The 115,343-nt window shown below is 41.4% G+C and carries 113 protein-coding genes and 2 pseudogenes (2 of these 115 only partly in view); 38 read left to right on the top strand and 77 right to left on the bottom strand.

The genetic code is table 11. From position 1 onward, the window contains the following. A protein-coding gene (locus ACVPPQ_RS08820) for a KUP/HAK/KT family potassium transporter (RefSeq protein WP_463494057.1) crosses the window boundary here: on the bottom strand, positions 1-1,889 show its 5' portion. The gene continues 139 nt to the left of window position 1, outside the view; 1,889 of the gene's 2,028 nt are visible here — the first part of the coding sequence; its start codon is at positions 1,887-1,889; its stop codon lies off the left edge, out of view. Between the two features lie 169 nt (positions 1,890-2,058). Here ACVPPQ_RS08820 and ACVPPQ_RS08815 point away from each other — a divergent pair, with 169 nt between their 5' ends. Together ACVPPQ_RS08815 and ACVPPQ_RS08810 are read left to right on the top strand one after the other, a co-directional pair. Further along, complete coding sequence (locus tag ACVPPQ_RS08815) at positions 2,059-2,226, top strand: hypothetical protein (RefSeq protein WP_233210603.1); 168 nt, start codon at positions 2,059-2,061, stop codon at positions 2,224-2,226. Positions 2,227-2,401: 175 nt separating this feature from the next. Beyond that, positions 2,402-2,881 (top strand): nucleoside 2-deoxyribosyltransferase, encoded by a 480-nt coding sequence (locus ACVPPQ_RS08810; RefSeq protein ID WP_413476637.1) that lies wholly within the window; start codon positions 2,402-2,404, stop codon positions 2,879-2,881. Between the two features lie 46 nt (positions 2,882-2,927). On the opposite strand, the gene ACVPPQ_RS08805 is transcribed toward ACVPPQ_RS08810, so the two are convergent. Both ACVPPQ_RS08805 and ACVPPQ_RS08800 read right to left on the bottom strand, forming a co-directional pair. Further along, a complete protein-coding gene (locus ACVPPQ_RS08805; protein ID WP_463494055.1) occupies positions 2,928-4,301 on the bottom strand; it encodes a glycoside hydrolase family 1 protein in 1,374 nt (457 codons plus the stop codon). 369 nt (positions 4,302-4,670) lie between these two features. Then, entirely contained in the window at positions 4,671-5,390 is a 720-nt protein-coding gene (locus ACVPPQ_RS08800) for an MIP/aquaporin family protein (RefSeq protein ID WP_463494053.1), read from the bottom strand. Positions 5,391-5,619: 229 nt separating this feature from the next. On the opposite strand from ACVPPQ_RS08800, the gene ACVPPQ_RS08795 reads away from it, so the two are divergent. The 9 genes from ACVPPQ_RS08795 (at position 5,620) to ACVPPQ_RS08755 (ending at position 12,049) form a co-directional block, all read left to right on the top strand. Further along, entirely contained in the window at positions 5,620-6,291 is a 672-nt protein-coding gene (locus ACVPPQ_RS08795; RefSeq protein ID WP_463494051.1) for a hypothetical protein, read from the top strand. Between the two features lie 115 nt (positions 6,292-6,406). After that, on the top strand, positions 6,407-7,099 hold the full coding sequence (locus ACVPPQ_RS08790; RefSeq protein WP_463494049.1) for a hypothetical protein: 693 nt from the start codon (positions 6,407-6,409) through the stop codon (positions 7,097-7,099). 264 nt (positions 7,100-7,363) lie between these two features. Next, positions 7,364-7,801 (top strand): universal stress protein, encoded by a 438-nt coding sequence (locus ACVPPQ_RS08785; protein ID WP_106482830.1) that lies wholly within the window; start codon positions 7,364-7,366, stop codon positions 7,799-7,801. 368 nt (positions 7,802-8,169) lie between these two features. Then, complete coding sequence (locus ACVPPQ_RS08780; RefSeq protein WP_463494047.1) at positions 8,170-8,853, top strand: TVP38/TMEM64 family protein; 684 nt, start codon at positions 8,170-8,172, stop codon at positions 8,851-8,853. A gap of 197 nt (positions 8,854-9,050) precedes the next feature. After that, positions 9,051-9,911, top strand: a complete 861-nt coding sequence (locus ACVPPQ_RS08775) for a toxin Cry1Ac domain D-VI-related protein (protein WP_463494045.1) — start codon at positions 9,051-9,053, stop codon at positions 9,909-9,911. 141 nt (positions 9,912-10,052) lie between these two features. Continuing rightward, the gene (locus tag ACVPPQ_RS08770; RefSeq protein WP_463494043.1) at positions 10,053-10,343 is read left to right on the top strand and encodes a DUF1905 domain-containing protein; all 291 of its coding nucleotides are present in this window, start codon (positions 10,053-10,055) and stop codon (positions 10,341-10,343) included. A gap of 183 nt (positions 10,344-10,526) precedes the next feature. After that, complete coding sequence (locus tag ACVPPQ_RS08765; RefSeq protein ID WP_463494042.1) at positions 10,527-10,829, top strand: hypothetical protein; 303 nt, start codon at positions 10,527-10,529, stop codon at positions 10,827-10,829. A gap of 107 nt (positions 10,830-10,936) precedes the next feature. Beyond that, entirely contained in the window at positions 10,937-11,581 is a 645-nt protein-coding gene (locus ACVPPQ_RS08760) for a C39 family peptidase (protein WP_463494041.1), read from the top strand. 147 nt (positions 11,582-11,728) lie between these two features. Then, positions 11,729-12,049, top strand: a complete 321-nt coding sequence (locus ACVPPQ_RS08755) for a DMT family transporter (RefSeq protein ID WP_463494039.1) — start codon at positions 11,729-11,731, stop codon at positions 12,047-12,049. A gap of 281 nt (positions 12,050-12,330) precedes the next feature. Here ACVPPQ_RS08755 and ACVPPQ_RS08750 read toward each other — a convergent pair whose 3' ends face one another. Then, positions 12,331-12,840, bottom strand: a complete 510-nt coding sequence (locus ACVPPQ_RS08750; RefSeq protein ID WP_106482825.1) for a DinB family protein — start codon at positions 12,838-12,840, stop codon at positions 12,331-12,333. A gap of 225 nt (positions 12,841-13,065) precedes the next feature. Between ACVPPQ_RS08750 and ACVPPQ_RS08745 the strand changes: the two genes are divergently transcribed. After that, on the top strand, positions 13,066-13,758 hold the full coding sequence (locus ACVPPQ_RS08745) for a hypothetical protein (protein ID WP_106482824.1): 693 nt from the start codon (positions 13,066-13,068) through the stop codon (positions 13,756-13,758). Positions 13,759-13,809: 51 nt separating this feature from the next. On the opposite strand, the gene ACVPPQ_RS08740 is transcribed toward ACVPPQ_RS08745, so the two are convergent. Further along, a complete protein-coding gene (locus tag ACVPPQ_RS08740) occupies positions 13,810-14,247 on the bottom strand; it encodes a universal stress protein (RefSeq protein ID WP_106482823.1) in 438 nt (145 codons plus the stop codon). Between the two features lie 167 nt (positions 14,248-14,414). On the opposite strand from ACVPPQ_RS08740, the gene ACVPPQ_RS08735 reads away from it, so the two are divergent. From ACVPPQ_RS08735 to ACVPPQ_RS08715, 5 genes are all read left to right on the top strand, one after another. Beyond that, positions 14,415-14,720 (top strand): nucleoside triphosphate pyrophosphohydrolase family protein, encoded by a 306-nt coding sequence (locus ACVPPQ_RS08735; protein WP_463496357.1) that lies wholly within the window; start codon positions 14,415-14,417, stop codon positions 14,718-14,720. A gap of 275 nt (positions 14,721-14,995) precedes the next feature. Further along, positions 14,996-15,598 carry a zinc ribbon domain-containing protein gene (locus ACVPPQ_RS08730; RefSeq protein ID WP_106483443.1) on the top strand — a complete coding sequence of 201 codons (603 nt, stop codon included), beginning with the start codon at positions 14,996-14,998 and terminating at the stop codon, positions 15,596-15,598. Positions 15,599-15,673: 75 nt separating this feature from the next. Beyond that, positions 15,674-15,991: a zinc ribbon domain-containing protein gene (locus ACVPPQ_RS08725; protein ID WP_233210639.1), complete on the top strand. Its 318-nt coding sequence runs from the start codon at positions 15,674-15,676 to the stop codon at positions 15,989-15,991. Between the two features lie 150 nt (positions 15,992-16,141). Next, on the top strand, positions 16,142-16,537 hold the full coding sequence (locus tag ACVPPQ_RS08720; RefSeq protein WP_106483444.1) for a DUF4064 domain-containing protein: 396 nt from the start codon (positions 16,142-16,144) through the stop codon (positions 16,535-16,537). Positions 16,538-16,556: 19 nt separating this feature from the next. Then, the gene (locus ACVPPQ_RS08715) at positions 16,557-17,273 is read left to right on the top strand and encodes a hypothetical protein (protein WP_413476332.1); all 717 of its coding nucleotides are present in this window, start codon (positions 16,557-16,559) and stop codon (positions 17,271-17,273) included. A gap of 473 nt (positions 17,274-17,746) precedes the next feature. Here ACVPPQ_RS08715 and ACVPPQ_RS08710 read toward each other — a convergent pair. Next, a pseudogene (locus ACVPPQ_RS08710) lies at positions 17,747-18,733 on the bottom strand (IS30 family transposase). A 219-nt stretch (positions 18,734-18,952) separates the two neighbouring features. Further along, positions 18,953-20,299, bottom strand: a complete 1,347-nt coding sequence (locus ACVPPQ_RS08705) for a glucose-6-phosphate isomerase (protein WP_463494035.1) — start codon at positions 20,297-20,299, stop codon at positions 18,953-18,955. Positions 20,300-20,743: 444 nt separating this feature from the next. Here ACVPPQ_RS08705 and trpX point away from each other — a divergent pair, with 444 nt between their 5' ends. Genes trpX through ACVPPQ_RS08690 form a run of 3 tightly spaced genes read left to right on the top strand, consistent with a single transcriptional unit; the run spans position 20,744 to position 23,351 of the window. Continuing rightward, complete coding sequence (gene trpX, locus ACVPPQ_RS08700) at positions 20,744-21,736, top strand: tryptophan ABC transporter substrate-binding protein (protein ID WP_413476354.1); 993 nt, start codon at positions 20,744-20,746, stop codon at positions 21,734-21,736. Beyond that, a complete protein-coding gene (locus ACVPPQ_RS08695) occupies positions 21,733-22,599 on the top strand; it encodes an ABC transporter permease (protein ID WP_463494033.1) in 867 nt (288 codons plus the stop codon). Before trpX ends, ACVPPQ_RS08695 begins: the two co-directional genes overlap by 4 nt. Beyond that, the gene (locus ACVPPQ_RS08690) at positions 22,596-23,351 is read left to right on the top strand and encodes an ABC transporter ATP-binding protein (RefSeq protein ID WP_463494031.1); all 756 of its coding nucleotides are present in this window, start codon (positions 22,596-22,598) and stop codon (positions 23,349-23,351) included. The genes ACVPPQ_RS08695 and ACVPPQ_RS08690 overlap by 4 nt, the downstream gene beginning before the upstream one ends. 45 nt (positions 23,352-23,396) lie before the next feature. Here the strand turns inward: ACVPPQ_RS08690 and ACVPPQ_RS08685 are convergent, their stop codons facing one another. Beyond that, positions 23,397-25,991 (bottom strand): YhgE/Pip family protein, encoded by a 2,595-nt coding sequence (locus ACVPPQ_RS08685; protein WP_463494029.1) that lies wholly within the window; start codon positions 25,989-25,991, stop codon positions 23,397-23,399. A 183-nt stretch (positions 25,992-26,174) separates the two neighbouring features. Between ACVPPQ_RS08685 and ACVPPQ_RS08680 the strand changes: the two genes are divergently transcribed. The 3 genes from ACVPPQ_RS08680 (at position 26,175) to ACVPPQ_RS08670 (ending at position 29,346) form a co-directional block, all read left to right on the top strand. After that, entirely contained in the window at positions 26,175-26,783 is a 609-nt protein-coding gene (locus ACVPPQ_RS08680) for a TetR/AcrR family transcriptional regulator (protein WP_463494027.1), read from the top strand. A 117-nt stretch (positions 26,784-26,900) separates the two neighbouring features. Next, the gene (gene spxB / locus ACVPPQ_RS08675) at positions 26,901-28,736 is read left to right on the top strand and encodes a pyruvate oxidase (protein ID WP_463494025.1); all 1,836 of its coding nucleotides are present in this window, start codon (positions 26,901-26,903) and stop codon (positions 28,734-28,736) included. A gap of 412 nt (positions 28,737-29,148) precedes the next feature. Continuing rightward, on the top strand, positions 29,149-29,346 hold the full coding sequence (locus ACVPPQ_RS08670) for a hypothetical protein (protein ID WP_254680632.1): 198 nt from the start codon (positions 29,149-29,151) through the stop codon (positions 29,344-29,346). 73 nt (positions 29,347-29,419) lie between these two features. Here the strand turns inward: ACVPPQ_RS08670 and ACVPPQ_RS08665 are convergent, their stop codons facing one another. The 3 genes from ACVPPQ_RS08665 to ACVPPQ_RS08655 are packed head-to-tail and all read right to left on the bottom strand — an operon-like array spanning position 29,420 to position 30,835. Next, on the bottom strand, positions 29,420-29,743 hold the full coding sequence (locus ACVPPQ_RS08665) for a carboxymuconolactone decarboxylase family protein (RefSeq protein WP_254680631.1): 324 nt from the start codon (positions 29,741-29,743) through the stop codon (positions 29,420-29,422). Between the two features lie 15 nt (positions 29,744-29,758). Continuing rightward, positions 29,759-30,178, bottom strand: a complete 420-nt coding sequence (locus tag ACVPPQ_RS08660) for a MerR family transcriptional regulator (RefSeq protein WP_025082907.1) — start codon at positions 30,176-30,178, stop codon at positions 29,759-29,761. An 18-nt stretch (positions 30,179-30,196) separates the two neighbouring features. Next, positions 30,197-30,835 (bottom strand): NAD(P)H-binding protein, encoded by a 639-nt coding sequence (locus ACVPPQ_RS08655; RefSeq protein ID WP_254680630.1) that lies wholly within the window; start codon positions 30,833-30,835, stop codon positions 30,197-30,199. A 157-nt stretch (positions 30,836-30,992) separates the two neighbouring features. Here ACVPPQ_RS08655 and ACVPPQ_RS08650 point away from each other — a divergent pair, with 157 nt between their 5' ends. Continuing rightward, the gene (locus tag ACVPPQ_RS08650) at positions 30,993-31,673 is read left to right on the top strand and encodes a VIT1/CCC1 transporter family protein (RefSeq protein ID WP_025082905.1); all 681 of its coding nucleotides are present in this window, start codon (positions 30,993-30,995) and stop codon (positions 31,671-31,673) included. A 21-nt stretch (positions 31,674-31,694) separates the two neighbouring features. Next, entirely contained in the window at positions 31,695-32,381 is a 687-nt protein-coding gene (locus ACVPPQ_RS08645; protein WP_056950471.1) for a VIT1/CCC1 transporter family protein, read from the top strand. Between the two features lie 49 nt (positions 32,382-32,430). Here ACVPPQ_RS08645 and ACVPPQ_RS08640 read toward each other — a convergent pair whose 3' ends face one another. The 5 genes from ACVPPQ_RS08640 to ACVPPQ_RS08620 all read right to left on the bottom strand — a co-directional run bounded on the left by ACVPPQ_RS08640 (position 32,431) and on the right by ACVPPQ_RS08620 (position 37,475). Then, positions 32,431-33,033, bottom strand: a complete 603-nt coding sequence (locus tag ACVPPQ_RS08640; RefSeq protein ID WP_463494021.1) for an SGNH/GDSL hydrolase family protein — start codon at positions 33,031-33,033, stop codon at positions 32,431-32,433. A 12-nt stretch (positions 33,034-33,045) separates the two neighbouring features. After that, positions 33,046-33,759: a ChbG/HpnK family deacetylase gene (locus tag ACVPPQ_RS08635; protein ID WP_463496355.1), complete on the bottom strand. Its 714-nt coding sequence runs from the start codon at positions 33,757-33,759 to the stop codon at positions 33,046-33,048. Between the two features lie 70 nt (positions 33,760-33,829). Next, positions 33,830-34,318, bottom strand: a complete 489-nt coding sequence (locus tag ACVPPQ_RS08630) for a PTS sugar transporter subunit IIA (protein WP_254680628.1) — start codon at positions 34,316-34,318, stop codon at positions 33,830-33,832. A gap of 4 nt (positions 34,319-34,322) precedes the next feature. Further along, positions 34,323-35,981 carry an alpha,alpha-phosphotrehalase gene (locus ACVPPQ_RS08625; protein ID WP_254680627.1) on the bottom strand — a complete coding sequence of 553 codons (1,659 nt, stop codon included), beginning with the start codon at positions 35,979-35,981 and terminating at the stop codon, positions 34,323-34,325. Positions 35,982-36,008: 27 nt separating this feature from the next. Further along, positions 36,009-37,475 (bottom strand): PTS transporter subunit EIIC, encoded by a 1,467-nt coding sequence (locus ACVPPQ_RS08620; protein WP_463494018.1) that lies wholly within the window; start codon positions 37,473-37,475, stop codon positions 36,009-36,011. A gap of 209 nt (positions 37,476-37,684) precedes the next feature. Here ACVPPQ_RS08620 and treR point away from each other — a divergent pair, with 209 nt between their 5' ends. Further along, positions 37,685-38,398, top strand: coding sequence for a trehalose operon repressor (gene treR, locus ACVPPQ_RS08615; RefSeq protein WP_463494016.1), 714 nt, complete (start codon positions 37,685-37,687; stop codon positions 38,396-38,398). A gap of 83 nt (positions 38,399-38,481) precedes the next feature. Here the strand turns inward: treR and ACVPPQ_RS08610 are convergent, their stop codons facing one another. Together ACVPPQ_RS08610 and ACVPPQ_RS08605 are read right to left on the bottom strand one after the other, a co-directional pair. Continuing rightward, positions 38,482-39,348 (bottom strand): GRP family sugar transporter, encoded by an 867-nt coding sequence (locus ACVPPQ_RS08610; RefSeq protein ID WP_056950466.1) that lies wholly within the window; start codon positions 39,346-39,348, stop codon positions 38,482-38,484. Positions 39,349-39,553: 205 nt separating this feature from the next. Further along, positions 39,554-40,165: a VanZ family protein gene (locus ACVPPQ_RS08605; protein ID WP_463494014.1), complete on the bottom strand. Its 612-nt coding sequence runs from the start codon at positions 40,163-40,165 to the stop codon at positions 39,554-39,556. Positions 40,166-40,379: 214 nt separating this feature from the next. Between ACVPPQ_RS08605 and ACVPPQ_RS08600 the strand changes: the two genes are divergently transcribed. From ACVPPQ_RS08600 to ACVPPQ_RS08585, 4 genes are all read left to right on the top strand, one after another. Beyond that, positions 40,380-41,432 (top strand): LTA glycolipid anchor biosynthesis glycosyltransferase, IagA/BgsA family, encoded by a 1,053-nt coding sequence (locus tag ACVPPQ_RS08600; protein ID WP_463494012.1) that lies wholly within the window; start codon positions 40,380-40,382, stop codon positions 41,430-41,432. A gap of 123 nt (positions 41,433-41,555) precedes the next feature. Beyond that, positions 41,556-43,721, top strand: coding sequence for an LTA synthase family protein (locus ACVPPQ_RS08595; protein WP_463494010.1), 2,166 nt, complete (start codon positions 41,556-41,558; stop codon positions 43,719-43,721). A 212-nt stretch (positions 43,722-43,933) separates the two neighbouring features. Beyond that, positions 43,934-44,683 (top strand): hypothetical protein, encoded by a 750-nt coding sequence (locus ACVPPQ_RS08590; RefSeq protein ID WP_025082896.1) that lies wholly within the window; start codon positions 43,934-43,936, stop codon positions 44,681-44,683. Beyond that, the gene (locus ACVPPQ_RS08585; protein ID WP_413476341.1) at positions 44,684-45,145 is read left to right on the top strand and encodes a hypothetical protein; all 462 of its coding nucleotides are present in this window, start codon (positions 44,684-44,686) and stop codon (positions 45,143-45,145) included. It abuts the gene before it with no gap. A 71-nt stretch (positions 45,146-45,216) separates the two neighbouring features. On the opposite strand, the gene citG is transcribed toward ACVPPQ_RS08585, so the two are convergent. The 18 genes from citG to ACVPPQ_RS08495 form a co-directional block, all read right to left on the bottom strand. Continuing rightward, entirely contained in the window at positions 45,217-46,077 is an 861-nt protein-coding gene (gene citG / locus ACVPPQ_RS08580) for a triphosphoribosyl-dephospho-CoA synthase CitG (protein WP_413476342.1), read from the bottom strand. After that, positions 46,070-46,765: a GntR family transcriptional regulator gene (locus ACVPPQ_RS08575; protein WP_413476343.1), complete on the bottom strand. Its 696-nt coding sequence runs from the start codon at positions 46,763-46,765 to the stop codon at positions 46,070-46,072. The genes citG and ACVPPQ_RS08575 overlap by 8 nt, the downstream gene beginning before the upstream one ends. Positions 46,766-46,855: 90 nt before the next feature. Next, entirely contained in the window at positions 46,856-48,256 is a 1,401-nt protein-coding gene (locus ACVPPQ_RS08570) for an oxaloacetate decarboxylase subunit alpha (RefSeq protein WP_413476344.1), read from the bottom strand. Then, entirely contained in the window at positions 48,249-48,812 is a 564-nt protein-coding gene (gene citX / locus ACVPPQ_RS08565; RefSeq protein WP_463494006.1) for a citrate lyase holo-[acyl-carrier protein] synthase, read from the bottom strand. The genes ACVPPQ_RS08570 and citX overlap by 8 nt, the downstream gene beginning before the upstream one ends. Beyond that, positions 48,793-50,325 (bottom strand): citrate lyase subunit alpha, encoded by a 1,533-nt coding sequence (gene citF, locus ACVPPQ_RS08560; protein ID WP_025082890.1) that lies wholly within the window; start codon positions 50,323-50,325, stop codon positions 48,793-48,795. The genes citX and citF overlap by 20 nt, the downstream gene beginning before the upstream one ends. Next, entirely contained in the window at positions 50,325-51,203 is an 879-nt protein-coding gene (gene citE / locus ACVPPQ_RS08555) for a citrate (pro-3S)-lyase subunit beta (RefSeq protein WP_463494004.1), read from the bottom strand. Before citE ends, citF begins: the two co-directional genes overlap by 1 nt. Continuing rightward, positions 51,191-51,496, bottom strand: coding sequence for a citrate lyase acyl carrier protein (citD, locus tag ACVPPQ_RS08550; protein WP_025082888.1), 306 nt, complete (start codon positions 51,494-51,496; stop codon positions 51,191-51,193). The genes citE and citD overlap by 13 nt, the downstream gene beginning before the upstream one ends. Next, positions 51,453-52,484: a [citrate (pro-3S)-lyase] ligase gene (gene citC, locus ACVPPQ_RS08545; protein WP_463494002.1), complete on the bottom strand. Its 1,032-nt coding sequence runs from the start codon at positions 52,482-52,484 to the stop codon at positions 51,453-51,455. The genes citD and citC overlap by 44 nt, the downstream gene beginning before the upstream one ends. Positions 52,485-52,490: 6 nt before the next feature. Further along, complete coding sequence (locus tag ACVPPQ_RS08540; RefSeq protein ID WP_035438956.1) at positions 52,491-52,613, bottom strand: OadG-related small transporter subunit; 123 nt, start codon at positions 52,611-52,613, stop codon at positions 52,491-52,493. 15 nt (positions 52,614-52,628) lie between these two features. Further along, a complete protein-coding gene (locus ACVPPQ_RS08535) occupies positions 52,629-53,750 on the bottom strand; it encodes a sodium ion-translocating decarboxylase subunit beta (protein WP_025082886.1) in 1,122 nt (373 codons plus the stop codon). Positions 53,751-53,761: 11 nt separating this feature from the next. Then, positions 53,762-54,154 carry an acetyl-CoA carboxylase biotin carboxyl carrier protein subunit gene (locus ACVPPQ_RS08530; protein WP_025082885.1) on the bottom strand — a complete coding sequence of 131 codons (393 nt, stop codon included), beginning with the start codon at positions 54,152-54,154 and terminating at the stop codon, positions 53,762-53,764. Between the two features lie 2 nt (positions 54,155-54,156). Next, positions 54,157-54,465 carry a hypothetical protein gene (locus tag ACVPPQ_RS08525; RefSeq protein ID WP_025082884.1) on the bottom strand — a complete coding sequence of 103 codons (309 nt, stop codon included), beginning with the start codon at positions 54,463-54,465 and terminating at the stop codon, positions 54,157-54,159. A 70-nt stretch (positions 54,466-54,535) separates the two neighbouring features. Beyond that, on the bottom strand, positions 54,536-55,882 hold the full coding sequence (locus tag ACVPPQ_RS08520; protein WP_025082883.1) for a CitMHS family transporter: 1,347 nt from the start codon (positions 55,880-55,882) through the stop codon (positions 54,536-54,538). 177 nt (positions 55,883-56,059) lie between these two features. Further along, on the bottom strand, positions 56,060-56,602 hold the full coding sequence (locus ACVPPQ_RS08515; RefSeq protein WP_463493998.1) for a biotin transporter BioY: 543 nt from the start codon (positions 56,600-56,602) through the stop codon (positions 56,060-56,062). After that, a complete protein-coding gene (locus ACVPPQ_RS08510) occupies positions 56,596-57,360 on the bottom strand; it encodes a biotin--[acetyl-CoA-carboxylase] ligase (RefSeq protein ID WP_463493996.1) in 765 nt (254 codons plus the stop codon). The genes ACVPPQ_RS08515 and ACVPPQ_RS08510 overlap by 7 nt, the downstream gene beginning before the upstream one ends. 272 nt (positions 57,361-57,632) lie before the next feature. Then, complete coding sequence (locus tag ACVPPQ_RS08505) at positions 57,633-57,884, bottom strand: hypothetical protein (protein WP_106482901.1); 252 nt, start codon at positions 57,882-57,884, stop codon at positions 57,633-57,635. A 79-nt stretch (positions 57,885-57,963) separates the two neighbouring features. Continuing rightward, complete coding sequence (locus ACVPPQ_RS08500) at positions 57,964-59,397, bottom strand: ATP-binding protein (protein ID WP_413476345.1); 1,434 nt, start codon at positions 59,395-59,397, stop codon at positions 57,964-57,966. Next, positions 59,397-60,131, bottom strand: coding sequence for a response regulator transcription factor (locus ACVPPQ_RS08495; RefSeq protein WP_025082880.1), 735 nt, complete (start codon positions 60,129-60,131; stop codon positions 59,397-59,399). The genes ACVPPQ_RS08500 and ACVPPQ_RS08495 overlap by 1 nt, the downstream gene beginning before the upstream one ends. A 161-nt stretch (positions 60,132-60,292) precedes the next feature. Here ACVPPQ_RS08495 and ACVPPQ_RS08490 point away from each other — a divergent pair, with 161 nt between their 5' ends. Together ACVPPQ_RS08490 and ACVPPQ_RS08485 are read left to right on the top strand one after the other, a co-directional pair. Next, a complete protein-coding gene (locus ACVPPQ_RS08490; protein ID WP_413476346.1) occupies positions 60,293-61,066 on the top strand; it encodes a Cof-type HAD-IIB family hydrolase in 774 nt (257 codons plus the stop codon). Between the two features lie 248 nt (positions 61,067-61,314). After that, positions 61,315-62,712, top strand: a complete 1,398-nt coding sequence (locus tag ACVPPQ_RS08485) for an APC family permease (protein ID WP_413476347.1) — start codon at positions 61,315-61,317, stop codon at positions 62,710-62,712. A gap of 98 nt (positions 62,713-62,810) precedes the next feature. On the opposite strand, the gene dnaJ is transcribed toward ACVPPQ_RS08485, so the two are convergent. The 13 genes and pseudogenes from dnaJ to rimP form a co-directional block, all read right to left on the bottom strand. Further along, entirely contained in the window at positions 62,811-63,968 is a 1,158-nt protein-coding gene (dnaJ, locus tag ACVPPQ_RS08480; protein ID WP_025082877.1) for a molecular chaperone DnaJ, read from the bottom strand. Between the two features lie 122 nt (positions 63,969-64,090). Next, the gene (gene dnaK, locus ACVPPQ_RS08475; RefSeq protein ID WP_463493992.1) at positions 64,091-65,938 is read right to left on the bottom strand and encodes a molecular chaperone DnaK; all 1,848 of its coding nucleotides are present in this window, start codon (positions 65,936-65,938) and stop codon (positions 64,091-64,093) included. A 35-nt stretch (positions 65,939-65,973) separates the two neighbouring features. After that, on the bottom strand, positions 65,974-66,552 hold the full coding sequence (gene grpE / locus ACVPPQ_RS08470) for a nucleotide exchange factor GrpE (protein ID WP_025082875.1): 579 nt from the start codon (positions 66,550-66,552) through the stop codon (positions 65,974-65,976). 14 nt (positions 66,553-66,566) lie between these two features. Next, positions 66,567-67,625 carry a heat-inducible transcriptional repressor HrcA gene (hrcA, locus tag ACVPPQ_RS08465; RefSeq protein WP_025082874.1) on the bottom strand — a complete coding sequence of 353 codons (1,059 nt, stop codon included), beginning with the start codon at positions 67,623-67,625 and terminating at the stop codon, positions 66,567-66,569. A gap of 515 nt (positions 67,626-68,140) precedes the next feature. Further along, entirely contained in the window at positions 68,141-69,280 is a 1,140-nt protein-coding gene (gene hemW, locus ACVPPQ_RS08460; protein WP_463493989.1) for a radical SAM family heme chaperone HemW, read from the bottom strand. Positions 69,281-69,284: 4 nt separating this feature from the next. Further along, the gene (gene ribF, locus ACVPPQ_RS08455; RefSeq protein ID WP_254680619.1) at positions 69,285-70,232 is read right to left on the bottom strand and encodes a riboflavin biosynthesis protein RibF; all 948 of its coding nucleotides are present in this window, start codon (positions 70,230-70,232) and stop codon (positions 69,285-69,287) included. A gap of 18 nt (positions 70,233-70,250) precedes the next feature. After that, positions 70,251-71,168 carry a tRNA pseudouridine(55) synthase TruB gene (truB, locus tag ACVPPQ_RS08450; RefSeq protein WP_254680618.1) on the bottom strand — a complete coding sequence of 306 codons (918 nt, stop codon included), beginning with the start codon at positions 71,166-71,168 and terminating at the stop codon, positions 70,251-70,253. 86 nt (positions 71,169-71,254) lie between these two features. Further along, entirely contained in the window at positions 71,255-71,611 is a 357-nt protein-coding gene (gene rbfA / locus ACVPPQ_RS08445; RefSeq protein WP_025082871.1) for a 30S ribosome-binding factor RbfA, read from the bottom strand. 22 nt (positions 71,612-71,633) lie between these two features. After that, positions 71,634-74,612 (bottom strand): translation initiation factor IF-2, encoded by a 2,979-nt coding sequence (gene infB / locus ACVPPQ_RS08440; RefSeq protein WP_463493986.1) that lies wholly within the window; start codon positions 74,610-74,612, stop codon positions 71,634-71,636. Positions 74,613-74,629: 17 nt separating this feature from the next. Further along, positions 74,630-74,941: a L7Ae/L30e/S12e/Gadd45 family ribosomal protein gene (locus tag ACVPPQ_RS08435; RefSeq protein ID WP_056950454.1), complete on the bottom strand. Its 312-nt coding sequence runs from the start codon at positions 74,939-74,941 to the stop codon at positions 74,630-74,632. Further along, the gene (rnpM, locus tag ACVPPQ_RS08430) at positions 74,938-75,237 is read right to left on the bottom strand and encodes an RNase P modulator RnpM (protein ID WP_025082869.1); all 300 of its coding nucleotides are present in this window, start codon (positions 75,235-75,237) and stop codon (positions 74,938-74,940) included. Before rnpM ends, ACVPPQ_RS08435 begins: the two co-directional genes overlap by 4 nt. Positions 75,238-75,295: 58 nt before the next feature. After that, positions 75,296-76,360 (bottom strand): annotated as a pseudogene (gene nusA / locus ACVPPQ_RS08425) (transcription termination factor NusA); the annotation flags it as partial. Between the two features lie 18 nt (positions 76,361-76,378). Beyond that, positions 76,379-76,852, bottom strand: a complete 474-nt coding sequence (rimP, locus tag ACVPPQ_RS08420; RefSeq protein ID WP_056950448.1) for a ribosome maturation factor RimP — start codon at positions 76,850-76,852, stop codon at positions 76,379-76,381. 328 nt (positions 76,853-77,180) lie between these two features. On the opposite strand from rimP, the gene ACVPPQ_RS08415 reads away from it, so the two are divergent. After that, the gene (locus tag ACVPPQ_RS08415; RefSeq protein ID WP_463493983.1) at positions 77,181-77,531 is read left to right on the top strand and encodes a DUF2200 domain-containing protein; all 351 of its coding nucleotides are present in this window, start codon (positions 77,181-77,183) and stop codon (positions 77,529-77,531) included. A 167-nt stretch (positions 77,532-77,698) separates the two neighbouring features. Here ACVPPQ_RS08415 and ACVPPQ_RS08410 read toward each other — a convergent pair whose 3' ends face one another. The 8 genes from ACVPPQ_RS08410 to rseP all read right to left on the bottom strand — a co-directional run bounded on the left by ACVPPQ_RS08410 (position 77,699) and on the right by rseP (position 90,822). After that, a complete protein-coding gene (locus tag ACVPPQ_RS08410) occupies positions 77,699-79,144 on the bottom strand; it encodes an LlaJI family restriction endonuclease (protein ID WP_463493981.1) in 1,446 nt (481 codons plus the stop codon). Positions 79,145-79,147: 3 nt separating this feature from the next. Next, positions 79,148-80,602, bottom strand: a complete 1,455-nt coding sequence (locus tag ACVPPQ_RS08405; protein WP_463493979.1) for an AAA family ATPase — start codon at positions 80,600-80,602, stop codon at positions 79,148-79,150. Positions 80,603-80,606: 4 nt separating this feature from the next. Next, positions 80,607-81,299 (bottom strand): hypothetical protein, encoded by a 693-nt coding sequence (locus ACVPPQ_RS08400; protein ID WP_463493977.1) that lies wholly within the window; start codon positions 81,297-81,299, stop codon positions 80,607-80,609. Between the two features lie 50 nt (positions 81,300-81,349). After that, positions 81,350-82,087, bottom strand: a complete 738-nt coding sequence (locus ACVPPQ_RS08395; protein WP_463493975.1) for a DNA-methyltransferase — start codon at positions 82,085-82,087, stop codon at positions 81,350-81,352. Further along, positions 82,074-83,156: a DNA cytosine methyltransferase gene (locus ACVPPQ_RS08390; RefSeq protein WP_463493973.1), complete on the bottom strand. Its 1,083-nt coding sequence runs from the start codon at positions 83,154-83,156 to the stop codon at positions 82,074-82,076. Before ACVPPQ_RS08390 ends, ACVPPQ_RS08395 begins: the two co-directional genes overlap by 14 nt. 140 nt (positions 83,157-83,296) lie before the next feature. Beyond that, positions 83,297-87,637, bottom strand: coding sequence for a PolC-type DNA polymerase III (locus ACVPPQ_RS08385; RefSeq protein ID WP_463493971.1), 4,341 nt, complete (start codon positions 87,635-87,637; stop codon positions 83,297-83,299). Positions 87,638-87,779: 142 nt separating this feature from the next. Beyond that, positions 87,780-89,501: a proline--tRNA ligase gene (locus tag ACVPPQ_RS08380; RefSeq protein ID WP_025082863.1), complete on the bottom strand. Its 1,722-nt coding sequence runs from the start codon at positions 89,499-89,501 to the stop codon at positions 87,780-87,782. A gap of 25 nt (positions 89,502-89,526) precedes the next feature. Further along, a complete protein-coding gene (rseP, locus tag ACVPPQ_RS08375) occupies positions 89,527-90,822 on the bottom strand; it encodes an RIP metalloprotease RseP (RefSeq protein ID WP_051552794.1) in 1,296 nt (431 codons plus the stop codon). A gap of 216 nt (positions 90,823-91,038) precedes the next feature. On the opposite strand from rseP, the gene ACVPPQ_RS08370 reads away from it, so the two are divergent. Further along, positions 91,039-91,962 carry an agmatine deiminase family protein gene (locus ACVPPQ_RS08370; RefSeq protein WP_463493968.1) on the top strand — a complete coding sequence of 308 codons (924 nt, stop codon included), beginning with the start codon at positions 91,039-91,041 and terminating at the stop codon, positions 91,960-91,962. A 209-nt stretch (positions 91,963-92,171) separates the two neighbouring features. Here ACVPPQ_RS08370 and ACVPPQ_RS08365 read toward each other — a convergent pair whose 3' ends face one another. Together ACVPPQ_RS08365 and ACVPPQ_RS08360 are read right to left on the bottom strand one after the other, a co-directional pair. Beyond that, entirely contained in the window at positions 92,172-92,960 is a 789-nt protein-coding gene (locus tag ACVPPQ_RS08365) for a phosphatidate cytidylyltransferase (protein WP_463493966.1), read from the bottom strand. Between the two features lie 24 nt (positions 92,961-92,984). Continuing rightward, a complete protein-coding gene (locus tag ACVPPQ_RS08360) occupies positions 92,985-93,746 on the bottom strand; it encodes an isoprenyl transferase (protein WP_463493964.1) in 762 nt (253 codons plus the stop codon). 165 nt (positions 93,747-93,911) lie between these two features. Between ACVPPQ_RS08360 and ACVPPQ_RS08355 the strand changes: the two genes are divergently transcribed. Next, complete coding sequence (locus ACVPPQ_RS08355) at positions 93,912-96,659, top strand: YhgE/Pip domain-containing protein (protein ID WP_463493962.1); 2,748 nt, start codon at positions 93,912-93,914, stop codon at positions 96,657-96,659. A 49-nt stretch (positions 96,660-96,708) separates the two neighbouring features. On the opposite strand, the gene ACVPPQ_RS08350 is transcribed toward ACVPPQ_RS08355, so the two are convergent. The 11 genes from ACVPPQ_RS08350 to ACVPPQ_RS08300 all read right to left on the bottom strand — a co-directional run bounded on the left by ACVPPQ_RS08350 (position 96,709) and on the right by ACVPPQ_RS08300 (position 104,399). Next, positions 96,709-97,182 carry a hypothetical protein gene (locus ACVPPQ_RS08350; RefSeq protein ID WP_056950434.1) on the bottom strand — a complete coding sequence of 158 codons (474 nt, stop codon included), beginning with the start codon at positions 97,180-97,182 and terminating at the stop codon, positions 96,709-96,711. Continuing rightward, the gene (locus ACVPPQ_RS08345) at positions 97,179-97,778 is read right to left on the bottom strand and encodes an ATP-binding cassette domain-containing protein (RefSeq protein ID WP_463493960.1); all 600 of its coding nucleotides are present in this window, start codon (positions 97,776-97,778) and stop codon (positions 97,179-97,181) included. The genes ACVPPQ_RS08350 and ACVPPQ_RS08345 overlap by 4 nt, the downstream gene beginning before the upstream one ends. 17 nt (positions 97,779-97,795) lie before the next feature. After that, positions 97,796-98,326, bottom strand: a complete 531-nt coding sequence (locus tag ACVPPQ_RS08340; RefSeq protein ID WP_463493958.1) for a hypothetical protein — start codon at positions 98,324-98,326, stop codon at positions 97,796-97,798. Between the two features lie 13 nt (positions 98,327-98,339). Then, positions 98,340-99,146: a hypothetical protein gene (locus ACVPPQ_RS08335; RefSeq protein ID WP_463493956.1), complete on the bottom strand. Its 807-nt coding sequence runs from the start codon at positions 99,144-99,146 to the stop codon at positions 98,340-98,342. Positions 99,147-99,449: 303 nt separating this feature from the next. Continuing rightward, complete coding sequence (frr, locus tag ACVPPQ_RS08330; RefSeq protein ID WP_025083486.1) at positions 99,450-100,007, bottom strand: ribosome recycling factor; 558 nt, start codon at positions 100,005-100,007, stop codon at positions 99,450-99,452. Positions 100,008-100,009: 2 nt separating this feature from the next. Beyond that, complete coding sequence (gene pyrH, locus ACVPPQ_RS08325) at positions 100,010-100,735, bottom strand: UMP kinase (protein WP_025083487.1); 726 nt, start codon at positions 100,733-100,735, stop codon at positions 100,010-100,012. 138 nt (positions 100,736-100,873) lie between these two features. Further along, on the bottom strand, positions 100,874-101,749 hold the full coding sequence (gene tsf / locus ACVPPQ_RS08320) for a translation elongation factor Ts (protein WP_106483329.1): 876 nt from the start codon (positions 101,747-101,749) through the stop codon (positions 100,874-100,876). A gap of 114 nt (positions 101,750-101,863) precedes the next feature. Continuing rightward, complete coding sequence (gene rpsB, locus ACVPPQ_RS08315) at positions 101,864-102,658, bottom strand: 30S ribosomal protein S2 (protein WP_025083489.1); 795 nt, start codon at positions 102,656-102,658, stop codon at positions 101,864-101,866. A gap of 170 nt (positions 102,659-102,828) precedes the next feature. After that, positions 102,829-103,359: a GNAT family N-acetyltransferase gene (locus ACVPPQ_RS08310; RefSeq protein WP_463493952.1), complete on the bottom strand. Its 531-nt coding sequence runs from the start codon at positions 103,357-103,359 to the stop codon at positions 102,829-102,831. A gap of 25 nt (positions 103,360-103,384) precedes the next feature. Further along, a complete protein-coding gene (locus ACVPPQ_RS08305; protein WP_413476372.1) occupies positions 103,385-103,669 on the bottom strand; it encodes a GIY-YIG nuclease family protein in 285 nt (94 codons plus the stop codon). Then, positions 103,662-104,399, bottom strand: a complete 738-nt coding sequence (locus tag ACVPPQ_RS08300) for a tRNA1(Val) (adenine(37)-N6)-methyltransferase (RefSeq protein WP_025083492.1) — start codon at positions 104,397-104,399, stop codon at positions 103,662-103,664. The genes ACVPPQ_RS08305 and ACVPPQ_RS08300 overlap by 8 nt, the downstream gene beginning before the upstream one ends. A gap of 104 nt (positions 104,400-104,503) precedes the next feature. Here ACVPPQ_RS08300 and ACVPPQ_RS08295 point away from each other — a divergent pair, with 104 nt between their 5' ends. After that, positions 104,504-105,133 carry a lysophospholipid acyltransferase family protein gene (locus ACVPPQ_RS08295; protein ID WP_025083493.1) on the top strand — a complete coding sequence of 210 codons (630 nt, stop codon included), beginning with the start codon at positions 104,504-104,506 and terminating at the stop codon, positions 105,131-105,133. Between the two features lie 53 nt (positions 105,134-105,186). Here the strand turns inward: ACVPPQ_RS08295 and ACVPPQ_RS08290 are convergent, their stop codons facing one another. The 5 genes from ACVPPQ_RS08290 to ACVPPQ_RS08270 all read right to left on the bottom strand — a co-directional run bounded on the left by ACVPPQ_RS08290 (position 105,187) and on the right by ACVPPQ_RS08270 (position 110,340). Then, entirely contained in the window at positions 105,187-106,119 is a 933-nt protein-coding gene (locus ACVPPQ_RS08290) for an alpha/beta hydrolase (protein ID WP_463493949.1), read from the bottom strand. Positions 106,120-106,137: 18 nt separating this feature from the next. Then, positions 106,138-107,922, bottom strand: a complete 1,785-nt coding sequence (locus ACVPPQ_RS08285) for an ABC transporter ATP-binding protein (protein WP_463493947.1) — start codon at positions 107,920-107,922, stop codon at positions 106,138-106,140. After that, on the bottom strand, positions 107,923-109,668 hold the full coding sequence (locus tag ACVPPQ_RS08280; RefSeq protein ID WP_463493945.1) for an ABC transporter ATP-binding protein: 1,746 nt from the start codon (positions 109,666-109,668) through the stop codon (positions 107,923-107,925). A gap of 115 nt (positions 109,669-109,783) precedes the next feature. Continuing rightward, positions 109,784-110,017, bottom strand: coding sequence for a YneF family protein (locus ACVPPQ_RS08275; protein ID WP_463493943.1), 234 nt, complete (start codon positions 110,015-110,017; stop codon positions 109,784-109,786). Positions 110,018-110,097: 80 nt separating this feature from the next. Further along, positions 110,098-110,340 (bottom strand): DUF896 domain-containing protein, encoded by a 243-nt coding sequence (locus ACVPPQ_RS08270; RefSeq protein ID WP_463493941.1) that lies wholly within the window; start codon positions 110,338-110,340, stop codon positions 110,098-110,100. Between the two features lie 135 nt (positions 110,341-110,475). Here ACVPPQ_RS08270 and lexA point away from each other — a divergent pair, with 135 nt between their 5' ends. After that, positions 110,476-111,090: a transcriptional repressor LexA gene (gene lexA / locus ACVPPQ_RS08265; RefSeq protein WP_025083499.1), complete on the top strand. Its 615-nt coding sequence runs from the start codon at positions 110,476-110,478 to the stop codon at positions 111,088-111,090. Positions 111,091-111,411: 321 nt separating this feature from the next. Here the strand turns inward: lexA and ACVPPQ_RS08260 are convergent, their stop codons facing one another. Together ACVPPQ_RS08260 and recJ are read right to left on the bottom strand one after the other, a co-directional pair. Beyond that, entirely contained in the window at positions 111,412-111,930 is a 519-nt protein-coding gene (locus tag ACVPPQ_RS08260; protein ID WP_463493939.1) for an adenine phosphoribosyltransferase, read from the bottom strand. A 38-nt stretch (positions 111,931-111,968) separates the two neighbouring features. Beyond that, positions 111,969-114,266: a single-stranded-DNA-specific exonuclease RecJ gene (recJ, locus tag ACVPPQ_RS08255; protein WP_463493938.1), complete on the bottom strand. Its 2,298-nt coding sequence runs from the start codon at positions 114,264-114,266 to the stop codon at positions 111,969-111,971. Positions 114,267-114,418: 152 nt separating this feature from the next. Here recJ and galE point away from each other — a divergent pair, with 152 nt between their 5' ends. Beyond that, positions 114,419-115,343, top strand: partial view of a UDP-glucose 4-epimerase GalE gene (gene galE, locus ACVPPQ_RS08250; protein ID WP_463493936.1) — the 5' portion only. Its footprint extends 68 nt past the window's final position; 925 of the gene's 993 nt are visible here — the first part of the coding sequence; the start codon lies at positions 114,419-114,421; its stop codon lies off the right edge, out of view.

Here is a 115,343-nt window from a genome sequence, read left to right as displayed (position 1 = left end):
CATAACCGCATTTGGACAATTACTTTATCGCTTGCTTTAATCTGCGTTTCTGGCGATAAATCTTCTTGGGTGATCACGAATGAGAAATCACCGACATCCCGATTTGGAATCGTCGTATAATGTTGCGGTTGGGCCGGTAATTCACCCTCTCGAATCATTTCATGGATAATCTGGCGAATAAAGACATTCACTTTTTGTTCCATCTTAAAGCCGAGATATAGCTGTACATTCACCATATAATCAGTATTCAACATATCGGTTGTATATTCAGCAGTGTAAGGTTCATCGGTGACATCCACCGTCACGAACCAGTAAACCTGCGCCCGTTTAGGCCGCTTGTCTAAAATCGAATATAAAATATTCTTTTTAATTTTATTCTTTTCTTGTTGTTTTGATAAATAAACCAGATTGGTCGTATAGAGTGGTAAACTTTCATCATTTCTTAAATCATGTAGTTGTTTCTTAAAAGCCAGTAATGACACGGTACTTGACTTAAAGGTATTGCTATCCTTGATGGCATTACTCCGATACCAAACAAACATGATGAATAGAATCACAGCGGCAATGATGACAGTCACGTAACCACCATGCATGAACTTGGCAGCACTTGAAATGAAGAAGACGATTTCAATTGCCCCGAAGAAGAACAACACGAGATAGGCCAATAGCCACCGTTTTTCGTAACGACCCAAGAAATGGAACAATAGAATCGTCGTCATTAACATGGTAATCGTAATTGCTAAACCGTACGCCGCTTCCATATGTGCTGAATTCTTGAAGTAGAAGACAACCCCTAGACAAACCGCCCATAAGATCCAGTTAACGATTGAAATGTAGATTTGACCTTTTAATTTAGCTGGATAATCAATCTTGATTCTTGGCAATAAGCGTAACTTGATTGCTTCAGAAACCAAAGTATAAGAACCCGAAATCAACGCTTGTGACGCAATAATGGCCGCTACCGTTGCTAATAGAATTGATGGAATCTTCAAACTAGCTGGCATCGCTTCAAAAAACGGGTTAAAATCAGCCGCATTTTGGAAACCAGTCACGTGTTGATGTTGAAGTAACCAAACACCTTGTCCGAAATAATTCAACACTAAACAAACCGCGATATAAGGCCAACTACCATAGATATTCATGCGACCAACGTGTCCCATGTCAGAATAGAGCGCTTCGGCCCCGGTTGTCGCTAGGAACACACTCCCCAATATTAAAATCCCGACTTTATTTTCAGGACTAAATAACAGGTGAATGGCGTAGTAAGGATTTAACGCTTTAAGCATTGTTAAATCGCCCATTAAATTAATTAACCCAATCACACCAATGAAGGTGAACCAAATGAACATGATTGGTCCAAATGATTTCCCGATTAAATCAGTCCCAAATTTTTGAATAAAAAACAGGAGTGATAAAATCGAGACCGTTAAGATAATAACCTGCTCTTGCGAAGTCACTAAAATATTGCCGTTGATTGGAAGGCCTTTTAACCCTTCAATCGCAGTGGTGACCGTCACAGCCGGCGTTAACATCCCATCGGCTAACAATGTCGCCCCACCGATAATGGCGGGAATCACTAGCCACTTAGCCTGTTTACGAATTAACGTGTACAAGGCAAAAATCCCACCTTCACCGTTATTATCGGCGCGTAGTGCAATCATGACGTATTTGACGGTCGTCATTAACATTAACGTCCAAAAAACGAGAGAGATACTCCCGACAATAAAATCTTCGCTAATGTGCGCTAAGCCCCCATTGCCTTGAACGATTGACTTCATAACATAAAGTGGTGATGTCCCAATATCCCCGTAAACAACACCCATCGTAATCAACATACCAGCAATAGAGAGTTTCTGTTGCGTTGATTTTTTCTCTGTAACTAATTTCATTTCCGGTAACTTCCTTATCCTTTGATATATCAACCATAGTAGCTTGTTCAAAGCGGAAAGTAAAGTTATATCCTAAATTATTATTTAGACCACTCAACCGCCTCTAACTTTATCTGTTAAGCCCTTTTATGCTACAATAAGATTATCGAAGTAAATGAGGGATAAACCAATGAAAGATCAAAAAAAAGTAGAGATTGCCAAGAAGCAATACAAAAAGCTGGTCAATCGACCATTATCAAAAGAACGTAAAAAAGCGGTCAGTTCAGCCTCCAGTTATCTATTCACCGTCATGCTGATTGCGTTAGTCGCACTCGTTATCTATCTAGTGTTGCACTAATATGTAAATAATTTTCAAAAACTCATTGTCGTTTTGCTATTTCGCAAACGACAATGAGTTTTTTTATAGCTCTAATAATTGAATGTTTTACTTTTACCCAGTATAATGAACAATACAGTTTGTCATCGCCCCTATTTGACGAATAATCCGAACATTACTCACAAAGGAGTTTCTAATGTCATCTAAAAAACAGGTTTATCTTGCCGGCCCTTTCTTTAGCCCCGAACAAACCAAACGGTTGGATCAAGTTGCAACGCTGCTAGCTGAAAATCCAACAATCGATTCATCCGCCATTTTTCGGCCTGGTGACCATTCATATCCCGATGCTGAATTCGGCACTTTCGAATGGCAAACCGCAACCTTCAACATTGATATTCGGCAAATCGATCAAGCAGACGTCGTGGTCGCAATGCTCGATTATCGCCACGAAGAGGGCTTAACGGAACCCGATTCAGGTACGATGTGGGAATGCGGTTACGCCGTCGCCCACCACAAACCAGTCATTCTAGTACGTTACCGGGAGGACTTACCGATTAACCTGATGTTAACCGGCAGTGCGACTGCCATTTTTAATGGTGCAAATGACATCGCCAACCTCGCTTCTTATGATTTCTTCACGTTACAAAATAAATACGTCCAGACTGACGTTTATTAGCCCCAATACAAAAAGCCACCCGCTAAGGTGGCTTTTTGTATTGGGGCTAGAAGCCGTTATTTTGGCTTAATTGACGGAACCATTCGCCGCTTTTCTTCATAGTTCGTTTGGCGTTATCATCTAAATCAACTCGATAAAAACCGTAACGGTTCTGATAACCATTTAACCAAGACCAACAATCATTAAAGGTCCAAGTGTGGTAACCGAAACAGCTACTACCGTCTTGAATTGCTCGATGTAATTGTTCTAAATGTTCAGTCATAAATTCGATTCGATAATCATCTTGAATCTGACCATGATCGTCCATGAAACGTTCTTCATCGGCAACGCCCATCCCATTTTCAGAAACGTACCATGGAATATTGCGGTATTGGTCTTTCATCATCATTGCGACATCGTATAACGCTTCAGGATAGATTTCCCAACCCCGGTATGGATTAATTTTTCGTTCTGGCCAAATGTATGGCAAATATAAATCATCAGTGGTCACTGCTGGTACTTGAGAATTTTCAGGTGCTTGCACGCGTAGTGGTTGGTAATAATTGACCCCAACAAAATCAATGCAATTAGCCGCAATTAACTGTTGATCAGCCGCTTCGGTAACGGGTAACAAGTCATTTTCCGCTAGTAGTTCAACCAAAGCATCCGGAATCTTGCCTAGGACTGTCGGGTCTAAGAAACTCTTTGCTAAAAGTAAATCAGCCTTTTCTTTAGCCACTTGATCGGCTGGCGCGTCACTTTTAGCATAAGCTGGTGTGATATTTAAGATAATCCCAATTTGACCATCAGGCTTCACTTTTTTAAATTCTGCGACCGCTGCTGTATGGGCCATCAAAGTGTGATAACCGACTTGGACCGCCTTTTTAAAATCAACGATATCTGGATAATGATACCCCGTTAAATAACCACATTCAATATGCACGATTGGTTCATTAAAGGTCGTCCAACGATCAACGAGATCGCCAAATAATTCAAAAGCCGTCTTGGCATAAAAAGCAAACGCGTCAACTGATTCGCGGGTTTCCCAACCACCCTTTTCCATTAACCACCAAGGCATATCAAAATGAAAGAGATTAATGATTGGTGTAATGCCAGCCGCCTTTAACTGACTGAAATAATCGCGATAATAATCGACTGCAACCTGGTTAACGTGCTTGCCATCTGGGATTAAACGCGTCCACGCAATTGACGTTCTAAACGAGTTCATCCCAATTTTAGTCATATTCGCAACATCTTCCGAATATAGGCGGTAAGTATCACACGCCGAATCTGGGCCCTGATCTTTTTTAAATTTTTCAGGTGCCATTTGATACCATTGGTCCCAAGTTGATGTTGACTTACCATAGCTTAACGCATAACCTTCAGATTGGGGTGCTGACGTTGCCGCCCCCCACATAAAATTCGCTGGAAACTTAATCATTATCTTCTTCCTCTCAATTGTCATCGTAAACGTTTTCAACTTATTTATTGTACCATGCTTCTTTCACGGATTCGATAACCTTTTAATTGGGTACGATTAAAAGGTGTTTCAAGCAATAAATTGATAAACTGAATAACAAATGTTATAAAATACTTTTTTTTAAATTTTTTTTCGTTAATAATGACTAAATAGCCTTTTATTCTGATTTATTTTATGATATCTTTTTAAAGGAATGATTAATACTCCCCCAAGTTAAGATCATTTCGATACTCGAAAGTGACCGAAATTCTTTTCCAATTTAAAGAATTTTGGTCACTTTTTTTGTACAAAAAAAGACGTCGATTAAAGACGTCTTTCTGAATTGGTTGTTTAAGCAAAAATCATTTGGTAAATACCAGCACCACAGATTGCCCCAAGAATTGGTGCAACGACTGGTACCCAAGCATATGACCATTGTGAATCGCCCTTATTTTTAAGTGGCGTCAACATATGGATAATCCGTGGGCCTAGATCACGCGCTGGATTCAAGGCAGGACCAGTTGGGCCACCTAATGAAGCCACTAACGTCATAACCAATAGACCAACGACGATATGACCGGCTGCCCCAAACTTGCCAGCACCGATTGCTAATGCACCGAAGACCAAAATTAATGTTCCAATAAATTCATTGATAAAACCATTCATACGGCTATGCGCAGCATCGATTGTGACAAATGATCCCAAGATACCTTCTTGGTTGGTTGTTCGATCGTAATAAGGTTTGTAGGCTGCGATTAAGATCAATTGACCCACCATAGCGCCTAAGAATTGAACAATAATGTATGGTAAAACATCACCCCATGGGAATAAGCCCATTACTGCAAAACTTAAAGTCACTGCTGGGTTAATATGGTTACCTGAAATGCCGCCGAACATAATTGCTGGAATCATGACACCACAACCATATCCAAAAGCAATTAAGAACCAATCACTACTAAACCCTTTTGTTCCTTTCAATTCGACGTTGGCGACTGCCCCGTTACCGAAAATGATCATAATAGCTGTACCAATAAATTCAGCAGCCAAACGTGTTGTCAAAGAAGCATCCACTTGTATTTCCTCCTAATATTATGATAAGTGTATTTTATCATGATACGTGATAAATTTTAGAAAAACAATTAAATTTACAAGTTTCATCTATTATATGATAATGTTAGCGTTTTATTCCATCGAATCCTAATCAAATTCTAAAATTTAGCTTGCTAATCTTAGTCAACATGGGATAATATTCTTGATTGATTACCTAAACTATCTATCTCAATTTCTCGGAGGTCGCTACATGAACTTAGCACTGACCATTATTTTTTATATCGGCTTAACCGTTACCGCTATCGGATTATTGCTACTCATTATTTTAGCGTGTTTCAAAAAGAAACTAAAAGGGACCTTAATTGTCATTCTGATTGGCCTATTATTAGCGGCTGCACCAGTTGGCGGCCATTTCTATTTAACTCAAAAAGCACAACAAACGGCGGATCGACGCATTGCTAAAAAAGAACAACGTTTTAATCATCATGAACAACAACTCATTAAACATCTCAAGAAATCAACTGTCGCAACCGAATACGTCGCTAAAAAATATAGCACTGTTTGGCAAACCTTAATCTCGGACGGTTCAGTCGTCATCGGTGACGGTTCCTACGGTGATTACGAAGCCGCACTTGCAGCTGAAGGTCAGATTCTCCTATCTAAAGGCAAACTCGATATCACTGATGATCAATATATCAACGCCCAAAGTGATTATCAAAAAATGAAACAAAACGTCACTACTAAAAACAAAACGGAATTAACCCTCGCTAAAAAAGCCCTTGAAAAAACGAATCACTTTACAACCGTCGTGACCCGACCAACAGGTACCTATCAAAACTATACGGATCGGATTTTCAAAGCCAATCAACGCCATATTAAAGCGATTGAAAAGCTTAAATATACCTATACTAAAACCAAATAATCCTGATTATCGGTATGAATCAAATCATAAATGCGGTACAATCAAATGAGAAGCTTAAGGGCTTTTTATTTTTAATTAAATAGTTAACCCTATTATCGATTGAGGAGTGAGTAACGTGCGTCGTCTATCAACCATTTTAATGTGTTTTGCAACATTTTTATTGTTAACGGCTTGTGGGAAGTCGGTATCCGCCAAATTACAACCTAATAATGGTGGCTTTAACGCTGTCGTCACTGGTAAGTCCAAAGCTAAAAAAGTCTATTGGCAAGTTGACGATACCATCCACAGCGTCAAAACGACCAATGAGACCTTCACCATTAAAGTGCCCTATCAAGTGAAAGCCAATCGAGTGACCTTATCAGATCAAGCTGATTTAACGAACCCAACTTATCTTGACGGTCCGAAAACCACGAGTCTAATTTCGTGGTTCAACTTCATTGCCCAATATAATCCACTCGCACAAAAACAAGGGATCGGCGTCTTTGATACCACGCCCGTCATCGGTATCCGTACAGACCAAGTTGATGAACAAACTGCGATTGCGATGAATGTTAGTGACAGTCAGATTCTCGGTATTTCAATTAAAGCACTAGATGCGACTAAGAATCCCCTCTTTAAGAAATACCTAACTACTTTTACCACTAGCCTTGGCACTAACACTGACACCATCGACAAACTCGTTACTCAAGCGATTAAAAATCCTAATCAACTTAAAAAGACAACTAATCATGGCGTGCTGTACACCGCTATTACGATGACTGGTCAAAAACAATCAATCACACAAGTATCAATGAGCCACGCCCAATAAAAAAAGAGCGTCCATTAAGTTTACCGACTTAGTGGGCGCTCTTTCTATATATATATCAGTGTTAAAAATTTCGGGAGAAATTATTCACTAAAATTAGTATACTCACTTATGATTAGATAGTAAATGATAGGCATGATGCAAATTGATGTTGTGTGATTCTTAAAGCCCATCAACCATCTGCGATAACAACTATCCACCATGCGTCACAACAGCATTTTCCGCCCCAGCGTGGTATATTTAAATTAGAAAAAGGAGGTTTTTATTATGTTAGAATATCACAATATTTTAGTTGGATTAGACGGTTCAGAACTCGCTGACCACGCTTTTGATCAAGCCATCGCAATCGCCAAACGAAATCAAGCCAAACTTTTTATTGCTCAGATCATTCCCGACGATTTATACGTCAACGACAGTATGACCTTCCCCGCAGCGTCCATTGATGCTGAAAAGAAATCCGTCAAACAATATCTCGAACAAAAAGTGGCCTTCGCAAAAGAACAAGGGGTTGCTGAAGTTCAACTGATTCTCAGAACAGGCTCAGCAAGACGCGAATTAGCCCTCACAATCCCAGCTGAATTCAATATTGATTTAACCATACTTGGGATTAGCGGTAAAGGTGCGATTGAACGCTTATTAATGGGTTCAGTGGCCCAATTCGTGAGCATCCACTCCGTCAGCAACGTCCTCTTGATTAAATCCTAATCACTTAAGAAATCTTAAAATTAAGTTGATTAAGCGCTATTTAGCCCCCGTCAACGGTACAATTGGTTTAAATTTATTAGTTTGGAAGTGTCTAGCATGTCGTTTGACGTCACTAAATTATCTGATCAAAATTTAAAACGTTGGTTTCAGACTAATCGCGAGCCGATTTTAGTCACCCTACGGCATCCAACATCATGGCCCACTAAACTGAATCAGTTATTAATTCACTTTTTTGAATGATTAACTTCAATCGAATACCCGCTAGCCTTTCTTCATTGAGGCTAGCGGGTATTCGATTTTCGAGCTAACTTTGCTGCCAATTCAATGCTATAATAACCTAATCTTTAGCATTTCGAAGGGGTTTAATGATGACGCAACATACTAAACAATTACTAATCATTGTGGGCTGCCTGCTGATGGTCGGTTTAGGGTACCTACTCTACTTGGACTTTCAACCAGATTTAAGCCAACTATTGAATCACCCGACTAATCAACGACAACTTTTAGTGACCGCCATTCGATCACACGGTTTAAAAGACGCTTATTTACTGATTCTATTAATCATTCTGCTGTCAGCAATTCCGGGTCTTCCAGTATCGCTCATCTGCATCCCAGTTGGTATTTGTTACGGCCCCTACTTAGGTACCTTGATTAACACGCTTGGGATTGTCTTTGGTAACTTATTAGTCATCGGCATCCTCAAAAAAAATGAACAGCACCATCCGACTAAATCAAATCGCGTTCTAACCGATATTCGGCGTATGCATCACCCACTATTAGGCATTATCCTTGGTTACATGGTTCCCATCATTCCCGCCTTTTTAGTCAATCTGACCGTCGTTCGGTTAAACGTGACCTTAACCGCTTTGATGATTGCGGTCTGCATTGGGACCCTGCCAACTGCCTTGCTCTATTCATTAGGTGGCGATGCCCTTTTAAAAGGTAATTATCATCAAATTCTCGTAATTGTTTTAATCCTGCTAGCCCTGTTACTACTCATTAAATTGATCAAAAAAGAGCGCCATATTTTTGATTATCTTCAATATAAGTAACCAATAATCTAATAATGCTTTATAACGATTGCCGATAGCGCTTTCGCTTTGTTAAAATAAAGAATCGCCAATAATTTTGGCGATTTTTTATTTTTCTTCGATGGCTCGCTTCATTGTTAGTTAGGTTCGATTCCTAATAAGAAATTTTATCATGACTGTGGGGAAATGATAAAAATTATTTTGGAGGTTTTTGGGGAATGCATATTTTCTTTATCTTATTATTATTAGCAACACTCGGTGGTGTCGGTTACTTAAGTTATCAATACTACGCACAACGAACGACACGCCATCAAGTCCCAAACAATACCAAGAAACATTTTGGTATCAGCTTACTGGTCTTATTAATCAGCATTATTGGTTTAAATCTAACCAACAATCCGTCACCATCAAAAGCGAGTCACGATACCAAACAAACTAGCGAATCGATTGCACCAAAACCAGTTAAATCACAATATCAAAAATTAAAAAAAGCCGTCAATAATTTATTTCTAGACACTGATCACACTGAACTAGCTGCAGATGTTGATCAATCTCAAATTAATTCCGTTAAGCAGGCTGTCAAAAAACTGGACAATCAGAAACAACAAGCTGGTTTATTAAAATCAATCACCACTGCCGATCATCTCTATCAATTGATATTACAGAAATCAACATCTGAATCCCAAGCGCAGTCGGCCTCAGAATCGGTCACCCAAGCGACCAGTGAATCAGTTGCAAAAGCTGAGTCTGAATCTCAAGTACAAGCAAGTATCAAAGCTGAATCGGAATCAGTCGTTAGCCGTCAAGCAGCTGAACAAGCTCAAGCTGCTAAAGTGGCCTCCGAATCTGCAGTTAAAGCCCAAGCAGCTGCTGCTAGTCAACAACAAGCCAGCACTCAAGCTGCCCAATCAACAGCGGGTGTGTATACCGGTACTAGCGGTTCAATCATTGGTAATACCAATTCACATATTTATCACGTACCAGGTCAAGCTGGTTATCATATGAATTCTGCTAATGCGACTTACTTCAACACCGAACAAGAAGCAATCAACGCCGGTTACCGGAAGTCATTGCGTTAATTCGCGATAGCGCCCCACTGCCCTGATGGTCATTTTGGTGGTTCGATTCCGCCAAGGGTACTCATTATCTATCCGTACTGTCTTGTAATCATTAAAGCCCAGTAGTACTATTTCGGTATCAAGTACTTTTGGAGGATTCCCATGAACCAACACACCTATACGTTTACGAGTACGATTGTCTCAGCAACGATTGGCAAAGGCGGTGCCTACGTCGTCTTTCCTTACGATGTTCGCACAGAATTCCAACAAGGTCGCGTTAAAGTCCACGCCATCTTTGACGAAACGATTGCCTATGATGGCAGTATCGTTAATATGGGATTAACCAATCCTGATGGTTCAATTTGTTATATTCTGGGGGTCCGCAAGGATATTCGAACCCAACTCAATAAAACAATTGGCGATTCGGTGACGGTTCAAGTTAAACAACGCTGATAATGAAATAATCTATAACGAGGCTTTATCCGGGCACGTTTTTTTAGTGATTACACGTATATTATATTAGCGGTTACTTTAGCATTTCACTGATAAAAGCCAGATAAGCACCATCTTTCAGCGCCTAATTATGCTATACTTAATTGATTAATTTTGCAGCTATTCCTAAAGGAGGACAATGCAATGACTAAACAAGAATTATTAGACTATCTCGAACAAAACTCAGGGGCCCTCACCTCTTTTAGAGCAAAAAGTTTAGATTATCAAAATATGAAAAATCAAAAACGCCAACCCGCGAAACGGTGGAACGAAACTAAGGTCGACCGGGCCGTTGATAAAATGGTTAAGGAATTTATTGAAAGTATTCATCAAAAAATGACCTTCAATGTTAAAGGTGATTCCTACGATGCGTGGTTACAATTTATGGAACAAAATGAAGTCCTCGAAGGCTTGGAAGAATCTGTCAATGAAATGGAGTTTGTCTAGACTTTAAAAAGGACAAAATAGAGTTGAACACGGTAAACTTAAGTAACTACCAGTAATCCTATTCTAGTCCTTATTTTAATTATCTAGATGATTGGAGTCTCGCGACTATGCAAAAAACGCTTAAACGCTTCGCTTTTTTACCACTCTTTATTTTGGGTATCAGCCTTCTATTAGTCGCTATACCGGCAGAACCTAGTCAAGCCGCTTTTAATTTTAACTGGTTTACCCATAAAACCTATAAACCGGCTAAGAAAAAAGCCCCGAAACGTAAAATGCTTGATATCACGCCAATTTCTCAATTTCCAGAACTACCAACTGGTTGTGAAATTACCGCCGTTGCCATGTTGATGGATTATAAGGGCGTCGATTTATCAAAAACGGATATCGCCAATGAGATTCCCTACTCGCCTAATGGTGATATGGAAACCGGCTTTTGGGGCAATCCTTACGATGATTCGGGGTACACCATGTATCCGCCGGCTTGGGCCGATTTATTTAATCAATACCTCGGGAGCTTCACTGATTTATCAGGTGCATCCCTCAATAAACTACGGGCGACACTCAAGAATAATAAACCGATTGTGGCTTGGATTAATTACCATGGTCAACCGGCGCATTCTGTTTTATTAATTGGTTATAATCAAGAGAAGCTGACGTTTAATGATCCTTATACTGGTAAACGCAAAACGATGACCGCTAAAAAATTCTGGAAAATTGCCAGTTATCAAAATCACCGGGCGATGACCTATTAAATCAAACTTGACCCCCGTATCAAAAATTGCTAAAATAGCCTTAATCGAATAAATAACCGTCACCGGGCGGTCAGGTATTGCCAAATCTCATTAGGTCATTGAAGAGATTTAGCGATACCTTTTTTTATTTTTAAGGAGGTAATTTCGATGACATGGCTTTATTTATTAATGGCGGGTTTACTAGAGGTCGTTTGGTCTTCAACGATGAAACTCAGCCAAGGTTTCACCCGTTTAAGCTACAGTCTTGAAACGATTGTCGCAATGATTTTCAGCTTCGTCTTTCTGTCACTCGCATTACGCCACTTGCCACTCAGTATCGCCTATCCACTCTGGACCGGCATCGGTGCGGTTGGAGCGATTTTAGTCGGCGTCATCTTTTTTAAAGATCAATTATCCCCGATGACCTGGTTCTTTGTGGCCCTATTGATTATCGGAATCATTGGGATTAAAATGACCAGCTCCCACTGAGCGCTGACTCAGCCGATTAGCTTCTGAGTATAGCCTAGAATTGTGAGTTATGACTGGGTTTAGTCATAATTTGCGATTCGTAGCTAGACGGAAGAAGTTGGCTGAGAAGCACGTTATCGATTGCCTATCAAATCAAAAAAGCTGATTATCCCGAACTATCAGGATAACCAGCTTTTTTGATTTGAACGGAGATTGATGAGTTCTGCCGCGCGTCAATGCAGGATGTTCGTTTTAATATCAGGATACTATGACTGATATCGCACCCGCTTTTTTAGAATGTTTTAACGTCCAATCACTAATCGCCGCGTATAAACGGCTTGCCCTGAATGCATCACCGCATCATCAATAATTGATACTAACCGCGCTTGACGGGTCACAGCCGGTGTCCAGCTTTCATCGATCACATCGGCTAAAGTCGTTTCATCAACCGTCTCTAAATAATCATTGGTCAATTGGATGGCCGCCGCTAAATAGTCAATCAACAATTGTTTATCGCCAACCACGACTTTCGCCGCTTCTTCAGGTGTGTGACACCAATCCTGCGTATCATCTGGCAAAGTGAGCCCGAAACGTTGATTCCAACCCGCACTTTGCCACAGCGGTGCAACGTGTTTTAAATCTGCGATTTGATAATCCAGTTCTCGCGCGGTATGCCAAGTTAACCACGTCACTGATTTAATCAATGGTTGTGGCATCGTATTCGCCGAATCCACCGTCATTTGCGTTAATGTGTCTAATAACCGTTCTTCAGCCCGCGCTAGTGTTTCGATTGATAGTTGTGTCGTTTTCATTTTTGATTTCCCCTATTCTTAAGTCATTAATAATTTTTATAAATTAATCAATCCCATTAAATAAACAAATTTATGAAAATCGTCTTAATTTCGTTTACTTTTGTCTGCAATCATAATAAAATTAAATGCATGTCTATTTTCTATCACAATAACTAATTAATAGCATACTGTCCAATAAAATGACTGACATTAAAAGCTGTTTATTATACTTTGGAGGATTTATTGATGGCATTATTGCTTGGAACAATTATTATCATTTCAGTTATTTTGATTATCACGGCACTCGGTTTCTTAACAACTTTTATGGCCGGCAAACTCACCGAAACGCGAGGTGCTCGTACCACTGGTAAAATAGGATTAATGGTGACACTCCCCTTGTTTCTCATTACCTTGATAGGTGCTATTAACGTAAATGCTCAAATTAACAATGCCGCCAAACAACATGCGCATACGGAGAAAGTTAAGCAACAAAAACAAAAGGCACTTGCAAAGGATATGAATCTTAAATTTATCGATGCCCAATACGACCTTATCACTAAATTATACCTTTCAGCTTCTACCGCTGAAACTTTAGCAGGAACGGAACAAAAAGCTTGGCGGGCAGCTATTTTTGACAGTAATGAATCATTCAATATTGAGACGGCTATCACAAAAATTGAATCAGATAACAAAGCAACTATCGATACACTGACCTCTAATCTTGAAGTTTTAGAGGAATCAATTGCGATAATGTCTAAAAATGATACTGGCAAATATGATTATGCGGCTTACGAAAAAGCCTATAATTCGACTAGAAAATTTATTAATTTTACAACTTCTATCAGTGGTAGTTACAGTTCTTTTGGAACGACGTACTCAGAATTAGATCGAGAAGTCGCAGATGCAATCGATGCATTACCTAATTTAAGCGATAACTAACACCATCGAAAAGGCCAATCAGGCATAAATGATTGGCCTTTTTACTTGCGCTTACCGAACCAGTAACATATTCGCTTCTGCATGGACACTGGTATACATCGCGATTGACCCTAGAAACGCGCGTTCAATTGCGCCACGACCAGTTGCCCCTAGAATAATTAAATCAGTCTCCAATTCTTGTGGTAACGTCACCGCCAACGCCTTTTTTGGTGAACCGAAACGCACAATCGTCTGGACGTCGGCCAACCCCTGGGTCTTAGCGTATGCAGCATCGCTTGCGAGCAGTTTTTCAGCGGCCGCTTTTTGACGTGGTTTTAGTGAATCTTCACCACCGTAATTAGAACCCATTAAATATTCTTTAGGAATAATCATCGCAATTGATAGCTCAGCCCGATTTCTTTTGGTGAGTTCAACCGCTTCTTTGATTGCCCTGTGTGCATTTTCAGAGCCATCATCCCCAACTAGAATTCGTTTATATTCGTTTGTCATGATAGCGCCTCCTTATACGATCATCATACGCTCTTCTGTCAAAAAGGGGGCCGATTATCACTTATAAAAATCACCTTATTTCGCACGACCATAGTTTCTGCCAGTCATTTAAATAAGCCTATGCTAAACTAATCATATTACTTTAGAAGGAGTTGTTTATTTTGGATATGACTGAATTAGAAACACGCTCAAAACAGATCAGAACCGCCTATCATCAACTGGAGATGCAACAAGATGGTCGGCCTTGGACCACTGAACAAGATGCACTCGCTTTTATGAGCGATGCCGGGATTGTTAGTCGCTTGACCATGGATCAGGTTGGTTCTTGGCCCCAATCCCAATCAGAATTTACCTTGGATTATAAAATTGCTGAATCAATCTGGTGGCTCCTCTCAATCGCGGATTCGACCAACATTGATATCGAAAAAGCTTTAGAAAATTTCTTGGTATCTCGGGAGAAACATTTGAATTAATTGGCATTTAAACGACAAATAATTCTAATATTGATGTCTTTATTGAACATTAGTATTGAAGCTGTCTGAAACTTATTTACTTTCAACTTAGATAGTAATAAAATTATATTTATCACAAATTAAATTATAAATGCTGTCTCCCCACTCTGGTGAGTTCAGTCATGTTCGATTCATGACTGGGGACTAGCTAAAAATATGAATCTTGGGGATTCTATTTCTAGCTTTGTCTAAATACTGATGACTATAAAAGCTGTATATACTTTGGAGGAGTTATTATGGATAATACAAAATTTTGTATTAAGTGTGGTAAAAATTTACCGATTGACGCTGAATTCTGTCAATTTTGTGGAGCGAAGCAGGAGTCAACCGATAGTTTAAATCAATCATCAATTGAAGTGAATCCAGAAGATAAACCTGGTAAAGATATTATTTTTAATCAAACAGAACCAGTAGATAAAAAAACCAAGTTAAAAAAATATTGGTGGATTTTTGCATTGATAGGTGTTTTAATTACTTTTATCGCCTTTTCACAATTGAAATCCCCTTCCCCTTCAGATGTTGCTTCCGATATCAAAGAAACATTAAACAACGATAACTCTCTCGATGTAACTTCAGTTAAACCTGATAAAGAATCTAAAACAATGCTTGTATATGTGAAAGAGAATATGGCTGTTGATGATTTGTATATGGGTAAAACAAGTACATTTAAAACTGTTGAACGAACTCTTCTTGATTTATCAGAAAAATATAAAGATGATGAATCTGACGATTATGATTTATCGTATATACAAATTTTAAAACCGGGAACCAATGACACCATTTTAATGTCTGTAGATAATGGGAAAATAAAGTATTCTGTGCTCGATGATTTGGAATAGCCTTATCATCCAAACAACCGATAAACGAAGCGCGCGTTAACAATGAAAAGCCTTAAAATATTTGGAGGATTCATGATGCAAGAAAACAATACAAAATTTTGCTTTAAGTGTGGTAAACCAATTACTTTAAACACCGATTTTTGTCCATTCTGTGGTGCAAAACAAGCATCTTCAATTGTTGAAAATAAAAATAACCAATTTTTAATTTGGGGGTGGATAACAGCTGTTTTGGCCTTGTTTATCCCGCTTACCGGAATAGTCTCCTTTGTCCTTTCAATTTTTATTATTAAGAATAAACGAACCACCGCTGGGACTGTATTGCTTGTATTTACAATAATCTTCTTCTATCTTGGTATGACAGGATTTAGCGACGGTTTCTTCGGTGCAATGTAATACAATATCTTGCTCCCCACTCTGGTGAGTTCAGTCGCGTTCGATTCGTGTCTGGAAATTAAATAATAATTTCAATTCTTTGGGATTCTATTCTAGTTTTGTCTAAATACTGATGACTTTAAAAGCTGTATATTTTTTGGAGGATTTAAAATGAGTAATAAGGTTAAAGGTGCTGACGGAAAAATTTATAAACAAGTTACTACCGAAGGTGAATCCCAAAACCATTCACGTACGGCCGAAATGGTTTTGGGAATCATGGGTGGCGTATTCGGAATTATTGCGGGCGTATTCTCATTCTTCTTAGGTGGCATTGACAGTGCTGTGAGTAGCACATCATCAAGTAGCCTATTTGGATTAGGTATTGGCTGTATTATTGCGAGTATCGTTGCTATTATTCTAGTATGTATGATTAATAAAAATCGTGTAGCTATGGGCTGGATCATCATTATCTGTGGCGTGCTTAACATTGTTTTTGTTTCTGCTTTTGGCATTTTAAGCGGTGCACTAATTATAATCGCTGGTATTCTTGCACTCGTTAGAAAATAAATTTTGGGGGTTCTATGTTATGGCTAAAAAAATTCAAGATGAAAATGGCAATACATTTGTTGAAGTTAAACCTTGGTACAAGCGCTGGTGGATTTGGGTACTGATAGTTGTAGTTATTATTATTGCAATAGCAGCTCTATCTGGTGGAAAAGATGATAACTCTTCAACAAAAAATTCAACTGCTAATGGGCACACAACAACAGATGTAGAAAAAGGAAATTCCAAGAATAGTAACTCTAGTTCAAACTTTCTAACAATTGACTACGCTAAAGTTCCAATTCTTTCCGAAAAAAATTATAAACTTTCTATTACTGATACTTCTTGGAATTCGGCCACTATCTCCGTTTCTGATGCAAAAATTATCAAAGTAGAGCCATTTGAATACGATTCACAGTCTGGTAAAAAAGCCCAAGGATTAGTCATTTTACATGTATCCGTCAAACCATCACGGGATTTAAATTCAACTTATCCCGATCAAGGTACAATAATTACAAATGACGGTCAACAAGTAGATGCAACTATGCCTTCGATTAAAGGATTAACACTTAACTGGGGTGGCGAAATCGCCAACGGTGCTGATAAATCTGGCGACGTTGTTTTCCCAATTGAAAAACTCAGCAACATTTCTGATATTAAGTCGTTGAGATACAAATTCAACGCTAGTTATGATACTGATGATTATGATGACGAAAATTATAATCATGACTATGATATGACAATTAATTTAAATAATTAATTTAGAAACTCCCCCACTCTGGTGAGTTCAGCTGCGTTCGATTCGTGGCTAGGGATTTGAAACAATGAAAGGATGCTTGAATATGTCTAAACAAACTGTTGATCTACGAATAGCCCTGCTTGAGACGGCCGGTCAATGTTTCACTCAAAGAAGTGTTACATACGATGGAATCACATACACGGGCGAAACAGCGGTTAGTATCGGATTTGATTTGATTTGATTGCTCTCGTACAATCATTAGATCGTAAATACCTATCCGTAATAAAAGAATAGGCAAAAATATTACTCTAACTATTCACTAAAACTAGTATGATATTAAAAGATTAGATTAAGTAAGAAAAAGCAGAACTACTGATGTTTAAGCATTTATAAAGTATCTATGATTAAAAAAATTTGAAAAATAAAAATCCTAATATAGGATTTTTATTTTCGAACGTAAAGAACATATGTTTATATTTTTGTATGACGAATTGTCAATTCAAATGCAACACTTTGTCAAAAAAGGCCTCTTCGGGGGTTTGATAATCTAAAACCTTACGAGGGCGTTGATTTAACTGCCGTTGACAGTTTTCAATGTCCTTGTTTGTATATTTTTTGATATCATTATTTTTTGGAAAATATTCTCGAATTAAACCATTTGTATTTTCATTTGTACCGCTTTCTTCTGGAGAATAAGGATTCGGCCAATAAATTGTGACGCCTAAATCCTCCCTAATTTCCGACAGAGTAAGAAATTTTACTCCGTGGTCTGGGGTTAACGAGAGCCTAAATTCCTTTGGAATTTCTAAAAACATTATTAATAATGTTTGATTTACCAACTGTGCAGTTTTACGCTACGCTCTACCAATTAATGTATATCTAGTTTTTCAATCAACGGCAGTTACTAGGACATCACTACCCGTTTTACCCATTACGGTATCAATCTCCCAATCACCAATTCGTTTTCGCCGATTAATAAAATTGGGACGTTCGTCTATTGAAATATAATTGACCTTAGGAAATTAATGTTTTCTTTCTTTGTTATGACTTCGCTTTCTACCACGATGTCTTAAGCTACGTATAAAACCCTTATCACCACGCGAACTAAGAGGTTGATTAAGGTTGTGATTATTCAAGTGTCTGTAAATGGTATTATAACTTACCGTTGGTAAGTTTTCTTTTTTCAGTCGATTTGAAATCTGTTCAGGCGACCAATGCTTTTCTTGAATTAGAGCGACGATTCTGTCACATAGAATTAAATTCTGATCGAGCAACCGTGGCTTATGGCAATTGCGCCGTTTATTAAGATAGTTCTTGTGAGCTGTAGAGGGTGAGCAGTGTTTATTACAGCGTTTCAGTTCCCTAGAAATTGTACTTGGAGATCGACGTAATTTAAGTGCAATTTTTCGAATTGAATCACCATTTGCCTTAAACTCTAGAATACTTTTGCGCTCATTTATTGTAAGATGGTAGTAGCTCATAACGGGTACTCCTTAATGTTTTTCTTGGTTGTTAAACATTGTACCCGTTATGGGTCTTTTTTATTCAATTAGTGTTGCACTTCAATTGTAAATTCGTCCCCAATAAAAAAGCATTTAACCATTATTTTATTGAGTGTTCACCGTAAAGTGCACCATTTCAATAAAACCAATAATTAATTGCTTCAAAATATATTATTTTAATGTCTTACAAACCTTGAATTATAGGCGTGCGTTTAATTCTTTACCTAGTTCTTCAAAGCCGGGTTTGCCAAGTAAGGCAAACATGTTCTTCTTATACGCTTCAACGCCGGGTTGGTTGAATGGGTTAATGCCATTCAAGTAACCTGAGATTGAAACAGCCATTTCGAAGAAGTAGATCATGTAACCTAATGTGTAGGCTGTTTGATCAGGGATGTTAACGGTCATAACAGGTACGCCACCATCAGTATGTGCTAAAACAACACCTTGGTAAGCTTTCTTGTTAACGAAGTCCATTGTGTGGCCTTCTAAGTAACCTAAACCATCTAAGTTTTGAGCGTCAGTTGGAATATCAATGTCGCTGTTAGGTTTTTCAACGTTAACAACGGTTTCCATCAAATTACGACGACCTTCTTGAATGTATTGGCCTAATGAATGTAAATCAGTTGAGAAGTTAGCACTTGAAGGATAGATACCCTTTTGGTCCTTACCTTCTGATTCACCCATTAATTGCTTCCACCATTCTGAGAAGTATTGGAGGGTTGGTTCGTAGTTTTCTAACAATTCAGTTGTGTAACCTTTACGGTATAAGATATTACGTAAGGCAGCATATTTGTAAGCATCATTCTTAGTGACGTCAGTGTCATTGTATTCAGCACGAGCGTCAGCAGCACCTTGCATCAATTGATCGATATCGCCACCAGCAACGGCAATTGGCAATAAACCAACAGCTGTCAATACTGAGAAACGGCCACCAATATCATCAGGTACAACGTATTCGTCATAGCCTTCAGCGTCTGATTCAGTCTTCAAAGCGCCTTTAGCACGGTCAGTTGTTGCATAGATCCGGCCTTTAGCAGCATCTTTACCATATTTCTTGATTAACTTGTCTTTCAAAACACGGAAAGCGATTGAAGGTTCAGTCGTTGTGCCTGATTTTGAGATGACGTTAATTGAGAAATCACGGTCGCCAATCAAGTTAACTAAGTCAGTTAAATAACTTGAGCTAATTGAGTTCCCTGCAAAAATAACTTGTGGGAATTCACGTTGGTCAGCTGGTAACATGTTATAGAATGTGTTGTTTAAGAAATCAATTGCTGCCTTAGCACCGAGGTATGAACCACCAATACCAATTGCAATGAAGATTTCTGAGTCGCTCTTGATTTTAGCAGCGGCTTTTTTAATACGCGCAAATTCAGCTTTATCGTAGTTAACTGGTAAATCTAAGAAGCCACGGAAATCGTTGCCTGCGCCAGTTCCTTGCCGTAATTGTGAATCTGCTGCATTAACCATTGCTTGCATTTCTGCAAGTTCGTTTGATTGAACAAATTTGTCCAAACGTGATGCATCGAATGAAATATGTGCCATATTCTCTTATTCCTCCTGTTTTTAAACACAAGTATACGTTAATAACTTTAGCTTTTTTGGCGCCAAAATGCAAGCCGAATCGTCCCATTTTCAACCTAGACCGTTATTATTTTCAAAATTATTTTTTCAAAAAAACTTGACTTATTTTTAATATCTCGCTATACTTCAACTTATCAAATAAATCGGAGGTAAATGACATGACACATACTAACTTGACACAGTTGAATATTCGTTGGCAAAGCCGCTAAGTCAGGTTGTATTCGCAAATGGATACAGTCTGTTGATTGTATCCATGCGGCCATTCATCATTTATCGATTGAATTTTAAGCCTACATGGATTTTACTCGAGTAAATCCGTGTAGGCTTTTTCTGTCCCCTACATGACCACTATGTAGGGGACTTTTTTATTTGTAAAAATCAAAGGAGTAATTGCAAATGTCTAAAATTAAACGTTTTTTACCACTCATTCTAATCTTCGGTGGGCTACTCGCCTTACTGGGCGTCAAAACCATTAAAGAGGCCCGCCAAGCTAAATTACCAACCGTTGCCATTTTGCAACCACTCTCACATCCCGCTTTAGATGAAATTCATCGGGGGATTATCGCCGGCTTAGCCTCTGCCGGTTACCATAACAAGCAGAATATCAAAATTGATTTTCAAAACGCCCAAAACGATCAAAGTAATTTGCGTTTAATGAGCAACCGCTTTGTCACTGAGAAAGCGAAAGTCACAATTGGGATTGCGACCCCGGCTGCCCAAAGCTTGGCCAATGCCACTAAAAAAATTCCCGTGATTCTCGGTGCGGTCACTGATCCCGCTAGTGCTAACTTAGTCCACAATAACCAACGACCCGGCGCCAACATTACTGGTGTTTCGGATCGCGCACCGATTCAAAAGCAATTAGCTTTAATGCAAACAATTATGCCCCAACTTAAAACGGTTGGCGTACTCTACTCAAGCAGTGATAACTCGGCTACTAGCCAAATGCGTTTGTTCAAGAAAATAGCAAAAAAAGCTGGTTTAACGGTTGTCGAAGCGAGTCTCAGTTCGGTCAACGATCTCGAACAGGTCAGTCAAACCCTCGCACCCAAAGTCGATGCGATTTACGTGCCAACCGACAATACAATCGCCAGTGCGATGGGCACACTCGTCCGCACGACTGATAAAACCAAAACACCGGTCTTCCCCTCGGCCGAAACGATGGTCAAAGATGGTGGCCTCGCAACTGTCGGCCTCAGTCAATACGATTTAGGGGTCGAAACCGGTAAGATGGCCGCCCAAGTCTTAAGTGGCAAAGCAAAACCAGCCACCACACCTATTCATTATCTACGTAAAGGCCACTTAGTGTTAAATCTCAAAAAAGCGAAAGCCTTACACATCACAATTCCTAAAGACACCATCGAAACCGCACAACAGAAAGGCACGGTGATCAAATGACCTTAATCACTTCGACCATTGACCAAGGGCTGCTCTGGAGCCTACTGAGTCTCGGTGTCTTCATCACCTTCCGAATTTTAAAATTCCCCGACATGACCGTTGAAGGCAGTTTTCCACTCGGTGCAGCCGTGACCGCCATCATGTTGCAAAATCACCACAACCTACTATTAACCTTACTTGTGACGTTTATCGGTGGCTGTTTAGCTGGTCTAGTTACCGCTATTCTATACAACTATTTCCACGTACAAAGTTTATTAGCCGGCATTCTAACCTTGACCGGTCTTTATTCAATTAACTTGCGAATACTGGGCCAAGCCAATCTGTCGATTGATAGTCAACACAGTCTTTACGAAATCCCGTTCTTTAGTGGCCTATCAACTGACAATCGACTGATTCTGATTAACCTCGTGATTATTTTAGTCGCCGTCGCGCTACTAGTCGGGTTGTTATACACCGAATTTGGCCAGTCTTTACTGGCCGCTGGCGATAATCCGACAATGGCCTTATCACAAGGGATTGCCGTTAAACGGACTAACAGTATCGGCATTGTCCTCTCCAACGGACTCATCGCCTTAACAGGTGGCTTGGTCGCACAATATAACGGTTTTGCCGACGTTAATATGGGGATTGGGGTCATGGTCATCGGCCTTTCCGCCATCATCATCGGTGAACGTTTATTAACCGGCCGCCATTTCTTATCGAAATTAATCAGTATTATTTTAGGCAGTGTTGTTTACCGGTTAATTCTATTATTAGTCTTACAACTCGGATTCAACGCCAATGATTTCAAACTCTTCTCTGCGATTATCCTCGCGATCTTCATCATCTCACCCCAACAAAAGAAAGGACTGACCACTCAATGACCGCACGTATGACCCTCAATCAACTTAATTATCAACTCACGACCGAAACCGATCAGAGAAACCTGCTGCAAGACATCAACGTCACGATTCAGCCTGATGAATTCGTCATGTTACTTGGCGCAAATGGGGCCGGCAAGTCAACTTTTTTCAACATCGTTGCCGGTGATTTAACGCCAACCAGTGGTCAGATTACCTTCAATGACCAAGAGATTACCAAACAATCTGCTCAACAGCGCACCCGTCTGATTAGTCGGGTTTATCAAGATCCAAAATTAGGGACCGCCGCTGACATGACGGTCGCCGAAAATATCCTACTAGCGATGCGCCGCGGTCAACGACGTCGGCTCTTCCCCCGACGACTAGCACAACAACGTCCGCAAATCGAAGCCTTAGCGAAGACCCTGCCCAATCATCTAGAGGCGCAACTCGACAAACCGGTTAGTAATTTATCCGGTGGTCAACGACAGACCTTGAATTTCTTGATGGCCACCATTCAAAAACCTGAGTTACTACTATTAGATGAACACACTTCAGCCTTAGACGCGGTTTCTAGCCAAGCCTTGATGACTTTCACTGATACCACGATTCGGGAGAACAAGCTGACGTGTCTAATGATTACCCACGATTTAGCCGATGCCTTAAAATACGGCAATCGCCTATTAATTCTAAAAGACGGTCAGCTAATTGCCGACTTTACCGATGCTGAAAAGCAACAATTAACGACTGAACAATTGATTAGCTATCTCAACTAAAAAACCATCAACCCAAAAAATTTGGGTCGATGGTTTTTTAATCTGCTAAAGTTCTGCAATTTCAATTGTGCTGACTTTTTTACGTTTCAATGAGAAGAATGCAATCGTTAAGCCTGATAAGACGACTGTAATACCCGCTAACACCGCGACACTTGGCAATACCGAATTACCAATCATTAATCCGCTGCGCAACCCATTCACCGCGTACGTAATCGGCAAGTACGGATGAATCGCTTCAAAGAAACTATTTGAGAGTTGGATAGGATACGTTCCTGCAGCCCCGCCTAATTGAAGGACTAACAAGATTAAGGCGAAGAACGACCCAATTTGACCGAAGAGGAGATTTAATAAATTAATTAGACTGACAAAAGTTAAACTGGTCATCAGTACCACCAAATAAGTCGCGCCGGGATGCACCGGATTTAGACCGTTAATCAACATCATCAAGCCATACATCAAAGTTGTTTGCGTCATCACCTCTAATGTGAGTACAGACATCTTGCTTGCCCACCAACTGACGCCACTCTTTGGTTTGCGCCGTGGTGTGTAAATATCGTACATTAAACACATTGCCATAGCGCCCACATAAGTCGAAACCGCCATCATATAAGGCGCCATCGCCGTCCCATTGTTAGGAACAGTATCGCGTTCATGCTGTTTAGTGGTGACTGGTTTCGCAATTTGAGCGTAAGTTAAATCAGTCGCATGGACTTTTTTGACTTGTACGCCAGCTTGACCTAATGACGTGGCTAATTTTTGATTGCCCGTCGTTAAACTTTGTAAGCCCGTCCCGATTTGACCAGAGCCAGTCGCCAATTGACCACTGCCTTGGCTAATCTTAGTGGCACCGGTGGCCAGTGTTTGCCCCGCGGTGGTTAAAGTCCCACTGTTGCTGACTAATTTTTGAGCTCCTATTGTCACTTTTTGGCTCCCCGCCGTTAACTGAGTAATACCTGCAATCAGACTCGGCGTACTGTTTGCCAATTGCGTGGTCCCACTCACTAGCTGAGTCGCACCATTGTTCAATGCTACATTTTGTGCAGCGAGTTGGTTGGTCCCCGTCGATAACTGTTGTGTGCCGGTCGCAAGTTTCGTGACAGCCGCACCTAATTGCGCCGATTGACTTTGCGCTTGATTTAACCCCGTCACAAGTTGATTAGAACCAATCGTCAATTGTTGTAACCCACTTGTCACAGCTTGACTGCCGCTGGCTAATTGCGTTAAATTGCCACCGACCGCTTGCAACTGGCTAATCGCCTGTTGTGCGCCTTTAATTGCCGCTAACGCTTGCGCCTGAGTTTGCGCATTATCAGTCGTCGTTTGTTGCAACGTCTTAACTTGCGCAATCACTTGATCAAGCTTTTCAGTATTCGGTTGAGCGGCTGCAACGACTGCAGCTTGTTGTACACTGGTTAACTGTTGTGTTTCAGCTGCCGTTTGGACCTTGGTTTGAATCGTCGTTTGCGCCGTTTTAACGGCTTGTAAATCAGTTGCTAACGTCGTTAAACTAGCTGTCGTTGTTTGAGTCGTTGTCTGGTTTTGTTGCAAATTGGTCGCCAACTGTTGCAATCCGGTTTGAACAGCCGTTAAATTGGTGTTTTGTTGCGTAATGCCAGTTCCAATCGTTTGTAACTGCGTCGTAATCGTTTGATTATTAGTCGCTGCCTTTCCGAGTTGCGCTTGCAAGGTTGCAGCACCGCTAGCGAGCTGCGCGACTTGACCCAACGCACTGGTTGATGCTTGTAATTGTTGCGTCCCCGTATTTAAAGTTTGCATATTTTGATTGACGGTTTGAACCCCCGCCGTATATTGCTGAACCCCGGTACTCAATGATTGACTGCCGGCTTGTAATTGACTCGTGCCTGACGCTAAAGGTGTCACTTTTTCTTGAAGTTGAATTAAGCCACTATTCAGTGTTTGTGTCCCATCACTCAATGTCTTAACGCCAGAAATATACTGGTTTAACCCTTGATCAAATTGGTTAGTCCCGTTAGCAAACGTTAACGAGCTCGCCGCCAACTGATTGAGATTACTGGTTATCTTAGTATTGCCGGCACTTAACTGTGTCGCGCCCTTAGTTAATTGTTGACCGCCAGCTGCGGCTTGGGTCATCCCTTGACCTAATCTTTTAATCTGTGCAAACATCGTTTTGGCGTAGGTCTCGGTAATCTGTTCAGAAATCTGATTGCCCATTTTCTCAACGGCCGTCGCTGATAACTTACCTGAAATAAAACTGCGCCCCGAGGTTGTTTCATACTTCAGCATCATTTTCTGGGGTTTGTCGGCCAATAAAGTAGTGGCGTTCTTCGAAAAATCTTTCGGAATCGTCAAGACCATATAATAGTCTCCCGATTTAATCCCACTTTGTGCCCGTTTCGCCGAGACAAAATGATAATCCAAAGACTGACTCTTCTTCAAATTCTTTGAAAGTTGCGACCCGATTGCCATTTTACGATTTTGATACTGAACAGGTTGGTCTTGATTGACCACTGCAACTGGCAATTGATCCAATCGGCCATAAGGATCCCACATCGATCTTAAAAAAATCACGGCATAGATGGTTGGAATTGCCAACAGACCAATTAAAACGACTAAGATTTTTTTATTTTTAAATAGATATTGCCATTCCGTTTTAATCATAATAATCCTCCTGAATTGCTGAACACTTTGTTAATTTACATTTTAAACAATCACCTTTAATTTACAATAATCACTTTATTCAAAAGTGTTTATGTAAACGATTCAACACTTTAATTGACACGGTGTTGATTATTTTGATAAATTGCGTATACTAAAGGCAACATTCAACAGGAGGAGCTGCCGATGGACCGCGCACAAAAGAAAGCACTGACTGACCAAAAAATTCGAACCGCCTTTATCACGTTGTTAAACGAAAAAGGCTTCGCCAATTTAAATGTTTCTGACATTACGACGACCGCTGAAATTAGTCGGGGGACTTTTTATTTACACTATTTAGATAAATATGATTTATTAGACCAGATTGAACAGGAAATTCTCGACGGCGTCCAAACGCTGCTCCAAAACAATCTCGATGAAGTCGCTAATCCTCAAATTACAATGCCGGAAGCCCACGATCATTTGTACAACCTCTTTTTCAAGCTAATTACCTATGCCTACCAACACCGCCCACTCTTCATCAGTTTGATGCGCCCCGATGTCGATGTGACGTTTAGTGACCGCCTCTATCAATTAGTTGTCACAATTATTCGCGGTAAAAATATTTTTCAAACCCAGGCCAGTTATTCAACCGAAGTCCCCAAAGACTATGCCGAAGTAATTGTGATTTTAGGCGCATTCAATATTTTTAAACACTGGCTTTTAAAAGTGAATCCCGAAACACCGACCGAGGTCGCCGAAATTATTTTAACGAGTCGCTTCTTATCACCTTATAATCTCATTCATATCAATTAGAATCTTCCATACCTTTTATAAGCGTTTCACTTGTAATCGATTTCAACGTGTGCTAAATTAACACTATAGGGTTGTGTACAACCTAAATAGTGAATACACCTAAAGGAGTTCTTTCTCATGACTAACACAAAAACTGATCTACAAAAAACAATTCCAGCCAGCGTCGCTATGCTTCGCGTCATCGAATCTTGGGGCGTTGACCATATTTTCGGTTACCCAGGTGGTTCATTTAACTCAACAATGAATGCGCTTAATATCGAAAAAGATCGGCTTAAATATATTCAAATTCGTCACGAACAAGTTGGCGCACTCGCCGCTGCTGCTGACGCTAAGTTAACCGGTAAAATCGGCGTGACTTTTGGTTCAGCTGGCCCCGGTGCCACTAACCTTTTAACCGGTCTTTATGATGCAAAGGAAGACCACGCACCCGTTTTAGCCTTAATCGGTCAAGTGCCTAGTAGCAATATGAATTACAATTACTTCCAAGAATTTGCCGAAAATCCAATGTTCGCAGACGTTGCGGTTTACAATCGCTTAGTGATGACACCCGAAAGTTTGCCATATGTTGTTGATAAAGCAATTCGTGAAGCCTACAAACACAACGGTGTCGCGGTTGTCGTGATTCCTAATGATTTTGGTTACGTTGAAATTCCAGATACACCTTACAGCTCAAGTTCACCAACTGATCGCAAACAAGTGGCTGGCCCTGTTGCCACTGATGAAGAAGTGGATCAATTCTTGACGATGGTTAAAGACGCTAAACGCCCCGTCATTCACGTTGGCCGTGGGATTAAAGACGGTGGCGACAAGTTAGTCGAATTATCGAAGAAACTCCAAATTCCACTTGTCATGACCGGTTTAGCAAAAGGGTTAGTGCCCGATAGCTATGAAGGTAACCTAGGCATGTCTAACCGGGCGGCTTCTAAAGCGGCTGATGAAATTATGGCCGTTAGTGATTTAGTGATTGCGATTGGCGCTGACTTCCCATTTGCCAACTTAATTTACCGCACACATGATTTCAAATTTATTCAAATTGACAATGACGAAGCTCAATTCGGTCGCCACCATTTCTTAGACTTCGGTATCTGGTCAGACGCCACGACCTTCGTTGAAAAAGCTTTGGATCGCAGCCAAGCCGTTGCCCCAAGTCCATTCTTCAAAGCAGCTGCAGCTGATATGGCTAACTGGCAAGAATACCTCGATATGTTATCAAATCGCGAATCTGATCCTTTGGAATTCGAACCAATCTACAAACAAATCAATCGGATTGCCGATCCAGATGCCGTCTTCTCAATTGACGTTGGTGATAACATTATCAACAGTTTCCGTCATTTGAACTTAACGCCTAAGAACAAATGGGTGATTTCAGCCCTCTTCGCTTCAATGGGTTCAGGGATTCCTGGTGCTTTAGCGGGTCAACTCAGCTTCCCAGATCGTCAAGTCTTCCATATTGCGGGTGACGGTGCCTTTTCAATGGTTATGCAAGACTTAATCACTGAAAAGAAATACAACTTACCAATCATCAACATCATCACTTCAAACGCGTCATTAAACTTTATCAAGAGTGAACAAGAAGATATTCCAATGGACTTCTCTGGGATTTTCATTGAAGACCAAGACTTTGCCATGATCGCAAAAGGCATGGGGATTGAATCCATCACGGTTCGTTCTTCTAAAGAACTCCCTGCTGCTTTCGACAAAGCGCTCGAAGTGACTAAAGCAGGCCGTCCATTCTTAATCGACGCTAAGATTACCGATAAACGGAGTATTCCAGTCGAAGATCTTGAATTAACAATTAAAGATGGCGAATTAATCGAATCAATCAGTAATAGTTTTGACGCTTCTCGTCCGGCCGATAAAACTTACAGTGTGCCTGATTTCTTCGCTAAATACGATGCGCAATCATTAAAGAGTCTCCCAGAATTATTCAAAGAACATGGTGTTGAACTTTAAAACAAGCTGTGACAGAACTCGGTTATCAATTGAGTGCTAACTCAAGTTGGTCAGGCTTTGAGGATTAACCTAGAACTGGGTGTTATGAGTATTTTTTTACTCATGATGCCCAGTTCGTAGTTAACCGGAAAAGGCTGCTTGAGAAGCACGTTATCAATTGAGTATCAAGTCCAAAAACCAACCTATTCTGAATTAAGGATAGGTTGGTTTTTGATTTGAACGGAAATTGATGAATTCTGGCGCGCGTCAAAACAATAATCGTTTAATATTAGGATACTAAAACTTATATCGCACCCTCTTTTTTGCTTGCCAACAATTAAGAATCAATTAAATCATTCTTGAACCTCTGACAAGCTAGACACAATCGTTTATATTGTTAATCAACAAACAAATTATGATGAGGTCACTATTGATGCAAAAATCCGAACTTAAAGCCTTACTTGCAGCCATTATACTGGTTGTTTTGGTCAGAACACTGATTGAATGGTGGTCACCAACATTATTTACAGATGGTAATTTTTTAATCCTATTCATTGTGCCCGTTCTTTTCGTATTAATACTCATTAATTTAGGTCGGTTAATTTATCGATTGGTCGTCAATCACCACTAATTGACTAGTGCCATCTAAAGAAGCCATCATCCGTTAACATTCTGGATGATGGCTTCTTTTTGTCCAAATTCACTTAATCTTCTGTAAATATCGTTTTGGCTAGATTAAAGGCGGACCAAGCTTTTGGCCAACCGACATAAAAAGCTAAATGGGTAATGACTTCCGCAATTTCGGCTTTAGTAATCCTGTTGGCTTTACCGATTTTTAAATGGGCGGGTAACTGTTCTAAATTGCCGCCCGAAATCAAAGCTGAAATCGTAATTAAACTCCGTTGGTGCGCTGATAATTGTGTTTCGCGCGACCAGACTTCACCGAACAAAACATCATCATTTAATTCAGCAAATTTCGGCGCAAAATCACCCAAATTATCGCGACCAGCTGTTTGTTTTTTTGCCATTTAAATCACCCTTTATTAATCATCAAAACGTTGTAGATAATTTTCGAAACTTTCATCTTCATTAATAGTCCGATCGACTTTACCGTCATACCAATCAATCTTATGGCTCAATACGGTTAAATGCGCTTTTAGTTCAGCCATTTCAGCTTCCGCATCGGCCCGTGTTTTTTGTAATAAATCCCGTCGTTGTTTAATCGTCGAATCACCCTGTGCGCGTAATTGAACGTACAGCTTTAATTCATTGATGCGCATACCCGTCCCTTTCAGATGCAAAATAAAACCGACCCACTTAACATCTTCCAATGTAAAATAACGGACATCATTTGCATCCCGGTGCGGTTTAATCAAACCTTGTTCTTCATAATAGCGTAACGTGTATGTCGATAACCCGACTAATTTACCAAATTCACCAATTTTATATTGTTGTTCTGCCATGTTTTAACCTACCCTCTATTAATACTGGGGCCGATCACCATCCGTATTGGGTTGATTAATCCCCCAACTAACACGGTGGCCCAAGTTCGGATTATCAATCAATTTTTGAACAACGGTCGCAATACTCTGACGCGAAATAATCGTCCCTTTAAAGGCCGTGCCCTTTTCCGTCAATTCATAATTAGTGATTGGTGCATCAGTCATATAAGCGCATCTTAAAATCGCATAGTTTAAATCCGAAGTTTCAATCAATCGTGCTGCATCGCGCGTATCTTCCATGACTTGATGGCCAACCGCCTGTTCATTCCACCGACCAAATTCTCCGGGCACTTCATGATAAAGACCTAACCCACTGATATAAATCAATCGTTGGACATTCGTTTCAGCCATCGCCCGAACAATATTCTTAACCATTGGCTCAAACTGGCCACCCAGATTAGCGTACACGCTATCGACATTGCTCATCGCGTTGACCAATTGTGGGTAATCATTAACGTCCCCTTCGATCACAGTAACTTGCGGTTGCGTCGTTAAAGACGCTAATCGCTCCGCATGCCGTAAATATAAAACCAATTGATGTTGCTGCTCCGCCAAAAGTTGCTTGATGACTAACTGCGCGACTTGTCCCGCAGCCCCTAAAATTAATATTCGACTCATTATCATCATCCACCATTTCTATTTCAATAAGATGACTATATACCTTCTAGTGTACTATAAGGCAAGTCCTAACTTGACTTTTGACATCAATTGTTTAAAATAGAATTGTTGCTACTTTATAATGATTATTAAATAAAATAAATTATCGGAGGCTGCTATGACAGCTCATCTCTCTCTTGCTCAAAAAATTAATATTATGCGTGCTAGTGTCATGGGCGCTAACGATGGCATTCTGTCCGTTGCCGGTATTGTCATCGGCGTGGCTGGTGCGACTAGCAATAACTTCGCTATCTTTATTTCAGGCATTGCAGGCATGTTAGCCGGTACGATTTCGATGGCGATGGGTGAATATGTTTCGGTTAGTACGCAAAAAGACGCCCAAGAAATTGCCGTCATCAATACACAACTCAATCTTGCCAGTAATTATGACTCACAACTCGCTTTTGTTCGTCAAAAATACATTAAGACGGGGATTGCCCCAGAACTAGCGGCTAAAGCGTCCACCGAAATGATGTCCGCCGATGCAGTGACAACGGTCGTTCGCGAGAAATACGGTTTTGATCCAACCGCCTATACGAATCCGTATGCGGCCGCAGTTGCTTCCCTCATTTCGTTTCCAATTGGTTCTATTCTACCATTACTAGCGATTATTCTACTGCCCAGCCACTTCAAAATCATTGGGACGATTATTGCAGTGATGATTGCCCTATCGATTACTGGTTATACAGCGGCAGTTTTAGGAAATGCTAATCGGCCCAAAGCCATTCTCCGAAATGTGATTTCAGGTTTAATCACGATGCTGGTCACTTACGCCATCGGTTCCTTATTTGCCCACTAAAGATTGGAAAGCTGACTTAATATGCGACTTAAAACAAAACAGAAACAAACCATGGAAGAAAAAATGAACACCTTACGCGCTGGTGTATTAGGTTCCAACGATGGCATTTTAACCGTTGTTGGCGTACTCTTCAGCGTTGCGGCAGCAACCACCAATAATTTCACCATTTTTATCGCCGGTTTATCTGATTTATTAGCCTGTGCCTTTTCAATGGCCGCCGGTGAATACGCCTCAGTGAGTTCGCAAAGTGACACTGAAAAGGCCGCTGTCGCGATTGAACAACAGCGGTTGAAAAATGCTAAAAACGATCAAATTCAAGAAGTCCAAGCCTTCTATGAATCAAAGGGGGTCACTTCCGAAACAGCTTTAGCCATTGCCCAAGATTTGATGCATAAAAAACCGCTCGAAACAATCGTCAACGTCAAATACGATCTCGAACTCGGCCATTACATGAATCCGTGGGAAGCCGCTTTCTCATCACTATTCTCGGCCGCTTTCGGCGGTGTCTTCCCGCTGGTCGCAATGATTTTACTACCTGAAGCTTACAAAATGACCGGCACAATTATCGCCGTCACCATCGCCGTTTCAATGACGGCCTTCATCAGCTCCAAACTCGGCGACGGCAAAGTAAAAGTCGCCATCATCCGCAACATCCTAATCGGACTCATCACCATGGCGATTCACTACGGAATTGGACAATTATTCTAATTAAAAAACGCGTTAACCGATATTAAACGGTTAACGCGTTTTTTTAAATCTAAGCTAATTCGAGCTGAATCACTTTAGCAATCGCCAAATGTCCCGCATCGTTGGGATGTAATGTGTCTAGACTTAATCGATCAGCTTGCTCAGCATTGGCAAACGATAACTCAGGGTGTTGGTATAAACTGATATGCGCCACCGCAAATGCTGTCGTCACTTTTTGAATCGCTTGTTCATAATCAATTTGCCGGTAGCCCCAATGATTAACCGCCGGAAAGAAAGTCGTTCCAATCATGACGTGTGAAATAAAATAGCAGTCGGCCATTGGTCGTTGACGTTTAATCCGACCCAACAATTGACTCAGTGCACCATAAAACGTTGCGGTCGTCTGATCGCCAAACTGGCCTAACGGTGTATCACGTCCAAAATCATTAACCCCTGCATAGATTAAGAGTAAATCGGTATCGGTGGGAATCGCTTGCCAACGTTGCACCATCGAATCGTACGGTGGTGCAATGGTGCTCCCCGATATCCCTAAGTTAGTGACCTTCGGAATGGCTTGCCATTCTGCTAACCAATCGTAATACCATTTAGTCGCATAATGATTACGCCGATCCGTAATACTGTCCCCTAAAATCGTTAAATGCTGATACGCCAAGAAACTGGCCTCCTACTTTATCAAAGATTGGTACGTCACACAATCAAGGTTGTGGCGTTGATAATAACCACGCTTCTTCAAACCGTCTAATGTTTGCCATTCAACTAACCGATTGGTTGTCAAACTACTTTTAGCGCGCAAACTAGCGGATAACCAACCGATATGGGTCAACACGACTGGTACCTGTTCAGCCGTCGTCGCTATTAATTGCGCCGTTAAGCCGCGTTCGGTTAACACCGGTTCGGTGTGTTGATGCATGATTAACCGACTCGACAACGTCACATTAAACTGCCGACTAATCTCGTCAAACGGTCGTTGTGCCGCCGTCGATAACCGGCACCATTCATTGCGCACCGGCACTCGATACTGTTCAGCTAATGCTAACACAATCTGGTAAATCGCCGGTGATAACGTCGACACAAAATGGTGTGAGGTTAAATGGGTTAATTGTAAACCGCTCGCCAGAAACCGGTCAATCTGCGCTTGAAATTCAAGTCGAACTTCTTGCAGATTGAGTGTCGCATAATCCCAGAAATGACCGTCTTGCTTAATCAACGTCGGAATTAAATCCGGCCGACTAACTGGCTGATCACGATCTAAGACCAGATGAAGCCCCATTTGCTGAATCCCTTGTTGGCGCGCCAGTTGAACACTAGGGCTAAAATCGACCGATGTCACTTGGGCGTTAGTACAAGTCACGATTTGGTGTTGCAATGCTGCTAGAATCCCTTTGGAGACTCCGGTCGTGATACCGAAGTCATCCGATTCAATAATGATTCGTTGGATAAATACCCCTTCAATCTGTCATTAACTTGAAAGTCCCGATGGTCGTTGCTGGACTGACTTCACCAGTCACGGCATCTGCTAATTCAAACGTCGCGTTGGCACTAACCACCATCACAGTGGTTTCCTTGTCGGCTGCGATTACTTGGGACCAATCGACCGTCACCAGTGGCGTGCCTTGTTGAACCTTGGCGCCTTCAGTAACCAACATGGTAAACGGTGCACCGTTCAATTCAACCGTATCAATGCCCAAATGAAGCAGAATTTCAACGCCCGCTTTAGTCGTCAACATAATCGCGTGTTTCGTTGGAAAAATCGAACTAACCACGCCGTCAATGGGTGAGACCACTTGATTCGCATTTCCCGCTGGTGTCACTGCAAACCCATCACCAACTGCCTTACTAGCGAATACTTCATCGGAAACTGCTGCTAAAGGGACAAACAAACCGCTAGTGGGTGCTTTCAATTCAACACTCGTTTCTTTTTTCAAAAAACCAAACATTAGCTTAACCTTCTTCCGTATATCGTAACATCACCGCTTCGTAAGGTTGCAAGGTGATTTTTTGATCTTTCATCATCTGCTCAGGATAGTTGCCTAATAAGATTTGTACCTCTTCTGGTACGTCCCGAACTTGAACCTGGTCAGTGAAATTAGCCATAACGCGAATCACTTGTTGTTGATCAAATCGTTCGTAAGTGTAGACCGCTTCATCATCGGCTGCCAATAATCGGTATTGGCCGCTTAATAATAATGGTTGGCCTTGGCGTAATCGAATCACAGTCTGATAAAACGCGAAAACATTGTCTGGTGCTTGCATGACTTTAGTAACCGAATAATCGTCGTGCAAGACCGGTTGCAACCACGGCGTGCCGGTCGTGAAACCGTGATGAACACTGTCATCCCATTGCATTGGAATCCGACAATTTTCCCGTGATTTTTGTTGTAAAATCGTAATCGCTTCAGCATCAGTATGCCCATCAGCGAGCATCTGATGATAAGCATTAATCGATTCACGATCATTATACTGCTTAATATCCGTGAAGTACGCATTCTTCATCGCAATTTCTTCACCTTGATAAATATACGGGGTACCTTGCAGTCCAAACTCCACAAGTGCGAGTAATTTAGCGGATTGATCCCGGTATTGCCCATCATTGAGGAACCGTGAAATGGCGCGGGGTTGGTCATGATTAGACCAGAACAATGCGTTCCAACCGCCACCAGTGGCCATTCCCGTTTGCCAATCGCTTAAGACCCGTTTTAAATCGGGTAAATAACAGTGTCCCAAGGTCCACTTCTTACCACCCGTGTAATCGACTTTGACGTGGTGGAACGTGAAGGCCATCGATAATTCTTCGCGTTCTGGTTTCGTATATTTGAGCGCTTCGTCAATCGACGTCGATGATAATTCACCAACCGTTACGAATTGATTAGGGCCAAAAATTTGTTGATACATCTCGTGTAAATATTCATGCACATGGGGACCGTTCGTATAGAAATTGCGCCCATCATCGCTTGGCGTTTTAAAGCTATCATTCGGAAAATCTTTATCCTTCGAAATATTATTAATCACATCGAGACGTAGGCCATCAATCCCTAAATCAGCCCAGAATTGCATCATCTTGAAGATTTCAGCCCGCAACTGCGGATTGCGCCAATTGAGATCAGGCATACTCTTTTCATAGAGATGTAAATAGTATTGATTCAAAGCTGGCACGTATTCCCAAGCGGAACCACTAAACTTCGACAACCAGTTATTCGGTTCATGACCGTCAACGGGGTCCTGCCATAAATAATAATCATGATACGGATTATCTTTTGATTTTAAACTTTCTTGGAACCAATGGTGTTGATCAGATGTATGGTTGACAACCATATCCATCATAATCTTAATACCCCGTTGATGGGCCGCTTTTAATAACCGTTCAAAATCAGCCAACGTCCCATAAATCGGATCGATTTGATAATAATCAGCAATATCATAACCGTTATCGCGACCGGGTGAGACATACATTGGCGTTAACCAGATTAATTCAATCCCTAGATTGGCTAAATAGTCTAACCGTTGAATAATCCCATTGATATCACCGATCCCATCACCATTTGAATCTTGAAAACTACGCGGATAAATTTGATAAACCGTCGCTTTTTGCCACCATTCCATATTAATTCGTCTCCTATGCTTTAAAAATTATTTAACGGTACCGGGTTTCTTAGGTTTTGCTAAACCATCGCCAGCTTGCATTTGATCATTGTAACCCCAAACGTAAGTCACGATAAATGGCACAACCGTTGCGACCGTTGATGCGATTAAGAAAACCCATAAGTTTGATAAATCACTTGGATTCTTCGGATCTAAGAATGATGCAAAGCCAATCCATGAACCGGCAAAGCCAAACATATTGCCGTGTAACAAACCGCTGACAAAACCACCGGCAGCTGAACCAATTAAACCAGAAACAAAGACGCGTTTAAACTTCAAATTGACCCCGTAAATAGCTGGTTCGGTAACCCCACAAAAAGCTGAAATCGCACCACCAAATGAGAGTTCTTTTAACTCTGTTTTGCGGGTTTTAATCGCAACAGCTAAGACTGCTGCCCCTTGCGCCACCATCGTTGTACTTAAAATCGCATTCAAGTAGCTGTGACCAGTTGCGGCAATATCGTTGGCCAATAATGGCAAAATACCCCAATGTAAGCCAAAGATAACCAGCACTTGATAGAAACCACCAATTAATAAACCAGATAGCCAACCACTCTTTAGCAATAACCATTGAATACCCGCGGCTAAGCCTGTTGACAACCATGTGATTGCTGGACCGGTTAAGTACAAAGTAATCACAGCCGTAATCGTGATCACGATTAGTGGTGTAAAGATGATTTGAAGATAACCAGGCAACCAGCCCTTAACCCATTTCGTTAAACGAGCGACTAACCACGCTGCTAAAATCATTGGAAAAATTGAATAAGTGTAGTTAACCATTGGGAAATTCAAACTACCAATTTCCAATAATGATTTACCATTCAATGCGACCAATGTTGGATGGACTAATATCCCGCCGACTACGGCCGTCATTACAGGATCACCTTTTAGTTTTTTCGCTGCTGTAAAGCCGACTAGAATCGGTAAGAAATAAAAGACGCCATCACCAATCGCATTTAATAACAAGTATAATTCACTCTTTGGACTAATCATTTCACCCAATTGAGGCATGGTTAAAATCGCTAGAATCCCTTTTAAAATCCCACTCGCCGCTAACATGCCGACAATTGGGCTCATTGCCCCCGTAATAACGCCTAATAATTGACTGAACCCTGCTTTGACATGGCCCCATGGTGTTAAATTTTGTTGTTTCGTTGTTTGGGCGACTGTTTCAGACGTTAATTCTTCATCTGCAAATTCGACACCAATTTCCGCAATCACGGCATCATAAACGGCCGTCACTTGATTGCCAATCACAACTTGATACTGACCAGATGATTGCTGAACGCTAATCACACCATCTAACGCTTTAATTGTTTCGGTTTGCGCTAAACTTTCGTCCTTCAAATAAAAACGTAAACGTGTAATACAGTGAATTAAACTATCAATGTTACCTTTTCCCCCGACCCCAGCGACAATTGCTTTGGCGAGTTGTGAATAATCTTTTTGAGCCATAATCATGACCTCCCTAGAATAAATGATTGCAAATAATTAAAGCGCTTTCTGTTAACAAGCTCATCATATATCATGTACGTACAAGTTGTCAAACATTTTATATTACCGCTTACAAAATATTTTAAAACTTGTCTATACTAGCCCTCAAACACTTGCATCTGACCGTTATAATTTATATGATAGACTTATTGATATTAGGAGTTTAACGAATGATAAAAAAATATGAAATGATTTACCGCGATTTAGTTCGCAAGATTACCCACCAGCTTTATCCAGCCAATACCTATCTTCCCAGCGAAAAAGAGCTCACCGAACTTTATGGTGCTTCCCGCGAAACGGTCCGCAAAGCGCTCGCTAACTTATTAGAAAACGGCTTTATTCATAAGATTAAAGGGAAAGGATCAATCGTCTTAACCTTTGATCGTTACGCCTTTCCGATTTCTGGTTTAACCAGTTACCACGAATTAGATGAATTATTTGATATGAAAACCGAAACGCGGGTCCTCAAATTTTCAACGACTACGGTACCGCAAACTAAATTTAACTTAGACACGACCGAAATAATCCCCGCAACTTATATTCAACGGCTGCGAATTGTCGATGGCGAACCCTTAGTTATCGATAATGATTACGTCGTTCAAGCGGTGGTCCCCACCATTACCGAAACCGTCGCGGCTAATTCTTTATACGATTATTTTGAAAACCAACAACATTTAGAGATTGGTTACGCGAGTAAAGAAGTCACGGTCGCCCCAGCAACCGAAGAACAACAAGCGATTCTACACATCACACCCGGTAGCTCCGTCGTGATTGTCAAAAGCGAGACTCATTTACAGGACAACACGCTATTACAGTTCACTGAATCGGTCCATCGTTCGGATAAGTTCAAATTTGTTGAACACGCCCGACGTAAATTAATTTAAACCCAATCAAAAAAGCGATTTATCCTTCAAGTTCAGGATAAATCGCTTTTTAAATTGATAATCGCGTTCTCTCATAGCGCGAATTATTTCATCATACCTAATGTGACCCCACCCACGATGACTAATAGACAGCCAATCGTGACGAAGACCATTTCTTTTTTAGTTTTACGTTCACCTAATAAGAAGATACTACCAATGGTTGAGATAATAATCCCACATTGTGACAATGAATAACTGATGGCTAAGCCAATATCACTCATTGAAATCAACATGAATAGATTACCTAAACCCCATAACAAACCAGTACTAATGTTAAGCACTGTTTTCTTACTGTAAACCGCTTTACCAATGCCAAAAATAGCAAAGACTAAAGCACCAATAAACATCCCAATTGCTTGTGGGAAGACAATCGCAGTTGCGCCAACGTGAGCCCAGTTAACGATAATCGTGTAACCACCATAACCAGCCGTTGATATGAGCAATGCTCTAAAACCACGGGCCAATTGTGTGTCTTCTTTAGCAGCCAAGTTACTCTTAGGATCTTTCATTGACGTTAAAGTGGCACCGGCGATTAAAATCACTAACGCAAAAATCCCAAAGATAAAATCATGGGTTGTTTTCCATTCGTGGAACAATAAAGCACCAGCTAATGTATTGACAACTAACTGCATCCCAGTTGACATGGGCACGGTTTTAGAAACGCCCATGGCTTGCATCGATTGGAATTGTTGGCCTTGACCGACACTCCAGAAGAGCCCTGAAATAATCCCGACAATCATTGTTTTAGCATCTAAAACGGGATGTAGGAATAAAAAGGTACCGATTCCAAAAACCAGCGCACCAATTGTCATCCCTAAAGTTTGTTGATAAGCATTGCCACCTAATTTACCACTTAATAATCCGATACTCCCCCATGCAACTGCGGGGATTAATGCAATTAAAATAGCCATATCTAAATTCCTCTTCTTCTCTTAAAGTACAAGAATCCATTATACAGACATTTTTTTAGAATTTCTAGTACGAAAACGGCACCATTGAAGCGGTTTCGAACCGGTATACCAATCAGAATCCAATAGCATCGACTATGATGGCGATTACATATAAATGACGTCTAACTTAAATTTTTTTCAAAAAAAAACGATAAACCCACTTGATTTATCGCTTTTTTAGACGATTAACGCTCTGATATAAAATAACACCGATAATTGCGCCTATCGTATTAAAAATTAAATCATCGATGTCGGCCAATCCAGTTCCTAAAATGAATTGGGCGGATTCGATGCCTAACGATAATAAGGCCCCTTGGCAGATGACTTTAAAAGCAGAATGCGGTTTTTTAGTTAAACTTGATTTTAACCAACCAAACGGGATAAACCATAAAACATTACCATATAAGTTATACCAGTAATCCAGTTGAGCTGGTGCTTGCCGTAATTTTAAAGTTTCAACAAAGGGTGTTAAATTAATCTGACTTAACGGCCGATTAACGTAGAGTTGCAGTTGCCATGGATAATAAATATGCCGTAAAACGGTCAATGACACTAGTAAACAGACATAAAAGACAAAGACAAACCGGTGTAGCTCTTCGCGGATACTAGTTGACCAGCGTTTCACTAAACAATACACTAGTCGACACGCTAAATAAATCAGACAATATAAAATTGTCTTATCAAGACTTTCAACCATTAACTTCACTAATGGCAAATGATTAAACTGCTGCGCCCAGGGCAAAATAATTTGTTGATAAAAACCACCTAAAAATAACAACCGCTAACCTCACTATCTAAACTAACCTGCTTTTTATGTTCATTAAGTTTCATTCTTTAAATTCATTATAACCATTTTATGTGGCCAAGTAACGAATTTAGATTAGAACTATACCGAATCTTAAAAATTGACCCATTTTGCCCGACTTTAGCCCGAACAGATTCTAAATCAGCTATGCTATAATAATCCTAATACGTTCTAAGGGAGTGCCAACATGAAAGTTCTATTGTACTTCGAAAGTGAAAAATTATTAGCCAAGTCCGGCATTGGTCGGGCATTGGACCACCAAAAACGCGCACTAACTGAAATGGGCATTGAATTTACCTTGGATGCTAAAGATGACAATTATGATATTTTACATATTAACACTTATGGTCTCAACAGTCGGCGGATGATTCGACGCGCTCGGCGGTTGCATAAACCCGTGATTTATCACGCCCATTCAACTGAAGAAGATTTCAAAAACTCCTTCATCGGTTCTAATCAACTCGCCCCTTTGGTTAAGAAATACTTGGTGAGCCTTTACCGCCGAGCTGACCACCTGATTACCCCCACGCCATACGCGAAACAACTCCTATTACAATATGGTTTAACCGTGCCGATTGCGCCGATTTCAAACGGCATTGATTTAGCGAATTACCAACCAGTCACGGAACGTGAAACGGCCTTCCGTGATTATTTCGATTTAAAACCAGAACAAAAAGTCGTGATTTGCGTCGGTCTCTTCTTCAAACGCAAAGGACTATTAGATTTTGTCGAAGTTGCGCGTCACATGCCTGACTATACCTTTATTTGGTTTGGCGATGTCCCGTTGTACAGCATTCCACGCAACATCCGTAAGATTGTTCAAACCGATCATCCGGCAAACGTCATCTTCCCCGGCTACATTAAAGGTGACGTTTTAAAAGGGGCTTACACCGGTGCCGACCTCTTCTTCTTCCCATCTTATGAAGAAACTGAAGGGATTGTCGTCTTAGAAGCCCTCGCGAGTCATCAAAACGTCTTAGTCCGCGATATCCCAGTTTATCAAGGTTGGTTAACGGATCGTCAAAACTGTTACATGGGCCACGACAACACTGAATTCACAAACTTAATTCGCGCAATTGTTGAACAATCAGTTCCTGACTTAACTAAACAAGGCTATCAAACCGCTGAATCAAAGAGTATCACTGAGATTGGTCATGAGTTACAGGCCGTCTATCAACACGTTTTAACCCCCGAAAAACCAAATCCACGTTACGCGCAACTCTTTTCAAAACGCGACTAATTAGCTTTAGAAAACTTTAAGTTTCTATTTAAACTGCCGGGTTGGTTTGCGCTCACCCGCGCCACGCGGTAGAATAGAGCAATATTGATTACTTTATCTTTATATTCGTCTTTCCTGGAAAGGATGTTACGCTTCTTGAAACTTGCAAAAATCAAACAATTTCTAGCGACTAAATTAGGCTTCTTAACGTTACTAGTCTTTTTATTTTGGATTAAAACCCTCTTCGCATATTTTACCGATTTTAATCTGGCCTCCAGCAATCTGCTGCAGACGTTAATTCTAATCTGTAACCCATTTTCGACAACGCTTTTAGTGATCGGTATTCTCCTCTATATTCGTCAACCCCATCTGAGTTACTGGGTTGGGCTAATCATTTACGGCGCTAACACCGCGTTACTTTATTTTAACGTCATCTATTACCGTCAATTCACCGATTACATGACGATTAATACGATTCTAGGCTATTCGAAAGTTTCCGCGGGACTCAGCAAAAGTTCGCTAGCGCTGATGAGTTGGCACGATGCGCTTTATTGGCTTGATATTATCATCTTGGCCTTATTATTATTATTCAAAGTGATTAAAATCGACCAACGGCGCTTCTCGAAACGCTGGGCGTTCAGCATCACCTCAATCGCTGTCTTACTGTTCGGGATTAACTTAAGTATTAGCGAAATGGATCGGCCCCAACTCCTATCACGAACGTTTGACCGCAATTACATCGTTAAATATTTGGGAATCGATACGTTCACCGTTTACGATGCGGTTAAAACCACGCAAAACAACCAAGTGCGCGCACAGGCTGAAAGTTACGATTTAGAACCAGTCAAAAACTTTATTAAAGAACATTACGCCGCCCCTAACGCTAGCTACGAGGGGGTCGCTAAAGGCAAAAACGTGATTGTGATTCATTTGGAAAGTTTCCAACAATTCTTGATTGATTATAAGTTCGAAGGTCAAGAAGTCACACCGTTTTTAAATAGTCTCTATCATGATCAAAATACGTTAAGTTTTAGCAACTTCTTCCATCAAGTCGGCCAAGGTAAGACCAGTGATGCCGAAAATATGATGGAAACCAGTGTCTACGGACTCCCCCAAGGATCGGTCTTCACTACCTTAGGTTCGGACAACACCTTCCAAGCAGCGCCTTCGATTCTGAAGCAAAATGGTGATTATACTAGCGCCGTTTTCCACGGCAACGTCGGAAGCTTCTGGAACCGCAACAACGTCTATAAAAATTTTGGTTATAATTATTTCTTTGATTCTAGTTACTTTAATACCAGTCCCGACAACGTTTTACAATACGGCTTAAAAGATAAATTATTGTTCGGTGAATCGATTAAATATCTCGAACAAATGCAACAACCGTTCTACGCGAAGTTCATTACCGTCACCAATCATTTTCCATTCCCATTACCGGAAAAAGACGGTGACTTCCCGCGTGCAACGACCGAGAATACGGCCGTCAATAACTATTTCGCGACCGCCCACTATCTCGATCAATCCTTGGAAGAATTCTTTAATTATCTGAAATCTTCCGGCCTTTACGACAATTCAATGATTGTCTTATACGGTGATCACTATGGCCTCTCTAATTCGGATAATAAATCCCTACTGAGCGTTCTTGGCCGCGATCCCGATACCTGGGGCGATTACGATAATGCGCAACTCCAACGGGTACCGTTCATGATCAATATGAAGGGCCTCAAAGGTGGCATTCAAACCCAATATGGTGGTGAAATTGATGCACTACCAACGATTCTGCATCTTCTCGGGGTCGATACGACCAACTATATTCAATTCGGAACCGATTTAATGTCGAGTGATCACGATCAAGTCGTCGCTTTCCGGAATCATAACTTCGTCACCCCTGACTACACCGTTCTAGATGGGACAATTTATAAGAATAGCGATGGCACCGAAGTCACTATGCCATCTGCCAAACTTAAAAAACAAGTTGCGACTTGGCAAAAACAAGTCACCCACGAATTAAGTCTATCTGATGATGTCAACGAGAAGAACCTCTTGCGTTTCTACACGCCTGATGGCTTCAAACCCGTTGATCCTAGTAATTTTAATTATCAATCGGGTTATCAACAATTAATTGATATTAAAAATCAACTCGGCTCTAAATCAACCAGTCTTTTCTCTCAGAATGGTAATCAGACAACCGCGAACCTTTTCAAAACGGACGCGCCTGAACTCGCCACGGATAAATCAGATTTAACCGAAGTCCCAAAGAGTAAAGCCCTTAAAGAAAGTAGTAGTAGCAGTTCCAGTAGTTCCAATTAAACCTAGCGTCGTGTCGTCCAATTAACGGATGATGCGGCGCTTTTTTAATGTGCTTAGCGACGTCCGGCAAACAAAGCCTAACCGGTCTTTATTCACCGGACTAGGCTAATGCTCGGAATCTCCCGTGATGAGTTGCACTCTAATTTTTACCACATAGTTCATATTTTTTTCACACTTAGGCTTTAAACTAGAGAATATCAGGAGGTGGCAGCATGTTTTTCATCAAATCTATTTTGGCGAATATTCACTATTATCGAAAAAGCGCGCTCAGTCTTTATTTATTTAACTGCTTTTTCTTTGGTATCATTGGCTTACTGCTCGGTCTGATTAGTTTAGGCCAGCACAATTTAAGTCAATTGAAAACCCAACTCGCCAATTTCTCCTCCGAAGCGCGTTATTCCGCTAATCAATTATTAACCAAGCTACTCCACGCTAATTTAGATTTGATTAAAACCTATCAATTAATCTATTGGTCGCTACTCCTAATCGGCGTCTGCTGCGCCCTCTTTTTCAGTTATTATCTTTTAAAATGGTTAAAACAAGATATGTTAACTTTTATGAGTGCCAACTGGTCGACCGTTAAAATTAGCAGTTATTATTTTATGACAGCGTTATTAGTCATCGCACTCGCCCTACTGACGATTATTATCCTCGGCGCTTTATTCAATGATCAATATTGGCAGTTTTTGGAAGCCGTCAACCAACATTTTCTACAACGCCCCCTGCAAACCGTTCAACGGCAACCAAACGCTTTTAACCCCCTTTTCAAGAATCATTTAACCGATTTCAGTAGTGATTCCTTAATTAATCCAGTGCTCCACGACAGCGCTAAACAAACACTATCCAACAAAGTCTTACGCCAAGTCTGGCAACCAGGATTAGCCTTGCTAATCCCAGTAATCGGCGTCATCATAATCATGATTCACCATACTAAACAAAAACAACATCGGGATGTGATTTAAATGTTAAATAAACAACCCTTAGAAACTGGTAAACTCTATTTCGCAACCACTGCTGACGTCCACAGTGCCACTTTTCAGACCCCTGAAAAACCCTATATCATTGATTATCAGCATCCTAAAATTATTCCCTTCCTAACCGGTTGGGATAACCTTTTGATGAAACCACATCAAAATCTAAAACCTTTTGAATCGCTCATTAATCAACACATTAAACACTTCAAAACAACCCCCGGCGCACAATTAAAACCGATTCAACAATTATGGATTCAACTGGTCCGCGGTTTATTGGGCCACCATCAATTGTTCATTCTAGCTGATTATCTCGACGAATTGACTCCGACAACGGCCCGCCAATTATTAGTCGACCTGAAACAAATCGCTGAACAATACGCGATTGTTCTGATTCTAACCACCAATCAACAAACCATTTTTAAAAACTTTCAGGATCAAGTGGTCAGTTAAATGTCATCAAATCAAAAAGGCGTTAGCAATCCCATTAATTCGGATTGCTAACGCCTTTAAGCTATTCTTGACTAATGACTTTGGTTTAATAAATCAAAGAAAATCCCCAATGCCAATAAATCAGCTGTCCCGCCTGGGCTTAGATTTTTGTTGATTAATTGTTGGTCAAAAAGTTGTAACGCTTGTTTAAAACTAAGATCAGTTGGATAATCTTGCGTCAATAAGTTTGTCGCAGTCGCTTTAACCTGTTGCCAAGCTTCAATCCCACCACGATGGATTAAATTCATATCCTGAACGTTGGCCATTAACTTTAACATCAACTGCAATCGTTGGGTTTCATTTAATTTAGTTGATGAGCCTCTTAAAAGTGGTAAAACCAGCAACCTTAAGCTAGGATAGCCGGCTTCTGCTTCACCACGAATACCCGTTAAGCCGTAATCAACGTACAATTGTTCCCCGTAGCTCAGCTTCGTTTTGGTCGCCAAATTCTGAAAATCACGCGACACTAAACCGGTTGTCATCCCCTGAATAATCTCAAAAACTGGCGCAAACTCTGCTGTAATCAACTGGGTTAGTGACCATTGCTGGTAGGCTCTGCCTAGTGCCCCTAATATGAACGCATACGAAAAATTAGCCCCCTTATGGGTGTTAACCTGGTGAGTTGCAGTCAACATCGCCTGTTCAGCTTGTTGCCCAACCGTCCGTAATTCAGCAAATAATTGTTGGTCAGACTGACTCGCATAACCGAGATTAATATACTGTTCTAAATACGGGCTGAGTGCTTCAATACTGGTTAGAAATAGTTGATGATCCATATCAGTATGTGCACCCACTGAGACTGGATCGACTAACCCCGGCTTGGGCGCTAGCGTCACCTCTTCGATTAATGATTGCCGTGCAATTTGTGCTGTTTGTCGTAATTGGTCATTCAAGGTGATGTTCCCTCATCTCTTTAACGATAAATTCCAACGAATGGTCTAAATGCTCGTGTGTAATTAAATTAATCTGATCAATATCCTGATTAACCATCCCCCGATACAATAACCAATGTTCTTGAAGTGCAGAATCTCGACGGCTTTTATCTTTAATACAAATATCTCTAAAATAGATTAAATATTCTTGCAGTTTCGTCACGATTGATTTCAACCGATACATTTGACTTTTATCATAAATCATCTGATTAAACTCTGAGAACTTTCTTAAGACGGCTTCCACATCGTTAACTTCATTTAATTGATTCGTCGTCAATAATAGTTGATGTAAGGCTTTAAAATCCGCATCAGTCATGATGAGCATCGCTTGTCGAGTTGCTAACGCGTCTAATTCTTTGCGAATGGCATAAATTTCATAGGCATCCTTGATTGAAATCCCTTTAACAATCACACCAACACCCGGTTTTCGAATCACTAATTCCTCATCTGCTAAACGTCTTAAAGCATAGCGAATTGGCGTACGACTAATATTCATTGATTCGGAAAAGTTCTTTTCATTAATCCGTTCCCCGGCTGGAATATCCCCCAAGATAATCGTTTTCCGAAAAGCTTCGTATACTAATTCTTTGATTGGTTGATTTTGTGATAAATCTAGATTTTTAGCCACTGCGCTCACTACTAAATTCATGCAAAACACCCCTTCAGTCATTTTGCACAATTATACCAAATAGTCAGCCAGATTAGTGGCTGACTATTAAATTTTTTATTTTTTAACCTCTTAAAACTCTGGCGTTAAAGCCACTTGGACGGTTTGAACCGGTACATCATAGAACCGGTCCTCCCGGCGGCCTTGAAAATCACGCGCCTGTTCAGGGAATAGCGCGTACATTAGTACGTCCTCAACCCCTTTAGCGTACGGTTGGCTGGCCTTTTCAAAATCAGGCAATTGAGGTGCTAATAAATCTGCCGGCCGTTGGGTAATCGGTTGTTGATCCCCGATAATTTTAGTTGTGATCGCGGCTTGAATCGGTACCGGTGGTCGACCATAGAGGCCCTTGACGTAATCCTTAATCTCGTTTGGAATAATTTGATAACGTTCGCCACTAATAATGTTCATTAACGCTTGTGTCCCAACCATCTGGGAAAGCGGGGTCACTAATGGCGGATAGCCTAAATCTGCTCGCACCTTCGGAATTTCTTCCAGAACATCACTGTACGCCGATTCTAAATTCTGGGCTTTTAGTTGTGCCAATAGATTCGATAACATCCCCCCTGGCACTTGGTAGACAAGCGCTTTAGGTTGAACATCTTTGACTTTAGGATTCAACAAGCCGTCCTGTCGAAAACGATCCCGAATCGGCGCAAAATAATCCGCAATTTCGTTTAATTTAGTTTGATCTAAATCGACCGTATAACCTAAATTTTGCAATGCAATCTGCATGGATTCCGTGGCGGGTTGACTGGTCCCACCCGCAAAAGGTGAAATCGCGGTATCAATGATATCCGCCCCCGCTTCGATGGCCTTTAAATAAGTCATTTCAGCAATCCCGCTAGTCGCATGAGTATGCACCTCAAGCGGGATTGCAATCGCTGCTTTAATTCTAGACACTAGATCATAAGCCGTTTGTGGCGTTAAAATACCCGCCATATCCTTAATGCAAAGCGAATCAGCGCCCATATCAGCCATTTCTTTGGCCAAAGTAACATAGTAATCAACCGTATGGTAATCACTCGTCGTATACGCAATCGTCATCTGTGCATGTCCACCGTATTGCTTGGTCGCGTTTAATGCGGTTTTTAAATTACGGGTATCGTTCAGCGCATCAAACAGACGAATAATGTCAATCCCATTTGCAATTGATTGCTGAATAAACGCCGTCACAACGTCATCCGCATAATTTTTGTAACCTAAGATATTTTGACCCCGTAATAGCATTTGTAATTTAGTATGGGGTGCTTGTTTACGGATTTGGCGTAATCGTTCCCACGGATCCTCGTTTAAATAGCGAATACAAGCATCAAACGTGGCCCCACCCCAAACCTCTAAAGCGTGATAGCCGACTTGATCCATCGTCTTCAAAATGGGGAGCATATCTGCAATCGGCATTCTAGTGGCAATTAAACTTTGCTGACCATCACGTAGCACGGTTTCCGTAAAAGCTACTTTTTGATTATTCATTGGCTAGCACCTCCTCTTCAATAATACCGTCAATCACTGTTTGAACTTCTGACAAACCATGTTGGCGCGAACGACTACAAACTTTGGCGTCTTGCCCACAAACCAAACATTGCCGTCTAGCTAACTGGAGACGCTCGCGGTTAACTTGCCTTAATTCACCCGCTTCATCAATCAAAACATCCAAATCACATAATTGATAAAAACCCGGTTGGGCTTCAAGTGATATCATTTCTTGTTTGACTAACTGAGCATCTTTAGCCAGCACAAAATATAACTCGGGTCCCGTGATGGCCGTTAAATTAGTCCTTTGTTCGACCAATTCAACTTGATAATTAGTTTGCAACTGACCCTTCAATTGAATCATCAATGCTTGCAGGCTAACACTTGTTTTAATGGGTCCCGGAATTCTTAAAGTCGCGGTGACTAGCGTCATCTCTGGATGCCGTTTTAATAATGTTTGTTGCGTCATGACTCTTTGTTCTCGTGCACTTAGCATCTCGACTAACGTAATTTCCGGTCCCGTCAAATAGCTTAATTCAGACATTTTTGACCACATCGATTAGCGTGCCATCCCGATATTCAATCAACGCAACCGTCTGATCACCATATTGGATTGGTGCGGGTTCGCCAGTAATTTGGTAAGCTTTCGTCTTCAATTCTTCAATCGTGACTTGGGGAATTCGACTCGCTTTAAACATGTCAATTAAATCAGTTCGTTGTGGATTAATGGCAACCCCTAATTCAGTCACCACGACATCAACACTGCTGCCTGGTGTCACAACTGTCGTGACCTGATCCACAATCGTTGGGATTCTCCCCCGAACAACGGGGGCAATCACCATACTCATTTTACAAGCAGCACTAGTGTCCGAATGTCCACCGGAAGCCCCTCTTAAAACGCCGTCAGAACCGGTAATCACATTGACATTAAAATCGGTATCCACTTCTAAGGCCGATAATATTGCAACGTCTAGCTGGTTAATCACAGCCCCTTTGCTTAACGGTGAGGCATACATATTCGCATCAATCTCATAGTGATCAGGATTATTCCCTAACGAAATCGCTGAAGGATGGTCAAAATCTTGCACATCAATAATTTTTTCAACCAAACCATCTGTCAATAAGTCAGCCATGGCATTGGTAATTCCGCCTAATACGAAACTGGCCTTAATATTATTTTCAATCATCGCTTCTTTCAAGAAACGGGTAACTGCTAATGCGGCGCCACCGGTCCCGGTTTGGAATGAGAAACCATTCTTAAAATAAGCGGAACCCGTAATCATTTTAGCGGCGTATTCAGCAATTAATAACTCTTTAGGATTTTTGGTGAATCGGGTTGCCCCTTTAGCAATCCCTTCTGGATCACCGATTGCATCAACCACGACCACATAATCGACTAACGTTTGCGGAATACTGATTGGTGTATTCGGATATGGCACTAAACTATCCGTAATGACGACGACTTGATCGGCATATTGCGCATCAACCATCGCATAACCCAGGGATCCACAAGTCGCTTTGCCCTTGGTCCCATTCACATTACCGTATTCATCTGAACTAGGTGCACCTAGAAAAGCAACATCAATATGAATATCACCCCGGACAATCGCTCTTGCCCGGCCACCGTGTGACCGAATGACGACTGGATTCGCTAAGATGCCTTCTGAAATGGCAGCCCCGACTTTATCGCGCAACCCACTTGAGGTAATGTTGGTCACAACGCCTTGTTTAATATAATCAATCAAAGGTGCATGAACGTTAGCAATCGAGCTAGGCGCAATCGAAATATTCTTAATGCCCATTCGTGCAATTTCAGCTAAAACCATGTTCATCACATAGTCGCCTTCTCTAAAATGATGATGGAACGAAATCGTCATCCCATCTTTTAAACCCGTTTGCACAATCGCGTCATGAATGGACGCTAATTGTTTATTATCGCGAGGTTTAACCGGATGAACTTGTTTGGTCGCCAGTTGATAATCGGCAAGATTCGCTTCTTCACCAGCATAGACGCCATATTGATCTGCATATTGTTTAGGAATCTCACGGCCCACTTTATTAACAACCATTATTCGACCTCCATATTAGCAGCCTTTGCCATTGCGAGTACGCGATAGGCGCGTTCAACAATTGGTTTATCGACCATTTTACCGTTAATCGCAATCACACCTGACCCTTTGGCTTCGGCTTCTTGAATCGCGGCTAAAACTTCTTTAGCATTTTGAATTTCTGATTCGGTTGGCGCATAAATCGCATTAATAATCGGAATTTGGCGCGGATTAATCACTGATTTTCCGTCAAACCCTAACTGTTTAATTAAGGCAGCTTCTCGTTTTAAACCGGCTTCATTGTCAACATCCGAATAGACGGTATCAATGGCTGCAATCCCGGCAGCCCGAGCAGCGTGTAGAATATAATTTCGAGCAAAGAATAGTTCTTGTCCATCCGGATAACGGCGGGTCTTTTGACTCGTCACATAGTCTTCAGCACCTAGGGCAATCCCAATCATCCGATCAGAGGCGGTCGCAATTTCGCGGGCATTCAATACCCCTTCTGCAGATTCAATCGCGGCCATCATTTTAGTAGTGCCGATTGGCAATTGATAACGCGTCTCCACTTCGGTAATCGTGGCATCAACGGCTTTAATATCTTCAGCAGTTTCGGTTTTAGGTAAACGAATCACATTGATGCCACCCAAAATCATCGCTTCAATATCTTGTTTGCCACCACTATTGAGTTCGTTGATTCGGACAACTGTTTCAACGCTACGGTAGTCAAATGTTTTCAGTGCGCTATAGACCAACAGCCGCGCTGAATCCTTTTCCTTCATCGAAACAGCGTCTTCTAAATCAAACATAATTGAGTCGGCACCGTACAAAATTGCATCCCGTAACATGGCTGGATTAGCCCCTGGTACGAACATCATCGTTCTTCTTAAGCGATCCATGCGTTAATCTCCTTCCAATCATAATCAGTCTTACCAAGACCCCGGTAGATTGCAACGACGGTTCTCGCTTTAATCGTACAATCCAAAGCGCCTTTATCAACAGCGCTCACAGTGACATTCGTTAAGTCAAATTTCGTCAACATTTCTGTGATTAACGCCCGAATATGTTGGCCAAATTGTTTTTCAACATTACTTTGCAAGTCAATGACCAAACCCGTTTCATTAGGACTTAATGTAATCATTAAATCACTAGATTCCATGGTGCCGGCCGTTGCGATTTGTTTTAATTCCATCATCGATACTTCCTTTCACAATTGGATAAATCTCTTTTGGGACTAATTGCGCGACTTGCGACCAATCCTGGGCCTTAATCGCCGTCCGGACCCTGGTCGCACTAACAACTTGACCAGCGATTGCGAGTCGCGGAATAATCTGTAATTGAATCGCTGTCCCAAAAACGTGTGCCATTTGTTGATTATAAATTGCCGTCACTGGTGATAGGGGTTCTTCCCCGACCCAGCGCGTTGTAATCGCCAATTCTGGTGCGATGACTTTCGCAAATAACGTCGCATCCACCTCGGCTTGCACGCGCGCTAGGTTTTGATCAGCACGATCTTTTAAAAAGTAGTTTGGAAACGTCATGCTAGAAACAAGATATTGATTCGTGGGTAACACAGTGACGTTCATATATTTATTCGCGATTTGTTGAACCATCGCCAATCGTTCTTGCGCAGAAAATAACGAGCGCTCTTCTGAAACGACAAAGAGATAGAGGTGATCACTCGCTTGGACCGCTGTCTGAATCAAATGTTCGTGCCCGATTGTTAACGGATTGGCATTCAGCACAATTGCCCCGATTCGTTGACCGGCCTGTTTCGCCTGCCGTAATTGTTGCCGGTAATCATTTAAATTAGGGAAACCTCGCTCTAGGACAATCACTTGTTTGGTTGTGACAATGGCTTTAAAACCCAGCGCCGTAAAATAATCAGCCGTGCCCGGTTTCGTATAAACAAAACTATGCGTTTGTTGATTCGCTTCTAAATCATCTAATAACGCCTGCACGACTTGCGTTAACAAGTTTTGCGATTGTTGCTGATTGCTGACAGCCACGCATTTAATAATATTGGCATACACCGAACCGGTTGCGATTAATTGTTTATTTTCGAATAACCCAATCGTATAATCAACCTGCCAATCAACTGCTAAGCCGGCTTGTTCTAATAAGGCTTGCCATTGTTGCGTTTCAGTTTGATTCAGCCCTAACCAGATTCTTTTAAGCATCATCGCTTATTTCACCGGTAAAAATTTGATCAATAACTTAGCCGTCAAGAAGAGCACGAATAGTACTAAAAAGACGCCGCCCATCCCGAAGAGCATTAACTCGAAAGCTGTTTCTAAATTAGTCCACATCTTACAGGTCCTCCTTTAACTAAAAAACGATAATAGTAAGCCGCCAGCAATGACTGACGCAATTTGACCGGAAACGTTCGCACCAACAGCGTACATCAATACAAAATTCTTAGGGTCTTCTTCAGAAGCCATTTTTTGAATCACACGACTCGACATCGGAAAAGCTGAAATACCAGCAGCCCCAATCATTGGATTAATTTTCTCTTTACGGAATACATTCAACAATTTGGCAAACAACACGCCACCAACTGAATCCATAATGAACGCAACTAATCCAAAAGCGATAATCATTAAGGTTTGCACGTTTAAAAATAGATCCGCTTGCATTTTAACTGAAATCGTTAGTCCTAACAGAATACTGACGATGTTCACCAGTTCGTTTTGAGCAGTTGCGGATAGTCGATCGAGTACCCCACATTCACGTAACAGATTGCCAAACATTAGGAACCCAACTAACGGTAACGAAATTGGCGCAATAAACCCGGCCAATACCGTAATAATAATTGGGAAAACAATCTTAGTTGTTTTTGAAACATTTTCAGATTTATAAGTCATTCTAATCTGACGTTCTTTTTTAGTCGTCACAGCTTTAATCGCCAACGGTTGAATGATCGGTACTAACGCCATGTAGGAATACGCGGCGACGGTAATCGCCCCTAGTAACTTGGGTGCCAGTTGATTGGAAACGAAGATGGCGGTTGGACCATCGGCAGCGCCGATAATCCCGATTGAAGCCGCTTCTTTGATATCAAAACCAAACAGTACGGCAATAATGACGGTAAAGAAAATCCCAAATTGAGCAGCTGCCCCGAATAAAAGCATGAATGGATTTTGTAATAGCGGACCGAAATCAATCATCGCGCCGATCCCGATAAAAATCAGTAATGGGAAGAGCTCCGTATTAATCCCAGCGTTAAATAAAACGTCTAAGACCCCTTCTGTCTTAGTCGTCCCCACAACTTGGGTTAAGACCCCACTGCCAGGGAAATTCACCAACAACGTCCCTAACCCCATCGGTACTAATAATGTCGGTTCATATTCTTTTTTAATCCCTAAATACATTAACAAACAGCCAATTAGCATCATCACGATTTGGCCCATTGAAATACTTGTAATCCCTTGAATTAAGGTTTCCACGCTAAGCCCCCCTATTGAATGCTAATTAATGCATCGCCTGCATTGATTGCTTGATTCCGATCAACAAAAATCTGACCGACGGTTCCCGCCTTATCGGCAACAATTTCATTTTCCATCTTCATCGCTTCTAAAATCAGTAATGGTTGATTTTCAGTGACTTGTTCGCCTTCAGCGACTAATAACTTGAGCACCGTTCCTGGCATTGGTGCCATCATCGTATCAGCAGTAACGGCTACGGGTGCCGCTGGCGTTGGTGCAGGTGTAGCGACTTCAGCAACTGGTGCGACTGGTGCGCTAGTTGGCACAACGTTCGGCGTCCCGGTTGGTACCGGCGTGCCCCCAATTTCTTCCATTTCGACTAAATATTCTTGACCGTCGATTGTAATTTTGAATTTTCTTAGCATCTCTATTCTCCGTTCACTCTTTTTTTAATGGATCGAATCACATATTGTTGTTGGGTTTGTGTCGCCATCAAACTGCTCACAATGATTCCCACCCGTTTCGCTTCTGGATTAGCAATCAATAGCCGTTTCAAGTTGAACTGACTATTCGTTGCCGAACCGCTCGCAAGGCTCGCAGCAATCACGGTGACTTGTGGATAATCTCGCGGATCAACTGCGACATACTGTGGTACAGCCTGCCACTGTTCAACCACTTGTTCTTTAACAATTGGCGGTGCCACTTCTTGCGTTCGTTTTTTAAATAAATTAAACATCCCTTTATCACCCCCGCTTCTTACTATAAGCCTCTTTTGAACACTAGATTGTTCTTTTCCTGTCTCATTTTTATTGCGGAATATAGAGTGGCATGTGGCCTGACAAAATAATCGTGACGACAAAAATCACAAACACCCCTAAAGCGTATTTAGCGGCTTCTTTTTGCCATTGCCCCATGTCTAAACCGGTTAATCGAAGTAACAAATAGATGAAGGCGACTAATGGGCTTAATAGATGGAATGCTTGTCCCATTAATGACGCTAACGCCATTTGCATATTGGTGAACCCGTATGCGCGACCAGCTTGCGCTAAAACGGGTAGTACCCCAAAGTAGAAACCGTCATTTGAAATAAAGAACGCGCCTGGTGCGGAAATGGCGGCAATCACTAATCCCCAGAAACCGGCTAATTGGTGCGGAATAATTTGGGTAAAACTATGTGCTAATGCTTCTGCCATCCCGGTCCCTTGGAAAAGGCCCATGAAGACCCCGGCAGCAAAAACGAGGATAACAACTTGGACGGCGTCACCACCATTTTCACCAATTCGTTTTGATTGATCCTTTAATGATGGGTAATTAACCATCAAGGCAATACAAGTCCCGACCAAGAATAATAAGAGTGGTGGCATTTCGATGGCGGGAATGAATGAACCAGCAACTAACCAAGCAATCAATAAAATCGTCAATAAACCATTAAAAGCAAAATTTTGTGGTCGTCTCATTTTCTGAACTTCTGGATCAGTAACGGCTGTCATTTCTTCGATTTCTGCATCGGTTAATTTTTTAACCCCTAACCGTTTACGTTCTTGTCGTCCCATGTGTGGAGCCACGTAGAAAATCACGTAAGCGAGCGCCAAAATCATCCCTGGTAATAGATAGGCTAAAATACTCGCATCGACGTTTAAAACGGCCATTGCTCTGGCCGTTGGACCACCCCATGGCAGTAAGTTCATAATCGTGTTCTGTAAAATAACTAACACGCCTAAATTCATGAGTTTCATATTTAATTTTTTATAGATTGGAATAAAAGCTGAACAACAAATCAAGGTCGTCGTGGTCCCATCACCATTCAACGAAACGGTGGCTGCAACGACTGCGGTAGCAATCAAGACCTTCATCGGATCACCTTTAGCAAAATAGATCATCTTCTTAGTGATTGGATCAAACAATCCGGCATCTAACATAATTGAGAAATACAAAATCGCAAATAATAACATAATCCCCGTATTAGCGGTGGTTTTAATTCCCTCTAATACAAAGTCGCCTAAACTCCCTTTTTTAGCGACCCCTGTTAACATAGCGATAATGGCAAAGATTAATGGAATAATAACTAATGCTGTAAAAGGTGACATTTTTTTCTTCATAATGATGTACATAAAGACAATAATCATGGCATACGCAATAATTGTTAGTAGCATTTCTTAACCTTCTTTACTTTATTTTTTAATTGATATTTGGAATTCCTGTCATTATCATAGCTTGTCGGAAGTTCTTTTGAAAGCGCTTTTAAAAGGAAGAACACTTAAAAACCAATTCAAAAAAAACGCCAACAAGAATATCTTGTTGACGCTTCACTAAAGTCATCACTGGCTTTCCTACCAAGCATACCGATTAGTAAACTGCAATAAAGGCTGACTAATCAAGCCGACGATTAAAATTTTTAACAGCGCTGGGATAATAAACGGTAGCAAACCGGCTAACAGCCCTTGTTCGAGACTGAGATGCTGTCCGACCGTTAACCACGCGGTGCCAATTAATAATTGACCTAAACTAGCAATAGTATTAACGACTAAAATGGTACTCAATTTTGGCTGCGACTTATTCGCTAACAACCAATGGGCTAGCCAACAATACCCATAGAATCCCCAAATATAACCGCCAGTGGGGCCCAAAATAACCGCAATCCCCGTCTGCCCACCGGAAAAGACTGGGAATCCCACTAACCCTAGAAATTGGTAAATTGCGATACTAATACCTGATAGCTTAAACGGTAGCAACGTTGCAATAATCCCGACCATCAATGTTTGCAACGTCAATGGCACAAATGCGATTGGAATCGTTAATTGCGCACTAATCGCCAATAGGACGGCCATTTGTGCGCTGATAATCAGGCCCACTAATCGTTTATGATTTACCATGCTAACACCCGCTCAATCTCACCAGCGTTAAACCTTTGCAACTGCTGATTGGCTTTTAATAAAATTAACTCGCCCTTATCACTAATACCTGCTACTCGACCCTCAATAGTCGTCTGTTCATTCAAGCGTAAAATGACGTTTTTATTCAATAATAATGAATGCTGCCGATACTCATCCATGAATTGTTTCTGCTGATAAATTGGTAATAGCCGTTCAAATTCAATTAAGATTTGATTAATCAATTGATTGCGCGTCACTAAACTATCTTCAGGTAACAAAGCCCCCGCCTTTTGGACTGTCCTCAGTAATTGCGAATCAGCCTTAAAATTGATTCCAATTCCAATCACGACACCCCGATTAATGATTGATTCTGCTAATATACCCACGACTTTTTTGCCTTGATAATAAAGATCATTGACCCATTTAATCTGAGTATCAATCTGACAAACCTTTTTAATTGCCCGATTGACGGCCACGGCACTCATGGGGGTCAATAACGTTGTTTCCTCATCTAACGTCATTGGTAGCGCAATACTCATATAGATTCCCGTCTCTGAAGGCGAATAAAAGGTGCGCGTCAAGCGTCCGTAGCCCGCTGTCTGTTGATCGGCAATAATCACGCTAGGCGTTGATTGTTCCTGCTGCAAGCTTTCTTTTGCGATTTGATTCGTCGAATCAACCACTGACTTGATGGTGATTTCTTGAAAAAAAGTCAGTGATTGGCGAATAGCATCTTCTATTAAATAATCGACCGTCATTTTGGAATCCTCCTCGTCTAAAACGCATTGTTAGTGCTAAGCATACTAAGACTGACCGTCATTTTCAATCGCTTGAACCAAAAAAGACGTCAAAAGAACACTTTTTTGTTGGCTTACAAAAAAGAGACTATAGGTCTTAGCATTCTGATATTAACTGAATATTATGCTTCGACGCGCGCCAAAACTCATCAATTGAGTTCTGTCATGGCTTGTTTTTGCAAGCCAACAAAAAACACCCAACTGGTTTATCAGTTGGATGCTTGAATAGCTGTTCACCAATCACCAAATTTAGTTTCTTGTAATTGTTTTAACAGCTGTTGATAGTCTTGATTACTCGGCTTTTCACCATTTAATGATTGTGCTTGCAGGTCATTAAACTTTTCGGCTAAATAATAGGCCGTTAAATAAATGGTCAATTTACGTTTGACAATGGTTTCTGGATCGAGTTCGTCCGAAACTTGATGTGAACTAGCAATCATCTTTGCGAATTCTTTTTGATCTAATTTTAAATCATCATTAGCCATGATTATCCCCCTCAAATGAGTCATCGTTTACTTTTAGGATAGCATACTTAAACCATTCTCAGGAATTGACATTGGCTTTTTATTGTTCTTCTTCAATCATTTCATCTGGAAAAGTTAACGTAAACGTCGTCCCTTGATCTGGCTGGCTTTGAACCTCAATCGTCCCTTTATGCAGTTGGACGAGTTGGTGAACAATCGCTAACCCTAAACCGGATTCCCCGTATTTCGTATTTTTGCGGGAAGGATCGGCCTTGTAGTAACGTTCCCAAATATTCTTTAATTGTTCATCTGTCATGCCAATCCCGGTATCACTAACGGTTAGGATGGTTTCGTGGAAACCTTCTTTCGCCGTAATGGTAATCTGACCGTCCGCTGTAAACTGAATCGCATTTTGAATGATGTTAAACATGACTTGCACAAAGCGGTCATAATCCGCGTAGATTGGCACTTTTTCAAGCGCGTCAATCACTAACGCATCGCCCGATTCAGCGGCTTTTTTCTGTAATTGTTCCTGAATATTCTGCAAAGCATCCACCGCATCAAATCGTTGTTGATTCAATTTAATTTGGTTGGTGCGAATCTTTTCATAATCTAAATTTTCATTGACTAAGCGAATTAAACGGTTGGTTTCATTTTGCATCAACGTAATACTCTTCTCACGCATTTCTTCAGGAATCGCGTCGTATTGCAACCCTTCCAATAAGCCCTTGACCGTCGTTAACGGCGTCCGCATTTCATGGGCGGCATCGGCCATAAACTGACGACGTCGATCTTCTTGGCGCTTAATCTCGACTTCGGATTCATTCAACGATTGTACCATTTCATTAAAATCAGTGGCTAAATCATCTAATTCGTCCTTACCCGGATTTTCAATTTGGACGTCAAAGTCCCCTTCAGCAACCAAATGAGTCGCGTTCCGCAACCGATTAATTCGTGAAATTTGATAACGAGCCAGAATATAACTGAGTAAAATCCCACCGATGGTTGACAGTAAAAAGGCAATCAATAGATTTTTACGCATCGTCACTAGACTAGATTTGACATTCTGTAATGAGGAGGCGACCCCAATCACGTAAATCAACTTATTGTTGTAGAAAACCGGTTTAAAGACCACCAGTTGTTCCTGGGTCGTATTAAATTGACGGGCATCGCTACTCATACTTAAACGTTGGACTTGTCCGTTCTTAAGGTGTTTCCAATACTTCTTCTTGACCGAAACATTGGCGTCCGGTGTTGGATAAACCATTTCATTTTGGGCATTGAAGAAATTAAAGCTGACGTGTTGTTGCGACAAAATCGCGCGTCCGTCATCAATAAATTGCTTCGACAAAGTTGCTTGTGACCCCTGTTTAAAGGCTTCACGTTCAATGACCGATGCGTACCCTTCTAGTTGGTCCCAAGTGTTATTGTAGGCCGTTTTCGTTGAATATTGCGTAAAAGCAATCCCAACAATCACAATGGTCGTCATAATCACCCCAAAAAAGGCCAGCATCCATTGATAAATTAATTTCATTAACGTTTCACTTCAGAATCATCAAATTTGTAACCAACACCCCAGACGGTTTGGATGACTTGGGGACCAACCTTTTCAATTTTTTGGCGCAGTTTCTTGATGTGGGCATCGACTGTCCGTTCATCACCAAAATATTGATAGTCCCAAACCAATTCTAGGAGTTGTTCGCGGGAAAAGACCTGCCGCGGATTTTTAGCGAGTGTTTTTAATAAATCAAATTCTTTCGGCGTTAAATCTAAGACGGGTTCATCAAACAGATACGCTTCACGCGTTTTAGAACTCATCTTAAAGTGATCGGTTTGAACATCATAATCACTGTTAGCAGCTTCTTCAACCTGTTCGTCAGCTTCAATCTGTTCTTCAACCAATTCGGCGCGACGGTGCAACGCCTTAATCCGCGCAATTAACGTAATCGGACTGAACGGCTTCGTGACGTAATCGTCGGCACCTAATTCGAGCCCTAAGACTTGATCACTTTCTGAATCGCGCGCCGTCAACATAATAATCGGCACCGTTTTAGACAGTTGGCGAATCTTTTGAGCGACTTGCATGCCATCAAGACCCGGTAAATTCAAATCTAACGTAATGATATCCCAACTCATTGGATCAGCACTAAACTGTTCAACGGCTTCGTTACCATCGTATGCAAAATGAGCATCCCATTGTTCCTTTAAGAAGAACATGCTCATCATTTCTGATACGGATTTATTATCCTCAACCATTAATATTTTCATTTGAATTCCTTCTCTTTCAAGTTATAACTATATTATACCGTATAATTAATAATCTTCACAAAATAGTCCATAAATTTTAAGAATTGCCGATTCCAGTTTGCATCCCCCTGATAAGCATGCTAGCATATTTAGATACCCATTACATTAGGAGGCTATTTATTTTGACTTATAAAGGACTTGTATTTTTTGATTTAGATGGCACACTTTACAACGAACAATCGACGGTTGACGAAGCCGTCGCAATCGCGGTTCGCCAATTGCGTGCAAATCAGTATTTACCGATTATCTCAACGGGCCGTTCACCAATTGAAATCAAAGACGCCTTAGCGAAAACCGGCATTGATTCTTTCATTACGTTAAACGGGAGCTACATCCAATTTGAAGGCCAACCCATCTATCAAGGGACGATTCCGACTGACGTGATTCAACAAACCGTTGCGACGGCTAAGGCTGCTGATGAAGCAATTGCTTTTTACGATAAAAAAGAGATTCGGATCACCAACGTCACAACCACGACGCAAGAAGCTTACGATTTCGTCAATGCGCCAGTTCCAACAGTTGACGCTGACTACTATTTAAATAATCCAATCTACATGTTATTGATTCTCACCAAACAAAACGATTTAGCTTACACCAACCCGTTAAACCAAGACTTAACTTTCTACCGCAACGGGCCTTATTCAATTGATACTGTCGAATTCGGTGGTTCGAAACAAACTGGGATTCAACGCTTAATCGAATCACAAGGTTTAGCCGGCATTCCAACCTATGCCTTTGGTGATGGCCCCAACGACATCCCAATGCTCGCCTACGTTGATCACCCCACTGCGATGGGCAACGGTATTGAAGCGGCAAAAGCTCAAGCCCAATACATCACCAGCAAAAATACCGAAGGCGGCATTATCGAAGGCCTCCGCCATTGGAATTTAATTTAAAGTAACCAAGTAAGTGTGTTGAGTTGCGGGTAGCAACTGAGCATTAACCTAAAAATCAGCGTTATGATTTGTACTCTGAATCATAACGCTGATTTTGTAGTTAACCGGAAAAGGCTACTTGAGAAGCACGTTATGGCTGCATACTACCACTATTTTTATAATTTTCTGAAAATTAAGCTTGACGATTAACCCCTAAAACGATTAAAATTAACTAATTAAAATTTAATCATTTTCATAAGGAGTTTACTATGGGAAATCATTCATTATTCACTAAGAAACAGATTAATCCTGAACAATTCAAAAACAGTCCGTTGGAACGTCATCTGACCGCTTTTGGCCTAACTGCCATGGGCGTGGGTGCCGTCGTCGGGGCTGGGATTTTTATCACACCTGGGATTGTCGCCGCTAAATACGCCGGCCCCGGTGCGATGCTCTCTTACCTATTAGCCGCAGTCGTCTGTTCGCTAGCCGCTCTTTGTTATTCCGAATTCGCGTCAACGATTCCGCTCGCTGGTAGCGCCTATACATACGCCTACACCGTTTTTGGCGAACTGATCGCATGGTTACTCGGTTGGGCGCTCATTTCTGAATACCTCTTCGCGGTCGCCTCTGTTGCGGTGAGTTGGTCCGCTTATTTCCAAAATTTAATTGCCGGTTTTGGCATTCATCTCCCTAAAATGATTTCAACGGCTTGGACACCAGGCCAACCAGTGAGTATCAATCTAGTCGCTGGTTTAATTATTTTAATCATTGGTTTCTTACTGTCAAACGGACTCCAAGAATCAACTCGCATCAATACCATCATGGTTGGGGTTAAAATTATCGTGATCGCCATTTTCATCGGGGTCGCCGTCTTTTATATCAAACCCGCTAATTATCGACCATTCCTGCCCTATGGTGGCGCTGGCGTCCTATCAGGGGCTGCGTTCGCTTTCTATGCTTACATTGGCTTTGACGCCGTTTCAACGGCCTCTGAAGAAGTCATCAATCCCCAACGGAATATGCCGATTGGGATTATCGCGTCATTAGGAATTGCGTCACTGTTATATGCTGCCGTGGCAGCCGTCTTAGTCGGTGTCGTCCATTACACGAAACTGAACGTCGGTGATCCGGTTGCGTTCGCCCTTCAATTCATGCACCAAAATTGGATTGCCGGTGTCGTGGCTTTAGGCGCCGTGGCTGGTATGACCACCGTTCTACTGGTCATGTCTTACGGTGGCAGCCGATTAATCTTTGCAATTAGTCGGGATGGTCTATTACCCGCCATTTTTGCAAAAGTTAGTCCGAAAACTCACGTCCCAGTTGCGAATACTTGGATTTTTGCCGTGATTACCAGCGTGATTGCGATGGTCGTCCCACTCGATAAAATTACCGAACTGGTTAATATCGGGACACTATTCGCTTTTGCGACGGTTTCACTCGGCATTGTTTTCTTACGTAAAATGCCATTCTATTCAGAATTACCAACCGGTTTCAAAGTCCCACTCTACCCCGTATTACCAATCGTTTCTTGTCTATTATGCGTGCTCTTGATGACGCAATTGCAAGCCGTGACTTGGATGGTCTTCGCCGTTTGGCTCGTGATTGGCCTCATCATCTACTTCACTTACGGTTATCGTCACAGTCAACAAGGTCAAAAACACTAATCGATTGCTAACCAAAACAAAACCCGTTATTATCCAGATTTCTTGGATAATAACGGGTTTTAATTTGACCTTCATTAATAAACGATGACTGACACCGCTTATTTTTTATGTTTCTTATTTAGAATCTTATCAAACAAATTACTGTCTTGCGGATTAACGGAATCGCCACTCGCAACTGCGAACGCTTTAAGCGCATCACGTTGTTTCGCATTTAAGTTATCCGGTGTCACGACTTTAACGGTCACATTTTGATCGCCATTGCCGTTACCGTGTAACTTAGGCACCCCTTTGCCCCGTAATCTAAAGGACGTATGGGTTTGCGTGCCGCTTGGAATCTTCAGTTTAACTGGACCATGAACCGTATTGACTTCAATTTCATCGCCTAAAGCGGCTTGTGCAAACGTGATTGGCACTTCGACATAAATCTGAGCACCATCCCGTTCGAATTCCTTGCTAGGTTCAACCCGGAAAACGATGAACAAGTCCCCATAAGGGCCACCGTTCGTGCCGGCTTCGCCTTGACCTTGAAGACGCATTTGTTGACCATCTTCAACACCTGCTGGCACCGTCACTTTAACGGTATGGCGTTCGTCTTCACGACCGGTCCCACGACAAGTGGTACATTTTTCTTTAATTTCTTTACCAGTCCCACCGCAGACATCACACGTTTCGCGTGACATCATACGACCAAGTGGTGTTTGGCGTTCAACTTGAATTTGACCCGCACCGTGACATTTATGGCACGTCTCCGCGCTCGTTCCAGGTTTAGCACCAGAACCATGACAGGTATGACATTCTGCTTCGCGATTATAGGACACTTTTGTTTCTTTCCCAAAAATTGCTTCTTTGAATTTCAAATCCATCCGGTATTGTAAATCTGACCCTTGACGAGGAGCATTCGGTTGTTGACGACCACCGCCGCCACCACCAAAGAATTGGCTAAAGATGTCTTCAAAGCCACCGCCGCCGAAGCCTTGTTCGCCACCGAATCCACCAAAGCCTTGACCGGCGCCACCGCCGCCAAAACCTTGATCCATACCAGCATGACCGTATTGATCATAAGCGGCTCTTTTTTGCGGATCACTCAAGGCCTCATAAGCCTCAGTGACTTCTTTAAACTTAGCTTCTGCATCTGGGGCCTTATTGATATCTGGGTGATACTTCTTAGAAAGGCTACGATAAGCCTTTTTAATGTCGGCGTCCGAGGCATCGCGTGAAATGCCTAGGACTTCGTAATAATCTCTTTTATCAGCCATTGTGGGCCTCCATTCATTTACTTACTCACGTAAAATCTACCTTAACAAGAATAGCATAATTTTTGGCTTAAAAAAAGCCAAAGCCCTAGACCATACTAGGTTTTGGCCTTTTTTAAAGTACATTATTTCTTGTCGTCATCGTGAACTTCTTCGAAGTCCCCATCGACAGTGCTATCATCAGTCTTAGCATCGGTTGCATCTGCACCTTCAGCGCCGCCTTCAGCTTTTTGAGCTTCTTGGGCTTGTTGATACAATTTAACCGTCAATTCTTGAACAATTTCACTTAATGCATCGCGTTTCGTCTTCATGTCTTCAAGATTGTTTTCTTGTTGTGCTTTGACTAATTCTTCTTTAGCATCTTTTGCTTTTTGTAATTCGTCATCTGAAACTTTGCCTTCAAGTTCCTTCATTGTCTTATCAGTTTGGAAGATTAATTGATCAACATCGTTCTTTAAATCAACTTCTTCTTTACGTTTTGAATCGGCTTCTTCGTTTTCTTGGGCTTCTTTCATCATACGATCGATTTCGTCGTCTGAAAGACCTGATGAACTCTTGATTGTGATTTTTTGTTCTTTGTTAGTGCCTAAATCTTTGGCAGAAACATTGACAATCCCGTTCTTATCAATATCGAATTTAACTTCGATTTGAGGGATCCCACGAGGTGCAGCAGGAATATCAGTCAATTGGAAACGACCTAATGTCTTGTTATCAGCGGCCATTGGACGTTCACCCTGTAAGACGTGGATATCAACGGCTGGTTGATTGTCAGCAGCAGTTGAGAATGTTTGAGCCTTACTTGTAGGAATCGTTGTATTCCGGTCGATTAATTTAGTGAAGACACCGCCCATTGTTTCAATCCCTAATGATAAAGGTGTTACGTCAAGTAATACGACATCCTTCACATCACCTGAGATAACGCCGCCTTGAACAGCAGCACCGATTGCAACGGCTTCGTCAGGGTTGATTGAATGATCTGGTTCTTTGCCAGTCCAGTTTTTAACGGCTTCTTGAACAGCAGGAATCCGAGTTGAACCACCATTTAAGATAACTTTGTCGATATCATTATCTGTTAAACCAGCATCTTTCAATGCGTTTTGAACAGGAATACGAGTACGATCAACTAAGTCAGATGTTAATTTATCAAATTCAGCACGTGATAAAGTCATTTCCAAATGCATTGGGCCGTTATCGCCAGCTGAGATAAATGGCAAGCTGATTTGAGTGCTTGTGACACCAGATAAATCTTTTTTAGCTTTTTCAGCAGCATCTTTTAGACGTTGCATAGCCATCTTGTCTTTTGATAAATCAATGCCATTTTCAGCTTTGAATTTTTCAACTAACCAAGCAATAATGGCGTCATCGAAATCATCCCCACCTAAATGTGTATCACCATTTGTTGATAGCACTTGGAAGACACCGTCGCCTAATTCAAGGACGGAAACGTCAAAAGTACCACCACCAAGGTCATAAACTAAAACTTTTTCTTCTTGTTCAGTCTTGTCTAAACCGTAAGCTAAAGCTGAAGCTGTTGGTTCGTTGATAATCCGTTTAACTTCAAGACCGGCAATCTTACCAGCATCTTTAGTCGCTTGACGTTGTGAATCATTGAAGTAAGCAGGCACTGTAATAACCGCTTCAGTGACTTCTTCACCAAGATAATCTTCAGAGAATTTCTTGATGTATTGGAGAATCATTGCTGAAACTTCTTGTGGTGTATAAGTCTTATCGCCAACTGTGACTTTGTAACCAGCTTCGCCGATATGACGTTTGATTGATGCGATTGTGTCTGGGTTAGTGATTGCTTGGCGTTTAGCCACTTCACCAACTTGGATTTCACCATTCTTGAATGAAACGACAGATGGTGTTGTCCGTGCGCCTTCTGGATTTGTAATAATCTTTGGTTGGCCGCCTTCTAATACGGCAACTGCTGAGTTTGTTGTGCCTAAATCAATACCAATTACTTTACTCATTATTAATTCCCTCTTTTTTTAAATTTTTTAATTAATTATTGTGCGACAACGACCATTGCTGGGCGTAAAACACGGTCTTTCAAATAATAACCTTTTTGGAAAACTTGAACGACTGTGTCTGCTTTTTGATCTCCTTCAACAGCCACCGTTTGGACGGCTTGATGAATGGTCGGATCAAAGGTTTTGCCCGCGGCCTCAATTTCTTGAACGCCGTGGTCTTTTAGCGCGTTAAGCATGTGATCATAAGTCATTTGAACGCCTTTTTTAAGTTGTTCACCATTATCATCAGTTGCTTCAGTTGCTAAGGCCCGTTCTAAATTATCTAAAACAGGTAAAACATCTTTAGCTAACGCTTGACCATCATATTTCAACAAGCTGGCTTGTTCTTTTTGATGGCGGGCGTGCATATTTTTAATTTCAGCTTGTGAGCGTAAATAGCTATCTTCTAAATCGTCATACTTCTTTTGTAAGTCAACTAAAGGTTGATCTTCCACAACTTCTTCAGTGGCTTCTGTCTTATCAGTTTCAACTACTTGCTCCGGTGTTTCAGTGGTTGGTTCCGCTGGTTCAACCGGTGTCTTAGTTTCGTCTACTGATTGGTCTTGCTCTGTCAAACAAACACACTCCTTTAAGTTTGATTATCGTCAAAATCGGCGTAATAATCAATTAGTTTTCTCGCTAATTCTTCACGGAAGACGTCTAATAAACCGATCATCCGTGAATAAGGCATGCTAGTGGGGCCTAATAAAGCAATCAGACCTTGACCATGTTCGCCAACATCGTAATTGACAGTCATCAGACTGTAATTCTTCAAGAGCTCATTGGTCATCTCATCGCCTAATCGGACTTGAACCTGATTGTTGGCACTGCCGGGTGACAAATCCAACAACTTCGCTAAATCGTCTGATTGATTAATGATATTATAGATTGACTTCAGTTGATCAACATCCGCAAACTGCGAGAAGTTCAACAAATTCATCTGTCCACCAACGTATAACCGTTCCTGAGAGGCTTGTTTCAAAACATCATCGAAGATATTCAAGAAACCACCTGGGGAAGCCATGTACTGCGTTAACAGTGCGGGGACTTCCGTCTTCAACTTCTGACTGACCACCGTTAACGGTAGACCGACCAGATGTTCGTTGATAATCCGAATCGCCTTTTCAAGCTCGTCTCCCGAAATATGTTGCGAAATCGAGAAGACTTGATTATCAACCGTCCCGGCACTCGTGACAATAATCGCCATCACCTGGTGATTACTGAGCGGTACCAATCGAAAACCGGTTAAACGAATCTCAGCGACTTCCGGGCCTAACGTAATCGCCGTGTAGCTGGTTAGGTTGGATAAAATATTCGCTGATTGGGACACAATTTCATCAATCTTATGATAACGATGACCAAACGATTGTTGCACCGTCGCGACATCAATTGGATTGAGCGTTGCCGGTTGAATCAGGTGATCTAGATAATAACGATACCCCTTCATCGAAGGCACTCGACCGGAAGAAGAATGGGTTTTTTCAATCAACCCGACACTCTCCAAATCAGCCATGTCATTCCGAATCGTTGCCGAACTGACGTGCATTGGTAATTCTGCCATTAACTTTTTAGAACCCACCGGCTGACCACTCTCGGTAAAAAGACGAATAATTTCTTTAAGAATCATTAATTGTCTTTCGGTCAGCATGTTATCACCTCTTTTTAGCACTTGATTATTACGAGTGCTAATTACAAGTATTAATATAGCAAGAACGTCAAATAAAGTCAAGAATCGGACCGCTTTTTTTACCATTTTCAGCAAAATCGGTCTTGAGGCTGATAGGCGACCAGTCTCCAGTCAGAGCGATGCCAAACAAAGAGGCTGTTCAACCAAAATGATTTGGTTGAACAGCCTTTTTGCATCTAGCTTCGGTTAATGTTCAAAATCTGAGCAGCTCGAACTAGCGCTTATTTTCCTTAACGTGCTTCCCGAACTAGCCTTTTCCGGTTAACTACAAAGCAACAATTATGGGTAAAAACACCCATAATTATCGCTTTTAGGTTAATCCTCAAAGTCTGACCAGTTCGAACCAGCACTTCGTTTCTTTAACGTGCTTCTCAAGCCAGCTTCTTCCGTCTAGCAACATATCACGAATCATGACATAAACCGTCATAATCCGCGATATTAAGCTATACTCAGAAGCTTATCGGCTTGTTCAGCACTTAGTATTCGTCTAACAGAAATTCTTGGAAGACTTCGTTGCCTAGGAACTTGCCGGATTCCGTTAGGCGTAACCAGTCGCCTTCTTGTTTTAAATAACCTTTCGCAATCTGCGTGGCTACGGTATCACCGTAAACGGCTTGGAGTGGCATTTTGAATTTTTCTTGAAACCGTTGGATCGACACGCCTTGCATCGTTCGCAATCCTAAGAATAATTCCTCTTCCATCTGTTCGGTTAACGGTAAGACATGACGTTCAATCACTGGCACTTTATTGTCGTGTAACGGTTCCAGATACTGTTGAATCGGGCCAAAATTATGATAGCGATCTTTGCCTAGATAACCAAAAGCACCCGCCCCAAAACCGAAATACTTTTCATTGCGCCAATACGTTAAATTATGGGCTGATTGATAACCGGGTTTGGCAAAATTACTGATTTCATATTGTTCTAAACCCGCCTTTTGGAAACTATCAATCGCCGCTTGATACATATGCGCTTCGACGTCTTGCGATGGTAAACGTAACTTACCTTGGCGCATTAAATTATAGAATATCGTTTTGCGTTCCAGAATTAACGAATAGGTTGAATAGTGCGGCAAATCAAGCGCCAACGCTTTGGTTAGACTATCCATAAAATCTTCTTCACTTTGATCAGGCAATCTAAAAATCAGATCAATACTGATATTCTCAAAACCGACTTGCCGTGCATTATCAATTGCGCGATAAACATCCGCACTGCGATGAATCCGCCCAATCTTTTTCAGTATTTGATCATTAAACGATTGGACCCCAATACTTAAACGATTGACACCGTTGTCCTTAAGAACCTGCAACTTCGCAGTGTTTTGTAAATCGTTGGGATTGGCTTCAAAGGTGAATTCGCCACCTTTAAATGGTAAATATTGATGAATACCATCTAATAGCCGTTGCAGTTGCGCTGGTGAGAGCGTCGTTGGTGTCCCACCACCCACGTAAATCGTTTCAATGGGTTCATCAGGATGTTCCGCCATTACTAGTTGGAATTCACGGATTAACATGTCGACATAATCATCAACCGGTTGGCCCTCAATAAAAACCTTGTTGAAATCACAATAATAACAAATATGTTCACAAAATGGGATATGGATATAAGCACCCGCCATTTAATTACCCCTCTAATTCTTTAAAATACGCTCGTGTATCAGCTTTATCTTGATGGAGCTGTTCAATTAATTGTGCGGCCGATTCAAACTTCACTTCGCCACGCAAATAGTGGTGCCATTCGACTTTAACCGTTTCATCATAGATGTCGCCGTTAAAATCGAGCAAGTTAATTTCAACCGTGACCGGGTTATCATCATGAAACGTCACGTTGCGGCCAATCGAAGCCATCCCCAGATACCATTGCTCACGGACAAACATCCGGACAGCATAAATGCCAATCCCTGGTAACCGTTCGGGCTGGGTTGCGGCAATATTAGCCGTTGGAAAGCCGAGTTCGCGCCCACGCGCTTCACCGTGAACAACCTCGCCAGTTGTTCGATAAATATACCCTAATAATTGGTTAGCGGCATCAATCTGACCGCGATCGAGTTCTTCTCGAATTAAGGTGGAGCCAATTTTAGTGCCTTGATAATCATGTTCAGCCACCGTTACAATTTCAAAACGGTTCTGTGCGTATGACGCGAGCGTCTGCATATTCGCAACTGCTCTTTGCCCATACGTATAATCAAAACCAGCAACCACCGTATCAGCGTGTAGGGCAACCAAGTATTGATCGACAAACGCTTGGGGTGCAAGCTTCGCGAAAGCTGGATTAAAATGCACGACGTACAAAATATCAACGCCTAAGTCCGCCATCAATTCTTGCTTGCGTTCAGTCGTCGATAAATAACGAAAACTCGCTTCGTTCACGTGACGGTAGACAATCGCGGGATGAATATTAAACGTCATGACCGCTAAAGGCATCTTTTTTTTGCGTGCCACTTTTTGCGCCGTTTCAATCACGGCTTGGTGCGCACGATGAACCCCATCAAAAAAGCCTAACGCTAAAACCACTGGTGTTGGCTTGATTTGAGTGGGTGCATAGGGATGAACTAATTCAATGACTTGCATGTTTTTCACCTGATTTTTTTAATGAGTACCTTGATTTTGTAAATACATTTTAAATGGTCGATAAACGTGGGCTTGACCAGCGTCCAATTGGTAGATGGCTTTAATGTGCCCTTGATAAGTCAATGCTAATTGGTCAGCGGTCTGATTTTCAAACGTTAAGAAAACGCCGTTGAGCACTTTGGCCCATTGATCGTCATCCAATACAACTTGTTCAACATCAGCAAAAACGTGGTCCAACGGAATTAACACGTCGGCTAATTGATTGGCTTCCATTTTCTCCGTTAGTTGCGCGAGCGTCACACAATCTCCGATTTGAATCCCACCACTCTTTAAACGCGTCAAGTCGGACATAACTGCTGGTAATCCTAACTTCCGGCCGAAATCAACCGCGAGCGTCCGAATATAAGTCCCTTTCGAACAACCCACGACGAAGCGAAACTTCTGATGACCAGTCGCTTCATCAAACGTGATTTCACCGTCTAAATCAAATTGAGAAATTGTGATTGATCGTTGGGGCCGTTCAACTGTTTCACCGGCGCGCGCATAATCGTAGAGTCGACGACCATTGACTTTCACCGCCGAAAACATCGGTGGAATTTGAATCGAATCACCTAAGAAACTAGCGAGCGTCGTTTCAATCGTTTCTTTTGATAATGGTTCAGTCATTTTGACTTCTTCGACAATCTCACCGTCTAAATCTTCGGTCGTCGTCGAAAGACCAATCGTGATTTCACCGGTATAAATCTTGCCGGAATGAACCAATTGATCGACCACTTTAGTGGCTTGTCCGATACAAATCGGTAAAACACCGTCCACGTTGGGATCCAGTGTGCCAGAATGGCCCACTTTCTTAGTGTGTAAAATGCGTCGCACTTTAAAGACACAATCACTGCTGGTCATGCCGCGTTCTTTATATAATGGTAAAATGCCGTCCATAATAGTCTCCTTTAGTGAATTAACTGTTTCATTATAGCATATAAAAAGGGCGGCCCCTATTATCGGACCGCCCTTTTTAGCACAGATTAACGTTGTGCTTCGTCTTGATGCAATTTACGCAATAATTCATCGATATGTTCACCATAACGCACTGAATTATCTTGTTCAAAGGTGATTTCAGGAATCTTGTACAACTTAATCCGTTGCCCCAATTCCATCCGAATCAATCCTTTGGCTTTATCCAAACCAGATTGTGCTTTTTCAGCATCACTGGCTAAGTTAGATAAAATACTGTAATAAATTTTAACATGTTGTAAATCACCGGTTAGATTAATATCTGTAATCGTAACCCCTTCAACACGTGGATCCCGTACTCTTTTTAAGAGAATATCGTTCACTTCACGTTGAATTTCTTGTTCAACACGTCCGACACGATGTTTCATAGCTGATCCTCCCGTAAATTAATTATTTAACAGGAACTTCTTCCATCACGTAAGCTTCAATTTGATCATCAACTTTAATATCGTTGTAATCTTCAATTGTTACACCACATTCAAAACCAGTTCCGACTTCTTTAACATCATCTTTAAAGCGTTTCAAGCTTGATAGCTTGCCTTCGTGAATCACGATGCTATCACGAATTAAACGAACGCCACTATCACGTTGGATTGTACCAGAATCAACGATACAACCGGCAATCGTCCCAATCTTAGAAACGGTATAAGTTTCACGAACCGTTAATTGACCGATGACTTTTTCTTCAAAGACTGGTTCTAACATGCCCTTCATAGCAGCTTCGATTTCTTCGATTGCCTTGTAGATGATTCGGTGTAATCGAATATCAACTTGTTCAGAATCGGCTTGAATCTTAGCTTGTGGTGTTGGACGAACGTTAAAGCCGATAATGATTGCGTTACTTGCAGCAGCTAATGTGACATCACTTTCGTTAATCGCACCAACGGCTTCATGAATAATATTCACGCGGACGCCTTCGACTTCAATCTTCCGTAAACTACCGGCTAAGGCTTCACTTGAACCTTGAACGTCGGCTTTAATAATCACGTCGACTTCTTTCAATTCGCCTTGTTTCATTGTTTCAAATAAGTTATCTAATGTGACAGGGTTTGAACGGCTACGTTCTTTCAATAAAGCACGTTTAGCACGTTCTTCACCAGCAGCCCGCGCCGTTTTTTCGTCTTCGAAGACGACGAAACGATCCGCAGCTTGTGGCACATCATTTAACCCAGTAATTTCAACTGGTTCTGATGGGAAGACTTCTTTAACCCGACGACCACGATCATTAGTCATGACCCGGACACGGCCGAAGGTATTCCCAACAACGATTGGATCACCAATTTTTAAAGTCCCTTGTTGAATGAGTAATGAGGCAACTGGCCCCTTACCTTTATCAAGACGGGCTTCAATCACGGTACCAACCGCTTTTTGAGCTGGATTAGCTTTCAATTCAAGCACATCAGCTTCAAGAAGGACCATTTCCAATAATTCATCAATATTTTCACCAGTTTTAGCAGAAATCTTGACGAAAATGGTGTCGCCACCCCAATCTTCAGGAACGAGGCCGTAACCCATTAATTGTTCCATCACGTGATCAGGATTTGCGCCTTCTTTATCAATCTTATTCACGGCAACGATGATTGGTGCCTTCGCTGCTTTGGCATGATTGATAGCTTCAATGGTTTGTGGCATGACACCATCATCAGCGGCAACGACCAAGATGATGATATCAGTAATATCAGCACCACGGGCCCGCATGTTAGTGAAGGCCGCATGTCCTGGCGTATCCAAGAACGTAATTAAACGATCGTTTAAACGTGTTTGATAAGCACCGATATGTTGGGTAATCCCACCGGCTTCGCCATCAGTTACGTGACTGTTACGTAAGTTATCCAATAACGTCGTCTTACCATGATCGACATGCCCCATGATTGTGACAACTGGTGGCCGACCTGTTAAGTTTTCGTCATTCTTAGCTTCAGTTTCAAAGACTGAATCAATATCAGCGATATCGACTTCAACTTTTTCTTCTGATTCAATACCGTAATCAGTCGCTAATAATTCAATCGTATCCTTATCAAGTGATTGGTTCATGTTAACCATAATGCCTAACATGAATAACTTCTTGATAATTTCAGCTGGTTCGCGATGAATCTTCTTAGCAATATCTGCCACGTTCATGCCTTCAGAGAAGATTAATACTTCTGGTAATGGCCGATCTTTACGTTGTGGCATTTCCTTCTTAGCAGCATTTTGATCCGCTAATTGTTGCTTACGAGTCTTCTTACGACGCTTGTTGAAACGTTGTTGGTTATTACCATAACTGTTGTAACCACCGCCTCGTTTCTTATCTGGGCCGAAGTTCTTAGGCTTGCTAGCAGCAGCAGTTGCTGGTTTTGCAGCTGGCCGACTAGCACTAACCGTATTAGATTGCATCTTATTTTGCATTTCTTGAGCTGTCACTGGCTTGTTAGCTGGGCGGCTCGTGTTGTTACTTGGACGGTTATTCGTCGTGTTAGGACGGCTTTGGCCATTTTGGGCTGGGCGGTTATTCGTCGTTGGACGAGTAGTACCAGCACCAGCTGGTTTGCTTGCACTTGCTGGACGGCCGTTACTACTGTTAGTAGCACCGGGACGAGCAGCTGGCCGTGGCCGGTTGCGTTGTTCGCGACGTTTCTTTTCATCAGCTTCGCGTTGTTCGCGTTGTTGTTGAATCCGTTCTTGGCCCCGTTGACGACGTGCGTTAGCTTGTGAGATTTGTTCTTGCAAACTCATTGGCTTGTTAGCACTTGCTGGGCGGTTGTTCCCGTTGGTTGGACGGCTGCTCCCGTTATTAGGACGACTTTGGTTGGTAGCGCCATTCCGATTATTGGTTGGACGGGCTTGACCATTATTAGGACGCGCATTGCTCGTTGGACGGCTTTGGTTCGTATTATTAGGACGAGCTTGGCCGTTTGATTGTTGCGTACGCGTTGGTTGGCCTTGTTGTGGCCGTTGAGTTGTTGAATGATGCGTTGGTTTCTTGTCGGCTTCTGGTCGACGACGAATGGCAGCTTTATTAATCTTAATCTTACCACTTTCTGTTTTTTCACCAGCTTGATGATGCGTTGCTGGCGCCGTTTTTGGTGTGATTGGTGCTGCGGGTTTAACAGCAGCAGGTTTAGCCTCTGCTTTAGGTGCTGTTGGCGTTGCAGTCTTAGGCGCAACCGTCGTTGTTGCCTTTGGTGCTGCAGTTGGTGCTTTTTGAACGGGTGCTTTAGCCGCTGGTTGATTCTTTGAAAAAGCCGCTCTTAACGTCTTTTCTTGACCGTCATCAATAGAGGCCATATGATTTTTAAAATCATAGCCCTTCTTTTCAGCAGTTTCCAATAAATCTTTACTTGATACATTAATTTCTTTCGCTAGTTCATAGATACGTTTTTTACCCATATCTTCACGCTCCTTTATTATCCCAGTAGCGTTATCATCTTTTTGGCAAACCCAGCATCCATAACGGCGATCGTGGCGCGATGTAATCCAATTGCTTGGGTTAATTGAGCCGCCGTGTACGCCTCAGTGGTTGGGATTTCGTAGAAAAGGCCCTTATCGGTCAATTTCTTCTTGGTCAGTGGACTGATATCACTCCCGATAAAAACCAATTTCGCTTTTGACTGCTGAATGGCTTTTAACACTTGTTCTTCTCCACTGACCAGTTGCCTTGCTCTCATACAGATTCCTAAGAGTTGCAATAAACGGTCTGGTTTTTGTCCTTGTGTCATTTGTTTGCTCCAAACAATTCTTGACGCGCTTTTTGATGATCAACGTATTCGAATAATTCTGTATAGAATGCTTCAGAAACGTCGATGCTAAAAGTGGCTTCTAGAATTTTCTTGGTTTGTGCGACTTTAATCGCTTCAGGGTCTAACGAGACGTAAGCGCCACGACCAGATTTCTTGCCGGTTGGGTCAATGCTAATCTCACCTTCAGCGGTTTTAACAATCCGCACCATTTCTTTTTTAGGCTTCATTTCTTGCGAAATAATGTCTTTTCTCATTGGGACTTTTCTTTGTTTCATCATGAACCCTCACTTATTCTTGTGGTTGTTCTTCAAAACCTTCAACAGGTGTTGTATCTTCAGCGGCATCATCTTCGTCGACGAATTCAACTTCTGATTCAGGTTTGATATCAATTTTATAACTGGTTAATTTAGCCGCTAACCGGGCATTTTGACCTTTTTTACCAATCGCTAATGATAATTGGTAATCCGGCACAATGACGGTACAGCTATGATCGTTATCACCATCGTTGAATTGAACGGCAATGACTTCGGCTGGGTTCAAGGCGTTAGCGATGTAGTCTGAAGGATCTTCTTCCCACTTCACGATATCCATGTTTTCACCGTGTAATTCGTTAACCACGAGTTGCACCCGTTGACCCTTAGGACCAACACAAGTCCCGACTGGATCGACGTTTGGATCAGTTGAACGAACCGCCATCTTAGTCCGATCGCCGGCTTCACGTGCGATTGAAACGATTTCGACCGTTCCGTCATAAATTTCAGGCACTTCTTGTTCGAATAAGCGTTTCACTAAGTCTGGATGAGTCCGACTAACGAACACTTGAGGACCCTTAGTCGTGTTTTCAACTTTCGAAACGTAAACTTTAATCCGATCATGTGCTTGGTAAACTTCACCAGGAATTTGATCTTGTTTACTCAAGACAGCTTCAATCTTGCCAAGGTTGACGTAGATAAACTTGTTATCACGACGTTCAACAATCCCTTGCATGATTTCATTTTCATATTGGCTGTATTCGGTGTAGATGATGTTCCGTTCTTCTTCACGAACCCGTTGCATAATGACTTGTTTTGCTGTTTGGGCAGCAATCCGGCCAAAATCTTTAGGCGTGACTTCAAAACGAATCGTATCACCGACTTCATAAGCCTTGTTGACTTCAAGTGCATCTTTATAACTGACTTCAAGACGTGAATCGAAGACTTCATCAGTGACTTCTTTAACAGCATACACATGAATGTTGCCCTTTTTAGAATCAAATTCAACTTCGACGTTTTGGGCTTGGCCATAGTTGCGCTTGTATGCAGACACAAGTGCTGCTTCCAAGGCTTCAATGACGACTTCCTTTTTAACGCCTTTTTCTTCCTCGAGCGCCGTTAAAGCGCCTAACATTTCCTTGCTCATGTATCTAGCCTACCTTTACTAAAATTCAATTGCTAAGCGAGCTTTGGCAATCTCCTTGCGATTAAATGTCATTTCTTTTTGACGCGTTTTAATTTTGATGGACATCGTTAACGTGTCAGCATCAATGGCCTTTAAGTGGCCCTGATATATTTTTTCACCATCAACGGCTTGATAAAGCGAGATATTAATATAGTCGCCTAATGCCTGTTGATAATCAGCTTCCTTCTTCAAAGGCCGTTCAGCGCCTGGTGATGAAACATCTAAGAAATAAGCTTGCGGAATTGGATCCGGGTCGATTGAATCCAGTTTCTCACTTAACGCATCGTTAATTAACGCACAATCTTCAAGGTCAATGCCATTTGGTTTATCAATGAAGACGCGTAAATACCAACTACTGCCTTCTTTAACAAATTCAATGTCCACTAATTCAAAATGATGTTGATCTAGTATTGGCCCGACAAGATCGTGGACTGTTTCCACAACGGTACTCAAATGATTCCCTCCAATTCATCTATAGTTTCAGTTTAGCAACTTTGGGCAAACTCCAATAAAAAGAGTGAGCATTTCTGCTCACTCACCCGAAGTATCTAATTACTGATAACAATATAACATAATTTTCATGAAAATACAATGGTAGGAGTTGGGGATTTTAATCCTCCAATCCGCTTTATTAATGAAAGCAATCAATTCCAATCGACAACATGCTTGGACCAGTTACTTTTCTTTACAAATAAACGATTACAACGCTATAATTTGGTTGAAATTCCCTTTATTTTTTTCGATTCTTGAACATAAAAGTGCACTTCTAAGGAGGACTATTATGCCACGAACTAACATCGCCACCATGTCACTTACGAAAGTCTACCCGCTACTCGTTCAGAAAGCTGAACGTAAACAGCGAACGCAAGCGGAAGTTAATCAGATTATCTGCTGGTTGACTGGTTACACTCAGACCGAGCTCGATGCTCAACTTGCAAAAGGTATCACCTACCAAGCATTCTTCGATGAAGCCCCACAGATGAACCCAAACTGTCACCTGATTACGGGCGTCGTCTGTGGCATTCGCGTCGAAACCATTGAAGACCCTCTGATGCAAAAAGTGCGCTATTTAGATAAATTGATTGATGAATTGGCTAAGGGAAAAGTGATAGATAAGATACTACGGAAGTGATTAACAAAAAGGGCTCTGATAATACTAGATTTTTTCTAGTATTATCAGAGCCTCTTTAATTGTTGATACATTTAATTAGTCATCTTCAATAAAGAAATCCTCATCGATATCGAATGCAGTAACAACCCATTATATCTAATTTCCCCAAATATAAAAAACAACCGTAATTATAAATTTAATTTTCCAATATCAAACTTCTGATTGCGTAAGTATAACGAATAAATCTCTTCTGCCGGTAACTGACGAATCTGAACACTCTGAAGATCTAAAGACTCAAACATATTCATACTGACTCTACCTTTATCAATTACTATATCTTTTTCTGTTGGCATCAAAAAGCAATTACGTACATCAGAAATCTGATCCTGCTGAATAACACTTTGATATGCGAGCTGGTATAAATACTGCTTCGTAATATCTCCAATTCCCGGCTGTCCTGATAATTGTCTAGGCTCTAAAATCAAATTATAATACTTAGCATCAAAAATAATAAATCGATATCTACTTTCTATTTTTTGTAATGTTACGATATCTGGAATTAAGGTATCTTTTGCTGCCAGTATAAAAGCATCATCCTTACCATACCACTTAGGCACTTCAATCGATTCAATAAGTTTTAATGACGTATTATCCATTTGAACTTTAATTGGTAGATTCCGAACCGGAATTTGCAACTGATTATCCATTACTTCTGCGCAGATTTTTTCCCATACTAAGTTAAAACCATTCGTACCAAACATTGAAAAATTATCAATATCTGCTAGATGATTACTTTGAGCAATATAAGTATATAAAGTCTTCAACATAAGTTGCTTATGAGTATCAAATTGAGAATTCATTTCATTTTTTAGGTGATATAAAATTTCATGTTTGTCACCAAAAGTTTCTAGTTCTTCATCAGATATTTCTACTGGAGAAATACCAAATAAATCTATTAAACCAGCTTGTTGTAGCTCTCTCGAACAAATACTAAGCACAGTCTCATGAAGTCTCTTAAAATAATCAAGTTCATTATCCACACGTTTTTTTGTATATATTTCCATGTAGTATGGTTTACTATTGCTTAAATAAGTAAAAGTCTCATTGATTGTTTTATCCCATAAAACTTCTCCATCTCCATTTGTCTCAATAATATCCATTGTATTAATATACAAACCATTTTCATAATAATCATGGAGTAAATAAATCATTACTGCCAATAGATTGAATGTCTTTGTATCATCTATATCATTAAACATACGAATAATTTCTTCTTTTGCATTATACTTTTCAAGCACTCTTAAAATAGTTCTTAATTTTGCTGTCGGTTCTAAATCAGAAAAAATATATTTTGGATAACATTTCAGTACTCTACCAAAAGATGTAATCACCCCAACAAAAGTAAATACATAATAGTATTCGGCTTGACCAACTTCCGTACTTTCAATTTCAATATCTTCTTCAACTAAATCAGTTAAAGCTAATTGTTTAGCATTAGCTCTAACTGATTTCACAATACCATATTGTTTCAATTTCTTAATGAATAAAGTTACTTGATTCATATTACACTTAAATAACTTTGCAAGTTCAAATTGAGTATAGCGTTTTTGTTCTTTTATAAACAAAGAAATCATAGGCTACTCCTTTGAAACATTATCAAATTTCATATAAATATTAGGATTAAAGCATTCAATTCCTTTTTCATCGAATACTTGACAAATAGATGAATAGCTTGAACTATCAACATCAGTATCTCCTAGAAACAACGTTGCACGCTTTTGTCTAGCGGCATCTTCAAAAAGATACATAATAATTTTACTCTTAAATGCATCGACGAATTTTTCTTTATCAATTAATCCATCATCACCTGCTTTAATAATTTTCAAAGATAGAAAAAACGGTCCAAGTAGTTTGTCTTCATTCAGTTTATAAGAAGAAAGTTCGTTATTAATAGCTTTACGAAGTTCATTCCATTCAATAGTCTTTTCATATTCACCTTCGCCAAGTTTAACTTTCAAACCAGCAATCTTTTTCTCTCCATCATTAATACCGATGTTTTTAAAATCCCATCTACGTTTAAATGCTGTATCCATAGGATATACACCTTGATCCGCACTATTCATTGTAGCCCATATAAACATATTATTTGGTATCTTTATTTCATTAAAATCACTAACTACTCCGGCCAATTCTTTAGCAAGATATTTTTTTACATCTTCTGATGTTTCAATTGCATACTCACTAACGTTATTATCATCACGATCAAGTAACTGAAACACATCCCCAAAAACAGCTGCAACATTGGTTCGATTAATTTCCTCAATTATCAGCAAATATGGTTTTGGATGATTAGTCTGGGCATTTTTTAAGGCCTTAACGTATGTTCGCATAAATGGACCAGGTACGTATTCATACGTTATTTCGTCTGACTTAGACTTATTAATAAATTCAGAGGCTTTAATTGAATAATTAATTTGCGAATCAGGCTTACTGTCTGCGGATTCTTTTTTTGCAATATCTAAAAAATACTTTTTACTCTGATTGTCTGGGAATTTTAATCCTAGAAGTAATAATAGTGTACGCTGTCCGTTGTCATTACCCTTAGAAATTTTAAATGAAAGTTCTCTAAAATTTTCTTCTGTTATATCATCAGCTTTTTTTATGTCTGAAAGAATTGGAATTAAATTATTGTTATTTACAACAGTAGGTTTATACGTGCCCACAAAATTAGCATACGAATAATCCGGATGAAAGGTCACCCGCTCATATTCACCCCCTTGCTTCAATAAATCGTCTTTATCTTTATTCAAACTAAAACTTTTACCCGTTCCAGGAGCACCAAAAATTATACGATTAAATGGATAGTTTGATATCAGCCTGGTATCAAAATTCAACGTATAGATTCTATTTAATAATTCATCACTCTCTTTTTCTAATTCAATTTCATTTCCATTATGCAACATGTTCATGAAAGAACCATTATTTATTAAGTTAGCCAAGACTTTGCTACTATATTCATTTCCATTAAATATATAATTACCGTCGTCTGTAAATTTTATAACTTGCTTTTTGTTCATAATATTTCCTTTCATTCATCTATAATACTGCTCTTATATCACTTAATCTCTTATCAGAAAGTAATCCAATACTAGACAGTGTTCTCAAAGAATTTTTACTATATCGTAATTGATCCGATTTAACAGCATCACTTCTAAGACCACGAGAATTAATTTCGGCACTTACTGTACTTCTGTATATTATACTCTTCAATATATCATGTTTTTCTTTATTTCTATCAATATCAGTAGATACAAGATGATATGTTGTATCTACTGAACTCCGTCCGTCAATAGTACCAGCTATAAAATTGTTAATAAACTCATCAGGTATTTGTCTTGCCAATTCCATCAGATAATTATTAAACTCATTGTATAGATTTAAATAATTATTTGATAAGTCTTTATTTATTTTTGTTTTAACATAGACTATAAACCCTTTTTTTCCATTCTTTCTTAATCCATTATTTGCCTTGAGATATTTTACACCACTACAATAAACAAATGGAAAATCATTTCCCAAGTTATCAGAATTAAATAATGTGGCTAACGAAAAAATATGCTTATTCAATTGTATATCATCAATCAAATTTGCTTGGTGTGCAACAGTTCCTGCTATAACATAAGTATCAACGTCATCTAAAACTGCAATATCTAATCTTGGTAACATAAGGCCAAGAACATACGCTTTTGATTTTGACCATTCTAAATTACAAAATTTTTCTAAGTCCATACAAATGATTCTCCTTTGATTTAGTAACTATATAATTTATTTCTTACAATTTATTTTGATATATCACTACATGTTATTTCATGTAGTCTATTCTTTGCGATATCATAATATTCATTTGAAAGCTCTATCCCAATAAAATTTCTATTATGTCTTAATGCAGCAACTCCCGTTGTCCCTGATCCCATAAACGGATCCATTATAGTATCTCCAGAATTTGAATGAATTTGAATAATATCCGACATTAATTTATAACTCTTCTGTGTTGGATGTTTAGTTCTTTCTCTTCCCGCTACTGTAGGTGTTTTAAACTCTGCTCTTAAATATCCGTTTTCTTCAGGTTTATTAAATATCCATTTCTCCCCTGGTTTTACAGCCCATATAGCATATTCAGTATCCTGAACATATCTTCGAGTAACGTTTCTCGGCATAGGATTAGATTTGATCCATTTTAGAATATCTTTGACAATAAATCCAGACCTTTCAAGTTCATCCGCAATATAACTAAGATACCTATACGATGAAAAGATTATGAAACTACCACCATTACTAATTAATTCACCATACACTGAAATCCAACTATATAAATCAAATTGCTTATCCCATTCACCAAAATCGACTCCTTGTCGGTTAGCAGAGTTCATAGTATTAAAATTATTTTTTTTTGAGATGTTATATGGCGGATCTGTAATAATATGATTAACAGTCAAATTTTCACTTTTTAATTTGCTTACTAATTCATAAGCATCACCGTGATATATTTTAAGCGTATTTGTATTACTTTTGTTCATCAAATATAACCTGCTTTCGTATTGCTGTTGCAATTGCCGACGCCATAAGCGGTGGAACTGCGTTACCTATTTGTTTTGTAACATACGTTTTTTTCCCAACAAATATAAAATCATCTGGAAAGCTTTGAATTCTAGCAGCTTCTCTTGGCGTAATTGCCCTATTTAATACCGGATGACTATTCGTTCCGTTAGATGGTGTATCAAATCGTGTATCAATTGTTGGACTTTGTGAGTCCCATTTTAATCTTCCCCATGTTGTTTTAAATTTTTGCTTACCCCATAGTTCCCTTGGCAAGTATTCCTTACCTTTTTCAGGAGGAATCATTTTTAACTTATCCAATGCACCTTCAGAATGATTCGTCGCTATATGATTATATAATTTTCCTTTTGAATTTTTTCTCATTTTCCTTTGATATTCTGATTTTATAGGTATTTTATAAGTCGATTCGAAATCTCCTTCTCCTGACTCTAGATAATCCAGATCTGAAATAGCATCTCTGACGGTTGTCAAATTCATTGTTGTCGGTACCGGTAATTTAATCGACTTTACTTTACTTGCAATAATAATTGCACGTTTCCTATTTTGAGGTACTCCATAATCACTTGCGGTCAAAATTCCATAGTCCATATAATAATTCAATTCGTTTATTTTCTTTTCAATTTCGTTTAAAAAGTATCCATTGACAGCCGAAAGCATAGACTTCACATTTTCTATAACAAATATTTCAGGTTGAATTCGCTTTACTATATCTAAATATTCTAAAAACAAAAAATTTCTAGGATCTTTAAGACCTAATTGTTTTCCTTTATTACTAAAACCTTGACACGGAGGCCCACCTATAATCATATTAACTTTACTTTTATTTGAATTTTTTATTATTTCTTCCTTTATATTATCCTTAGTAATATCACCATATACAATCTTAGTATCTGGAAAGTTCATACTAAATGTTTTTAATGCTTCTTCATTAAAATCCGTCGCTACAACTGTTTTAAAACCATCTATACTATCAAAGCCTTTAGAAAATCCGCCGGCACCCGAAAAAAGATCTAAAATTCTGTAAACCATTATAAAATCTCCTCTACATTCAATTGCTTAATTATACCACATAGTACATTAAATAATACTATTATACCAAGTCCCTCAACAATAATATATTAAACAAAAGAAGCCGTCTGATAGTAAATAATCAGACAACTTCTTCTTTTCTACATCATATCAAACAGCGACAACTGGTTCTCATCCGGTAGATCGGACAAGACGTTGTTGACCGTCATGTATTCGATCAAGGTTTTCGAAACTTTACCGCGGTTGGATAAATCTTCTTTGGATAAGAAGGGTTTTTCTTCGCGGGCGGAAACGATTTGTTTGGCGACGTTATCGCCGAGACCAGGAACGGCTCTAAATGGGGCGAGTAACGTGTGGTCATCTTGAATTAAGAAGTTGGCGGAGTCGGATTTTTCGACGTCGACCATCTTAATATTGACACCCCGTTCCAAACATTCGTTGGCGATTTCGAGGACCGTCAACAAATTCTTTTCCTTGGTGCTGGCTTCCATCCCTTTATCGGTGATTTCCTTCATACGGGCCTTGACGCCTTCTTTGCCTTGGGCCATTGCCACGAGGTCGAAGTCATCGGCGCGCACACTGAAATACGTACAATAATAAATAATCGGGAAGTAAACTTTGAAATAAGCAATCCGCAACGCCATCATGATATAGGCGGTCGCATGGGCTTTCGGGAACATGTATTTAATCTTCAAACAAGAATCGATATACCAATCAGGCACGTTCTCATTTTCGCGCATGGCTTGTTGCCAGTCGTCCGGAATCCCTTTACCCTTACGGACCCGTTCCATGATGTTGAAGGCGATGCTGTCGTCCATCCCCCAATGAATTAAATCCATCATGATGTTATCCCGACAACCAATCACGTCCTTCAACGTGACGACGCCCTTGTTGATTAACTCTTCGGCGTTGCCTAACCACACATCAGTCCCATGAGACAGGCCGGAAATTTGTAACAATTCTGAGAAAGTCGTTGGGTGGGTTTCTTCGAGCATCCCGCGGACAAAACGCGTCCCAAATTCCGGTACGCCGAGGGTGCCCATCTTCGAATTGATCTGTTCTGGTGTGACATCTAATGAATCAGTCCCGGAAAAGAGCGCCATCACGCCGGGATCATCGGTTGGAATCGTCTTGGGGTTAATCCCCGACAAATCTTGGAGCATCCGAATCATCGTGGGATCATCATGGCCCAAGATATCGAGTTTTAAGATATTATCATGGATCGAATGGAAATCAAAATGGGTTGTCTTCCAAGCCGCATCTTGATCATCGGCTGGAAATTGAATTGGCGTAAAGTCGTAAATGTCCATATAATCCGGCACAACGATAATCCCGGCCGGATGTTGACCAGTCGTTCGTTTAACACCGGTTGAACCCTTGGCGAGTCGATCAATTTCAGCCGCTCGGAAAGTCTGTTCCGTGTCACGTTCGTAGGCTTTAACGTAACCGTACGCCGTTTTATCGGCGACGGTACCAATCGTGCCGGCCCGGAACACATTGTTTTCACCAAATAAAACTTTCGTATAATTATGCGCCACCGATTGATAATCACCCGAGAAATTCAAATCGATATCGGGGACTTTATCCCCATGGAAGCCTAGGAAGGTTTCGAACGGAATATCATGGCCATCTTTATCGAGTGGTGTATCACACTGCGGACAATTTTTATCGTCTAAATCGTAACCCGAACCGACTTCACCCTTGGTATAAAACTCGGAATAATGACAGTTAGGACAACGGTAATGCGGTGGTAACGGGTTAACTTCGGTAATCCCGGTCATGGTGGCGACTAAACTCGAGCCGACCGATCCCCGCGAACCAACCAAGTAACCGTCCTTACCACTCTTATACACGAGCTTTTGCGAAATAAGATAAATGACCGAGAAACCATTCCCGATAATACTCTTCAATTCCTTATCCAAGCGTTCTTGGACAATCGCAGGCAATTCAGCACCGTATAATTCGTGCGCGCGATTCATGGTCAGGGTCTGAATTTCATCTTCAGCGCCTTCCATCTTCGGTGTATACAACTTGTCCTTGACCGGCACAATTTCATCGAGGCTATCGGCTAGCGCATTCGGATTCGTGACCACGATTTCTTGAGCCTTATCAGCGCCTAAAAAGGCAAAAGCTTTCAACATTTCATCAGTTGACCGGAAATGAACGTCTGGTAATTTCGAACGGTTTAACGGATTAGCGCCGCCCATCGAATTGATCAGAATCTTACGATAAATTGAATCAACCGGGTTTAGATAATGGGCATCGCCCGTCGCAACGACTGGTTTGCCGAGTTCGGCACCCAGCTTGACTAAATTGGCAATGATTTCTTCCAAAGCTTTTTCGTCTTGGACCAATTCACGTTCCAACAACGGTGCGTAAACGGCTTTGGGCATGACTTCGATGTAGTCATAATACTTCGCCCGACTGCGGGCTTCTTCGTAACCTTTTTGCATCATCGCTTCAAAGACTTCACCACTACTGCAGGCCGAACCAACGATAATCCCTTCACGCAATGCGTCTAAGCGGCTCTTCGGTAAGCGTGGTGTTCGGTAATAGTATTCGGTCATTGACGCCGAGACTAATTTGAATAAGTTCTTCAACCCGGCTTGGGTCTTCGCCATCAAAACGGCGTGCGCTGGACGCGCTTGTTTATACGAATCACCTTCACCGACTCGATTGTTCAATTGATTAACGTTAAGCATCTCGTAGCGCGTGGCCGCTTCGGTTTCTAATTTGTACAATAAATAACCAGTGGATTCCGCATCGGCATTGGCGCGATGATGGTGTTCCAAGTTAATTTTGTAGCGTTTCGTTAATGAATCTAATTTATGATTTTTATATTCTGGATGCAACATCCGTGATAGTTCCAACGTATCAATCACGGGATTTTCGATTTGGCCTAGCTCGTTACGACCGTAACCGGCGTTCAAGAAACCCATATCAAACGTGACGTTGTGACCCGCTAAAACGGCATCGCCAGCAAAATCCTTAAACATCGCCAAGACGGCGGCTTCGGACTTGGCATCTTGCACCATTTCATTGGTGATACTGGTCAATTGCGTCGTAAACGCCGATAACGATTTACCAGGATTGATAAATTCATCAAACGAGGCCACCACTTCACCGTTTTTCATTTTAACGGCGGCTAATTCGATAATTGAATCGTAAACGGCCGACAATCCGGTCGTTTCCACATCAAAAATCACGTATTCGGCGGACTCTAAGACTTCGTCGCGTAAATTATAGGCAACTGGTGTGCCGTCATTGACGAGATTGACTTCCACGCCGTACAAAATTTTAACGTTATTCTTCTTACCCGCGGCGTACGCATCCGGAAACGATTGTAAATTGTAATGATCGGTGACCGCAATGGCGGACTGGCCCCAACTGGCGGCTTGTTTGACGAAATCGCCAATTTTATTGGTGGCGTCCATTTGCGACATGTTGGTGTGCAAATGCAATTCGACCCGTTTACCATTCTCAGCGGTATCTTGACGTTTCGGATGACTGACTTCGACCAAATCATTGGCATTCAGTACCAAATCACGGAGGAAATTATCTTCTTGAACACTCCCACGAACTTTGAACCACATGCCCGGATTGATGGCGGCAAACAGCCCTTCATCGCTGGCATCCCGTGAGAACTTCTTAACCGTAAATGATGATGAATAATCAGTCATCTTCAAGATTAACAATTGACGGCCCGAACGCAAGACACGAACTTCTTTATCGAAGACGTAACCTTCAATCACGACTGACCGTTCTTCTTCGTTAATTGTGATCATTTGACGCGCTGGTTCGTCGGGTTTTAAGCCGCGGCCCATACTAATTGGACCGTCAACTGGTTTGCCTTCAGCTTGGCGTTTTTCTTTAAGCGCTTCATTTTTCTTAATGGCTTCAGCCGCGGCTTGCGCTCGGGCGGCATCTTGGACCGCTTTTTTCGCTTGGAAATCCTCAATCGCTTTTTGCGAAGCGGATTCATCAATTAACGGTTGAATCGCAAACTTCGGAAACCCTAAACGGCGATAACCATCTTGAATCGCGGTTTGTGCTTGGTTAATGAAGAAGTTTTTAACAATATCATTTTCAACGACTAGATAAGTTTGCTTGCCGTCCATGTAAGGTGTCTCTTTCGCACAGAGTTCGTGCAATAGTGACGATTGGATGCCGCTATGATTGACCACGTATTCCCAATAGGCCGCTAAGACACCACCATCAAGTTCGGTTTTGTCGGTTGTCATCGCGAGTTGAACGGTCGCAATGGACTTAAACGCCGCTTCCAAATATTGTTCAAACGTCACAAAGACCGCGTAAGGTAATACCGTCTCAAAATGCAATTTGAACGTCCAAGCCTTCGAGTTTTCATGGACGATGACTTGTTCGACTTGACCGGTTTTAAAACCGGGATAGTTCGCCACATCGGCGGGTAATTCGATTTGTTCTAATAATTTCTGAAACAATGCCGTTTGATCTAATGCCACAAAAGGGCCCCCTTAACGCTGGTAATTGAGTATCAAGTCAGAAAACCAGTCTACCCAGAAACTAAGGATAAACTGGTTTTCTAATTTGAACGGAAATTGATACGTGTGACAAACTCAACACGCTTAAACAATATCGTCGTGATTATTCAGTGACTGATTGTTTGCTATCTAAAAGGACACTTAATGAATTGATTAATTCATCTTTCTTCACTTCTAGTGTTTCACCCGTTTTACGAATTTTGACTTCGACAATTTCTTCAGTCGCTTTTTTACCGACCGTAATCCGGATTGGCAAGCCAATTAAATCGCTATCGGCAAACTTAACGCCCGCGCGTTCTTTACGATCATCAACTAATACTGAATAACCGGCTTCTTCTAATAAAATTTCGATTTGTTCCGCTAATAGCACTTGGTCCGCATCTTTAACGTTGACGGGCACAATGTGCAAATCAAATGGCGCAATCGTACTTGGCCAAACGAGGCCGTTATCGTCAGCTTGTTGTTCCGTAATGGCGGATAGTAAACGACTAACCCCAATCCCGTAACAACCCATGATGATCGGTTTAGCGCGGCCGTTTTCATCTAAGAAAGTCGCACCAAATGCTTCTGAATAGCGTGTGCCTAATTTAAAGATATGACCAATTTCGATGCCCTTAGTAAATTGTAATTTACCTTCGCCATCTGGTGAGGCTTCACCTTCTTGAACGAAACGTAAATCAGCATAATCCGTTTCAGCAAAATCGCGTTTGCCGTTAACGTTTAATAAATGATGATCGGCTTCATTGGCGCCAACGACTGCATTAACCATCGCTTCAACACTATAATCAGCCACTAATTTGACTGCTTCAGGTGCATTAACTGGCCCGATTGACCCCATTGGTGCGCCCATGACAGTTTGCACTTGTTCTGGCGTGGCCATTTCTAAGAAATCAGCATTCAAGAAGTTCTTTAATTTAACATCATTGACTTCGTAATCACCACGGACTAAAACCAAGACTGGTTTTTCGTCGGCAATAAAGAGGACACTCTTAATGATTTGTTGCGCTGTGATTTCTAAACGAGCTGCGACTTCTTCAATCGTATGTGCATCGCCAGTCGCGACTTTTTCAGTTTCCAATTGAACGTCAGTTGAACTTTGGCTAGGACGAACACCGCTAGCCATTTCTAAGTTGGCCGCGTATTGGCTTTGATCAGAATAAACAATCGTATCTTCACCGATATCAGCGATTGCGGTAAATTCTTTAGAATCTTTACCACCCATCGCCCCGGCATCCCCAATGATGGCCCGGAAATCTAATCCACAACGGGTAAAAATATTGGTGTAAGCTTGTTCCATTTGGCGGAAGGTCGTATCTAAGTCAGCTTCGTTGGCTGAGAATGAATACGCATCTTGCATAATGAATTCACGACCGCGGAGCAAACCGTAGCGTGGACGATTTTCATCACGATACTTGGTTTGAATTTGATATAACGTTAAGGGTAGTTTCTTGTACGATTTAATGTTATTTCGCACTAAATCAGTAAACGTTTCTTCATGCGTTGGGCCTAAAATGAAGTCCCGTTCATGACGATCCTTTAACTTGAACAAGTTTTGGCCGTATGTGTCATAACGCCCTGATTCTTGCCATAATTCAGCGGGAATCACACTTGGCATTTGCATCTGAATCGCATCAATCTTGTCCATTTCTTCGCGAATAATCGTTTGAATTTTATCTAACACGCGAAAACCGAGTGGTAAATAACTATAGATACCCGCTGAGACTTGGTGAATATAGCCGGCCCGTAACATCATGCGATGGCTTTTAGCTTCCGCAGAGTTAGGAACTTCCTTTAAAGTTGGAATAAATAATTTTGACTGTTTCATATGTTGTTATGCCTCCAAATGTAATCTAAAAGAAAAAGCGTTGAATATCGTTCCAAGTGACTAAGACCATCAATAATACCATGATACCAACCCCAACCAACGTCACAATCCCCTCTTTTTCGGGTGATAGTGGTTTACGGCGAATCGCTTCAATCACGTTTAAGACTAACTTGCCGCCATCTAATGCTGGAATTGGAATTAAGTTCATGATCCCCAAGTTTAATGATAGGAAGGCCAAGAAATAGACCAACGCGTTAAACCCTTGTTCTGTGAATTGAGTCGTCATCGAATACATGCCGACCGGTCCTGATAATTTATTTAATGAAAAACCACCGGTTAAAAATGAACCGAGGACTTTAAAAATTTGACTGGCAATCGACCACGATTGCGTAAAACCGTATTTAACCATCGTCATAATCCGATGATCTTGACTCGCAGTGACGCCGACTTGACCCACTTTGGTTTTATCCTGCGTGACTGCTTTGGGCGTCACTGTAACCGTCTTCGTTTGTTGTCCCCGTTGGTACTTAATTTGAACCGGTTTGTTTGGATTCTTAGCAATAATTTGACTGAAATCCGTGAACGAAGTCACTTTGTCGCCATTAACGGCCAAGAGTTTGTCATCGGTTTTTAAACCCGCTTTTTGCGCGGGTGAATTCGCTTGAATTGTGCCGAGTTGCGCCTTATTCTGGGCAACCCCACCGCTTAACATCGCAAAGAGAATAAAGGCCACAATCGCCAAAATAAAGTTGTTGAACGGTCCGGCAAAGTTGGTTAACATCCGGTTGATTAACGTCGCTGATTGGAATTGAACATCGACCGGTGCGATTTGCACTTCAGTCCCGTCCGCTTCAATAATCGTCGCATCGTGCAGGACTGAATACCGTTTTAATTCGGATTCGTCACCGGCTTCATAACCTTCTAACCACAATTCCTTTTGTAGATCGGTTTTAGCGATTTGGAAAGGTACCCCGTTTAAAGTGGTCACCTTATCGCTCGTATTAATCCGCTGAACCTGGCCCTGGTCGTTCAAGATCAGGGTTGCTTGAGTGCCTGCTTCGATTTCAGATTCATCATCCGCCATCCCCGCCATGCGGACGTAACCGCCTAACGGTAACCAGCGAATCGTATAAGTCGTGCCATTCTTCCGGGTAGCAAAGAGCTTGGGCCCCATCCCCACGGAAAACTCGCGCACTAAAATGCCTGAACGTTTAGCCACATAGAAATGACCAAATTCATGCACCACTACTAAAATACCAAAAATAATGATAAACGCAATTATCGCCGCCAATTGTGTACGACTCCCTTCTAGATGCGTCATTTTAGACTTTGTTTAAGTATGAACTGTTATATTATATCACGAATCTGGTTTTCTCAAAAATAATGCTTAATTCTCTTTTAAAATAATTATAATATTAATTAAAAAAAAGTTGTCAAGCATCAATTTAAGCTGCTAGCTCGGCTTTATATTTTTATTAATATTATATAACCAAATCGGCCTGTATAATAACGGCAATCAACCAAAGGAGGTTTCACCATGTTCCGTAAACTCAGCTTATTATTGTTCGCCGGTAGTTTAGCAACGACGATTCCCCAATGTACACATCCACAAGGACAACTCTTCACCGGTCGTCCTCGATTAAGCGATCATTATTATTGGCCGTTTAAAAAAGATATCCGACAATTTGAACGGGCGACCACTAGCATCCCGATTCCCTATGGCGATATCTGGATTAAAGATGTCGCACCAGTCGTGACGTCACGCTTGGTCAAGTTTCGCTATTCGCCCGATTATCTCCCTAAAAAACAAAGCGCTGCATTAGAATCAGCCTTTTCGGATTGGCTCGATCAACAACATTTCGACTACCTTAAATCCGCTATTATCTTAGATGGCGGTAATTGCATCTACAACGGCCGTGACACTGTGATTATCACCACTAGGGTCTTACAAGATAATCCGGCGTATTCACGATCCGCCTTAATTCAGACACTCAAGTCACAACTACAAGTCACTCACGTTATCCTGATTGCCCCTGAACCTGGTGACGTTTTGGGACACGCTGATGGTCAAGTCCATTTTTTAAGCCCGGACTGCCTACTATTGGGTGATTTTAGTGGTCATCAAAAAATCAAACAGCAATTGCAACGTGCATTACCTCAAACGACCATTATTGATTTACCCTCCAGTTACCAAGCTGCGGGTCAATACGATCCCGAAATTCCGTCGGCCAAAGGACTCTATATCAACATGACTGAAACGACTTCGACCGTCTACGTTCCCCAATACGGTCTTAAAATGGATCAAGCAATCATCAAGTTGGTCCAACAGCACACCTCTAAAAAAGTCCAAGCCGTTGATGTCACCCACCTATCGACACTCGGCGGATCCGTCAACTGTTTAACTTGGTATTGTCCCAACAATTTATTACCGGCACAATTAAAAAAACACGCCAATTCTTAAATGAGAATTGACGCGTCATGGTAAGTTTAATTTAGATTGGGGAATAATGCTCGGAAGTTACACGTGGGTTCCAAGACTCTGATTTGAAACGTGCTCCTGCGCTAGCTTCTTCCGTCTAGCTACAAATGGCGAATCATGACTAAAAACCAGTCATAATTCGCCATTTTAGGCTATACCTCAGAAGCTAAACAGCACAGTCGCACTCTATATTAAATTAATCCAAACAAATGCAACAATGGTAAGACGAACAACATGCTGTCGAAACGGTCTAAAATGCCGCCGTGGCCTGGTAATATTTTGCCTGAATCTTTGACGCCGTAATAGCGTTTGTAAGCTGATTCGACTAAATCACCTAATTGACCGCAGATTGAGAAGATAACGGTTAAGCCAATCATAACGGGCATTGAGTAGGCTTGTGGGAAGAAGATTAAATAAATTGCTGCAACAACGACGGCTGATAATGTGCCGCCGATTGAACCTTCCCATGTCTTATTAGGACTAATCGCTGGCCATAGTTTATTTTTACCAAACATCCGCCCGAAAGTGTATGCACCGATATCGGTCATCCAAATCACTAATAGGATGTACATAACGGTATCAAAACCACCGATATTCCGCGTTGCGGCTAAATAATGGAAGCCTAAACCGATGTAAAGACTCGCTAAAGTCGTGACACCCATGTCGTCAAAGTTGACCCGGTTTTTCGTGAAAACCGTAATGGCTAATAAAATAGCAATGAATAGGTAGAATAAATCAAATTGGCTGACACCAGTTGGTAACCAGTCAAACGCCGTGGTTGGCAATACCAAACTTAAAACGGCTAAGCCAGCCACCATCGCATCTGGTGAAACGATGATTCGTTTACGCATAATAAAAATTTCTGATAAAGCGACTAACGCTAAGACTGCCGCAGCCACATCGATAAAGACGCCACCGAAAATTAGAATTGGAATAAAAATAATTAAGGCGACAACCGCCGTAATAACACGTTGTTTCATTAAATAGATCCTCCTAGTAACAGTTTACTTTAAACCACCAAAACGCCGATTGCGCTGTTGGTAAGTTAAGATTGCTTGTTCAAAAACAGTGGGTGTAAAATCTGGCCAGAATTCGTCGACAAAAACGAGTTCACTATAGGCAATTTGCCAAAGTAAGAAATTCGAAATCCGTTCTTCACCGCTCGTCCGAATCAATAATTCGGGATCCGCATATTGGCCTAAGAAACCCGTCATCAAATACTGACTAATTAAATCATCATCAATCGATTCAGGTTCTATCTTACCACTAACCGCATCTTTAGCAATCTGCTGAACAGCTTGTTGAATTTCATCGCGACTACCGTAATTAAGTGCAAAATTCAGAATCATCCCAGTATTTTGCGCCGTATCCGCCATCGCATCGCGCGCAGCTTGTTGCGTTTTAGCTGGTAACGCCTCTAAATTACCCATCACTTGGACCTGAACATTTTCCGCAATTAATTCTGGCATAAAAGCGCCAAAAAAATCGACCGGCAACTGCATCAAATAATGGACTTCATCATTCGGCCGTTTCCAATTTTCAGTTGAGAACGCGTATAGCGTCAACACTTTAACGCCCATCCGGCTAGCAGCTTTGGTAATCACTTTGACGTTTTCCATCCCCGCCTTGTGTCCAGCTACCCGCGGCATCAAACGCTTCTTCGCCCAACGACCATTTCCGTCCATAATAATCGCGACGTGTTGTGGGACATTATCGGGATCAATGTCCGTTGGGAGCGCCTGTTTATTTTTTGTAAACACAACCATTCCTCCAGTTCATTCGTACTCTCAATGATTGTACCAAAAATAAGGCAGACTGACTATTTAAAATCATCTTAATTATTTTCCAGGAAGCGAAACAACTAATAATGACCGTGAATTAATTATGTGCTAAACTATTTAAATATTGATCCCATTTAAAGGAGTTCCTGCATGAAGAATATCGCCGAATTATTCAAACTTGATTGGCGTCGGATTTTTAAAAAACCCGTCGCTTTCCTATTAATATTAGCCTTAATCATCATCCCCTCGCTATACGCCTGGTTCAATATCTGGGCGTTGTGGGATCCCTATAGCAAAACCCAAGATTTACAAGTCGCCGTCTATTCTGCCGATCAAAGTATCACGGTCGCTGATAAGAAAGTCGCCATTGGGGATGAACTGATTGGTCAATTAAAAAAGAACGATAAATTGGGTTGGCAATTTACAACCAGCAAAAAGCAATTGGATCAAGGCGTTAAAACCGGTAAGTACTATGCCGGCATTTACATCCCTAAAAACTTCTCTAAGGATCTGATTAGCTTCATTGATGGTCAAATTCAAAAACCGACGATTGTTTATTCTTCCAACGATAAAATTAACGCAATTGCGCCGAAGATTACTAGTGCGGGCGCAACCACCTTGCAATCGACTATTTCTGATGAATTTGTCACGACCGTTGCCAAGACCTTAATGTCGACGCTTAACAAGGCCGGCTTCGAATTAGACGCCAACTTGCCGGTCATTAATCGTTTTTCGAGTTTGATTCTTAAAACGGATCAACAAATCCCACAGATTAATCAGTATACGAATCAAGTGCTAACACTGCAGAAAAAGATTCCGGCCATGGAAGTCAAATTGGCACAGGCTAACGAATTTGCCGCCTTTTTACCCCAAGCTAACACGATGGCTAAAAAAATCACCGGCCTAAATAGCTATCTCCCCCAAGTTGAAGCAACCGGCCAACTCGTGACAACCGTTCAAGGTAAAATTCCTGAAATCCAACAAGCTGGTCAACAAATCGCGACCATCGACAGCGATTTCGACGGGATTGCCAACACACTGACCAACGGGATTGACGAAGCTAAAACCGGTTTACCCGTTTTAAACAAAACCCAAAAAGTATTACCTGACCTGATTAGTTTCAGTCAGAGCGCACAAGACGTTTCCGGCCAGATTAAAACAGATTTAATTCCGAAACTAAAAACGGCTTTGCCCGCCATTCAGAGCGCGATTGATCAAGGCCTAACGATTACCAATCAAATTGCCAAGAACATTGCGACCGATTTAACCTTAATTAATCAGCAACTAGAAGCGCTTCAAAATGATCCCGATAACATTGAAGCCAAAGCCGCCTTAAAAGCGGCCCTACAACAATTGGAGACGCATGTGGCAACTCTCCAAGCACAAAATACCCAATTAGCCGACACATTGCAAAGTTTACAAGACGCTTATAATTCAGCGGCCACCGCGGCTGGTCAACCCGAATCACACCAACTCGACACGCCAATCAAGAACCTCCGCTTGGTTGCGACTCAATTAGGCAAATTTAAGGCGCATTTGGATGCGGTCTTAGCGAATTATGATCAACTTTCATTAACTGAATTGCAAACCGCAATTAAACAGGTGATTGCCTTTGAAAATCAAGTTCAAGCAACTATTCAACAAATCCAAGCCGCTAAAATCGGCGCAACCGTTGCTAACTTGTTAGACAAATTCTCAACAATGATTAACCAAGGTGACGCTGTTTTAAGTCAGTTAAATAGTCAGGTCCTTCCTAAACTACCTAACCTTTTAACCAACACACAAAAAACCTTGCAAACTGCAATCACCTATCTCGAGAAATATGAAGCGCAGATTCCGGCGATTAAACAGGAAGTTCATGATGCCAATACGCTACTAAACGGTAATATGTCAACGATTATTACTGGTTTAAATACCGCGAGTGCCTTCTATCAAAATGATTATCCGACCGTTAAAAATAAACTCCAGCTCGCAACCAACTTCATTAACAATGATTTACCGGGCATCGAAACCGACTTAACATCAACTCTTGCGATGGCCAACGCTAAATTTCCACAATTAAAAACAGCCTTAAACGACGCAACTGACCTGATTAATAATGATTGGCCGTTCTTGCGCAGCGGGATTCAAAAAGGCGCCGCCGCGATTCGTCAACAACAAAAAACGGTTGATTTGAAAGATTTAATTAAACTGTTGCGCCGTGATGCGACCAAGGAAAGTAATTTCCTCGCCGAACCGGTTAAACTAGAAGAAAAACACGTTTATCCGATTAAAAATTACGGTTCCGCTAGCGCCCCATTCTATACAGCGCTATGCCTCTGGGTCGGTGCCCTGTTACTCAGCAATATCGTCTTAACCAATTTCAGTCTAGACGACGCACAACAAAAGAAATATACGAAGAAACAACAATTCATCGCACGGTGGTTAACCTATATCGTGATTGGGATTGCCCAAGCTGCGATTGTGGTCATCGGCAACCTCTTTATCTTAAAAGCTTACGTCGTTGATAAGCTGGCCCTTTTCTTACTCGCTATCTTCCTGAGCATGGTCTTTATGACAATTGTCTATGTGTTAGCCGCCATGTTCGGTAATGTCGGTAAAGGGCTCGCAATGATCATCTTAGTCCTCTCGATTTCCGGCGGGGGCGGTAACTTTCCCGTCGTCTTGTCCGATTCATTCTTCCAGTTCATCAACCCGCTGTTGCCTTTCACTTACGGGGTCAACATGTTGCGCGAACCAACTGGTGGCATCTACGGGCCAAACCTCTGGTACAATGTTGCAATTCTGGCACTCTTTGGAATTAGCTTCTTCTTCATTGGCCTTTTCCTCAAGGATCGCATTAACCCTTGGTTTAATAAACTACATGCCGCCGCTGCAAAAAGTCATATTATTCATTAAACACAAAACGGCCGCCACCTCGATTGAGATGACGGCCGTTTTTTAACGATTAGAAAAATAACTGAAATAGCATTCGGCTTAGAAATACAATCCCTAAACAGATAAAAAACAGAAACTTATTTTGGTTCAACTTATTCGCTACCAATACACAGATAACGCTACTAATTAATAGCCGTAGATTACCGGCCACCATTGGCCCCTTGTCTAATGCCAAGCTAATCCCGATGTTAGTCATCGCTAACAGCAAACTATACGGTAACGCGTGTATCAATGTTAGTCGTTTAAATTCAAAATCGGTCATTCTAATTTTCAGCATTGTTTGAATTTGAAAGATTGCACTTAACGGCTTCAAAACAACCAGCACCTCTAAACAACTATAGAATATGATCTGTAATAAAATACTAATTTGCTGATTAAAACCAAAATAAATAGCAATTAATGAACCGCTATTTATTTTAAATTGGTATAACATAATCATTTGAAATATACCAATCAACAGCAATAGGCCCTTATTTCGTCTCATAGCGCTACCAATTTACCATTTTCAAGTCGCAATTTTCGCGTGAAATTTAATTCCGATAGGTTATCATGCGATGCAATAATAATCGTTTTTTGTTCGGTAATTAACTCGGCAATCAGCCGATTAAACGTCGTTAATGCCTTTTGATCTAATCCGCGCGTTGGTTCATCCAGTAATATTAAATTTTGATTTTCCATAATGGCTTGAATGATGCCAACCTTTTGGCGCATCCCTAACGAATATTTTTTTAACCGCGTTGGGCTATCAAAATCTAAATCAAATTGCGTCAATAATTGCCGAATCAGCTTTTCATCGTACTGTCGATTAATATCTGCTAAAAATTTTAGATTACTTTGTGCCGAACTATTTTCCATAAAATACGGATTTTCAATTAACGCGCCAATTGTGACTTGCTCGCTTAACGCTATTTCACCCGCATCAGCTTCCATGATATGACAAATCAGTTTAAATAAGGTTGATTTACCAGAGCCATTGGTCCCAATCACGTGAATCAACTCACCAGCCTGCACTTCTAAATCTAATTCGTCTAAGATCAGATTGTTTTTAATTTTTTTGGTTAACCCTTTAATGTCTAACATCACATACCTCCGAATTTTTACAGATGCCCTCTAACGTACAAACTTGAAAGGCTGTTTTGAACAACCCCATAATGCATTATAAAGTTAATGATTAACACAATAATTACGATGGCATAACCATTCATATCAAAATTAGTCAAATTTAATATCAAAACTTGGCCGATTAATATCACGAAATTGATGAGCATATACAAGCCAATCACGCTAATTCTATCCGGATATGCCACTTGTAATAAACTAGCATTAACGCCATATTGAATCATCAAATAAATCGCCATTAATAAGCATGAATTTTTTAATTGTTGCTTTAAATACTGCTGCAATCCAATTCGCGGAATCAGGAATAGTTTCATTCGATGATTTAAATAAAGATAACGATAAACTACTAGCAACATAATAACATTCGGCACCGTTGTAATAAAATTTGACTGCGCCAAAGCCCCGTAAACGTCAACATCGAAATGCCCAAGAACTAGCAGATTTGAGAGACTACAAATAATTACGATTAACCATAGTCGCCAGTTACGGCCATTTATCACCCTCAACATAAAAGTCCTCCTGTTACGCTTCCTTAAATCTTAAATGCCAAACAAAATAGAGTCCGATTGTCAGTATCATATAAAAAGCAACCGATAATCCGTACGAAGCCAGCGCCCCATAGTTAGGTGCATACGCACCTAACGTCGATATACCCGGCGAAATTAAGGTCGATATTGATAGTGAATTCATCAATATCGACGATTTCAAATTTAACGCATTGTTTGCGAGCGCTGGTATTAAAACCCCTAGCAAACTCAGCATTAACCCACTACCTAGAAATAAAACTGTATTTTCAATATACAACCCGACCATTATGACCAACATCGAAAAAATAATTTCACCCACAACAGCTAAAACAAAAAATAATAATAAGTTTATAAACGGATTGGTGGATAAAACGTAAGGTGCTTTGGCTTTCAAAGCAATGGCATCTTTGAAATCAAGTGGATTAATCACAATGATACAGGTCACTAATTGTATTAATTTTAAAACACAGAACGTAACCACGACATACACAGCATTAGTTAATAACATTCGATTAAAGTAACGCCTTTGCGAATTCAATCGCGTAATCATCATATTTTGGAAGCCATTATTTTTAGCCTCCACGTAATGATAGGCATAGATAAATGGTGCAATACAATAAACAACTAACATTGTTTTCGAAAAACCAGACTGCGAAAAATAAAAATAATTTAAAGCACTCGTTTTCTTAGGTATCATAAAGTTAGGAAAGTCGCTATGAATATCGAGTACCAACAAAATCTCAACTAAAATAACGACCGTTAGTAAAAACCAGCCAAATGATTTTTTATTAAAATTGATCACACACATACCCCCAATGGTCCTCAAATTTAAAAGCCACCATAGTATCACTAAACACTATGGTGGCGCCATTTATGAATGGCTTTTATTGACTAATTAATTTCGACTAACACTCACTTAAAAATGAACTATACACTATTAATGCAAGCGCTTCAACTTTATAGTTACCGTTTAATTTTGAAATATTTCTCAAACCATCTAGCCAGATACTCGAACTAATAAAAAATGAGCGACATGATTATAATTCAAATCATGTCGCTCATTTTTAGGTTATGCTCAAGGTTTAAACGCTTGAGTCAGCACTCTTTAACCTTCTGTAATTTCTTTTTCTTTGTCTTTTGAAATTTCATCGATGCGTTTTGTGGCTTCGTTGGTTAATTTTTGGACTTGTTCTTCCAAGTCGTGCATTTCGTCTTCGCTAATTTCGCTAGCTTTTTCTGATTTTTTCAAATCATCCATTGCGTCGCGACGCGCGTTACGAACGGCAATTTTAGCCGTTTCTGCTTCTTTACCGACTTCTTTAGCGATTTCTTTCCGGCGTTCACCGGTCAATTGTGGAATCACTAAACGAATTACCGTACCATCATTAGCGGGTGAAATTCCGATATCAGCCGTGTAAAGGGCCTTTTCGACGTCTTCCAAAGCGCCTTTATCGTAAGGCGTAATCATCAAGACCCGTGGTTCTGGGACTGAGATTGCAGCAATTTGGTTTAAAGGTGTTGGTGCACCGTAATAGTCAACCATCACTCGGTTGACTAGACTAGCATTCGCGCGACCGGCACGAATTTGGCCCAATGTGCGTTGTAATGCTGCTTCAGCTTTTTCCATGCTGCTTTGTGCTTTTTCTAAACTTTTATTTGCCAAAATTATTTTCCCCCTTTGATCGTTGTCCCAATATTTTCGCCTTCAACAACGCGTTTAATATTGTTAGGTTCATTTAAATTGAAGACAACCAATGGAATATCGTTATCCATTGATAATGTACTTGCAGTTGAATCCATGACATTTAAGCCTTTGTTGATGATGTCTAAATGCGTTAATGTGTCATACTTAACGGCTGTAGGGTCCGTGTTAGGATCAGCCGAATAAACACCGTCAACGTTGTTCTTGGCCATCAAGATGACGTCAGCGTTGATTTCAGCAGCCCGTAATGCAGAAGTGGTGTCAGTTGAGAAATAAGGATTACCCGTGCCACCAGCAAAGATGACCACGCGGCCTTTTTCTAAATGACGAACAGCCTTCCGACGAATATAAGGTTCAGCGATTTGACGCATTTCGATTGAGGTTTGAACGCGTGTTGGGACACCGATGCCTTCTAAGATATCTTGTAATGCCAAAGCATTCATGACCGTTGAGAGCATGCCCATGTAATCGGCTTGCGCACGTTCCATACCCATTTGTTCGCCAGTGACACCGCGCCACATATTACCGCCACCACAAACGATTGCGATTTGAACACCTAATTCATGAACTGATTTAATTTCAGCTGCGACTGTTTTAACGATTTCTGGATCAATTCCAAATCCTTTTTCGCCAGCTAATGCTTCACCACTAACCTTTAAAACAATCCGTTTATATTTTGTATTTGACATGATTGACATCCCTTCGTTGATTACTAGGCTTATTTTACCATATTCCGGAATGAAATAGGGTCGCCATCGTGAATTCTGATAATAGTCCGAAAAAAAAGGAGCGCAAATTGCGTTCCTTTTTTTCGGACACTCAAATAATTATTTGATTTGACCCATAACTTCATCAATAAAGTTATTTTCTTTCTTTTCGATCCCTTCACCAACAGTGAAACGAACGAAGCTCTTAACTTTGCCACCTTTTGATGCGACAAATTGAGCAACAGTTTGGTCTGAATCTTTAACAAATGCTTGGTCGTTCAAGCTGATTTCTGACAAGAACTTGTTAACACGGCCTTCAACAATCTTAGGAATGATTTTTTCTGGCTTGCCTTCGTTCTTAGTTTCTTCAGTTAAAACTTCACGTTCATGAGCTAATTGTTCAGCAGGTACATCTTCGCGAGAAACGTATTCAGGGTTAACCGCTGAAACGTGCATTGCGATATCATGAGCAGCTTCATCATCAGCACCTTCAAGGGTTACTAATGACGCAATTTGGCCACCATTGTGTAGGTATGAACCAAAGTGATCGCCATCCGCTTTTTCAACTAATTCGAAACGACGGAAGCTGATTTTTTCACCGATAACGGCTGTTAAACCAACAACTGAGCTGGCAATTGTGCCTTCGCCCATTGGTAGTTCATTAGCAGCAGCCATATCAGCTGGTTTGTTTTTAGCGATTGTTTCAGCAATGTCTTTTAATAAAGCTTTGAATTGATCGTTTGAAGCAACAAAGTCAGTTTCTGAATTCACTTCAACAACTGCAGCAGTGTTACCATTAACGGCAACGCCAGCCAAACCTTCGGCAGCAATCCGGTCGCTCTTCTTAGCCGCTTTGGCCATGCCTTTTTCACGTAATGCGTCGATTGCTAAAGCAACGTCGCCATCACTTGCAACTAGGGCTTTCTTAGCGTCCATGATCCCAACGCCTGTTTTCTTACGTAATTCCATTACTTGAGCAGCTTTAATTTCAGCCATGTTGATGTACCTCCGACAATTTATAATTTATAGAGTGCGTTTCTTGTTTAAAAAAAGCTGCCTCACAAAGTCTGCAGTATTTGCGCAACCTCTAAGACAGCTTTATTTGAATCCTTATTTAGCGTCAGTGTTAGTATCGTTGTTACCTTCAACGGCTTCAACAATTTCTTCCATTGAGTCAGCTGATTTGTTTTCAGCAACGAATGTTGCTTCTTCAACATCATCTTCACCTTGACGGCCTTCGATGATGGCATCAGCCATTTTAGCTGTGATCAAACGTACAGCGCGGATTGCGTCATCGTTAGATGGGATAATAACATCAATATCATCTGGATCTGAGTTAGTATCAACCATAGCAACAACAGGAATATTTAATTTTTGAGCTTCCTTGATAGCAATACGTTCTTTACGAGGATCAACAACAAACATAACATCTGGGATGCGAGGCATGTCTTCGATACCGCCTAAGAATTTTTCAAGTTTATCTTGTTGTTTCTTCAACAAGGCAACTTCTTTCTTAGGTAAACGTTCGAAAGTACCATCTTCGCCCATTGCTTTGATTTCTTTAAGACGTTTGATACGTGTTTGGATTGTATCCCAGTTAGTCAAAGTCCCACCTAACCAACGATGGTTAACGAAATATTGACCAGCACGTACTGATTCTTCAGCAATTGCATCTTGTGCTTGTTTCTTAGTACCAACGAATAAGAATACACCTTCGTTAGCAGCTTCTTCTTTAACGAAATCATAAGCATCATCAACCATGCGAACGGTTTTTTGTAAATCGATGATGTAGATACCATTTCTTTCAGTAAAGATAAACTTCTTCATTTTTGGGTTCCAACGACGTGTTTGGTGACCGAAGTGAACACCCGCTTCTAATAATTGTTTCATTGACAATACAGCCATGTCAACAGACCTCCATATGGTTTTATTCGACCACTGATTTCACTTTTTTAGAGAACTCATTGCTGAGCACCTCTCTAGAAATCGACCAGTGTGAATTATTTTTTTGGTATTGAAATACCGTTTAAAAGTATACTAAATATTCCAGCCCACGTCAAGCCTCTTTTCAAGGACTATTTAGCGGTAATTTTCGCTAATTTTTTAACGTACAACAGACCAGTTTGGACAACATTCGCGACCGTCACTTGCCCCTCAAAATCGGCTATTTGCTGATAGCCAGCACGTTTAGCCACCGCCTGACTAGTCTCGTTGGTCATCGCAGTAATAATTCTTAATTGCGACAGACCTAATTGCCGACTAGCTAGTTGTTCAAGTTGTTGCAGTGCTTGAGCCATCACACCTTGTCCCCGTAGATTAGCGGTTAACCAATAGCCGATTTCACCCGATTGTTCAGTCGGTTCCAAATTATGAATATCAATCATCCCAACAACTTGTTGATCGACTAAAATAGTCATCATCCATAAGCCACCGTTGGCCATTTTCTGCACAGAGTAGTCCAAAAAATTCAATTCATCTTGCGCCGAATGCATCGCATCCACCCATGGTAGCCAAATTCTTAGATTGGCTCGATTGCGGTCAACCAGTTGGTATAGTACCTCAGCATCCGTTAGCTTGACTGGTCTTATCATTACTTGTTGCTTCATGATCATTCCCTCTTTACATTTGTTTTTAAAATTGGGTCGATGCAATCCCGTGTGCTTCTAAATAACGTTCTTTTTTCAAACGACTTTGGTGCTTAAACGCGTATTCGGCTTTGAGCGCTGCCGATTTATCCGCAAACGTTTCATAATAAAGTAGACGAACCGGTCGTCGCAATTTAGTGTACTTGGCCCCCTTACCCGTATTATGGGTGGCGACCCTTCTAGTCACGTCCGTCGTAAAGCCCCCATAGAAGCTGTGGTCGCTACAAACTAAAACGTAAAAATAATATTGTTGATTCGCTTCTTCAGTCATCCATAAATAACTTCTTTCGCATTTCTGGTGTGTATTCACTATTTTGATCATAGATCGTCAATTCCGGCAGCAAGCGCAAACCGCCTGGTCGACCATCTTTAACCGCTTCGATCAAAACCATGCTGGCTTCTTTGCCCGCTTTCGGATAGATAAATTGCACTTTTTTCGGTTCTAAACGCGCCGCCCGTAATTCATCACAAATTTCTAAGAACCGATCCGGTCGATGCACTAAATAAGCGCGGCCATTCATTTTTAACAAGCCACTCATCGTTTGAACCACCGTCTTAAGATCCGTCGCAATTTCGTGGCGCGCTAACGCCAGATGCTGATTCGGATTTTTCTGACTCTCCGGTGTTACCTTAAAATACGGTGGATTGCACGTCACCACATCGACGCTATCCTTGGCAATCACGGTGCTGACGTCTTTTAAATCCATCGTCACTATTTTTAACTGTTTTTCTAACTGATTCAATTCAATCGACCGTTGTGCCATATCGGCTAGACGTGGTTGCAGCTCAACGCCGGTAATCGTCCCGTTAGTCTTATGACTCATAAATAAGCCAACCGCGCCATTGCCCGCACACAAGTCAACAATCTGGCCTTGCTTGGGCAAGCGCGCAAAGTCAGCTAATAAAACGGCGTCCATCGAAAATGAAAAGACGGCCGGACTTTGAATAATTTGAATCTCTAAGCGGTGCAACTGATCAATTCGTTCCCCTGTTTTTAACATTATCCGTCAACCCCAATTATATTTAGCCCATATTATAACAAAGGAAAGCGTTATTTGGTATAATGAGAAAAAATGAAGTCTGATTTGAAAGGAATTAAAAATTTATGTTTTTCTCTTTTGCCCGTTTTATCGTCCGCATTCTCGCTTGGTTGTTAAACGGCAAACCAAACGTCGAAAATAAAGAAGCATTACCCGAAGGCACTTACGTTTTAGTGGGTCCGCACCGAACTTGGTGGGATCCGATTTTCTTTGCATTAGCCGCTAGCCCACGTAAATTTACGTTCATGGCTAAAGAGGAATTGTTTAAAAACCCCGTGATTCGCTTTATTTTGAATCACGCCAACGCATTTCCCGTTAACCGTCAAAATCCAGGCCCCTCGGCGATTAAAACGCCGGTTAAAGCACTCCGTTCCAAAGACCTGTCATTGATTATGTTTCCAACCGGTAGCCGTTACGCCAGCGAATTAAAAGGTGGCGCAATCGTGATTGCAAAAATGGCCCGGGTGCCACTTGTCCCCGCTGTTTATCAAGGCCCCTTAACCTTCAAAGATCTATTGAAACGTCAGAAGATTACGATTCGTTTTGGTGAACCGATTCCGGTCGCGCCTAAATTGAAATTAAACGATGAAAACATAGCCTTAGTTGGCCAACAAATGCAAGACGCTTTCGATCAGTTGGATCAAGAAATTAATCCTGATTTTAAATACGAAATTGTTGAGAAACCTAAAAAATAGTCCCCATTAAAAAGCGGCCACCAGCTAAATTCAGCTGATGACCGCTTTTTATTTTAATCCCAATACTGATTTAAGAACGCCGCTACTTTTTGTTGATATTGTGCCGGTTGTTTTTCTAAAGCTGCACCATGCCCAGCCTTAGGGACAATCCATAACTGCTTTGGTTGATTGGCTGCTTTATAATTTTCGTACGCCATCTTAGTCGGCACGAACTTATCGGCGCCACCGTGAATAATGAAAATCGGTAGTTTCGATTTAGCCAGGCTCTTAGTGGCATCGCCTTCGTAGAAATTATAGCCAGCTCGTGCCCGCGCCATTAGGTTGGTCGTGTAGAATAACGGAAACTTAGGTAACCCGAATAAATCATTTAATTGATATTCTAGTTCGCCTGAAATACTGCTATAACCACAATCTTCAACCACGGCTTTGACTTGACTCGGCAACTTTTCGCCAGCCGTATACATGACGGTTGCGCCACCCATACTGACCCCAAAGAGAGCGATTTGACTGTCTTGACCATCAGTTTTAACGACTTTTTTCGCCCACTTAACGTAATCCAAGCGGTCCGGCCAACCATAACCGATATAACCGCCACCTGAATGGCCTGAACCGCGATCATCCGGCGCTAAAACGTTGTAGCCCAGATTATGGTACATATGGATGTAACGGGCCATATCTTCTTTTTTACCCATATAACCGTGGGCAACAATGATTGTCTTCTTCGTCGCCTTTTCGGCCGGCACATAAAGTGCGACTAACTTAATATTATCAGTCGCCGATGTCTGTTGCCATTTAGACTGCTCAACGTTTTTCAGCCACGTTTGGTCATCCATATACTCTTGCGACTTTTTGCCACCGTGTAGAAACGCTTTGTCGCCCGGTACAAAAGCATATTGATACATGTACGTCGTCGCACCCGCCAACCCAATCACAATCAACGCGGCTAAACTAATTAAAGTCCATTTTAACCAATGTTTCTTTTTCATCACTAATTTCCTCCGAAGTTATGCGTCACCATTTTGTAATTGATACATTTCGTAATACCGGCCTTGATCCGCAATTAACGTGGCGTGTTGCCCCGCTTCAACAATGCGACCTTGGTCTAAGACTAAAATTAAATCGGCATCCTTAATCGTTGACAACCGATGCGCGATTGCGATACTCGTCCGGCCTTGCCGTAACCGTTTCAGGCCGGTTTGAATCGCTTCTTCCGTTTCAGTATCAATATTGGCAGTTGCTTCGTCCAACACTAATATCTTGGGGTTCGTGACAATCGTCCGGGCAAACGACAAGAGTTGTCGTTGACCACTTGAAAACTGACTACCGCCTTCAATCACCTTGGCGTGGTACTGACCAGGGAGTTGTTCGATAAATTGATCCGCCTGCACGAACTCGGCCGCATCTTGAATCTGAGCATCGGTAATCGATTGATCAAACAGGCGAATATTAGACGCAATATCGCCGTAAAACATGAAGGCGTCTTGTAAAACCAAACCCATCTTCTGACGTAATTCAGCCAGCGGATAATCCCGAATGTCATGCCCATCAATCAAAATTTGGCCCTCATAGAATTCATAAAAGCGCATCATGACGTTGATAATCGAGCTCTTACCTGAACCGGTATGGCCCACTAGTGCGACGGTTTGACCCGGCTGTGCAACAAACGAAATATCGTGCAGAATTTCATGTTCGCCATCGTAAGAAAACGACACGTGTTTAAACTCAACTTTGCCAGCCGTGATTTCCCGATTAGCATCTGGATTTTGTTGCGGCACAAATTCGGTTTGATCTAGGATTCTAAAAATCCGACTCCCCGCGACCATCCCGTCTTGAAGTGCTGACAAAGAATCCATCATGTTGGTCATCGGATTAAAGAAATTGCTGACATACGTGGTGAATGCATAAACCGTACCAGCCGCCACGAAGCTGTGCAACGCATCTAACCCAAACAGACTTAACACGACCACTAACGCCAATGTATACAATAGATTGACGACTGGCGCTAACAACAACGAGTTAATCCGAATCATCGCTTCACGGGTTTTTAAATAATCGGCGTTGACCGTTTCAAACTCAGCCGTCAACCGTTTTTCTTGGCGGAATTGTTGAATAATCGTAATGCCTTCGATTGATTCATTTAACTTCGTATTTAATTGACTCAACTTTTCACGCATATGGCGGTAAACCCGCGCGCTGTAGCGACTATAATACCAAATAATAATGAGTAGAATCGGTAAGAAAGCGGCGGTCGCCAACGCAATTTGCGGTGATAATAACCACATCGCGATAAAAGCCGAGATAATCGAAAACGCCCCGACTAATAACGATAAGAAGACGTTCCAATAATCAATTAACGTCATCGTATCATTGGTCACCCGCGATACAATTGAACCGGCGGGCGTCTGATCAAAATAACGCATGCCTAACCGGTGTAATTGTCGGAATAGCGACCGGCGGACATCTTCCATCGCCCGTTCCGAACCCATTGAAAATAGAAAAGCTTGAAAAAATTGGCTAATCGCTTTGATAACCACCCCGAGAATGTATAAACCAGCCACCGCTAGCAAAATGTTCAGGGTTGCATTACCGTTTGTTAAATAACGATTCATAAAAACTTGTAACAAGCGGGGTAATAAAATATTGATCGTGGCTAAAAAGGCCGCCGCAATAATCGCACCAATAAACTGTTTTTTATAATGTTTGGTATAGCGAAAAAGACGCCGCATAATCGTCAATTGTTCCTTAGTCGTAATAGTTTTTGACCATTCTGATTGATATTTTTGAGCCATCTAATCGCCTCCCATCGCTTGATTCAATTGTTGTTTCTGCCACATTTGCGCGTACCAACCGGCTTGTGCCAATAATTCAGTGTGTTGCCCGCGTTCGATAATCGTACCTTCATCAATCACAATAATTTCATCGGCGTGCATCACACTGCTCAAGCGATTAGCGGTAATAATCGTCGTTTGGTGCGCCCGCATTGTCTTGAGATTCGTCAAAATCGTTTCTTCCGTCTTAGCATCCACGGCCGATAACGAATCATCTAAAATTAAAATTTCAGGGTTGGTCATAATCGCCCGCGCAATCGCAATCCGTTGCTTCTGGCCACCCGATAAGGAGACGCCCCGTTCACCAACAATCGTATCGTAACCCTGTGCAAAGGTTAAAATATCATCGTGAACGGCACTTTGATTGGCGACTTTTTCAATCTGCGCTTGATCCTGTTCAAAATCCGCAAAACGAATGTTGTCGCGAACGTCGGTAGAAAACAAGAAGTTGTCTTGCGGGACGTAACCGATACTGTCCAATAACGCATCTAGTGCGTAATCTTGAATGTCATGACCACCAATTTGAATCTGGCCTTTGTACCGATCATATTCGCGTAAAAGTAGTTTAATGATCGTACTTTTACCCGCCCCGACTTTACCAACAATCCCTAACGTCTGCCCTTGCGGTAGGTTGAAATGAATATCGGTTAAAATCACTTTTGCATCATCTGGATATTTAAAACGGGTCACATCATATTGCAAATCACCCGTTGCCAATGTTTGAATCGCGTTTGGTTTTTCGACAATCGTACTGGTTTCTCGTAACAATTGATCAACCCGATCGTAACTAGCATTGCCCCGTTCCAAAACGTTGAATAAGCGACCAATCGCAAACATCGGCCAAACTAAAGCAGCAATATAACTGATGAAAGCAATCAATTGTCCGATTGTAATCATCTTGTGACTGACCATATAGCCACCGTAGATAATCGTAATGACGTAGGTCGCCCCGATAATCAAACTAATCACGGGATCGAATAAGGCATCGACGAAATTGACTTTCTTATTAATCGCCACGGTCTTGTCGACTAGGCGGTCAAAATCAGCCGTATCAGCCGTTTCTTGACCAAACGTCTTGATGACTTTAATACCGGAGACACTTTCTTGCGTTTTATCATTCAGACGCGAAAAAGCCGCTTGCGATTTACCAAATGCCGTGTGTAAGTGTGCCCCTAACTTGCGTGAAGCAACGGCCAATAACGGCATTGGGATTAACGCCACTAAGGTTAAACGCCAATCGACGAAGATTATCATCGCAATAATCGTCGTCCCACCGGTGATAATCGAATCCGCAAACGTTAGAATCCCGGCACCGGCGACTTGTTGAATCGCGGTTAAATCGTTGGTAGCGTGCGCCATCAAATCACCCGTTCGATGTTTCTGGAAGAACGGCGTATCCATCTGCATAAAATGGTTAAATAATCGACTGCGTAAGATTCGTTCCAACTTGGCGGCCCCGCCCCAAATTCGGGTGCGCCAACCATAGCGAAAGACGTATTGTAAAATCGCAGCGGCAAATAACACCACCAACCAAATCAACAACGTTTTAGCGGTTAATTTTTGAGCGGCCATTAAATCGACCAAGTTCCCAATCACTTTTGGTGGAATCACCTGAACAATTGCCACTAAGATTAAGAAGACCACGCCTAAGAAATAGCGGCGTGCTTCTTGCTTAAAATACCAACTAAGCTTTTTAAATATGCCCATAGTGCACCTCCTGTGAAAATTCAATATCCCCTATTATAACAATCTTACTTAACGGGGACAATCATCTGCTTTTTAGAACAAAAAAACATCGCCATTAGCGATGTTTCAACGTTGATTATTTATCGTTGCTACGTTTTTGTTGAGCCTTCATTGAATTCATCATCTGATTCAATTTCTTCTCTGATGGTTTTTGACCCATCTGCATCATCATAGCTTTCAACATCTCTTCGTTAACTGGTGGATTGTCTTGGAAATACTTCTTCATGTAAGCACGTGCACCAAAGAAACCTGCAACAGCCCCTAAAAGCGCGCCAATGACAAAAATTAAAACGCCTAATCCTATACCCATATCTTATGCACCCCTTCCTCTTTCAGTTCACTTAAATAGTTTACACATAATTCCCGCAAAAAGAAAGCGGAATTCTCAGTTTAATCGTCACGTAACCCTTTTTCTCGTTGAACATTTCTAACTTTTTCCGGTGTGACTTCTTGACCTTCCTTGTCGTAGACCTGTAACATTTCAACTTGTGAACGGAAACTAGCCCGGAAATCCTTGATGTAAGCGTCGCGTAATGTTTGCCGTTCCGTCGTTTCAGCTTCACTTAACCCTTCAGCTTTGGCTTTGTGAGCCAGCTCATTGATCCGATCCAATCGTTCTTGATTCATTACCATTTTAATTGCCTCCATTAAAATCTATTTCTCTATTTTGACCTATTATGCGTAAAAAGTCAAAAAACACGAACACTTGTTTGAAATAGCGCTATAGATATGCTACCATATCATTAACAGAATGAATGAGGTGCTTTTATGACTAGAACTGAATCCAAACAATTAGAAGTGTTGCGTTTCATCCATGATCGGGTTCAAGACAAAGGTTATCCGCCAACGGTCCGCGAAATTTGCGAAGCCGTTAATCTCTCTTCCACGTCCACCGTTCATGGCCACTTAGCACGTTTAGAGAAGAAAGGCTTACTTCAAAAAGATCCAACGAAACCCCGCGCCATTGAATTAACCGCTGCGGGTTTAAGTGCGATTGGCGCCACGCCTAAAAAGATTCCCGTTTTAGGCGTCGTTACCGCCGGTGTCCCCATTTTAGCCGTTGAAGAAGCCACCGACTATTTCCCCATTCCCCCAAGTTTGCAAACTGAACAAGATTTATTCATGTTAACAATTCGGGGCGAAAGTATGATTAACGCCGGTATTTTAGACGGTGATGAAGTCATCATTCGTAAACAGGCCAACGCCGATAACGGCGACATCGTGATTGCGATGACCGCCGAAGACGAAGCGACTTGCAAACGATTCTTCAAAGAAGCCGATCATTACCGGCTCCAACCCGAAAACGACACGTTTGAACCGATTATTTTAAACGAAGTTAGTATTTTAGGTAAAGTCGTCGGGCTCTATAGAGATCGAATTTAACTGAATCTTAAAAGGCCCTCCATCCGCCATGTGGATGAGAGGGCCTTTTTACTGTGATTTGACGGCACTTCTTTGATAACGTGCTCTCTCAATTAGCCTTTTCCGGTTAACTACAAAGCGGGCGTCATGACTAACCCCGTCACAACGCCCGCTTTTAGGCTCTACTCAGAAGTTAACCGGCTTAGTCAGCACTTCTTAATAACGTGCAGTCGCTCACAGCTTCTTGCGCTTAGCGACGTCTGGCAAACGAAGTCTAAAATACAGACTTCATTCACCAGACTAGGCTAATACTCAGAATCTACCCGTGAGCGTCAGCACTTCTTAATAATCCATTAGTTTAAAAATATCGTAGTCTTTGATTTTTTCACGGCCGTTTAAGTCGTTTAGTTCGATTAAGAAGGCTGTGCCGACGACGATGCCGCCTAGTTCTTCGACCATCTTAATCGTTGCGGCGATTGTGCCGCCGGTTGCTAATAAATCATCGGTGACTAAAACTCTTTGACCCGGTTTGACCGCATCTTTGTGCATGTATAGGGTTGATTGACCATATTCTAAACCATAACTTGCTGAAACAGTTGGTCGTGGTAATTTACCTTTTTTACGAGCAGGTGCAAAACCGACCCCTAATTTGTAAGCCACTGGACAACCGACAATGAATCCACGGGCTTCTGGGCCCACAATCATTTCAACGCCACGATCTTTAGCGTATGCCACAATTTTGTCAGTTGCTGCCGCGTAGGCTTCCCCGTCTGACATCAATGGTGAGATGTCTCGGAAAGTGACGCCGACTTCTGGAAAGTCAGGGACACTTGCGACATAGTCTTTAAAGTTAATTGACATTTATAATTCGCTCCTTAAATCTAATAGCGATCGGCTAATCACGAAATTGTTTTTAACCAGTTCTTCAGCTCAGCAAAAGTTGAGTAAACGAGCTGTTTCTCCATTTCAATTTTAGCTAATCGTTGTTGGTAACTTGGTGCACTTTCGAGTGCATGCTTTTCTGGCTGTGGTTCGGCCGAAATCAGACCACGTTCTATTCTAACAAATCCGAGGTCAAAAAACACCTCTAACATGAAAATCATTAATGGTAATTGCATTTTTAAATAAGTTGCTAGTTCGCCTAACCGGGCTTTCTCGATACCGGGGTGTTGGCGTAAATAAACTAAGAACGTTGCAAATTGTTGTTTATTCGGAACACCATCTAAATAGGCCGAATGTTTCGCGTAACAGATAAAAGCTAACTGAGTGGCCGATTGTTGTTGATAGAAAGTCGTAAATTCATTTAAATCGGTTGGTTCATCAACGACTGTGATGTTAGTTGCCGTTGCAACTTCTGCATCGGTCGCTAATATTGCTTGACTGCCAGCAGGTAAATACGTTTGTAATTGCGCCAATAGTTTAGGGTTAAAAAAGACATACGCCCCTGTGTTCTTAAACAATTGTTGGGTCAGATGATTACTGCGTTGATCCAACAAAATTTGACCACTGGTTTTCAAATCTTTCAACATCATCTGTAAAGTGGTTTGATTCCGCCAAGTATTTTCACTCAACGTCCCGACTATTTCAATGGCTTCAACCGTTTGTAATGCTGGCAGTAGCGCCCCACGGTTAAACGCCAAGATTGGTAGTTTTTGTTGTTGATCGACGGCGGTAAATTTCAGATGCTTTTGATCCGCCCCAATTTGTTTTAGGTCGGCCAATTGTGGGACTTTCAATGCAATCAATGGTTCTGGATTATCCGTCCCAAACGGCGCCAATTGTTGTAACGTTTGATATAAATCAGGCGTAATCTCGGCTAAACTGAGCGCCAAATCAAGCGCTAATGGTTGTTTAGCAGTTAAATCAAGGTGTTGTTCAGTCGCATAAGCATCCATTGCCGCCTGAATCGCTTCAATCTGGTCCACAGCAACCGTTAAGCCGACTGCCATATGATGACCACCAAAATGGGTTAATAGGTCTCGATTGGCGTCTAACGCCTTAAACAGATGGTACGCTTCGACGCTACGTCCAGAACCTTTAGCCAACCCAGTTGCTTCATCAATGTTTAACACTAAAGTCGGTTTACCCGTTTGTTCAACGACGTGGCTCGCCACGATTCCCAAGACGCCTTCGTGCCAACCCGCATGGGCCAATACTAGTGTTTGATGGGTTTGATTTTCCGGTGTTTCAGCCATCGCCATAGCAGCCGTCGTAATTTCTTGAACTAACCCTTGGCGCTCTTTATTTTGACTTTCGACAAACTTAGCCTGTTCGACCGCTTGTTCTTCATCAAAAGTCGTTAATAAATTAACCCCTAAAGTCGCATCACCGAGCCGGCCAATCGCATTTAACCGCGGACCGATGCCGAAACCAATCGAAGTCGCATCAATCGTGGCTTGTTCGACGCCAGCAGCTTGACACAACGCCACTAAGCCTGGGCGACTCGTATTTTGTAATTGTTGTAACCCTAAACTGACCAACGCACGATTTTCGTCAGTTAGTGAGACTAGGTCACAAATCGTGCCGATTGCGACTAGGTCTAAACTTTCATACGGAATCTCATCCAATAAGGCCGTCGCGACTTTAAACGCGACCCCGACACCACACAAATCACCAAACGGATAGTCACTCCCTGGATAACGGGGATGCACAATCGCCGTCGCCTTCGGTAGTTCAGCTGGCAATTCATGATGATCGGTCACCACAACGTCAACACCGTGTTCTTGCGCATAAGCAATCGGTTCTAGACCACTGACCCCGTTATCAACGGTCACAATCAGTTGCGTGCCATCGGCAATAATCCGTTGATACGCCGCTAAATTCGGCCCATAGCCGTCGGTAAACCGATTAGGCACGTAAACGTTGACGTCGGCGCCTAATATTTCTAGCGTCTCGCGCATCAAAGTTGTACTGGTAATCCCATCAGCATCGTAATCACCGTAAACCGTTATTTTTTCGCCAGCTTCAACGGCGGCTTGAATCCGTTCAACCGCTTTTTGCATATCGTTTAATAGGAATGGATCGTGTAATTGTTGACTGTTAGGTTGCATAAAATTGGTCACCGCATCATCATCGCGTAAGCCCCGCTGCCATAATAATTCAGCGATTGCTGGGGGCATTGCATCAAATGCCGTGACTGTTTTTAATTCTGCTTCAGTTGGTTTTGTTTTTAATTGCCATTTATATTGGGCTTCCACATTAATCCCTCGCATTTTCAAATCATTAACTGTTCTATTATAGCAAAGTTCTTAATTTTAAGTTGCAAATCATTTCGCTAGTTTTGGTTTATTCGTCGAAATGCTATACTAATTAAGAATCAATAAGCCATTCTCTAGGAGGGGATTATTTAATGTCAATTTTAGTTTTAGGTGGGGCCGGTTATATCGGTTCACACACCGTCGATCAATTAGTTAACCAAGGCTTCGATGTGGCCGTTGTCGATAGCTTAATCACTGGCCATCGCGCTGCGGTCAACACCCAAGCCCGTTTTTACGAAGGTGATATTCGCGATAAAGATTTCATGCGGACCGTCTTCGACCAAGAAGAGGTCGAAGGTGTCATTCATTTTGCGGCCTTCTCAATCGTCCCCGAATCCATGAAAGCACCACTTAAATATTTCGACAACAACACTTATGGCATGACCGCTCTGCTCGAAGTCATGACGGAATTTGATGTTAAGAAGATTGTCTTCTCATCAACGGCTGCGACTTATGGCGAACCGAAAACCATTCCAATCAAAGAAACCGATCCACAAATCCCCACCAATCCTTACGGCGAAAGTAAGTTGATGATGGAAACGATGATGCGATGGGCCGACAAAGCTTACGGCATCAAGTTTGTCGCATTGCGTTACTTCAACGTCGCTGGCGCTAAAGCGGACGGTTCAATCGGTGAAGATCACCATCCTGAAACGCATTTATTACCGATCGTTTTACAAGTCGCTGCTGGCGACCGCGCCGAACTTTCAATCTTTGGCGACGATTACGATACATCAGATGGCACCAACGTCCGCGATTACGTCCACGTGTTGGACCTCGCTGATGCGCACATCTTAGCCTTCAAATATTTGGCAGCGGGCAACGGCAGTAACGCCTTCAACTTGGGGTCATCAACTGGTTTCTCAAACATGGAAATCGTTAAAGCCGCCCGTAAAGTGACTGGCAAAGCGATCCCCACTAAGATTGCACCACGCCGGGCTGGCGATCCCAGTACCTTGATTGCCGCTAGCGACAAAGCACGGGGCACATTAGGTTGGCAACCCCAATATGACAATA

Source organism: Latilactobacillus parafuchuensis (assembly GCF_055271665.1).
The sequence above is the reverse complement of the archived record's forward strand: the minus strand, read 5'-3'. Positions and strand labels throughout refer to the sequence as shown.

Coding starts and splice junctions, on each gene's coding strand:
- ACVPPQ_RS08725 (WP_233210639.1), top strand. CDS start 15,674: ATGCAAGAAAACAATACAAAATTTTGCTTTAAGTGTGGTAAACCAATT.
- spxB (WP_463494025.1), top strand. CDS start 26,901: ATGACTAACACAAAAACTGATCTACAAAAAACAATTCCAGCCAGCGTC.
- ACVPPQ_RS08740 (WP_106482823.1), bottom strand. CDS start 14,247: ATGACAAACGAATATAAACGAATTCTAGTTGGGGATGATGGCTCTGAA.
- lexA (WP_025083499.1), top strand. CDS start 110,476: ATGACTAGAACTGAATCCAAACAATTAGAAGTGTTGCGTTTCATCCAT.
- ACVPPQ_RS08285 (WP_463493947.1), bottom strand. CDS start 107,922: ATGGCTCAAAAATATCAATCAGAATGGTCAAAAACTATTACGACTAAG.
- ACVPPQ_RS08290 (WP_463493949.1), bottom strand. CDS start 106,119: ATGAAAAAGAAACATTGGTTAAAATGGACTTTAATTAGTTTAGCCGCG.
- ACVPPQ_RS08275 (WP_463493943.1), bottom strand. CDS start 110,017: ATGGGTATAGGATTAGGCGTTTTAATTTTTGTCATTGGCGCGCTTTTA.
- rbfA (WP_025082871.1), bottom strand. CDS start 71,611: ATGAAACATCGTGTCGGACGTGTTGAACAAGAAATTCAACGTGAAGTG.
- ACVPPQ_RS08620 (WP_463494018.1), bottom strand. CDS start 37,475: ATGGCTCAAAAAGATTATTCACAACTCGCCAAAGCAATTGTCGCTGGG.
- ACVPPQ_RS08340 (WP_463493958.1), bottom strand. CDS start 98,326: ATGTTGAGGGTGATAAATGGCCGTAACTGGCGACTATGGTTAATCGTA.
- ACVPPQ_RS08630 (WP_254680628.1), bottom strand. CDS start 34,318: ATGTTTGGTTTTTTGAAAAAAGAAACGAGTGTTGAATTGAAAGCACCC.
- ACVPPQ_RS08520 (WP_025082883.1), bottom strand. CDS start 55,882: ATGCTACTAACAATTATTGCGTATGCCATGATTATTGTCTTTATGTAC.
- ACVPPQ_RS08595 (WP_463494010.1), top strand. CDS start 41,556: ATGTTACGCTTCTTGAAACTTGCAAAAATCAAACAATTTCTAGCGACT.
- ACVPPQ_RS08530 (WP_025082885.1), bottom strand. CDS start 54,154: ATGCTAAGAAAATTCAAAATTACAATCGACGGTCAAGAATATTTAGTC.
- citF (WP_025082890.1), bottom strand. CDS start 50,325: ATGGTTGTTAATAAAGTGGGCCGTGAGATTCCTAAACAATATGCAGAT.
- ACVPPQ_RS08795 (WP_463494051.1), top strand. CDS start 5,620: ATGAACTTAGCACTGACCATTATTTTTTATATCGGCTTAACCGTTACC.
- ACVPPQ_RS08715 (WP_413476332.1), top strand. CDS start 16,557: ATGGCTAAAAAAATTCAAGATGAAAATGGCAATACATTTGTTGAAGTT.
- ACVPPQ_RS08760 (WP_463494041.1), top strand. CDS start 10,937: ATGCAAAAAACGCTTAAACGCTTCGCTTTTTTACCACTCTTTATTTTG.
- citC (WP_463494002.1), bottom strand. CDS start 52,484: ATGCTTAAAAGAATCTGGTTAGGGCTGAATCAAACTGAAACGCAACAA.
- rnpM (WP_025082869.1), bottom strand. CDS start 75,237: ATGAAACAAAGAAAAGTCCCAATGAGAAAAGACATTATTTCGCAAGAA.
- pyrH (WP_025083487.1), bottom strand. CDS start 100,735: ATGTCAAATACAAAATATAAACGGATTGTTTTAAAGGTTAGTGGTGAA.
- ACVPPQ_RS08435 (WP_056950454.1), bottom strand. CDS start 74,941: ATGACACAAGGACAAAAACCAGACCGTTTATTGCAACTCTTAGGAATC.
- ACVPPQ_RS08655 (WP_254680630.1), bottom strand. CDS start 30,835: ATGAGTCGAATATTAATTTTAGGGGCTGCGGGACAAGTCGCGCAGTTA.
- ACVPPQ_RS08380 (WP_025082863.1), bottom strand. CDS start 89,501: ATGAAACAGTCAAAATTATTTATTCCAACTTTAAAGGAAGTTCCTAAC.
- ACVPPQ_RS08525 (WP_025082884.1), bottom strand. CDS start 54,465: ATGTTTAATTTATTTAAAAAACGAACGCAAGAAGTGGCACCGCCAATT.
- ACVPPQ_RS08665 (WP_254680631.1), bottom strand. CDS start 29,743: ATGGCAAAAAAACAAACAGCTGGTCGCGATAATTTGGGTGATTTTGCG.
- ACVPPQ_RS08730 (WP_106483443.1), top strand. CDS start 14,996: ATGGATAATACAAAATTTTGTATTAAGTGTGGTAAAAATTTACCGATT.
- ACVPPQ_RS08505 (WP_106482901.1), bottom strand. CDS start 57,884: ATGGCTAATGATGATTTAAAATTAGATCAAAAAGAATTCGCAAAGATG.
- ACVPPQ_RS08685 (WP_463494029.1), bottom strand. CDS start 25,991: ATGATTAAAACGGAATGGCAATATCTATTTAAAAATAAAAAAATCTTA.
- ACVPPQ_RS08410 (WP_463493981.1), bottom strand. CDS start 79,144: ATGATTTCTTTGTTTATAAAAGAACAAAAACGCTATACTCAATTTGAA.
- ACVPPQ_RS08645 (WP_056950471.1), top strand. CDS start 31,695: ATGCGACTTAAAACAAAACAGAAACAAACCATGGAAGAAAAAATGAAC.
- ACVPPQ_RS08775 (WP_463494045.1), top strand. CDS start 9,051: ATGCATATTTTCTTTATCTTATTATTATTAGCAACACTCGGTGGTGTC.
- dnaJ (WP_025082877.1), bottom strand. CDS start 63,968: ATGGCTGATAAAAGAGATTATTACGAAGTCCTAGGCATTTCACGCGAT.
- ACVPPQ_RS08590 (WP_025082896.1), top strand. CDS start 43,934: ATGTTTTTCATCAAATCTATTTTGGCGAATATTCACTATTATCGAAAA.
- ACVPPQ_RS08610 (WP_056950466.1), bottom strand. CDS start 39,348: ATGGCTATTTTAATTGCATTAATCCCCGCAGTTGCATGGGGGAGTATC.
- ACVPPQ_RS08540 (WP_035438956.1), bottom strand. CDS start 52,613: ATGTGGACTAATTTAGAAACAGCTTTCGAGTTAATGCTCTTCGGGATG.
- citE (WP_463494004.1), bottom strand. CDS start 51,203: ATGGATCGCTTAAGAAGAACGATGATGTTCGTACCAGGGGCTAATCCA.
- ACVPPQ_RS08485 (WP_413476347.1), top strand. CDS start 61,315: ATGGGAAATCATTCATTATTCACTAAGAAACAGATTAATCCTGAACAA.
- ACVPPQ_RS08735 (WP_463496357.1), top strand. CDS start 14,415: ATGACTGAATTAGAAACACGCTCAAAACAGATCAGAACCGCCTATCAT.
- ACVPPQ_RS08755 (WP_463494039.1), top strand. CDS start 11,729: ATGACATGGCTTTATTTATTAATGGCGGGTTTACTAGAGGTCGTTTGG.
- ACVPPQ_RS08810 (WP_413476637.1), top strand. CDS start 2,402: ATGTCATCTAAAAAACAGGTTTATCTTGCCGGCCCTTTCTTTAGCCCC.
- citX (WP_463494006.1), bottom strand. CDS start 48,812: ATGTGGTCAAAAATGTCTGAATTAAGCTATTTGACGGGACCGGAAATT.
- rseP (WP_051552794.1), bottom strand. CDS start 90,822: ATGACGCATCTAGAAGGGAGTCGTACACAATTGGCGGCGATAATTGCG.
- ACVPPQ_RS08350 (WP_056950434.1), bottom strand. CDS start 97,182: ATGAGACGAAATAAGGGCCTATTGCTGTTGATTGGTATATTTCAAATG.
- ACVPPQ_RS08270 (WP_463493941.1), bottom strand. CDS start 110,340: ATGGTAATGAATCAAGAACGATTGGATCGGATCAATGAGCTGGCTCAC.
- ACVPPQ_RS08600 (WP_463494012.1), top strand. CDS start 40,380: ATGAAAGTTCTATTGTACTTCGAAAGTGAAAAATTATTAGCCAAGTCC.
- ACVPPQ_RS08690 (WP_463494031.1), top strand. CDS start 22,596: ATGACCGCACGTATGACCCTCAATCAACTTAATTATCAACTCACGACC.
- ACVPPQ_RS08770 (WP_463494043.1), top strand. CDS start 10,053: ATGAACCAACACACCTATACGTTTACGAGTACGATTGTCTCAGCAACG.
- ACVPPQ_RS08650 (WP_025082905.1), top strand. CDS start 30,993: ATGACAGCTCATCTCTCTCTTGCTCAAAAAATTAATATTATGCGTGCT.
- hrcA (WP_025082874.1), bottom strand. CDS start 67,625: ATGCTGACCGAAAGACAATTAATGATTCTTAAAGAAATTATTCGTCTT.
- ACVPPQ_RS08405 (WP_463493979.1), bottom strand. CDS start 80,602: ATGAAAGGAAATATTATGAACAAAAAGCAAGTTATAAAATTTACAGAC.
- hemW (WP_463493989.1), bottom strand. CDS start 69,280: ATGGCGGGTGCTTATATCCATATCCCATTTTGTGAACATATTTGTTAT.
- ACVPPQ_RS08765 (WP_463494042.1), top strand. CDS start 10,527: ATGACTAAACAAGAATTATTAGACTATCTCGAACAAAACTCAGGGGCC.
- rpsB (WP_025083489.1), bottom strand. CDS start 102,658: ATGGCTGTATTGTCAATGAAACAATTATTAGAAGCGGGTGTTCACTTC.
- ACVPPQ_RS08680 (WP_463494027.1), top strand. CDS start 26,175: ATGGACCGCGCACAAAAGAAAGCACTGACTGACCAAAAAATTCGAACC.
- truB (WP_254680618.1), bottom strand. CDS start 71,168: ATGGACGGCATTTTACCATTATATAAAGAACGCGGCATGACCAGCAGT.
- dnaK (WP_463493992.1), bottom strand. CDS start 65,938: ATGAGTAAAGTAATTGGTATTGATTTAGGCACAACAAACTCAGCAGTT.
- ACVPPQ_RS08585 (WP_413476341.1), top strand. CDS start 44,684: ATGTTAAATAAACAACCCTTAGAAACTGGTAAACTCTATTTCGCAACC.
- ACVPPQ_RS08370 (WP_463493968.1), top strand. CDS start 91,039: ATGTTCCGTAAACTCAGCTTATTATTGTTCGCCGGTAGTTTAGCAACG.
- ACVPPQ_RS08805 (WP_463494055.1), bottom strand. CDS start 4,301: ATGATTAAGTTTCCAGCGAATTTTATGTGGGGGGCGGCAACGTCAGCA.
- infB (WP_463493986.1), bottom strand. CDS start 74,612: ATGGGTAAAAAACGTATCTATGAACTAGCGAAAGAAATTAATGTATCA.
- ACVPPQ_RS08365 (WP_463493966.1), bottom strand. CDS start 92,960: ATGAAACAACGTGTTATTACGGCGGTTGTCGCCTTAATTATTTTTATT.
- ACVPPQ_RS08280 (WP_463493945.1), bottom strand. CDS start 109,668: ATGGGCATATTTAAAAAGCTTAGTTGGTATTTTAAGCAAGAAGCACGC.
- ACVPPQ_RS08390 (WP_463493973.1), bottom strand. CDS start 83,156: ATGGTTTACAGAATTTTAGATCTTTTTTCGGGTGCCGGCGGATTTTCT.
- ACVPPQ_RS08400 (WP_463493977.1), bottom strand. CDS start 81,299: ATGGACTTAGAAAAATTTTGTAATTTAGAATGGTCAAAATCAAAAGCG.
- ACVPPQ_RS08510 (WP_463493996.1), bottom strand. CDS start 57,360: ATGACGGTCGATTATTTAATAGAAGATGCTATTCGCCAATCACTGACT.
- ACVPPQ_RS08495 (WP_025082880.1), bottom strand. CDS start 60,131: ATGAAAATATTAATGGTTGAGGATAATAAATCCGTATCAGAAATGATG.
- ACVPPQ_RS08705 (WP_463494035.1), bottom strand. CDS start 20,299: ATGGCACATATTTCATTCGATGCATCACGTTTGGACAAATTTGTTCAA.
- ACVPPQ_RS08295 (WP_025083493.1), top strand. CDS start 104,504: ATGTTTTTCTCTTTTGCCCGTTTTATCGTCCGCATTCTCGCTTGGTTG.
- ACVPPQ_RS08500 (WP_413476345.1), bottom strand. CDS start 59,397: ATGAAATTAATTTATCAATGGATGCTGGCCTTTTTTGGGGTGATTATG.
- ACVPPQ_RS08815 (WP_233210603.1), top strand. CDS start 2,059: ATGAAAGATCAAAAAAAAGTAGAGATTGCCAAGAAGCAATACAAAAAG.
- tsf (WP_106483329.1), bottom strand. CDS start 101,749: ATGGCTGAAATTAAAGCTGCTCAAGTAATGGAATTACGTAAGAAAACA.
- ACVPPQ_RS08670 (WP_254680632.1), top strand. CDS start 29,149: ATGCAAAAATCCGAACTTAAAGCCTTACTTGCAGCCATTATACTGGTT.
- ribF (WP_254680619.1), bottom strand. CDS start 70,232: ATGCAAGTCATTGAATTAGTTCATCCCTATGCACCCACTCAAATCAAG.
- ACVPPQ_RS08345 (WP_463493960.1), bottom strand. CDS start 97,778: ATGTTAGACATTAAAGGGTTAACCAAAAAAATTAAAAACAATCTGATC.
- ACVPPQ_RS08695 (WP_463494033.1), top strand. CDS start 21,733: ATGACCTTAATCACTTCGACCATTGACCAAGGGCTGCTCTGGAGCCTA.
- ACVPPQ_RS08750 (WP_106482825.1), bottom strand. CDS start 12,840: ATGAAAACGACACAACTATCAATCGAAACACTAGCGCGGGCTGAAGAA.
- ACVPPQ_RS08720 (WP_106483444.1), top strand. CDS start 16,142: ATGAGTAATAAGGTTAAAGGTGCTGACGGAAAAATTTATAAACAAGTT.
- citD (WP_025082888.1), bottom strand. CDS start 51,496: ATGGAATTAAAACAAATCGCAACGGCCGGCACCATGGAATCTAGTGAT.
- ACVPPQ_RS08780 (WP_463494047.1), top strand. CDS start 8,170: ATGACGCAACATACTAAACAATTACTAATCATTGTGGGCTGCCTGCTG.
- ACVPPQ_RS08660 (WP_025082907.1), bottom strand. CDS start 30,178: ATGGCAGAACAACAATATAAAATTGGTGAATTTGGTAAATTAGTCGGG.
- ACVPPQ_RS08355 (WP_463493962.1), top strand. CDS start 93,912: ATGAAGAATATCGCCGAATTATTCAAACTTGATTGGCGTCGGATTTTT.
- ACVPPQ_RS08625 (WP_254680627.1), bottom strand. CDS start 35,981: ATGGAATGGTGGCAAAAAGCGACGGTTTATCAAATTTATCCGCGTAGT.
- ACVPPQ_RS08575 (WP_413476343.1), bottom strand. CDS start 46,765: ATGAATTTAGTAGTGAGCGCAGTGGCTAAAAATCTAGATTTATCACAA.
- ACVPPQ_RS08415 (WP_463493983.1), top strand. CDS start 77,181: ATGCCACGAACTAACATCGCCACCATGTCACTTACGAAAGTCTACCCG.
- ACVPPQ_RS08310 (WP_463493952.1), bottom strand. CDS start 103,359: ATGAAGCAACAAGTAATGATAAGACCAGTCAAGCTAACGGATGCTGAG.
- ACVPPQ_RS08515 (WP_463493998.1), bottom strand. CDS start 56,602: ATGGTAAATCATAAACGATTAGTGGGCCTGATTATCAGCGCACAAATG.
- ACVPPQ_RS08260 (WP_463493939.1), bottom strand. CDS start 111,930: ATGTCAATTAACTTTAAAGACTATGTCGCAAGTGTCCCTGACTTTCCA.
- ACVPPQ_RS08395 (WP_463493975.1), bottom strand. CDS start 82,087: ATGAACAAAAGTAATACAAATACGCTTAAAATATATCACGGTGATGCT.
- ACVPPQ_RS08360 (WP_463493964.1), bottom strand. CDS start 93,746: ATGGTTGTGTTTACAAAAAATAAACAGGCGCTCCCAACGGACATTGAT.
- ACVPPQ_RS08570 (WP_413476344.1), bottom strand. CDS start 48,256: ATGAATAATCAAAAAGTAGCTTTTACGGAAACCGTGCTACGTGATGGT.
- ACVPPQ_RS08745 (WP_106482824.1), top strand. CDS start 13,066: ATGGCATTATTGCTTGGAACAATTATTATCATTTCAGTTATTTTGATT.
- treR (WP_463494016.1), top strand. CDS start 37,685: ATGATAAAAAAATATGAAATGATTTACCGCGATTTAGTTCGCAAGATT.
- ACVPPQ_RS08305 (WP_413476372.1), bottom strand. CDS start 103,669: ATGACTGAAGAAGCGAATCAACAATATTATTTTTACGTTTTAGTTTGT.
- ACVPPQ_RS08785 (WP_106482830.1), top strand. CDS start 7,364: ATGTTAGAATATCACAATATTTTAGTTGGATTAGACGGTTCAGAACTC.
- ACVPPQ_RS08300 (WP_025083492.1), bottom strand. CDS start 104,399: ATGTTAAAAACAGGGGAACGAATTGATCAGTTGCACCGCTTAGAGATT.